Source organism: Microbacterium saperdae (assembly GCF_006716345.1).
Taxonomy (GTDB): Bacteria; Actinomycetota; Actinomycetes; order Actinomycetales; family Microbacteriaceae; genus Microbacterium; species Microbacterium saperdae.
On the sequence record NZ_VFOX01000002.1, the window covers coordinates 840,642 to 955,589 of the forward strand.

The 114,948-nt window shown below is 69.4% G+C and carries 100 protein-coding genes (1 of these 100 cut by a window edge); 58 read left to right on the forward strand and 42 right to left on the reverse strand.

Going from position 1 to position 114,948, the window contains the following annotated elements:
• Positions 1–47 precede the first annotated feature (47 nt).
• From FB560_RS18635 to FB560_RS18645, 3 genes are all read left to right on the forward strand, one after another.
• Positions 48–578, forward strand: coding sequence for a GNAT family N-acetyltransferase (locus FB560_RS18635; protein WP_141874203.1), 531 nt, complete (start codon positions 48–50; stop codon positions 576–578).
• 168 nt (positions 579–746) lie between these two features.
• Positions 747–2,225, forward strand: a complete 1,479-nt coding sequence (locus FB560_RS18640) for an amino acid ABC transporter substrate-binding protein/permease (RefSeq protein WP_141874204.1) — start codon at positions 747–749, stop codon at positions 2,223–2,225.
• Positions 2,222–2,950, forward strand: coding sequence for an amino acid ABC transporter ATP-binding protein (locus FB560_RS18645; protein WP_141874205.1), 729 nt, complete (start codon positions 2,222–2,224; stop codon positions 2,948–2,950). Before FB560_RS18640 ends, FB560_RS18645 begins: the two co-directional genes overlap by 4 nt.
• Before the next feature lie 146 nt (positions 2,951–3,096).
• Here the strand turns inward: FB560_RS18645 and purD are convergent, their stop codons facing one another.
• Together purD and FB560_RS18655 are read right to left on the reverse strand one after the other, a co-directional pair.
• Positions 3,097–4,374, reverse strand: coding sequence for a phosphoribosylamine--glycine ligase (gene purD, locus FB560_RS18650; protein ID WP_141874206.1), 1,278 nt, complete (start codon positions 4,372–4,374; stop codon positions 3,097–3,099).
• A gap of 281 nt (positions 4,375–4,655) precedes the next feature.
• Entirely contained in the window at positions 4,656–5,327 is a 672-nt protein-coding gene (locus FB560_RS18655) for an NUDIX hydrolase (protein ID WP_141874207.1), read from the reverse strand.
• 64 nt (positions 5,328–5,391) lie between these two features.
• On the opposite strand from FB560_RS18655, the gene FB560_RS18660 reads away from it, so the two are divergent.
• The 3 genes from FB560_RS18660 to FB560_RS18670 are packed head-to-tail and all read left to right on the forward strand — an operon-like array spanning position 5,392 to position 6,701.
• Complete coding sequence (locus FB560_RS18660; protein ID WP_141874208.1) at positions 5,392–5,850, forward strand: hypothetical protein; 459 nt, start codon at positions 5,392–5,394, stop codon at positions 5,848–5,850.
• Positions 5,851–5,853: 3 nt separating this feature from the next.
• The gene (locus FB560_RS18665; RefSeq protein WP_141874209.1) at positions 5,854–6,222 is read left to right on the forward strand and encodes a sterol carrier family protein; all 369 of its coding nucleotides are present in this window, start codon (positions 5,854–5,856) and stop codon (positions 6,220–6,222) included.
• 35 nt (positions 6,223–6,257) lie between these two features.
• Positions 6,258–6,701 (forward strand): GNAT family N-acetyltransferase, encoded by a 444-nt coding sequence (locus FB560_RS18670; protein WP_141874210.1) that lies wholly within the window; start codon positions 6,258–6,260, stop codon positions 6,699–6,701.
• 11 nt (positions 6,702–6,712) lie between these two features.
• On the opposite strand, the gene FB560_RS18675 is transcribed toward FB560_RS18670, so the two are convergent.
• Genes FB560_RS18675 through FB560_RS18685 form a run of 3 tightly spaced genes read right to left on the reverse strand, consistent with a single transcriptional unit; the run spans position 6,713 to position 9,674 of the window.
• Positions 6,713–7,486, reverse strand: coding sequence for a heme ABC transporter ATP-binding protein (locus FB560_RS18675; protein ID WP_188895041.1), 774 nt, complete (start codon positions 7,484–7,486; stop codon positions 6,713–6,715).
• On the reverse strand, positions 7,483–8,556 hold the full coding sequence (locus FB560_RS18680; RefSeq protein ID WP_141874212.1) for a FecCD family ABC transporter permease: 1,074 nt from the start codon (positions 8,554–8,556) through the stop codon (positions 7,483–7,485). The genes FB560_RS18675 and FB560_RS18680 overlap by 4 nt, the downstream gene beginning before the upstream one ends.
• A complete protein-coding gene (locus FB560_RS18685) occupies positions 8,553–9,674 on the reverse strand; it encodes a heme/hemin ABC transporter substrate-binding protein (protein WP_141874213.1) in 1,122 nt (373 codons plus the stop codon). The genes FB560_RS18680 and FB560_RS18685 overlap by 4 nt, the downstream gene beginning before the upstream one ends.
• Positions 9,675–9,838: 164 nt before the next feature.
• Here FB560_RS18685 and FB560_RS18690 point away from each other — a divergent pair, with 164 nt between their 5' ends.
• Entirely contained in the window at positions 9,839–13,606 is a 3,768-nt protein-coding gene (locus FB560_RS18690; RefSeq protein WP_141874214.1) for an HtaA domain-containing protein, read from the forward strand.
• Between the two features lie 81 nt (positions 13,607–13,687).
• Here the strand turns inward: FB560_RS18690 and FB560_RS18695 are convergent, their stop codons facing one another.
• Complete coding sequence (locus FB560_RS18695) at positions 13,688–15,565, reverse strand: right-handed parallel beta-helix repeat-containing protein (RefSeq protein WP_141874215.1); 1,878 nt, start codon at positions 15,563–15,565, stop codon at positions 13,688–13,690.
• A gap of 118 nt (positions 15,566–15,683) precedes the next feature.
• On the opposite strand from FB560_RS18695, the gene FB560_RS18700 reads away from it, so the two are divergent.
• The 6 genes from FB560_RS18700 (at position 15,684) to FB560_RS18725 (ending at position 22,323) form a co-directional block, all read left to right on the forward strand.
• Positions 15,684–16,862, forward strand: coding sequence for an SGNH/GDSL hydrolase family protein (locus FB560_RS18700; RefSeq protein WP_141874216.1), 1,179 nt, complete (start codon positions 15,684–15,686; stop codon positions 16,860–16,862).
• The gene (locus FB560_RS18705; RefSeq protein ID WP_141874217.1) at positions 16,859–17,686 is read left to right on the forward strand and encodes an SGNH/GDSL hydrolase family protein; all 828 of its coding nucleotides are present in this window, start codon (positions 16,859–16,861) and stop codon (positions 17,684–17,686) included. Before FB560_RS18700 ends, FB560_RS18705 begins: the two co-directional genes overlap by 4 nt.
• Positions 17,683–18,558: an aldose epimerase family protein gene (locus FB560_RS18710; protein ID WP_141874218.1), complete on the forward strand. Its 876-nt coding sequence runs from the start codon at positions 17,683–17,685 to the stop codon at positions 18,556–18,558. Before FB560_RS18705 ends, FB560_RS18710 begins: the two co-directional genes overlap by 4 nt.
• Before the next feature lie 115 nt (positions 18,559–18,673).
• Positions 18,674–19,552, forward strand: coding sequence for an NAD-dependent epimerase/dehydratase family protein (locus FB560_RS18715; protein WP_141874219.1), 879 nt, complete (start codon positions 18,674–18,676; stop codon positions 19,550–19,552).
• A gap of 3 nt (positions 19,553–19,555) precedes the next feature.
• A complete protein-coding gene (gene dgoD, locus FB560_RS18720; protein ID WP_141874220.1) occupies positions 19,556–20,704 on the forward strand; it encodes a galactonate dehydratase in 1,149 nt (382 codons plus the stop codon).
• A complete protein-coding gene (locus FB560_RS18725; protein WP_141874221.1) occupies positions 20,698–22,323 on the forward strand; it encodes a right-handed parallel beta-helix repeat-containing protein in 1,626 nt (541 codons plus the stop codon). The genes dgoD and FB560_RS18725 overlap by 7 nt, the downstream gene beginning before the upstream one ends.
• Here FB560_RS18725 and FB560_RS18730 read toward each other — a convergent pair.
• Genes FB560_RS18730 through FB560_RS18745 form a run of 4 tightly spaced genes read right to left on the reverse strand, consistent with a single transcriptional unit; the run spans position 22,320 to position 26,711 of the window.
• Positions 22,320–23,366: a LacI family DNA-binding transcriptional regulator gene (locus FB560_RS18730; RefSeq protein ID WP_141874222.1), complete on the reverse strand. Its 1,047-nt coding sequence runs from the start codon at positions 23,364–23,366 to the stop codon at positions 22,320–22,322. The two genes, FB560_RS18725 and FB560_RS18730, sit on opposite strands and share 4 nt — an antisense overlap.
• 15 nt (positions 23,367–23,381) lie before the next feature.
• Positions 23,382–24,320, reverse strand: coding sequence for a carbohydrate ABC transporter permease (locus tag FB560_RS18735; RefSeq protein WP_229673005.1), 939 nt, complete (start codon positions 24,318–24,320; stop codon positions 23,382–23,384).
• Positions 24,317–25,294: a carbohydrate ABC transporter permease gene (locus FB560_RS18740; protein WP_141874223.1), complete on the reverse strand. Its 978-nt coding sequence runs from the start codon at positions 25,292–25,294 to the stop codon at positions 24,317–24,319. The genes FB560_RS18735 and FB560_RS18740 overlap by 4 nt, the downstream gene beginning before the upstream one ends.
• Positions 25,295–25,352: 58 nt before the next feature.
• Positions 25,353–26,711 (reverse strand): ABC transporter substrate-binding protein, encoded by a 1,359-nt coding sequence (locus FB560_RS18745; RefSeq protein WP_170198215.1) that lies wholly within the window; start codon positions 26,709–26,711, stop codon positions 25,353–25,355.
• Between the two features lie 178 nt (positions 26,712–26,889).
• On the opposite strand from FB560_RS18745, the gene FB560_RS18750 reads away from it, so the two are divergent.
• Positions 26,890–28,713 carry a hypothetical protein gene (locus FB560_RS18750; protein WP_141874225.1) on the forward strand — a complete coding sequence of 608 codons (1,824 nt, stop codon included), beginning with the start codon at positions 26,890–26,892 and terminating at the stop codon, positions 28,711–28,713.
• Positions 28,714–28,734: 21 nt separating this feature from the next.
• Here FB560_RS18750 and FB560_RS18755 read toward each other — a convergent pair whose 3' ends face one another.
• Both FB560_RS18755 and FB560_RS18760 read right to left on the reverse strand, forming a co-directional pair.
• Complete coding sequence (locus FB560_RS18755) at positions 28,735–29,589, reverse strand: fumarylacetoacetate hydrolase family protein (protein ID WP_141874226.1); 855 nt, start codon at positions 29,587–29,589, stop codon at positions 28,735–28,737.
• 34 nt (positions 29,590–29,623) lie between these two features.
• Positions 29,624–30,412: an IclR family transcriptional regulator gene (locus tag FB560_RS18760; protein ID WP_141874227.1), complete on the reverse strand. Its 789-nt coding sequence runs from the start codon at positions 30,410–30,412 to the stop codon at positions 29,624–29,626.
• Positions 30,413–30,548: 136 nt separating this feature from the next.
• Here FB560_RS18760 and FB560_RS18765 point away from each other — a divergent pair, with 136 nt between their 5' ends.
• Entirely contained in the window at positions 30,549–31,223 is a 675-nt protein-coding gene (locus FB560_RS18765; RefSeq protein WP_141874228.1) for an SDR family oxidoreductase, read from the forward strand.
• A gap of 105 nt (positions 31,224–31,328) precedes the next feature.
• Positions 31,329–31,643: a potassium transporter Trk gene (locus FB560_RS18770; RefSeq protein ID WP_141874229.1), complete on the forward strand. Its 315-nt coding sequence runs from the start codon at positions 31,329–31,331 to the stop codon at positions 31,641–31,643.
• Between the two features lie 15 nt (positions 31,644–31,658).
• On the opposite strand, the gene FB560_RS18775 is transcribed toward FB560_RS18770, so the two are convergent.
• Positions 31,659–32,264 (reverse strand): zinc-binding alcohol dehydrogenase, encoded by a 606-nt coding sequence (locus FB560_RS18775; protein ID WP_141874230.1) that lies wholly within the window; start codon positions 32,262–32,264, stop codon positions 31,659–31,661.
• A gap of 85 nt (positions 32,265–32,349) precedes the next feature.
• On the opposite strand from FB560_RS18775, the gene purM reads away from it, so the two are divergent.
• Genes purM through FB560_RS18790 form a run of 3 tightly spaced genes read left to right on the forward strand, consistent with a single transcriptional unit; the run spans position 32,350 to position 36,248 of the window.
• On the forward strand, positions 32,350–33,465 hold the full coding sequence (purM, locus tag FB560_RS18780) for a phosphoribosylformylglycinamidine cyclo-ligase (RefSeq protein ID WP_141874231.1): 1,116 nt from the start codon (positions 32,350–32,352) through the stop codon (positions 33,463–33,465).
• A 6-nt stretch (positions 33,466–33,471) separates the two neighbouring features.
• On the forward strand, positions 33,472–34,938 hold the full coding sequence (gene purF / locus FB560_RS18785) for an amidophosphoribosyltransferase (RefSeq protein WP_141874232.1): 1,467 nt from the start codon (positions 33,472–33,474) through the stop codon (positions 34,936–34,938).
• Positions 34,935–36,248: an MFS transporter gene (locus FB560_RS18790; protein ID WP_141874233.1), complete on the forward strand. Its 1,314-nt coding sequence runs from the start codon at positions 34,935–34,937 to the stop codon at positions 36,246–36,248. The genes purF and FB560_RS18790 overlap by 4 nt, the downstream gene beginning before the upstream one ends.
• 113 nt (positions 36,249–36,361) lie before the next feature.
• Here the strand turns inward: FB560_RS18790 and FB560_RS18795 are convergent, their stop codons facing one another.
• Together FB560_RS18795 and FB560_RS18800 are read right to left on the reverse strand one after the other, a co-directional pair.
• The gene (locus FB560_RS18795; RefSeq protein ID WP_141874234.1) at positions 36,362–37,174 is read right to left on the reverse strand and encodes an MOSC domain-containing protein; all 813 of its coding nucleotides are present in this window, start codon (positions 37,172–37,174) and stop codon (positions 36,362–36,364) included.
• 80 nt (positions 37,175–37,254) lie between these two features.
• Positions 37,255–37,440, reverse strand: coding sequence for a DUF3073 domain-containing protein (locus tag FB560_RS18800; RefSeq protein WP_017204296.1), 186 nt, complete (start codon positions 37,438–37,440; stop codon positions 37,255–37,257).
• A 149-nt stretch (positions 37,441–37,589) separates the two neighbouring features.
• On the opposite strand from FB560_RS18800, the gene FB560_RS18805 reads away from it, so the two are divergent.
• Entirely contained in the window at positions 37,590–38,132 is a 543-nt protein-coding gene (locus FB560_RS18805) for a universal stress protein (protein WP_141874235.1), read from the forward strand.
• 204 nt (positions 38,133–38,336) lie between these two features.
• Here FB560_RS18805 and FB560_RS18810 read toward each other — a convergent pair whose 3' ends face one another.
• The 7 genes from FB560_RS18810 to FB560_RS18840 all read right to left on the reverse strand — a co-directional run bounded on the left by FB560_RS18810 (position 38,337) and on the right by FB560_RS18840 (position 43,153).
• A complete protein-coding gene (locus tag FB560_RS18810; protein ID WP_141874236.1) occupies positions 38,337–38,957 on the reverse strand; it encodes a PadR family transcriptional regulator in 621 nt (206 codons plus the stop codon).
• A complete protein-coding gene (locus FB560_RS18815; RefSeq protein WP_141874237.1) occupies positions 38,954–39,793 on the reverse strand; it encodes a DUF4097 family beta strand repeat-containing protein in 840 nt (279 codons plus the stop codon). Before FB560_RS18815 ends, FB560_RS18810 begins: the two co-directional genes overlap by 4 nt.
• A 99-nt stretch (positions 39,794–39,892) precedes the next feature.
• Positions 39,893–40,438, reverse strand: coding sequence for a hypothetical protein (locus FB560_RS18820; RefSeq protein WP_141874238.1), 546 nt, complete (start codon positions 40,436–40,438; stop codon positions 39,893–39,895).
• A 1-nt stretch (position 40,439) separates the two neighbouring features.
• Positions 40,440–40,754: a hypothetical protein gene (locus tag FB560_RS18825; RefSeq protein WP_141874239.1), complete on the reverse strand. Its 315-nt coding sequence runs from the start codon at positions 40,752–40,754 to the stop codon at positions 40,440–40,442.
• Complete coding sequence (locus FB560_RS18830) at positions 40,738–42,159, reverse strand: hypothetical protein (RefSeq protein ID WP_141874240.1); 1,422 nt, start codon at positions 42,157–42,159, stop codon at positions 40,738–40,740. Before FB560_RS18830 ends, FB560_RS18825 begins: the two co-directional genes overlap by 17 nt.
• Positions 42,156–42,878, reverse strand: coding sequence for an ATP-binding cassette domain-containing protein (locus FB560_RS18835; protein ID WP_141874241.1), 723 nt, complete (start codon positions 42,876–42,878; stop codon positions 42,156–42,158). The genes FB560_RS18830 and FB560_RS18835 overlap by 4 nt, the downstream gene beginning before the upstream one ends.
• A 62-nt stretch (positions 42,879–42,940) precedes the next feature.
• The gene (locus tag FB560_RS18840; protein WP_141874242.1) at positions 42,941–43,153 is read right to left on the reverse strand and encodes a hypothetical protein; all 213 of its coding nucleotides are present in this window, start codon (positions 43,151–43,153) and stop codon (positions 42,941–42,943) included.
• A 211-nt stretch (positions 43,154–43,364) separates the two neighbouring features.
• Between FB560_RS18840 and FB560_RS18845 the strand changes: the two genes are divergently transcribed.
• From FB560_RS18845 to FB560_RS18855, 3 genes are all read left to right on the forward strand, one after another.
• The gene (locus FB560_RS18845) at positions 43,365–44,162 is read left to right on the forward strand and encodes a MerR family transcriptional regulator (protein WP_141874243.1); all 798 of its coding nucleotides are present in this window, start codon (positions 43,365–43,367) and stop codon (positions 44,160–44,162) included.
• Positions 44,163–44,285: 123 nt separating this feature from the next.
• Positions 44,286–44,654, forward strand: a complete 369-nt coding sequence (locus tag FB560_RS18850; protein ID WP_141874244.1) for a hypothetical protein — start codon at positions 44,286–44,288, stop codon at positions 44,652–44,654.
• Positions 44,655–44,658: 4 nt separating this feature from the next.
• Positions 44,659–45,459 carry a nitroreductase family protein gene (locus FB560_RS18855; protein WP_141874245.1) on the forward strand — a complete coding sequence of 267 codons (801 nt, stop codon included), beginning with the start codon at positions 44,659–44,661 and terminating at the stop codon, positions 45,457–45,459.
• 6 nt (positions 45,460–45,465) lie between these two features.
• Here FB560_RS18855 and FB560_RS18860 read toward each other — a convergent pair whose 3' ends face one another.
• Complete coding sequence (locus tag FB560_RS18860; RefSeq protein ID WP_141874246.1) at positions 45,466–46,995, reverse strand: FAD-dependent oxidoreductase; 1,530 nt, start codon at positions 46,993–46,995, stop codon at positions 45,466–45,468.
• 86 nt (positions 46,996–47,081) lie between these two features.
• Here FB560_RS18860 and FB560_RS18865 point away from each other — a divergent pair, with 86 nt between their 5' ends.
• From FB560_RS18865 to FB560_RS18880, 4 genes are all read left to right on the forward strand, one after another.
• The gene (locus FB560_RS18865) at positions 47,082–47,459 is read left to right on the forward strand and encodes a fluoride efflux transporter FluC (protein ID WP_229673007.1); all 378 of its coding nucleotides are present in this window, start codon (positions 47,082–47,084) and stop codon (positions 47,457–47,459) included.
• Positions 47,456–47,818, forward strand: a complete 363-nt coding sequence (locus FB560_RS18870) for a fluoride efflux transporter FluC (RefSeq protein ID WP_141874248.1) — start codon at positions 47,456–47,458, stop codon at positions 47,816–47,818. The genes FB560_RS18865 and FB560_RS18870 overlap by 4 nt, the downstream gene beginning before the upstream one ends.
• A 76-nt stretch (positions 47,819–47,894) precedes the next feature.
• The gene (locus FB560_RS18875) at positions 47,895–48,482 is read left to right on the forward strand and encodes a TetR/AcrR family transcriptional regulator (RefSeq protein WP_141874249.1); all 588 of its coding nucleotides are present in this window, start codon (positions 47,895–47,897) and stop codon (positions 48,480–48,482) included.
• Positions 48,483–48,497: 15 nt separating this feature from the next.
• Positions 48,498–51,692: an efflux RND transporter permease subunit gene (locus FB560_RS18880; protein ID WP_141874250.1), complete on the forward strand. Its 3,195-nt coding sequence runs from the start codon at positions 48,498–48,500 to the stop codon at positions 51,690–51,692.
• 112 nt (positions 51,693–51,804) lie between these two features.
• Here FB560_RS18880 and FB560_RS18885 read toward each other — a convergent pair whose 3' ends face one another.
• Positions 51,805–52,701, reverse strand: a complete 897-nt coding sequence (locus FB560_RS18885; RefSeq protein WP_141874251.1) for an aldose 1-epimerase family protein — start codon at positions 52,699–52,701, stop codon at positions 51,805–51,807.
• Positions 52,702–53,056: 355 nt separating this feature from the next.
• On the opposite strand from FB560_RS18885, the gene FB560_RS18890 reads away from it, so the two are divergent.
• Both FB560_RS18890 and FB560_RS18895 read left to right on the forward strand, forming a co-directional pair.
• Positions 53,057–55,201, forward strand: a complete 2,145-nt coding sequence (locus FB560_RS18890) for a DEAD/DEAH box helicase (protein WP_141874252.1) — start codon at positions 53,057–53,059, stop codon at positions 55,199–55,201.
• Positions 55,202–55,349: 148 nt separating this feature from the next.
• Positions 55,350–56,681, forward strand: a complete 1,332-nt coding sequence (locus FB560_RS18895; RefSeq protein WP_141874253.1) for a hypothetical protein — start codon at positions 55,350–55,352, stop codon at positions 56,679–56,681.
• Between the two features lie 82 nt (positions 56,682–56,763).
• Here FB560_RS18895 and FB560_RS18900 read toward each other — a convergent pair whose 3' ends face one another.
• From FB560_RS18900 to FB560_RS18915, 4 genes are all read right to left on the reverse strand, one after another.
• Positions 56,764–57,303 carry a YaeQ family protein gene (locus FB560_RS18900; RefSeq protein ID WP_141874254.1) on the reverse strand — a complete coding sequence of 180 codons (540 nt, stop codon included), beginning with the start codon at positions 57,301–57,303 and terminating at the stop codon, positions 56,764–56,766.
• Between the two features lie 40 nt (positions 57,304–57,343).
• On the reverse strand, positions 57,344–57,541 hold the full coding sequence (locus FB560_RS18905; protein ID WP_141874255.1) for a hypothetical protein: 198 nt from the start codon (positions 57,539–57,541) through the stop codon (positions 57,344–57,346).
• 44 nt (positions 57,542–57,585) lie between these two features.
• The gene (locus FB560_RS18910) at positions 57,586–58,629 is read right to left on the reverse strand and encodes an Rv2578c family radical SAM protein (RefSeq protein ID WP_141874256.1); all 1,044 of its coding nucleotides are present in this window, start codon (positions 58,627–58,629) and stop codon (positions 57,586–57,588) included.
• 68 nt (positions 58,630–58,697) lie between these two features.
• Positions 58,698–59,900 (reverse strand): trans-sulfuration enzyme family protein, encoded by a 1,203-nt coding sequence (locus FB560_RS18915; RefSeq protein ID WP_141874257.1) that lies wholly within the window; start codon positions 59,898–59,900, stop codon positions 58,698–58,700.
• Between the two features lie 112 nt (positions 59,901–60,012).
• Here FB560_RS18915 and FB560_RS18920 point away from each other — a divergent pair, with 112 nt between their 5' ends.
• Positions 60,013–60,456 (forward strand): Lrp/AsnC family transcriptional regulator, encoded by a 444-nt coding sequence (locus FB560_RS18920; protein ID WP_141874258.1) that lies wholly within the window; start codon positions 60,013–60,015, stop codon positions 60,454–60,456.
• 57 nt (positions 60,457–60,513) lie between these two features.
• Here the strand turns inward: FB560_RS18920 and FB560_RS18925 are convergent, their stop codons facing one another.
• Positions 60,514–61,923, reverse strand: a complete 1,410-nt coding sequence (locus tag FB560_RS18925; protein WP_141874259.1) for an aldehyde dehydrogenase family protein — start codon at positions 61,921–61,923, stop codon at positions 60,514–60,516.
• Entirely contained in the window at positions 61,923–62,975 is a 1,053-nt protein-coding gene (locus tag FB560_RS18930) for a homoserine dehydrogenase (RefSeq protein ID WP_141874260.1), read from the reverse strand. The genes FB560_RS18925 and FB560_RS18930 overlap by 1 nt, the downstream gene beginning before the upstream one ends.
• 290 nt (positions 62,976–63,265) lie before the next feature.
• Here FB560_RS18930 and FB560_RS18935 point away from each other — a divergent pair, with 290 nt between their 5' ends.
• From FB560_RS18935 to FB560_RS18945, 3 genes are read left to right on the forward strand one after another with little or no spacing between them, the layout of a single operon-like run.
• A complete protein-coding gene (locus tag FB560_RS18935; protein WP_141874261.1) occupies positions 63,266–64,744 on the forward strand; it encodes an amino acid permease in 1,479 nt (492 codons plus the stop codon).
• Complete coding sequence (alr, locus tag FB560_RS18940; protein ID WP_170198216.1) at positions 64,741–65,868, forward strand: alanine racemase; 1,128 nt, start codon at positions 64,741–64,743, stop codon at positions 65,866–65,868. Before FB560_RS18935 ends, alr begins: the two co-directional genes overlap by 4 nt.
• Positions 65,869–65,908: 40 nt before the next feature.
• Positions 65,909–66,658: an IclR family transcriptional regulator gene (locus FB560_RS18945; protein WP_170198217.1), complete on the forward strand. Its 750-nt coding sequence runs from the start codon at positions 65,909–65,911 to the stop codon at positions 66,656–66,658.
• A gap of 3 nt (positions 66,659–66,661) precedes the next feature.
• Here the strand turns inward: FB560_RS18945 and FB560_RS18950 are convergent, their stop codons facing one another.
• On the reverse strand, positions 66,662–67,453 hold the full coding sequence (locus FB560_RS18950; RefSeq protein WP_141874264.1) for an IclR family transcriptional regulator: 792 nt from the start codon (positions 67,451–67,453) through the stop codon (positions 66,662–66,664).
• A 65-nt stretch (positions 67,454–67,518) separates the two neighbouring features.
• On the opposite strand from FB560_RS18950, the gene FB560_RS18955 reads away from it, so the two are divergent.
• Both FB560_RS18955 and FB560_RS18960 read left to right on the forward strand, forming a co-directional pair.
• Complete coding sequence (locus tag FB560_RS18955; protein WP_141874265.1) at positions 67,519–68,448, forward strand: M15 family metallopeptidase; 930 nt, start codon at positions 67,519–67,521, stop codon at positions 68,446–68,448.
• A gap of 153 nt (positions 68,449–68,601) precedes the next feature.
• A complete protein-coding gene (locus tag FB560_RS18960) occupies positions 68,602–69,765 on the forward strand; it encodes an acyl-CoA dehydrogenase family protein (protein ID WP_141874266.1) in 1,164 nt (387 codons plus the stop codon).
• A 54-nt stretch (positions 69,766–69,819) separates the two neighbouring features.
• Here the strand turns inward: FB560_RS18960 and FB560_RS18965 are convergent, their stop codons facing one another.
• From FB560_RS18965 to FB560_RS18990, 6 genes are all read right to left on the reverse strand, one after another.
• The gene (locus FB560_RS18965; protein WP_141874267.1) at positions 69,820–70,272 is read right to left on the reverse strand and encodes a hypothetical protein; all 453 of its coding nucleotides are present in this window, start codon (positions 70,270–70,272) and stop codon (positions 69,820–69,822) included.
• 105 nt (positions 70,273–70,377) lie between these two features.
• Positions 70,378–70,968 carry an ECF transporter S component gene (locus FB560_RS18970; protein ID WP_141874268.1) on the reverse strand — a complete coding sequence of 197 codons (591 nt, stop codon included), beginning with the start codon at positions 70,966–70,968 and terminating at the stop codon, positions 70,378–70,380.
• The gene (locus tag FB560_RS18975) at positions 70,965–71,840 is read right to left on the reverse strand and encodes a siderophore-interacting protein (protein ID WP_141874269.1); all 876 of its coding nucleotides are present in this window, start codon (positions 71,838–71,840) and stop codon (positions 70,965–70,967) included. The genes FB560_RS18970 and FB560_RS18975 overlap by 4 nt, the downstream gene beginning before the upstream one ends.
• A gap of 11 nt (positions 71,841–71,851) precedes the next feature.
• Positions 71,852–72,670 (reverse strand): energy-coupling factor transporter transmembrane component T, encoded by an 819-nt coding sequence (locus tag FB560_RS18980; RefSeq protein ID WP_141874270.1) that lies wholly within the window; start codon positions 72,668–72,670, stop codon positions 71,852–71,854.
• On the reverse strand, positions 72,667–74,331 hold the full coding sequence (locus FB560_RS18985; protein ID WP_141874271.1) for an ABC transporter ATP-binding protein: 1,665 nt from the start codon (positions 74,329–74,331) through the stop codon (positions 72,667–72,669). The genes FB560_RS18980 and FB560_RS18985 overlap by 4 nt, the downstream gene beginning before the upstream one ends.
• An 89-nt stretch (positions 74,332–74,420) precedes the next feature.
• Positions 74,421–74,963, reverse strand: a complete 543-nt coding sequence (locus FB560_RS18990) for an ECF transporter S component (RefSeq protein WP_141874272.1) — start codon at positions 74,961–74,963, stop codon at positions 74,421–74,423.
• 263 nt (positions 74,964–75,226) lie between these two features.
• Between FB560_RS18990 and FB560_RS18995 the strand changes: the two genes are divergently transcribed.
• From FB560_RS18995 to FB560_RS19020, 6 genes are all read left to right on the forward strand, one after another.
• Entirely contained in the window at positions 75,227–77,512 is a 2,286-nt protein-coding gene (locus FB560_RS18995; RefSeq protein WP_141874273.1) for a carbon starvation CstA family protein, read from the forward strand.
• Between the two features lie 10 nt (positions 77,513–77,522).
• Entirely contained in the window at positions 77,523–77,759 is a 237-nt protein-coding gene (locus FB560_RS19000) for a YbdD/YjiX family protein (protein ID WP_141874274.1), read from the forward strand.
• Between the two features lie 122 nt (positions 77,760–77,881).
• The gene (locus tag FB560_RS19005) at positions 77,882–79,063 is read left to right on the forward strand and encodes a sensor histidine kinase (protein ID WP_141874275.1); all 1,182 of its coding nucleotides are present in this window, start codon (positions 77,882–77,884) and stop codon (positions 79,061–79,063) included.
• 9 nt (positions 79,064–79,072) lie between these two features.
• A complete protein-coding gene (locus FB560_RS19010; RefSeq protein ID WP_141874276.1) occupies positions 79,073–79,792 on the forward strand; it encodes a LytR/AlgR family response regulator transcription factor in 720 nt (239 codons plus the stop codon).
• On the forward strand, positions 79,789–80,163 hold the full coding sequence (locus FB560_RS19015) for a heavy metal transporter (RefSeq protein ID WP_141874277.1): 375 nt from the start codon (positions 79,789–79,791) through the stop codon (positions 80,161–80,163). Before FB560_RS19010 ends, FB560_RS19015 begins: the two co-directional genes overlap by 4 nt.
• Positions 80,160–81,617, forward strand: a complete 1,458-nt coding sequence (locus FB560_RS19020) for a sodium/solute symporter (protein WP_141874278.1) — start codon at positions 80,160–80,162, stop codon at positions 81,615–81,617. The genes FB560_RS19015 and FB560_RS19020 overlap by 4 nt, the downstream gene beginning before the upstream one ends.
• Before the next feature lie 16 nt (positions 81,618–81,633).
• Here FB560_RS19020 and FB560_RS19025 read toward each other — a convergent pair whose 3' ends face one another.
• Both FB560_RS19025 and FB560_RS19030 read right to left on the reverse strand, forming a co-directional pair.
• The gene (locus tag FB560_RS19025; RefSeq protein WP_141874279.1) at positions 81,634–82,551 is read right to left on the reverse strand and encodes a pirin family protein; all 918 of its coding nucleotides are present in this window, start codon (positions 82,549–82,551) and stop codon (positions 81,634–81,636) included.
• Entirely contained in the window at positions 82,551–82,889 is a 339-nt protein-coding gene (locus FB560_RS19030; protein WP_141874280.1) for a GNAT family N-acetyltransferase, read from the reverse strand. The genes FB560_RS19025 and FB560_RS19030 overlap by 1 nt, the downstream gene beginning before the upstream one ends.
• 165 nt (positions 82,890–83,054) lie before the next feature.
• On the opposite strand from FB560_RS19030, the gene recQ reads away from it, so the two are divergent.
• Entirely contained in the window at positions 83,055–85,100 is a 2,046-nt protein-coding gene (gene recQ, locus FB560_RS19035) for a DNA helicase RecQ (RefSeq protein ID WP_141874281.1), read from the forward strand.
• Between the two features lie 107 nt (positions 85,101–85,207).
• Here recQ and FB560_RS19040 read toward each other — a convergent pair whose 3' ends face one another.
• Positions 85,208–86,539 carry a TetR/AcrR family transcriptional regulator gene (locus tag FB560_RS19040; protein ID WP_141874282.1) on the reverse strand — a complete coding sequence of 444 codons (1,332 nt, stop codon included), beginning with the start codon at positions 86,537–86,539 and terminating at the stop codon, positions 85,208–85,210.
• A gap of 134 nt (positions 86,540–86,673) precedes the next feature.
• Between FB560_RS19040 and FB560_RS19045 the strand changes: the two genes are divergently transcribed.
• From FB560_RS19045 to FB560_RS19060, 4 genes are all read left to right on the forward strand, one after another.
• Positions 86,674–87,972 (forward strand): MFS transporter, encoded by a 1,299-nt coding sequence (locus tag FB560_RS19045; RefSeq protein WP_141874283.1) that lies wholly within the window; start codon positions 86,674–86,676, stop codon positions 87,970–87,972.
• Between the two features lie 2 nt (positions 87,973–87,974).
• A complete protein-coding gene (locus FB560_RS19050; protein ID WP_141874284.1) occupies positions 87,975–89,744 on the forward strand; it encodes a glycoside hydrolase family 3 protein in 1,770 nt (589 codons plus the stop codon).
• Positions 89,745–89,906: 162 nt separating this feature from the next.
• Positions 89,907–91,973, forward strand: a complete 2,067-nt coding sequence (locus FB560_RS19055) for an acyl-CoA dehydrogenase family protein (RefSeq protein WP_141874285.1) — start codon at positions 89,907–89,909, stop codon at positions 91,971–91,973.
• Positions 91,974–92,150: 177 nt separating this feature from the next.
• A complete protein-coding gene (locus FB560_RS19060; RefSeq protein WP_141874286.1) occupies positions 92,151–93,197 on the forward strand; it encodes an NAD(P)-dependent alcohol dehydrogenase in 1,047 nt (348 codons plus the stop codon).
• 72 nt (positions 93,198–93,269) lie between these two features.
• Here FB560_RS19060 and FB560_RS19065 read toward each other — a convergent pair whose 3' ends face one another.
• On the reverse strand, positions 93,270–94,247 hold the full coding sequence (locus FB560_RS19065) for a nucleoside hydrolase (RefSeq protein WP_141874287.1): 978 nt from the start codon (positions 94,245–94,247) through the stop codon (positions 93,270–93,272).
• 51 nt (positions 94,248–94,298) lie between these two features.
• Positions 94,299–95,711: an MFS transporter gene (locus FB560_RS19070; protein WP_229673010.1), complete on the reverse strand. Its 1,413-nt coding sequence runs from the start codon at positions 95,709–95,711 to the stop codon at positions 94,299–94,301.
• Positions 95,712–95,849: 138 nt separating this feature from the next.
• Here FB560_RS19070 and FB560_RS19075 point away from each other — a divergent pair, with 138 nt between their 5' ends.
• From FB560_RS19075 to FB560_RS19130, 12 genes are all read left to right on the forward strand, one after another.
• Positions 95,850–96,635 (forward strand): GntR family transcriptional regulator, encoded by a 786-nt coding sequence (locus FB560_RS19075; RefSeq protein ID WP_170198218.1) that lies wholly within the window; start codon positions 95,850–95,852, stop codon positions 96,633–96,635.
• 12 nt (positions 96,636–96,647) lie between these two features.
• Positions 96,648–97,487, forward strand: a complete 840-nt coding sequence (locus FB560_RS19080) for a PfkB family carbohydrate kinase (protein WP_141874289.1) — start codon at positions 96,648–96,650, stop codon at positions 97,485–97,487.
• Positions 97,488–97,526: 39 nt separating this feature from the next.
• Entirely contained in the window at positions 97,527–98,096 is a 570-nt protein-coding gene (locus FB560_RS19085) for a DNA-3-methyladenine glycosylase I (RefSeq protein WP_141874290.1), read from the forward strand.
• Between the two features lie 154 nt (positions 98,097–98,250).
• A complete protein-coding gene (locus tag FB560_RS19090; RefSeq protein WP_141874291.1) occupies positions 98,251–104,328 on the forward strand; it encodes an Ig-like domain-containing protein in 6,078 nt (2,025 codons plus the stop codon).
• A 48-nt stretch (positions 104,329–104,376) separates the two neighbouring features.
• Complete coding sequence (locus FB560_RS19095; protein ID WP_141874292.1) at positions 104,377–105,348, forward strand: AAA family ATPase; 972 nt, start codon at positions 104,377–104,379, stop codon at positions 105,346–105,348.
• Complete coding sequence (locus tag FB560_RS19100; protein ID WP_141874293.1) at positions 105,348–106,610, forward strand: DUF58 domain-containing protein; 1,263 nt, start codon at positions 105,348–105,350, stop codon at positions 106,608–106,610. The genes FB560_RS19095 and FB560_RS19100 overlap by 1 nt, the downstream gene beginning before the upstream one ends.
• Positions 106,607–109,009 (forward strand): transglutaminase family protein, encoded by a 2,403-nt coding sequence (locus FB560_RS19105; protein WP_141874294.1) that lies wholly within the window; start codon positions 106,607–106,609, stop codon positions 109,007–109,009. The genes FB560_RS19100 and FB560_RS19105 overlap by 4 nt, the downstream gene beginning before the upstream one ends.
• Positions 109,006–110,352, forward strand: coding sequence for an RDD family protein (locus tag FB560_RS19110; RefSeq protein WP_141874295.1), 1,347 nt, complete (start codon positions 109,006–109,008; stop codon positions 110,350–110,352). Before FB560_RS19105 ends, FB560_RS19110 begins: the two co-directional genes overlap by 4 nt.
• Entirely contained in the window at positions 110,349–111,161 is an 813-nt protein-coding gene (locus FB560_RS19115; protein ID WP_141874296.1) for a PP2C family protein-serine/threonine phosphatase, read from the forward strand. Before FB560_RS19110 ends, FB560_RS19115 begins: the two co-directional genes overlap by 4 nt.
• Complete coding sequence (locus tag FB560_RS19120) at positions 111,161–112,645, forward strand: FHA domain-containing protein (RefSeq protein WP_141874297.1); 1,485 nt, start codon at positions 111,161–111,163, stop codon at positions 112,643–112,645. Before FB560_RS19115 ends, FB560_RS19120 begins: the two co-directional genes overlap by 1 nt.
• Positions 112,642–114,285 (forward strand): serine/threonine-protein kinase, encoded by a 1,644-nt coding sequence (locus tag FB560_RS19125; protein WP_141874298.1) that lies wholly within the window; start codon positions 112,642–112,644, stop codon positions 114,283–114,285. The genes FB560_RS19120 and FB560_RS19125 overlap by 4 nt, the downstream gene beginning before the upstream one ends.
• Positions 114,282–114,948, forward strand: partial view of a hypothetical protein gene (locus FB560_RS19130; protein ID WP_141874299.1) — the 5' portion only. Its footprint extends 59 nt past the window's final position; 667 of the gene's 726 nt are visible here — the first part of the coding sequence; it begins with the start codon at positions 114,282–114,284; its stop codon lies beyond the right edge, outside the window. The genes FB560_RS19125 and FB560_RS19130 overlap by 4 nt, the downstream gene beginning before the upstream one ends.

Consider the following 114,948-nt stretch of genomic DNA (forward strand, 5'->3'; position numbering starts at 1 on the left):
GGCCGAAGCCTTTTGCGACCGGCGCCGAGGTCTGATTTCATGGGCCGATGTCCGTTCAGCTCATCCGCCCCACGACCGACCTCTTCACGACCTGGGCGGAGGCGGTCTCCGAGTTCGGCGACCGTCACATCGACGGATCGGGGCTCACGGCGCCGGTCGCTCCCGACCGGGCGACGCTCGACGCGCTGATCGAGAAGGCCGCGCAGATCGCCGACACCTCGGTGGCACTGCCGGACGGCTTCGTGCACAACGATCTCTACTGGATCGTCGATGAGGGCGAGGTCATCGGCTTCCTCTCCTTCCGGCACGAGCTCAACGAGTGGCTGCGCGAGGTCGGAGGGCACATCGGCTACGCGGTGCGCGAGTCCCGCCGGCGCCGGGGATACGCCTCTGCGGCGCTCGCCCTCGGCCTCGAGCGCGCGCGCGAGATCGGCCTCGACCGCGTGCTGGTCACGTGCGACGACGACAACATCGCCTCGGCTCGCACGATCGAGCGCGCCGGCGGGGTGCTGCAGGACGTCAGGGACCAGTCCGACCACGGCTACGCGCTGCTGCGCCGCTACTGGATCCAGCTCTAGCCCCTCATTCCTCGCTCCGGTCGCGGAAGAGCATCCGTCCGACGCGATGAGCGTGCTTCTTCGCGACCGGAACAGGACCGGAACCGATCGGGGGCATTCCCAGGCGTTTACTAAGGTTGATGCTCGGCGACTGTCCGGTCGTCCTCGCCGATCCGAGGAGTATCCGTCGTGATCCGAAATCCATCCGCCGCGCCTGCACGGCTGCGCCGACTCGGCCGCAGCGCCGTCGCCACCGCGCTGACCGCCTTCGTCGCCGTCGGCGCCCTGCTCGGAGGAGCATCCGCCGCGTCCGCCGCTGACGCCCCCGAGACCTACATCATCGGCACGGACACCACGTTCGCGCCCTTCGAGTTCACGAACTCCGACGGCGAGCTCGTCGGCATCGACATGGACCTGCTCCGCGCGATCGCGAAAGACCAGGGCTTCGAGGTCGAGATCCGCCAGCTGGGCTTCGACGCCGCCGTGCAGGCACTGCAGGCCAACCAGGTCGACGCCGTCATGGCGGGCATGTCGATCACGGACGAGCGCAAGCAGGCCTTCGACTTCAGCGAGCCGTACTTCACGAGCGGCATCCAGCTGGGAGTGCTCGAGTCGAGCGACATCCAGTCGCTCGACGACCTCGACGGCAAGGCGGTGGCGGTCAAGACCGGCACCCAGGGTCAGACCTTCGCCGAGGAGAACCAGGACGAGTTCGGCTTCAAGATCACGCCCTACCAGGACACGACCGACATGGTCGATGCGGTCAAGGCAGGGCAGGCCGTCGGGTACTTCGAGGACTTCCCGGTGCTCGCGTACGGCATCCAGCAGGGATCGGGCTTCCGCCTGATCGGTGATCCGGAGCTCGGCGGCGAGTACGGGTTCGCGGTCAACAAGGGGCTGAACCCCGAGCTGCTCGAGATGTTCAACGAGGGCCTCGCGAACCTCCAGGCATCGGGCGAGTACGACGAGATCGTCGACACCTACCTGGGCGGCGAGCAGCAGGAGGCCCCGCCCGCCGACATCATCTCGGTGGCCGTGAAGTACTGGCCCGCCCTGATGAGCGGCCTGTGGCTCACGATCCTCGCGACCATCGTCGCGATCGTGGCGGCGTTCATCCTCGGCATCGTGTTCGGGTTCGGACGCCTCTCGAAGTTCTTCCTGTTCCGCTGGATCGCCACCGCGTACGTCTACGTGTTCCGCGGCACCCCGATCCTGGTGCAGGCGTTCTTCGTGTTCTTCGCGATCCCGCAGCTGTTCCCCGGGCTGCAGTTCAACCCGTTCGTGGCCGGCGCCATCACGCTCTCCCTCAACACGGGCGCGTACATGACCGAGATCATCCGCGGCGGCATCCAGGCCGTCGATCCGGGTCAGAACGAGGCGTCGCGCTCGCTCGGCCTCGGCCACTGGAAGACGATGCAGAAGGTCGTGCTGCCGCAGGCCTTCCGCATCATGATCCCCTCGTTCGTGAACCAGGGCATCATCACCCTCAAGGACACGTCGCTGATCAGCGTGATCGGCCTCGCCGAGCTCACGTTCCAGTCCCGCCAGATCATCGCCTCCACCTACCTGTCGGCGCAGGTGCTGACCATCGTCGCCGTGATCTACTTCGTCGTGATCACGCTGCTGACGCTGCTCGCGAACCGCCTGGAGAGGAAGTTCAACGCATGAGCAAGATCGAAGTCCGGGACCTGCACAAGTCCTTCGGCGACAACAAGGTGCTCAAGGGCATCGACCTCACGGTGGAGGACGGCGAGGTCATCGCGGTCATCGGGCCGTCCGGCTCCGGGAAGTCGACGCTGCTGCGCTGCCTCAACAAGCTCGAGGAGCCCACGTCGGGGCACGTCGTGATCGACGGCGTCGACCTGACCGACAAGAGCGTGAAGCTCGATGAGGTGCGTCAGCGCATCGGCATGGTGTTCCAGCACTTCAACCTGTTCCCTCACATGACCGTGCTGGAGAACATCACGCTCGCGCCGATCGAACTGGGCAAGCTCTCGAAGTCGGACGCGCGCGCACGCGCGACCTCCCTGCTCGAGCGCGTCGGCCTCGCGGAGAAGGCGGATGCGAAGCCGGCATCCCTCTCCGGTGGACAGAAGCAGCGCGTGGCGATCGCCCGCGCATTGGCGATGGACCCCGAGATCATGCTGTTCGACGAGGCCACCAGCGCGCTCGACCCCGAGATGGTGGGCGAGGTGCTGCAGGTCATCCGTGATCTGGCATCCGGCGGCATGACGATGGTGCTCGTGACGCACGAGATGGGCTTCGCCCGTGAGGTCTCGGGGCGCACCGTCTTCATGGACGGCGGCGTCGTGGTCGAGGAGGCCCCTCCCGCCGAGCTGTTCGGCGCCCCGAAGAACGAGCGTCTGAAGGACTTCCTCTCCAAGGTGCTCTGAGCGCACCGCGCCCGGCGCCCGGTTCGCCGAGTGCGCCCAGTGTGTCGAGACCCATCGCTCTCGTCGAAACCCACCGGTTTCGACGCTGAGGGCGGTGGGTCTCGGTCGTTCCGATGGGTCTCGGTGCAGCGTCGCGAGCGGGGCGATTAGTCCGCGACGCGGGCGGCGATGTCGGTGCGGAAGTGCGAGCCGTCGAGTCCGATCAGCGCGATCGCCTCGTAGGCGCGGGCGCGGGCCGTGCGAAAGTCGGATGTCACGGCGACCACGTTCAGCACGCGTCCGCCGGTCGCGATGAGCGAACCGCCGGGAGCGTCCGGCGAGGCCGTCGCCGCATGCACGATGCGCACACCCTCGACAGCCGCGGCCGCGGCCAGACCCTCGATCGGGCGACCGGTCTGCGGGGCCTCGGGGTACCCCTCGCTCGCCAGCACCACCGTGATCGCGACGTCATCGCTGAACTCCGGCTCGGGCTGGTCCTCCAGCGTGCCGGATGCCGCGGCGAACAGCAGCTCCGACAGCGGAGTGACCAGTCGCGGCAGCACGATCTGCGTCTCGGGGTCGCCGAAGCGCGCGTTGAACTCGATCACCCGCACGCCGGAGGGCGTCAGGATGAGTCCGGCGTAGAGCAGACCGATGAACGGGGTGCCCTCGGCGTCGAGCTGGCGGATGACGGGGAGCGCGACGTCACGGGTGACCTCGGCCACGAACTCCTGCTCGCTGCCGAACTGCTCGGCGAGCCAGGGCAGCGGCGAGTAGGCGCCCATGCCGCCCGTGTTGGGGCCGGCGTCGCCGTCGAGCGCGCGCTTGAAGTCCTGTGCGGGGCTCAACGCGCGCACGGTGTCGCCGTCGCTGAGGAAGAAGAGAGAGACCTCGGGGCCCGACAGGAACTCCTCGATCAGCACCGGGCCCGCGGGCAGGTAGTGCTCTGCGTGGGCGAGCGCCTCGGCGCGATCGGAGGTCACGATGACGCCCTTGCCCGCAGCCAGGCCGTCGGCCTTCACGACGTAGGGGGCGCCGAGGTCGTCGAACGCCGACTCGACGTCGGCGACGGACGCGGCACGGACCGCGCGTCCGGTCGGGACACCCGCCTCGTCCATGATCCGCTTCGCGAACGACTTCGAGCCCTCGAGCTCGGCGGCTGCCTTGCCGGGGCCGAAGACCGGGATGCCGTGGGCGCGCAGCGCATCCGCGACGCCGGCGACCAGTGGAGCCTCGGGGCCGATCACGACGAGGTCGATCGCGTGCTCGTTCGCGAAGGCGGTCACCGCGCCGCCGTCGAGCGGGTCGAGCGTGACGGGGGTCGCATCCTGCGCGATGCCGGCGTTGCCGGGAGCGACGAAGATCTCGTGCTCCGTCTGCTCTGCCCGCAGGGAGAGGATGATCGCGTGCTCACGGGCACCGGAACCGAGGACCAGAATCTTCACAGGTCCAGACTACCGAGGGTCGTGCGCGGGGTTTCCGTCCATAACTCCTCGCGAACGGGTGCCTGCGGGCGGTTCTGGCCGTTCGCGGAGGCCGCGCGCACGGAATCGGAGGAGTTGTGAACCGATGCCGGTTCCGTAACTCCGGAGAATCGGGCCGGTTAGGCGCTGGAAGGCACGAGGTCGGACCGGATGCCGGTGATTCTCCGGAGTTATGGGCGCAGCTCCGCGCAGACCGGGCGGAGCTCAGACCCCCGCTGCGCGCAGACCGGGCAGCAGCCGGTTCAGACCGGTCGCTCGTCCGTGACGTCCCAGGGCACCGTCCATCCGGCGGCGTCGAACAGCCCGCTGAGCACCATGGCGGTGAACCCCCAGACGATCGTGCCGTCGACGTCGAACGCGGGGGCGCGGAACGTCAGGTCGCCGTAGCGCCGCACCGAGGTGTATCGGGTGGCAGGGTCGAGCAGTTGGGCGACCGGCACGCGGAACACCTCCACGGTCTCGGCGTGGTCCACCGCGGCGACGCGGGAGGGCGTGCGCCACCAGCCGAGCACCGGGGTGACCCGGTGGTTGCTCGCGGCGAGGGGGATCTCGGGCAGCGTGGCCAGGACCTCCACTCCGGACGGATCGAGCCCGGTCTCCTCCTGGGCTTCGCGGAGCGCGGTGGCCACGGCATCCGCATCGTCGGGTTCCGCACGGCCGCCGGGGAACGAGACCTGACCGGGGTGCGACGACAGCGTCTCGGCGCGTCGCTGGAGCAGCACGTCGAGGTCGCGGGCGACGGCGGCGTCGGCGGTGGGGGCGGGGATGCGGTCCAGTACCCCGAACAGGATCAGGACCGAGGCGTCGTGCGCCGCGTCGGGGTCGGCGAGCTGAGGGAAGGGTCCGCCCCAGGAGTGCGCCGCGACGCCGGCGAGCAGCTCGGCGCGTGCGCCTTCCGGATACTGCGTACTCATGGCATGAGCCTAGACGCCGCGCACGCTGCCCGGCTCGGTCGCTGGTCGGGGATAGGCTCGCCGGATGAGGCGATGGCAGGCTGCGGCGCTCGGTGCGCTGCTGGTGATCGGACTGAGCGGGTGCGCGGCGCCCGCCGTCGACCCCGATGCGGTGCAGGAGTGGCTGGCACAGCAGGAGTCGGTCGAGGTTCCGGGAGCGCTCGGGTCGATGAGTGCGCAGGCGTCCACGGCCGACGATGTCATGGGCGAGAACGGGGTCACCCTCACCTTCGACACGCCGCAGGGCATCACCGAGATCGTGTTCTCCTGCTTCGGTCCCGAGAAGATGGATGTCGACGTCACGACGGGCGCCGTGGACACCGATCCGGAGCTGGCGCACGGCATCCGCACCGAGGGTCTCGTCTGTGCCGACAGCCCGCACACGATCGAGCGGGTGCAGGACGCTGCGACGAAGGTCTTGATCGACGGCCTCAGCGCCGACGGCCAGGGCGCGTGGTCGGCCTTCGTGGTCGGGGAGGAGTGACGCATGGCGAAGAAGATCGACATCATCGACGGCCGCGCCGCCCTCGATGCGGTGCGCGCGGCGCAGGCCGCCGACGAGAAGCCGGCACGCACCGACCTGGCGACCGCGGTGCGCTACCTCCTGCAGCTGCTCGATGAGAAGGCTCCGGGCAACAGCGTCGAGGTGCGGGTTCCGCCGTTCGGCGCGGTGCAGGTCATCCAGGGTCCTCGGCACACGCGGGGTACCCCGCCGAACGTGGTCGAGATGGACGCCGCCACCTGGATCGCGGTCGCGACCGGGCGTGAGGCCTGGGCCGATGTCGCGACCGCCGGGCGTATCCACGCCTCGGGAACGCGCGCCGATCTCTCCGACGTCCTCCCGCTGCGCCCCTGATGTCTCGTCACGCCCGTCGGTTCTAGAGTGAACGGATGGGTTATCTCGTCGACGACTCCCGCGACCGCATCGACACGGATGCCGTCTGGGCCGCCCTGCGCGAGGCGTACTGGGCGAAGTGGCGCAGCCGTGAGGACATCGAGACGCAGATCCGTGAGGCGTGGCGGGTGATCGGCGTCTACGACGAGGAGACCGGCGCACAGGTCGGATTCGCCCGTGCGGTATCGGACGGCCTCGGTTTCGCCTATCTCGCCGACGTCATCGTGGTCGAGGATCACCGGGGGCACGGTCTGGGCAAACGGATCGTCCAGGCGATGATCGACGACGGCCCCGGCGCGCACTTCCGCTGGACGCTGTTCACGAGCGATGCGCACGGCCTCTACGAGCAGTTCGGCTTCGAGGCTCCCGATCGCACCGCGCTGGTGCGCCCGGCGCCGGCGCTGCCGGTGCACCCGACGCAGGCGCCCGCGAACCGATAGCCCCCCGCCGCTCAGCGTCGCGCGACGACCAGTGGCACGCCCGTCAGCGGATGCGGGAAGACGTCGACCGGCTGGCCGTACACGGCCTCGATCCGTTCGGCCGTGAGCACCTCATCCGCTGTGCCGGACGCGGCGACCCTGCCGCCCGCGAGCAGGGTGACCCGATCGGCGTGGGCGAGGGCGGCGTTGAGGTCGTGCAGCACGATGGCCACGGCGATGCCGGCATCCGCCTGCGCGCGGATCAGCCGCATGACGTCTTCATGATGCTTGAGGTCGAGAGCGGCGGTCGGTTCATCGAGCAGCAGGATGCCGGTGCTCTGGGCGAGCACGCGGGCCAGAGCGACACGGGCGCGCTCGCCGCCGGAGAGCGAGGTCACCGGACGTGCGGCGAGAGAGGCGACCTCGGTCGCCTCCATGGCTTCGGCCACGATCGCATCGTCCTGCTCGACGGACTCGGTGCGTGCCCAGGGAGCACGTCCCATCCGCACGACCTGTTCGGCGGTGAACGGGAACGACACCGCGTTCTCCTGCAACAGCACGGCCCGCGCGCGGGCGAGCGTCTGCGGTCGGATGTCGGCGATCGGAGTCTCGTCGAGGGTGACCTCTCCGCTCTGCGTGGTGACGTCGCCGGCGAGCACGCCGAAGAGCGTCGATTTCCCGGCGCCGTTCGGCCCGACCAGCGCGTGGATCTCCCCGGCGCGGATGTCGATCGAGGCGTCGTCGAGGATGGCCCTTCCTCCGCCGACGCGCACCGTGAGCCCGGTGCCGCGCAGCCGCACGCTCATGCCCATCCCCCCGAGCGTCGACGCGTGCGGACGAGCAGCCAGAGGAAGAAGGGGCCGCCGACGAGGGAGGTGATCATGCCGATCGGCATGTCGGCGAGGGGGACGGCGGTGCGGGCGACCAGGTCGGCCACTGCGATCAGCAGTGCCCCGCCGAACGCGGAGGCGATCATGAGCGGGAGGTGGGCGGGGCCGATGATCATGCGCATCAGATGCGGCACGACGAGTCCCGCGAAACCGATGATCCCGGCGAAGGCGACCGCCGCGCATACGAGGATCGCGACCGTCACGATCACGACCATGCGCAGCAGTTCGACGTTCACGCCGAGGTGTCTGGCGGTGCGCTCGCCGAGGGCGAAGAGGTCGAGCTGGGGCGAGACGATCAGCGCGATCACGACGCCGATCGCCACCAGCGGGGCGACGAGCGCGACGTTCGACCAGAGGGCGCCGTTGAGCGAGCCGAGCTGCCAGAACACGATCTGCTCGCGCGTCGACGTCGTGCCCAGGAACGTGAGGAAGGCCATGCCGGCACCCGCGATCGCATTGATGGCGATGCCGGTGAGCAGCAGGGTGACGACCTCGGTTCGTCCGCCTGATCGGCTGATGAAGTACACCGCGAGGACCGCGACGAGTCCGCCCAGGAAGGCGAAGAGAGGGGTCGTCCACATTCCCAACGAGGCGATGCCGAACGTGATGCTGGCCGCGGCGCCCAGTGCGGCGCCGGAGGAGACGCCGACGACGCCGGCATCCGCGAGCGGGTTGCCGAAGATCGCCTGCATGAGCACGCCGGAGACAGCGAGCGCGGCGCCGACGAGCAGCCCGAGCACGAGCCGGGGGAGTCGCAGATTGTAGATCACGCCGTAGTCGGTCGCCGAGGTCGGAGCCCAGGCCGTGTCGATGCCGATGCCGCGCAGCAGCACTCCGATCAGGTCGGTGGGCGACAGCGAGTACTGGCCGCTCGTGATCGACACGATGCAGGTGATCGCGAGTGCGACGATCAGGCCGATCGTGACCAGGGTGAACCGCAGCGTGCGGTGCGTGCTGGGTGTGGAGGTGACGACCTCTCCGGTCATTTCGCGGACTCGGGAGTCGCGGACGCGGGGGCGTAGAGGGCGCGGGCGATCGCACCGATCACATCGGCAGACCGGGGTCCGAAGCTCAGGATCTCGCTGTCGGCCATGTCGATCACGCGGCGGTTGATGCCGGCCGGCGTCTCGGCGACAGCGGGCACGCGTTCGATGAGGCCGTCGATGCCGCCGACCGAATCGAGCCCGTCGGTCATCATCACCAGCACATCGGGGCGGGCGGCCACGAGCGCCTCGGCGGTCATCGGCTTCATGCCCTCCCAGCCGATCTCTGCGGCGACATCGACGCCGCCGACGGCATCGATGAGGGAATCGGCGCCGGAGTCCTCTCCGAAGATGTAGTACACGTTCGCGCTGCCGCGCACGTAGAGGAACAGCATGCGCGCGCGGTCCTCTTCCGCAGCAGGGACGACCTCGGCGATCTCGGCGAGCGTCTCGTCGACCGCGGCATCGAGACGTGCGATGAGCGCCTCGCCCCGGCTGGGCACGCCGAGCGCCGTGGCGATCTCGGTGACGAGTTCGTCGGTGGTGTCGAGGCGGCGGTCGCTGGAGATCACCACGATCGTGATGCCGGCGTCGCGCAGTTGCTGGCGAATCTCCTTCGGGCCGATCGTGGTGTCGGTGAGGATGACGGTCGGGGCGAGTTCCAGGATGGCCTCGGCGTTGAGCGTGTGCCCTGTCTTGGTGACGACGGGGAGGTCCTCGGTGCCGGCGAAGACGGTGGAGGAGTCGCGACCGACTACCTGGTCGCCGAGTCCGAGGGCGAAGACGGTCGACGCGATGGTGCCGGAGATGTCGATCGGGAGGATGCGGTCGACATCGGTGATCTCGATCTCGCGGCCTTCGCTGTCGGTCACGGTCACCGGCAGGCGCGGTGCGGTGTCATCGTCGACGGGCGTGATGGCGTGGCTCGACAGGCAGGCGGTCGACGGACCGGCGAACCCGCGGACGTCGTCGACCAGATCGAGGGATGCCAGGGGGACGGATGCTTGCGGGCAGGTGTCTTCCGCTGCGGCCGGCGGTGATGCAGTCGCGCCCGGCTCTGCGCAGGCGGAGAGACCGACGGCGAGAGCGGCGGCGAAGAAGACGGCTAGAACGCGACGCATTAGGCAAGGCTATCCTAAAACTTGACGCGCTCTCCCGCGCACCTCTACGCTCAGGAACGGTGGCTTGCTTAGCTAAGCCTAACCAACACCCTACCTTCGCCCGACTGCATTGCGGCACCGCCGGCGCGCGTGCTCAGCCGCGTGCCCGGGGGCCGTGGAGAATCGTGACCGACACAGCCATCGCATCCTCAGGGAGCAATCGCCTACGCGTACTGCTCGCTGCCTTCGTCTCCTTCCTCCTCATCGCCGCCGGTGCGGTGATCGCCCCGCCCGCGCATGCGGCCGGAGGCACGGTCACCGCCGGCGTCACCTCCGCCACCTCTTCGGGTGTGACCGTGCAGGTGCAGGCGAGCGGCCTCCCCGACGTCGCCGGCGCGTACGCCGCGCTCATCGTCAAGGGCACCGAGAGCGGACTCACCGGAGCTGGTGGGTACGCGGCCTTCGCCGTTCCGTTCCCGACCGTCGCGGCGGGAGCGACCTCTTTCACGCTGACCGCGCCGGCCGGCTCGCTCGATCGCACGCAGGTGTACGAAGTGCTCGTCTGGCAGCAGCACTCGAACCCCGATGCGGCCACGATCTACGGTCGCGGCGATGTCGCGATCTCGTCCGGACAGTGGGATGCCGTCTTCGGTGCGGAGACCACCGACCCGGGCGAGACCGACCCCGGCACGGACCCGGGCACGGATCCCGGTACCGACCCGGGTACTGATCCCGGTACCGACCCGGGTACTGATCCCGGTACCGACCCGGGCACGGACCCCGGCACCGACCCGGGCACTGACCCCGGTACGGACCCGGGCGAGCAGACTCCGGCATCCGCGTCGATCTCGGTGTTCTTGGCTGATGGGACGACGCCGGCTGCGGGTGTGGCGTTGAAGGCGGGCGACAAGGTGGTCGTGAAGGGTTCGGGGTATGACCCGACGGCGAATGTGGGTGGTCGTGGGGTTCCGATCCCGGCGAATCTTCCGCAGGGCACGTATGTGGTGTTCGGGAACTTCGCGTCGTCGTGGCAGCCGTCCACGGGTGCGGCGTCGTCGAACCGTTCGGTGGGCTCGCAGGTGTGGGCGCTTTCGGAGGGTGTGCTGAACCAGGTGCCTTCGCAGTATCAGAGCGCGATCCGTTCGCAGTGGGTGGATATCGCCGATGACGGCACGTTCACCGCGACGCTGACGCTGAAGGATGCTGCGGCGACGCCCGGTTCCTACGGGGTGTACACGTATCCGGCCGGTGGTGTCTCGAACGCGGATCAGGAGCGCAGCGTCGCCCTGAACTACGCAGTCACGCCCAAGATCAGCACGTCGGTGAAGTCCGCGTCGGCGAAGGACGGTCTGACGGTCACGGCATCGGGTGCGAATCTGGGTGCGATCACGGGCGCGTATGTCGCGCTGATCGAGGCCGGGACCGAGGCGGATGTCACGGGTGCTGGCGGGTTCCTGGCGATGCAGTTCGTGCGCAACGTGTCGGGGGGCGCGTTCAGCGTCGACCTGACGGCGGCGGCGGACACGCTGGACCGGTCGAAGTCGTATGAGGTGATCGCGTGGCAGCAGCACACGAATCCCAGCGCTTCGACGATCTACGCCCGCTCGACGGTCACGATCACGGATGAGAACTGGTCGGCGTTGCAGCCGGAGCCGGTGGCTTCCGTCACCACGTCGGTGAAGTCCGCGTCGGCGAAGGACGGTCTGACGGTCACGGCATCGGGTGCGAATCTGGGTGCGATCACGGGTGCGTATGTCGCGCTGATCGAGGCCGGCACGGAGGCGGATGTCACGGGTGCTGGCGGGTTCCTGGCGATGCAGTTCGTGCGCAACGTGTCGGGGGGCGCGTTCAGCGTCGACCTGACGGCGGCGGCGGACACGCTGGACCGGTCGAAGTCGTATGAGGTGATCGCGTGGCAGCAGCACACGAATCCGAGCGCTTCGACGATCTACGCCCGCTCGACGGTCACGATCAGCGACGCGCAGTGGGCGGCTCTGCTCGACGACGATTCCGCTGCGGTGGAGACGAAGGTCAAGACCGCGACCGCGAAGGACGGTCTGACGGTCACGGCCACGGCGTCGAACCTGGGCGGGATCAAGGGCGCCTATGTCGCGCTGATCGAGTCCGGCACGGAGGGCTCCGTGACGGCCGGCGGCGGATTCCTGGCGATGAAGTACGTGCAGGAGGTCACCTTCGGTGCGTTCTCGGTCGACCTCACGACCGCCGCGAAGACGCTCGACCGCACCAAGTCGTACGAGGTCATCGTGTGGCAGCAGCACTCCCTGCCGACGGCTGACACGATCTACGCGCGTTCCACGGTGACGATCACGCCGGCGCAGTGGGACAAGCTGTTCGACGTCAACGTGCCCGAGACGCCGACCAAGCCGGTGACCCCGCCGGCGAGCGTGCCGGGCGGTTCGCTCCGCTGGGCGATCTCCTCGTCGTTCACGAACTACATCACGAGCGACATCGCCAAGGGAGCCATCGACGTGTCGAACGGCGCGACCCGCTCGGGCGGTCAGTTCCAGTTCGGCCAGACGGTCGGCGGCGACTACGACACCAAGACGGGACTCGGTTCGGTCGTGTACCGCGGCTCGGTGCGGTTCACCGGTCACAACGGCGTCCTCGACGTCACGGTCGCGAACCCGCAGATCCGCATCACGTCTGCAGGAGCCGCGACGCTGTACGTGTCGAGTGGCGGATCGCAGGTCGCGTTCGCGACGGTCGACCTGTCGCGTGCCGTGCGCACCACGGCGAACGGCGCTGTCACCTACACCGCGGCGCCGACCGCGCTGACGGATGCCGGTCGCGACCGCGTGCTGTCGGGGTACTCGACCGTGCTGAACCCGGTCACGTTCACGATCGGCTCGGTGGCGGCAGCGCCTTCGGGCACGACGGGGACTGTGGCTGCGGCCGTGGTGAAGGCGAAGCAGACGCTCCCCGCCACCGCGCCGAGCGCCGAGGGCATCGTGATCGATGACGAGAACCTCGTCGCCCTCGAGTCCGGGCAGTCGGCCACCATCTCCGCATCCGGTTTCCAGGCGAACGAAGAGGGCATCAAGGTCGTCGTGTACTCGACGCCCGTGCTGCTCGACACGGTCACGGCGGATGCCGATGGCGTCGCCACCTGGACGGGCATGCTGCCCGCGAGTCTGGAAGACGGCGCGCACACGCTGACGCTGCAGGGATCGGTCGATCGCGGTCTGGCGTTCACGCTGACCCGCGCGACGACGGTCATCGGCGCGTGCACGGTCGAGGGAGCCACGCTCAAGTGGGGCTACAAGGAGTCGTTCCGCACCTACATCGAGGGCATCGCGAAGGGCGGATGGACGCTCACCGACGTCGCGTACCAGTACCCCGACTATGTGTGGGAGAACGGCACCGGTTCGTTCGACGACGAGTCCCTCGCGGGTCTGGTGACCTACGGCGGCAGCATCACCTTCACGGGCCACGACGGGGCGCTGAACACGACGCTGGCGAATGCTCGGGTCGAGCTCGCCGGTGACGCCGGCTACCTCGTGTTCGACGTGACCGGCACCACGCAGGACGGTGCGAGCGTCGATCAGAAGGGTGTGCGCCTCGCGGAGTTCGCTCTCGGAGACGCTGCCGTCGTCGACGGTGTGCTGTCGCTCGACGCGATCCCCACCACCCTCACCGAGGCGGGTGCTGCCGCGTTCGGCACCTACGCAGCAGGCGAAGCACTCGACCCGGTCACCGCGGTGATCCCGGTCGATGCGGAGTGCGGTGTCGCCGTGGAAGAGGAGCCCGAGGCGGAAGCCGAGGCATCCACCGCCGTCACCGCCGTGACGGCGCCGGCCGACTCCGAGGGCGCCCCTGTGTGGCCCTGGATCGTCGGTGGCCTGGTCGTCGTCGCTCTGGCCGCCGCGGGCGGTGTGCTCATCGCCCGTCGCGCCAAGAAGGACGAGACGGCAGAGGTGACCACCGAGGTCTGATCTCGGACGCAGGACCGAACCGCCCTCCCCGCAGCGGACGTGGGGAGGGCGGTTCTCTGTGTGCGGAGCGGATGGCCGAGGTCAGGCTCCCGGTACCTGCAGCACCGTCGTGTTCTCGAGCTTCGGTCCACGCCACACCGCCGCACGGGGAGGGGTCTGGGCGTCGGAGATCGTGGCGCGCAGCACGAGTCCGTTCTTGAGGTTCTCCAGACCGAAGTGGGCGCTGGGCTGATCAGAGCGCGGGTTCCCTGCTGTCACGCCGATCTTGGTCTTCGCCGCCGAGACGTTGGTTCCGGCGCCGAGGTAGATGCCGAATCGAGGAGCATCCTCGATGGTGTTGTCGGAGATCGCGATGTTGCGGTGCACCCGCGATGCCCCCACCGTGTACGACGACGTGAAGTGCTGGAGCATGATCGCGGCCGCTGACGTCGGCCACGGCACGAGTGTCTGGTCGAGGCAGACGCGGCGGATCTGATTGCCGCTCACGACGAGGTTCTCGGAGCCGATGGGTCCTTCGCCGTACGCGGTGTCGTTCGCGATCCAGATGCCCCAGTTGGTGAGGTCGCTCATCCGGTTGTCGGTGATCACTCCGTTGCTGGCCTTCATCCGTACGCCCAGTCCGCGCGATTCCTCGATGACGTTGCCGGTGATCACGAAGCCCGAGCCGGAGTACGAGCGGTTGAAGACGTGGTCGCCCGCCACCGCTCCCGGCACGGCGGTCGCGACGGTGACGACGAGCGGAGTCGCGGCACGCGGATCTCCTTCGACAGCTGTCACGCGGGCCGTGCCGCGCACGGTGCCATCGCTGGACTGCACGATCTGGAGGGTGTCGCCGATGGCGACTTCCGCAGCGCCTCCCGCGAGATGAAGCTTCCTGCCGCCGTCGCTCAGAGACTGGAGTGCGCGCAACTGCGAGTAGACGTTCATGCCGTCGTCGTGCAGCCGGGCGAAGCGGTTGCCGACGACCGTGGGGCCGCGGCGCCCACCGTGATGGTGATACCCGTCGGCGTTCACGCTGACCCAACGGCCGGAGCCGGCGCGCACATCGACAACCGTGCGGCGCAGCACGGTCGCCTCCGAGTTGTTCGAGATGACGGCGGCTCCAGGACCGGCGTGGATGACGAGGTCCTTCAGCGTCGTGTCGGCGGACTGGTGGAGGGCGATGGCATTGCGGTCGCCGCGGTACCCGGTGGCGAAGCCGTCTCCCACCGCGATGTCGGACATCCGCCCCCGGTGTGCGGGATCGACGGTGAACGTCCAGCGGCCGTCGGCGCCCGCCGCCGTGGGGTACGAGACGGAGAAGGTCGACTGGACCCCGCGCTTGAAGAGTCCGCTCGTGGCGTCGTGCAGCGTGCCGTATCCGGCCCCGGCGAACAATGTGCGGTCGGTGAGGGAGGGGAAGCCGGGCAGGAGCTCGAGCTGGAAGGTGCCGGCTGTCGGATCGACCGCACGGATGACTCCCTGCGTGAATGGCGGGATCTCGTAGTCGAGAGTGAGGCCCGTGACCGTGATCCCGGTCGAACGGGTGATGGCGATCCCTCCCTTGTGGGGGTCGAGCATGAGCAGCTCGGTCGCGGTGCCGAGGAGCTCGATGCGCGCCGTCTCGGTGAGTTCGAGTGCGTACCACGAGGGTGTGCCGTCGTCGCCGATGCGGTAGACGCCGCGGTCGAACAGCACGCGCGCCGAGTTCTTGGTGGATGCGGCCGTCCAGGCCGCGGCGTCGGCGATCGTCTGTCGGATCGCCGGCCCGCTGTCGGCCGCTCCGGGCGCAGCACCGCGCGCGGAGACCGGGAAGTCCTTGCGGTTGCCTGCCCCGCCGGTGCGGACGGGACCGGTACCCGTGACGCCTGCCGCGGCCGCAGGGGATGCGGAGCCGCCGATGACGGCGAGGCCACCCGCGCCGACAGCGGTGCCGATGAGCAGCGTGCGGCGAGTGATCTTCTGTTCTGCGTCGTTCATGGACTGCCTCCCTCGTCGTGGCGACGCGGCCCTGTGGCATCGTTGCCTTGTTCAAATAATCGGAAGGTAGCACCGATAGTTTGAATATGCGAGACTTTCCTGACCGAAGGGACGACACATGACCGACACCACCTCATCGCGTCCGCCCTGCGGGCCGGCCGAGATCCGGATCGTCGCGGGAGAGCTCGCGCACCTTCCGCCGTACTCGGATGACGTGTGGACAGGGCGCTATGTGCCGCGCGGTGTCCTCGTGCCGTTCCGGGGTCAGATCGGGACTCCGGCGCCCTCCGCGCTCGATCGGGAATCGCTCGTCATCCGCGACGGCGGGAGAGTGTTGCGTGAAGGCGTCGACTACGTCGTCGACGCGGTCTACGGCACGATCTGTCTGCCGACCGCCGATGCGACTCCGTTGCCCGTGTCGATCGACTATCGCTACTCCCTGCTGCGTATCGACAGCATCGTCCGCGAGGCATCCGGCGAACGAGTCCTGCTGCGTGGCGTCTCGCACCTCACGAACCCCCATCCGCCTCGCCCTGCCGCGGGAGTGGTCGTCGAGGAGAACCTCCTGGTCGCTGCCTTCAGCGAGGGGGCCGCGACGGTCTACGCCCCGCGCTCTCCGCAGCGACCGCTGCCCGACGTGCAGGCGGGCATCCTGCCGCGCGCGGCGCGCATTCTGAGCGAGGGAGAGCCCCTCCGACTGCTGTTCCTGGGCGACTCGATCACCGAGGGAGGGGATGCCTCGACCGAGGAGTCCACGTTCCGTGCGATCGCCGGGTGCCGGGTGCGGGACGAGCATCCGTGGGTGCAGGTCTCGTATGCGGCGACCGGGGGGTCGCGGTCGGTGCAGTGGCTGGACGACAGCGACGGCTCCTGCGACTGGAACCGGGTGACGGAGGCCGCGCCCCAGGTCACCGTCGTGGAGTTCCTGAACGATGCCTACCTCGACCCCGCGGAGTGGGAGCCCGCCTACGATGAGCTCCTGTCGCGGCTGCGCGACGCAGGCAGCGAGGTGGTGCTGCTGACACCGACCTTCGCCCTGCGTGCGGCCATGAACGGCTCGGAGCAGGTGGATGACGGGCGCCCCTATGTCGGCTTTCTCCGCGACTACGCCGCGCGCTCGGGGATTCCGCTCATCGATGTCTCCGCACGCTGGGAGAGGCTGCGCGACGAGGGACTCCCGTACTGGACTCTCCTCGCGAACGGCATCAATCATCCCGACGACCGCGGGCATCGCCTCACCGGCGAGTTCATCGCGGACGCACTGCTGACGATGCTCTCCCCGGCGGTGGACGCATGAGCGGGCGTCGAGACGGTTCCTCGCTCATCGCGATCGGCGACTCGCTGACCGAGCACGGCACCTGGCCGGAGATGCTCGCCGACGCGGCGGGCTGGGGGGTCGAACGGGTCGCGTACGCGGGGCAGACGTCGACCGAGCTCGCGGTGCGCCTCGGTGCGATCGGGATGACGTTCTCTGTGGCAGGGCGGGCGCGTGAGGGGCGCATTCCGCTCACGCCCGTCACGCCGTCCGGAGACTTCCGTCATCACATCGACGCCGGGATGGCCGACATCGCGGTGCCGGGAGTGCTGGGCGGTCTGCGGGGCCTCCTCACCCACCGGGTGGGCGGAGCCGCACTCGAGGGCTGGGAGTTCGCGTCCGAGGGCACCCCTCCCGCGGGGCACGCGCCGCTCGACTTCCATGCCGAGGCGCCGGTCTTCTCCGCGCCGGCGGCGTTCGTGATCTGGTGCGGTCGCAACAATCCTGGACCGATCGCCGCCCGCGACATCGCCGCGATCGTCGCGGAGCTGCGCGCTCATCACTCCGCGGCGCGGTCCCTCGTGCTGGGAGTGCACGCGGCATCGTTCGAGCCGGAAGGCTCCGAAGGCGCCGCACTCGTCGACGGCCTGAACGCGACGCTCGCGCAGGCTTTCGGCGATCACTTCGTCGACCTGGGCACGGCGTTCGACGCGGCGGCGCCGACCTCCGACGGCACGACCGCGGCGCGCCTGCGGAGTGATGACGTGCATCTGAATGCGGCGGGGGATGAGGTCGTGGCCCGGGCGGTCGCGCATCGGCTGTCGGGCCTGGGGTGGTGGCCTTCCGGCAGGGCGCTGCCGTCATGAGGCGGGAGGTGGTGCAGTGGCGCGGCCTCGAGGCGCTCCGCTACTCCGCGGGAGGCACATCGGTGATCGTGGTGCCGACCCGCGGGGCGAAGATCGTCTCGCTGTGCGACCGCACCGGACGGGAGTGGCTGGCGCAGGGCGACGGACGCTCCGTTCCGAGGGACCCTGCGACGGCGTTCGAGGACGCGGAGATGTGCGGATGGGACGAGTGCGTTCCGACGATCGATCGGTCCCGGACGACGAGAGGCCTGATCGCCCCCGACCACGGCGATGCCTGGAATCGCGCCTGGCGGGAGAGCCGACCCGGTGCACTGTCGACCCGCCTTCCCTCCGTGGACGCGGGCTTCGAACGCGGGATCTCGCTCGATGCGGACGGCAGGCTCACCCTGTCCTACCGCGTCGAGGCGGGGCGGGCAGGGGCGGACATCCTGTGGGCGGCGCATCCGCTGTTCCTCCGGGAGGAGGGCGACCGGATCTCCATCGACGCCGCGAAGCCGCTGTGGGATGTCTCCGCACCGACAGCCGCGCCCGCCGCGGGAGCTCCGGACGACCGGGTGAACGCTCGGATGCCGGAGGGGGCATCCGCCAAGTACTACACCGACCCGGGTGAGCGCCCGCAGTGGGCCCGGATCGATCGTCGGGATGGGGCCTCGCTCCGGCTCGCGTGGGCCGGGGACGCGGTGCGGACTCTGGGCGTCTGGCTCGACCGCTCCGGAATCGGGACCGAGGACGTGGTCGCTCTCGAACCGTCGACGGGGTGGTACGACTCCGTGGAGGTGGCGTCGGCCTCTGGTCGGGTGCTCCGACTGGAGCCCCACGCAGTGGCGGAGTGGTCTCTGGGCATCAGCGTGCTCGCTCCTTCGCCGGCATGAGTCAACGCTTGTCCTCTGCGGAGGCGAACAAGTATCCAGCCCTTTGATTTCGATCCTCAGTGTTTGCTACGGTGATGAGCAACCGGTTTACCAACCTGAAGGACTGAGGTCGAAGATGACGAACACTCCCCGTACCGTGCTGGTGACCGGCGCGGACGGCCGCATCGGCCGGGCCACGGTAGCGCGGCTCCGTGCGGACGGATGGCGGGTCGTCGCCCTCGCCCCGCGGTTCCGCTCGCTCACTGCGGACGACGCCGAGCTGCGGGTCGGCGACGCGACGGACGAGGCGGATGTCGCCGCGGCGCTCGAGGGCGTCGATGCGCTCGTGCACCTGGCGGCGGTCCCCCACTGGGAGCACGGCACCCCGTACGAGGTGTACACGACGAACGTCGTCTCGACCTTCAACGTCCTGGTCCAGGCGGCGCAGCGAGGCATCCGTCGGGCTGTCATCGCCAGCAGCATCCAGGCGACCGGCGTACCGGGCAACCATCACGACGTGCTTCCCGCCTATTACCCGATCGACGAGTCGCTCCCGACCGTCCACGACGAGTGGTACTCGCTGTCGAAGTACTCCGACGAGCTCACGGCGCGGATGGTCGCCAGCCACTGGGGCATGTCGATCGTCGCGCTGCGCTTCCCCTGGGTCGACGACGCGGACGCACTGCGTATCGTCGGCGATGAGTGGACGCGTGATCCTGTGCAGGGCGTGAAGCTCGGCTGGTCGTACCTCGATGTGCGCGACGCGGCGACTGCGGTCGCGCGCAGCCTGGAGGCCGATATCGACGGGGCCGTCGTCGTCCAGCTCGCTGCTCCGCAGACGCTGGTGCCGTTCGACACGGAGGAGCTGCTCGAGGCCTATGCCCCCGACGTCCCTCGGCAGTGCGTCTTCCCCGGGCGCACGGTGCCCGTCAGCACGGATCGCGCGCGGCACCTCCTCGGGTTCGTCGCCGAGCACGAGATCGAGCCCGTGCCGGTCGTCGAAGCGGCGGGCTGAACCGTGAGGATCCGTGCGGTCGAATCGTTCATCCTCACCGACCGCCGCCTTCTGGTGCGGATCGGCACCGACACCGATCTGGTCGGATGGGGCGAGGCCACCCTCGAGACCTGGGTCGGGCCGGTCGCCACGGTGGTGCGGCAGATGTCCGACTACCTGGTCGGTCAGGATCCGCGTCGGATCACGGCGCACTGGCAGGTGCTCACGCGGGGCGGCTTCTACCGCGGAGGACCGGTGATGTCGTCCGCCGTCTCCGGGATCGACCAGGCGCTGTGGGATCTCGCGGGCAAGCGGCTGGGTGTGCCCGTACACGAGCTGCTGGGAGGTCCGGTGCGTTCCGGCGTGCGGCTCTACGGCCACGCGAACATCGACGGGCGCATCGGCGACCCCGTGCGGGCTCAGGAGCTCGCCGCCCAGGGATTCACCATGGTCAAGGTCGCCCCGACGACGCCCACCCGCTTCGTCGACACGGAGGGGACCATGCGGCGTCTGGTGGAAGAACTGGAGGAGCTGCGGGCGGCGATCGGCGACGAGGTCGACATCGCGGTAGATCTGCACGGCAGGTTCTCGATCCCGCAGTCACGGCGCTTCCTCGCGCGCACCGAGCACGTGGGCCTGGCGTTCGTCGAGGAGCCCCTGCGACCAGAGCATTCCGCGCACATCGGAGCGCTCGTGCGCGGCACGTCGACCCCGATCGCCACCGGTGAGCGGCTGTACTCGCGCACCGAGTTCGATCCGGTGCTCCGGGCGGGCATCGCCTTCGCGCAGCCGGACCTCTCTCATGCCGGCGGGATCTCCGAGGTGGTGCGCATCGGTGCCCTCGCCGACGTGTTCGATGCGCAGCTCGCGCCGCACTGCCCACTCGGTCTCGTCGCGTTCGCGGCATGCATCCAGGTGGACGCGGCGACGCCGAACGCGGCGGTGCAGGAGACCGTGATCGACTTCGCTGCGCTTCTCGACAGCGAGGAGCATGCCTACGTCCGCAACAGGGAAGACTGGGTGCCGGTCGACGGCTATCTTCCGGTGCCCCAGGGCGTCGGTCTCGGTCTCGACATCGATGAGCAGCTCGTGCGGGAACGCGCGGTCGAGGTCGCACCGTCTCTCGAGCTGTGGTGGAGCGATCCGCGAGATGGGAGCTACGTCGAATGGTGAGCGGTGCGGGCGATGCCGGCGTGTGGCGCGGGCGGGTGCCGGTCTCGGATGACGGCGGTGCGACGTTGCGCGCAGCGATCCACGACGCGTGCGGATGGACGTCTGTCGACGGCTCGCGCACCGCGGTGATCGAGCTCGCGGAGGGCGTGCATCGGATCGATCCCCTGGCCGATGACGGAGCGACCGGCGCGGCGATCGTCATCAGCGATGCCGCCCGCGTGACCCTCAGCGGCCCGCAGGCGGAGCTGCTGTTCACCGATCCGCACCGCGAGGCCATCACCATCCGGCGGTCAACGGATGTCGTGCTCGACGGCGTCGTCCTGGACTACGCGGCGCCCTCGTTCACGCAGGGGCTGATCACGCACGTGGACAGCGAGGCGTCACGCTTCCGATTCGTCCCCGAGCAGGGCTATCCGGACTTCTCGGACCCCGTGCTGTTCACGGGCTCCGGGTACGGCACCCTGCGCGATCCGCGCACGGGCGGGCTCAAGCCCGACTCGCGCCAGACCTTCATGATCGAGTACGCCACCGAGCCCGATGCGGACGGCGGTTTCCTGGTGACCGTCGAGCCCAGCGATCGCGGCTGGATGTCGCACATCGAGGCGGGGGACGGGTTCGTCGTCGGCCACCGTGGCGACCGGCACGGCATCCGGGTGCAGGAATCCGAGAGCGTGACGCTGAGATCGGTGACGATCCACGCAGCTCCCTGCGCCGCGATCCTCGCGCACGAATCGTCCGGCACCGTGCTGCAGGACGTGACGGTCGCGCGCAGGCCCGGGTCGACACGCTGGATCAGCAGCAACGCCGACGCCGTGCACTGCCAGGGCGGGCGGCGCGGCCCGCTGATCACGGGATGCCGGTTCGAGGGCATGCACGACGACGGCGTCAATCTCTACGTGCACGCGCTGACCCTCTCCGGGCTGGCCGAGCGCACGCTCGTGCTCGAGGGCGATGGCCCCGTCCGGGAGGGGGACCTCCTGCAGCTGGTGGATGCCCCCACCGGCGCCGTGCTCGCCGAGGTGGAGGTCAGCGACGTCGTCGCATCCGAGCCACGGCTCGTCATCGTCGATCGTGATCTTCCTGCGTCGGTGGAGGTCGGGGCGGCCGTGTACAACCGGTCGAACGCCCTGCCGGGCTTCCGCATCGCCGGGTCGCGCTTCCACGACTTCCGCGGCATCGGCGTGCGGCTCAAGGCCAGCGACGGCGCCATCGAGGACTGCCGTTTCGAGAACCTCTCGGGATGCGGCCTCTGGATCGCCAACGACCCCGGATGGTCGGAGGGACCGCTCGGGTCGCGCGACGTGGTGGTGGCGGGCAACACCTTCCGCGCGACGCCGGCCGACGAGTCGCTGCGCACCTGGCCGCATTCCGCCGCCACCGTCATGATCGAGCTGTTCGACGGTTCCGACGGTCCGGCCGTCGGACGTGCGCACGCACGTGTCACTCTGCGAGACAACGACATCGAGCAGCGGGCAGCCGCGGCGGTGTTCGTGGGCGGCGCCGCCGAGGTCTCGGTCGAAGGGACACGGATCGACCGGGGCGGCGACGCCTGGCTCGCCACGAGGGACAGCGACATCACGGTCATCCCGGCCGCCGGGCGAGCCGAGACCGACGCCTAGACGAAGGGAAGCTGCTGCTCGTCGGGCGCGCCCTTCGCACCCGACGAGTAGCCGAGCACGAGCTCGCATGGCACCCGACGCACGCTCTCGTCCGTCGGATTCTCGTTGATCATGCGCACGAGCAGGTCGGTCGCCGCGATACCCACATCGACCAGTCGAGGGTCGATGGTGGTGAGGAATCGCGCCTCGGAGTCGGAGTACTTGACCCAGTTGTCGTGGCCGACGAGAGCGACGTCCTCCGGAACGCGGATGCCTTTGCCCACCAGGTAGCGGGCGGCGCCGAGCGCGATGAGGTCGTTGCCGCACACGATGCCGTCGATGGTCGGATCCGCCTGATGCAGACGTTCCGCCGCGCGGTAGCCCCATGCCCCCGACCAGTCGCCGAACTCGCGACGGCTCTCGGCCACCGGCACGCCGGCGGCCTGCAGCACGGCGTCTGCACCTTCCAGGCGGTTGGCGACCGCATCGGAGGCGCGGTGCGCCGTGATGTAGGCGATGTTCCTGCGGCCCTGCACGAGCAGGTGCTCGGCCGCCAGGCGACCGGCCATGAGGTCATCGGGGACGACGACCTCATCGCTGTCGGTGTCGGTGATGCCGTGCGCGTACACGACCGGCACATCGAAGTCCGCGGTGACGGAACGCAGCGGGATCTCGTTGCCGTCGCCGACCACGATCACGCCGTCGACGTGGCGGGCGCGCAGCTTCTTGATGTTCTCGGCCCGCGCCGCGCCTTCGCGACCATCGTCGTACATCATGGCCGCGACGTCGTGGCGGCTGAGCTCGCTCGCGATGCCGGCGATCACGGGCATCGAGAAGATGCCCGTGGAGTTCTCGGTCAGAAGCCCCACCGTGAAGCTGCGCCCGAGGGCGAAGTACTGCGCCAGCGCGTTCGGGCGGAACTCGAGCCGCTGTGCCGCTTCGAGGATCGCCTCTCTCGTCTTCGGCGAGACGCGACCGCCGCCGTTGAGCACGCGGGAGACGATCGATGTCGACACCCCGGCCACGGCGGCCACATCCTTGAGGGTCACACCCTTCTTACCCATGTCGTTCCGTTCTCGTCATCCCTTGATCCCACCAGACATGCTGACACCTTTCAGGATCTGCCGCTGGAAGATGAGGAACACGGCGATCGGGATGAGCAGTCCGAGCAGCATCGCCGACATCTGCAGACTGAGATCCGTCTTGCCCGCGATGCGCGCCAGGGCCACGGAGATCGGCTGCAGCTCGCTTCCCGGCAGCACCAGCATCGGCCACAGGAAGTCCTTCCACGAGTTGAGGATCGTCAGCACGGCGATCACCCCGAGGATCGACTTCGAGAACGGGAGCACGATGATGAAGAACATGCGCAGCGGGCCCACGCCGTCGACACGGGCGGCTTCGATGATCTCGCGTGGGATCTCATCGAAGAACCGCGTGACGATGAGCACCGTGAAGGCGTTTGCGGCCGCCGGCAGCCACACGGCCCAGTAGGTGTCGATCAGCGACACTCCCACGAGCGGCACGTCGACCACGGTCAGATAGAGGGGCACGAGGGAGATCACGCCGGGGACGAACAGCGTCACCAGGATCGCTCCGGAGAGGAACTTCGCCCACCGAGGGCGGAGGATGCTGATCACGTAGGCCAGCGACGCCGTGACGACGACCGTGGAGATGGTCGATCCCACAGCCATCACTGCCGTGTTGGCGAGGTAGCGGCCGACCTGGATCTGCTCCCAGGCCGCGGCGAGGTTGCCCCATTGGATGCCGCTGGGGAACCACGCGAACGGCTGCGAGATCGTGTCCTGTGTCGTGGAGAGCGCGGCCTTCGCGAGCCACAGGATGGGGCCGACTCCGGCGATGACGAGGAACGAGAAGAACGCGATCTGCAACGTCGTCATCGTCGCCTTGACGCTCGGTCGACGCCGATCGGCATCGGAGATCGCGGACCGCTCCGGGGTTTCGGCCGCCTTGCGGCGTGCACGGGAGGGCGTGACGGTGATGAGGCGGGTGTCGGTCACGAGCGGCTCCACTTCCGAGTGGCGAGCAGGTACACGACCGAGACCACGGCGAGAGCGATGGCCAGCAGGAACGACAGCGCGGTCGCCGCTCCGTAGTCGCCGTACTGGAAGGCGTAGCTGTAGATGAGCATGAGCACCGTGACGGTGGCGTTGTCGGGACCTCCGCCGGTGAAGACGTAGGGTTCCGTGAACACCTGGAGCGTGCCGATCAGCTGCAGCAGCACCAGCGCGAGGATCACACCGCGCAGCTGGGGCAGGGTGACGTGCCAGATGCGTCGCCAGATGCCGCTGCCGTCGATCTCGGCTGCTTCGTAGAGCTCCGGCTTCACGGAGGTGATGGCGGCGAGGTAGATGATGGCCGTGCCACCGGCCGTGGCCCAGATCACCTCGAGCACGATCGACGGCATCGCGCTCGCGCTCGAGTTGAGCCAGGGGAGCGGACCGATGCCGACGGCGCCGAGGATCTGGTTGAAGAGTCCGTCGGCGGAGGGGTCGTAGAAGTATTTCCACAGCAGGATCGCGACGATCGGCGGGATGACGACGGGAAGGTAGGCGAGCGTGTTGAACAGCGCCCGGCTGCGGCGAAGCTCGGCCATGTAGACGGCGAGGACCAGTGGGGCCGGGAAGCCGAAGAGCATGCCCAGCACGGCGAAGTAGACCGTGTTGCCGACCGCCTGCGGGAGCACGGGATCGGACAGGACATACGTGAAGTTCGAGAGGCCCACCCAGGTCGCGTCGTCGATCAGGTTGGTGCGCTGGAACCCCATGATCGCGCCGGAGACGATCGGACCCCAGGAGAAGTAGGTGAAGGCGAGGACGCCGGGGATCGCGAACAGCACGGGGACGAGCCCTCCGCGCCGATACCAGCGCACGATCGAGGGGCGTCGGCGGGGGACGGGTTGGGATCTGCGCTCCTCGACCTCGCGGGAGGGCGAGGTCTCCGGGGCCAGGGTGGCGCTCGAGGTGGGGGGCATGGCTGCTTCTCCGGTAGTGAGGTCGGCGGCGCCGAGGGGCGCCGCCGACCGATGACTGCTATCGCGCGAGCTTGGTGTTCACGGCATCCTGGGCCGCTGTGAGCAGCGCCGGGATGTCCTGATCCGGCTCGTTGAGAACCTTCTGCAGGACGGTGTCCAGTTCGCCGTACACCTGCTGGGGCTGGCTGGTCGGCTCAGGGACGAGCTCCTGCTCGTCCATCACGTCGCGGTATCCGCTGAACTGCTCGATCGGCACGTTGTAGTACTCGCTGACCCAGGAGTCGTACTCCTTGCGCACGGCGGGGTCGAGCGGCGACAGTCCGGGGACGCCGATCAGGCTGCCGGCGGCCACGTTCTTCTTGACGGTCTCCACGGCGACGTCCTTGTCGGTGTAGGCGCGGAAGTTGTTGAACTCGATCCAGCGGAGTCCGGCTTCGATCTCGGCCTGGGTCGCGCGGGGGTTGAACACCTCGACGGCGCCACCGAGCAGCGTGCGCTGGATGCCGTCCTGCTCCGGGATCGCCGTGAAGCCGTAGTCGTCGGGGTTCATGCCGAACTGCTGCACCGCCGCCGGGAAGTGCTGCGAGACGCTGAGGAACATGCCGACCTTGCCGGCGGCGAAGTCCTGGATCAGGTCGTTGAAGCCGTAGAGGAATTTGCTCCCCATCGACTTGTCCTCCCAGCGCATGTCGCTCACGAGGTCGAGGTAGTCGACCATCCCCGGCTCGTCCAGTGTCGCCTCGGTGCCCTCCTCATTCGAGAGCGTGGCGCCGAAGCTGTAGGCGCCGGCCGTCGTCATCCAGCCGCCCACGTGCTCGATCGAGTACGTGGAGTACCCGGCCACTCCGGTCGCGTCGGAGATCTTCTTGGCGTACTCACGCACCTCGTCCCAGGTCTTCGGCCCCTGCTCGGGGTCGAGACCGGCTGCTTCGAACAGCGCGCGGTTGTAGGCGAGGCCGACCGAGTAGACATCGAGCGGCACGCCGTAGAGGCGGTCGTCGCCATCGGTGACGACCTGCATGACGGTCGGGTTGAGCGTCTCCGTGAAGCCGATCTTGTCCAGCGCATCCGTGATGTCGGCGATCTGGCCGTTGCGCATCAGGGTGGCGGGTTCCGTGAAGGGTACGCCGAGCAGGGTCGGCATGGTGCCGCCGGCCACCATCGCCTGGAATCCGGTGGCATCCCACTTGCTCTCGCTGAGCTCGATGGTGATGTCGGGATTCTCCTTCTCGAAGGCCTTGACCTGGTCTTCGACGAGGGCGCGGAGCTCGGGCTGGTCGGCGCCGGGCACGTCGCCGATGCTGATCGTGACGGGGCCGGACTCCGCGGGCTCGGAGGCGGTTCCGCATGAGGTGAGGGCAAGCCCCAGCACAGCCGTGCCGGCGAGGGCGGACACAAGAATGCGTCTGGATTTCATCGTTGAAGCTCCTGTCGGGTGCAACGGTTGATCAACCGGTTGTTCACTTACCATCGACCACGTCGGGTGCATCTGTCAAGTGACTACCAGGATAAGGGTATGGATCGTCGATAACAGTTGCGCAACCGTTGACTCATATGCTCCACTGTGAACGTCCCTCAACGAGGAGGAGAGAGAAATGGTCGAGTTCGATCGTCGCGCATTCATGATCGGCGCTGCCGGAGTCCTGGCCGGGGTGGCCGCCGGCGTCGCGGTGCCATCGCTGGCGTCAGCGGGAGTCCCGCCGGCATCCGGCACGCATCACATCTTCGCCGTGGACGACTACGGCGCATCGCCGGGTGGGACGTCCGACAGTGCCCCCGCGATCCGAGCGGCCATCGCCGCCGCCGCGTCGTGGACCGGCGGCGGCGCGAGCCGGACGGCATCCGTCGTGTTCTCTTCCGGGGTATACCGGATCGACCGGGCGTCCACGGCCTCGTGGTACGCGCTCGAGGTCGACGGCGTCGCCCGCGTCGCGCTCTACGGATCCTCGACGACCCTGCTCGTGACCACTCCGTACGCCGGCGCGCTCAGCATCGCCCGCTCCACGAGCATGCGCGTGGAGGGGTTCACGATCGACTACGCGACCGTGCCGTTCACGCAGGGCACGATCACCGCGATCGATACGGTGGCGGGAACCGTCGATCTGCAGCTGCTGAGCGGGTATCCGACGCTCGCCGATGCCGCCCTGTTCCCGGCGTCGAACTACGGCACTCTCCGCAATGCGACGACGGGACTGATGAAGCGCGGCGGGCAGATCACCTTCTCGTACACGCACACCGGCACCGTCCTCCCCTCCGGGCGCTGGCGGCTCACGATCGCCCCGGACCATCGCCCGCAGATGGGGGCGATGGCGATCGGCGACGGCTTCGTCACGGGCTTCCGCGGCAACTGGAACGGCGTCGCGATCTACCGGTGCACGGACGTCACGGTGGCCTCCGTGACGATGTACGCCGCGCCCGGCGCCGCGTTCATCGCCAGCGACTCCGACGGCACGGTGATCAGGGACTCCGTCGTGACGCGGAAGCCCGGGTCGAACCGATGGATCAGTGCGAACGCCGACGGCGTGCACAACCACGGCGGGAGGGTCGGGCCGCGCATCTTCGGGAACACCTTCGAGTCGCTGCACGACGACGGCATCAACATCTACAGCACCTCGCGCGCGGCGACGTCGGTGACAGGCGCGACCATCGGTCTCGGGGGCGGTGCCATTCCGCTCGCTCCGGGCGACGTGGTGCAGATCGTCAACACGGCGACCGGCACCGTGCGCGGTGAGACGACCGTCGTGACCGTGACGGGCGACAGCCTTGCCGGCGGGCCCGTGAGCGCCACCCTGGCTGCGATGCCTTCGGGGACGGCGGCGGGTGATCAGCTGTTCAACCGGTCGTTCAGCGCACCGGGGGCCGACGTGCAGTACAACGTCTTCCGTGAGCTGCGGGGCCTCGGTGTGCGGCTGCGCACGAGCGGCGCCTACGTGCACGCGAACGAGATGTTCGACCTCGCCTACTGGGGCATCTGGGTGGCGAACGACCCGCAGTACAACGAGGGACCGGTCGGGAGTGTGGACTCGGTGATCGAGCGCAACTCCATCGTCCGCCCGTGCCTCGACCGCAGCGTCCTGGGCTGGCCGTCCGCCGCGGCCGGGATCATGATCGAGAACCTCCGCGACGACTACGAGGGCGGGGCGAGCAAGCCCCACCACGGTCACGTCGTGAAGGACAACTACATCGAGGATCCGCCCCGGTTCGGCATCTTCGTCGGGGGCGCCGAGAACATCACCGTCTCCGGCAACACCATCGCCTCGACGGCGGGGAATCCTCGCACGGGTGCGCCCACGGCCATGTTCGGCACGCGCAACTCGCACGCCGTCGCGCTGAGCGCGCTGACCGTGCACGAGTACGCCGCGATTCCACGGGCCGTCGTCTGGGGAGGAGCGGGGGTGACCGGCTTCACGCACACGTGAGGCCGGTCACCCGTCACGGTGTCAGGCGAGTACGCGCTGCCGCTGCTCGCCGAGGCCGGAGATCCCGAGACGGATCTCCTCACCCCCGCGCAGGAACTGGGCGGGGGTGAATCCCATTCCCACTCCGGGCGGGGTGCCGGTGTTGATCAGGTCGCCCGGCTCCAGGGTCAGGAACTGGCTGAGGTACTTCACGATGAAGGCGGGGCTGAAGATCATCTGCGCCGTCGAGCTGTTCTGCTTGCGCTCGCCGTCGACATCCAGCCACAGTCCGAGATCGAGCACGTCGCCGACCTCATCCGGTGTCACCAGGTAGGGGCCGGCGGGGTTGAAGGTCGGGCAGGACTTGCCCTTCGACCACTGGCCGCCCCGCTCGATCTGGAAGGCCCGCTCGCTCACGTCGTTCACGGTGACGTAGCCCGCGATGCACGCCGCGGCCTCTTCCTCGCTCTCGAGGTAGCTGGCCCGGCGGCCGATCACGACGCCCAGCTCGACCTCCCAGTCGGTCTTGGTCGAGGTGCGGGGGATCTGCACGTCGTCGTTCGGGCCGATCAGCGTGTTCGGGGCCTTGGTGAACAGGATCGGCTCATCGGGCACCGGCTGGCCCGTCTCCTCCGCGTGGTCGCGGTAGTTGAGTCCGATGCAGAGGATCTGGTGCGGGCGGGCGAACGGCGCGCCCAGCCGACGTCCTTCGAGAGACTGCACGGCACCGGTGGCGACGCGCTCGGCGACCAGCCTGCGCACCTCGTCGATCCGATCGGAGGCGAGGAAAGCGCCGTCGATGTCGTCCACGACATCCGAGATGTCCACGAATCGTCCCTCGCCGACCTCGACGCCGGGTCGCTCGCGTCCCGGGTCTCCCACTCTGATGAATCGCATGTTGGCGTGTGCCTCTCTCGTAAGCGCCGGGTCGTTATGAGCCGGTCGTCTGCAGTCGCGTGCGCACGTCGTGTGCGTCGGCGATGGTCCTGATCCGTTCGAGTCCCGCCACCAGTTCGGGCAGTGGTGTGCGGAACGACAGCGCGCTCACCGAGAGAGCGCCGCTGGGGACGAGCGGGGAGTCGAGGAAGACCGGAATGGCGATGCAGTTCACCCCGAGCTCGTTCTCCTGATCGTCGACCGCGTATCCCTGCGCGCGCACCTCGGCGAGGGTCTTCGCGAACAGTGCGGGATCGGTGATGGTCGTCTCGGTGCGGGGGCGGAGTTCATGCGTGCGCGCCCAGGCCGCGGCCGTTTCGGGCGTGTCGAGGCTCCACGCGAGCAGCACCTTGCCCACACCGGTGCGGTAGGCCGGATTGCGTCCGCCGACCGTGGAGGTGAGCCGGACGGCTCCCTCTGCGGGGTCGCGCTTGGCGCGATAGACCACCTCGTCCTTGTCGAGGACGGCGTAGTGGGTGGTCTCCCCGAATTCGGCGGTGAGCGCGTCGAGCAGGGGTTCCATGCGCGCGCTGTCGAGACGACGGTCCTGGTGGAGGAAGGCGAGGCGGAGGAATTCATCTCCGAGCACGTAGCGCCCGCGTTCGAGGCGGTTCGCCAGTCCGACCCTGGTGAGCGAGGCCAGCGCGCGGTGGACCGTCGGCTTCGCGGCATCGACGCGCTTGGTCAGTTCGTCGAGGCTCAGCCCTTCCGGAACCTTCGCGAGCTCCATGAGGACCGTCAGCACGCGTTCCGCACCGACGGGCCCCTGATCTGTTTCTGACATCGCACTCCCTGCTAATGTTCAATCTATCAGATTGGTATTCCATATTTTGGAACTATGGCGTTCCGACCATCACGAGACCATCTTGCTCCACCGCGGAGCGCGAGGCCCGGAGGGCGGACGCGGGGATGAGGATGACATGCGCAAGGCTCTGGTGACCGGTGGGGCGAGCGGGCTCGGTGAAGCCTGCGCGCAGCGGCTGACACGCGCCGGGTTCGCGGTGAGCACGATCGATCGCGCCGAGGGGGCCGACGGGCAGGTCGACGTGACGCGACGCGAGGAGGTGGACCGCTTCGTGGCCGAGCACGGCCCGTTCGACGTGCTGGTGAACAGCGCGGGAGTGGTGGGACCCAATGCGGACTTCGTCGACGTGAGCCCCACGGACTGGGATCGCACGATCGCGGTCAATCTGACGGGCACCTTCCACACCTGTCAGGCCGTGATCCCCGGCATGGTCGCGCAGGGGTGGGGGCGCATCGTGAACATCGCGAGCATCGCCGGCATGGAGGGCAACCCGCGCCTCACCGCCTACTCCGCGTCGAAGGCGGCCGTCATCGGACTGACCAAGGCTCTGGGCAAGGAACTCGCCACGACCGGCGTGCTCGCCAACGCGATCGCCCCGGCGGTGATCGAGACACCGATGAACGCCACCACGCACCCCGATGTGCTCGCGACCCTCGTGGAGAAGATCCCGATGCGGCGACTGGGACGCGCCGAGGAGGTGGCCGAGCTCGTCGCCTGGCTCGCCTCGGACGCCTGCAGCTTCTCGACCGGTGCGGTCTATGACATCAGTGGTGGCCGGGCGAGCTACTGATCCCCGCGGAGCCCGCAGCCGGCGCACGCGGCAGGATCCGGGCGGTGCGCCGTGCTCGGGTGAACCTCGGTGCACAGCGCGCTCGGGCGGTGGGACAATAGAGGCATGTCCTCCACCGATTCCCGCCAGACCGTCGAAGCGACCGTGCGCCACGTGCCGCGGTACGGCGTGCTCATGGGCATCGGCGTGGTGGTCGGGGTCATCGCCGCCGGCATCCTCACCTGGATCGGCAGCTTCGACGAATCCCAGGCCCTCGACGTCGTCTACCCTCCCGGACAGGTCTTCGGCTTCCTCCTGCTGTGGACGGTGCCGATCGGCATCGCGCTCGGCGGCATCGCGGGCCTCATCCTCGAGCGCGTCGCCCGCCGGCACGACCGCGTCGTGCGCGTCGAGCGCGAGACCATCGTCGAAGCCGACTGACCCTCGACCCTGGGGTCACGCCAACTCGGCGATGATCGGTCGGATCGCCGCGTCGAAGGCGACCACGTCGCGACGCAGGCCGTCGGTCACCGCGACCGTGAGCGCGCCGATCCACCAGATCCCTCGTTGGGAGAACGGCAGCACCTGCACGTTCAGCTCGAACGAATGCGCCCGGCGCCCCACCTCCCGCTCGAACTCGGCGATCGCGCTGGCGTAGGCGCGGTAGGCGTCGCCGCCGGTGTTGCTCTTCATCGAGTTCACGTAGCGGTCGTGGGCGGCGCGGGCGTATCGCAGCGCATCGGCTGCCTGCGGGGCGATCGCCTCGGCGAGCTGTTCGGCGCCCGAGGCGGGAAGAGCCACCAGCGTGTCGAATCCGTCGATCAGCTCGAGCGGCACCTCGGACGGATGCGCGCGTGGCTCGACCGTCATGTCCCAGTAGTCGCGCCACTGCTCCTCGATCGCGGGGGCGGCATCGACGGCGTCCGGCGCCCTGACCGGGAGGTCGCGGAGGCTGGGCAGATCCTCGGGGACCCGGATGCCGATGGCCTGGCGCAGCGCGAGCGCGAGCAGCACGGGAACGCTCGCGTCTTCGCGGATGAGCCACTGCGGCTTGTCGGCCATGGCCCCATCGTAGGGCGCACGACCCTCGGCATCCGACTCTCGTCTTGCGGAGAGTCGGGCCCGCTGCGGGCGGTAGGCTGGAGGTGTGGCTGCCTCCCCCACCAATCCCTATTCCGAAGCCGGCGTCGATACCGCTGCAGGCGATCTCGCCGTCGAGCTGATGAAGTCGTCCGTGCGCGCGACGCACGGCCCTGAAGTGCTCGGCGGTGTCGGCGGATTCGCCGGCCTGTTCGACGCCAGCGCACTGCGCGACTTCCGCCGACCGCTCCTCGCGACCAGCACCGACGGCGTCGGCACCAAGGTCGCGATCGCGCAGGCGATCGACAAGCACGACACGATCGGCCAGGACCTGGTCGGCATGGTCGTCGATGACATCGTCGTGGTGGGGGCGAAGCCGCTCTTCATGACCGACTACATCGCGTGCGGCAAGGTCTTCCCGCAGCGCATCGCCGACATCGTGCGCGGCATCGCCGAGGCGTGCGCCGCCACCGGCACCGCGCTCGTCGGCGGCGAGACGGCAGAGCACCCCGGTCTGCTGGGCCCGCGCGACTACGACGTCGCGGGTGCCGCGACCGGTGTGGTCGAGGCCGACGCGATCCTGGGCGCCGACCGCGTGCAGGACGGCGACGCCGTCATCGCGGTGTCGTCCAGCGGGCTGCACTCCAACGGCTACTCGCTCGTGCGCCACATCATCACGAACGCCGGAATCGGCTATGGCGACAACGCCGCCGACTTCGGCACCACGTGGGGCGAGGCGCTCCTCGAGCCGACCCGCCTCTACACGCTTCCGCTGCTCCGCCTGATCGAGCAGCTCGGGGGCGGCGTGCACGCCCTCAGCCACGTCACCGGTGGCGGGATCGCGGCGAACCTCGCGCGCGTGCTCCCGCAGGGCAGCTGGGCCGAAGTCGACCGCAGCACCTGGTCGCCCAGCCCCGTGTTCCGCGTGCTGAGCGACATCGCCGGTTCCACGCTGGAGTCCGCGGAGGGCACCTGGAACCTGGGCATCGGCTTCCTCGCGGTCATCGCCGCGGACAAGAAGGATGCCGCGATCGCGGCGCTGAACGCGGAGGGCATGCCCTCGTGGCAGGTCGGCACCGTCGGCTTCGGCGCGCGTCCGGCAGGAGAGTTCGAACAGGGCGCCAAGGGCGTCGACGGCGGAGCGGTGCGCCTCGTCAGTGCATACGCGGACGGAGCGAAGTAATACCCCATGTGCGGCATCGTCGGAATGGTGGGGACAGCCCCGGTCAATCAGGACATCTACGACGCACTCCTGCTGCTGCAGCATCGCGGCCAGGATGCGACGGGCATCGCGACGGCGGAGTCGAACGGGGTGATGCACAACGCCAAGGCGCAGGGCATGGTCCGCGAGGCGTTCCGCACCCGTGACATGCGTGCGCTGCTCGGCAACGTCGGCCTCGGCCACGTGCGCTACGCCACCAAGGGCACCGCCTCCAACGAAGAGGAGATGCAGCCGTTCTACGTGAACGCGCCGTACGGCATCATCCTCATCCACAACGGCAACCTCACCAACACGCGTGAGCTCACGGCCGAGATGGCGCAGCGCGACCGCCGCCACCTGAACTCCTCCAGCGACACCGAGCTGCTGCTGAACGTACTCGCCGGCGAGCTGCAGAACACCACCTCCACCGTCGACCTCGACCCCGAGCGGGTGTTCGAGGCGGTCGAGCGCACGCACGAGCGCATCGAGGGTGCCTACGCCGTGATCGCCGTGATCGCCGGCTACGGCCTGCTGGCATTCCGCGATCCCTTCGGCATCCGTCCGCTGATCCTCGGCCACCGCAAGAGCCGCGGCGACGTCGACGGCGACGAGTGGGTCGTCGCGAGCGAGTCGCTCGTGCTCGAGAACGGCGACTACGAGGTCGTGCGCGAGATCGAGCCCGGCGAGGCCGTGTTCATCACCAACGACGGCGAGCTGCACTCCCGGCAGTGCGCTGCCGAGACGACTCTCGCGCCGTGCGCCTTCGAGTACGTGTATCTCGCGCGTCCCGACTCGGTCATGAACGGCATCTCGGTCTACGAGTCGCGTCTGCGCATGGGCGACCGCCTCGCCGACACGATCGCCAAGCACGTGCCGATGGACAAGATCGACGTCGTCATGCCGATCCCCGACTCCTCGCGCCCCGCCGCGATGGAGGTCGCCCGCAAGCTCGGCATCGAGTACCGCGAGGGCTTCTACAAGAACCGCTACGTCGGCCGCACCTTCATCATGCCCGGCCAGGCGGTGCGCAAGAAGAGCGTGCGACAGAAGCTGAACGCGATGTCGACCGAGTTCCGCGGCAAGAACGTGCTGCTGATCGACGACTCGATCGTGCGGGGCACGACCTCGAAGGAGATCATCCAGATGGCCCGCGATGCCGGTGCCACCTCGGTCACCTTCGCCTCCGCGGCCCCGCCCGTGCGCCACCCGCACGTGTACGGCATCAACATGCCCTCGCGGCAGGAGCTCATCGCGCACGGCCGGACCATCCCGGAGATCGCCGAGGAGCTCGGCTGCGACCACCTCGTGTACCAGGAGGTCGACGACCTCAAGGCGGCCATCACGGAAGGTACGTCCATCACCGATCTCGACATGAGCTGCTTCGACGGACGCTACGTCACCGGAACGGTGTCCGACGAATACCTCGCTTGGGTGGAGGGGACCCAGACGTCATGATGACGTCGAGTGTCAGGCCGCTCTGGCAGGGCCGGACGCTCGCACTGATCGGGATCGTGCTGGTCGCGTTCTCGCTGCGGTCGGCCGTCGCCTCGCTGTCTCCGGTGATCGACCACATCGCCGTCGACTTCCCGCTCTCTCCGGTCGTGGTCGGCCTGATCGGTGCGGCACCGCCCGTGTGCTTCGCGATCTTCGGTCTGGTCACTCCGCTGTTCGAGCGACGGTTCGGGCTCGAGCGGGTCGCGGTCACCGCGATCGCGCTGATGGCGCTCGGCATGCTGCTGCGCGGCTTCGCCTCGGACTCGTCCACTCTTCTCGCAGCGACGGTCGTCGTCTTCGCCGGCGTCGGCTCGGGCAACGTGCTGCTTCCCCCTCTGGTGAAGAAGTACTTCCCCGACCGCATCGGCATCATGATGACGGTGTACTCGACGACTCTCGCCGTCTCGACGTTCCTGCCGCCCCTGGTCGCGGTGCCGGTCGCCGACTCGCTCGGCTGGCGTGTGTCTCTGGGCATGTGGGGAGTGTTCGCGGCGATCGCCTTGGTGCCGTGGCTGACGCTCCTGATCAGCGAGCGCTCAGGCGGCGCGACAGCGGTCTCGACCGAGGAGTACGTCCTCGATCCGACCGACGGCGTGCACGACGTGCAGGATGCCGTGGCCGTCGCGACCGGCCCGATCTCGACCGTGCCCGCGAACCCGCGCTACTTCGGACGTCTCTGGCGGCTGCCCCTGCCCTGGGCGCTGGCCCTCGTGTTCGGCACCTCCTCGACCATGGCCTACGTCTCGTTCGCCTGGATGCCGACCATGCTCGTCGACATCGGCGGCGTGACCCCGGCGACAGCCGGCTTCCTGCTGTCGTTGTTCGCCCTGATCGGCCTGCCGAGCTCGATGCTCGTGCCGATCCTGATCGTGCGATTCCAGGCGACGCGTCCCCTGTTCTTCGTCGCGGTCGGTGCGGGGCTCGTCGGACTTCTCGGCATGCTGTTCGCACCGACTGTCGCTCTCCCGCTGTGGGTCAGCATCTTCGGTCTGACCGCCATCATGTTCCCGCTCAGCCTGGTGCTGCTCAGCATCCGTGCCCGCACCCCCGAGAGCGCTGTCGCGCTGAGCGGATTCGTGCAGAGCATCGGCTACGCGCTCGCAGCGATCTTCCCGCTGCTGATCGGTCTGCTGCACGAGACCACCGCGGGCTGGCAGGTGCCGCTCATCGTGGTGGCCTCCGTGCTGGTCGTCTCGATCCCCGCGGGCATCGTCGCGGGGCGCCGGCGGACCATCGAAGACGAGTGGGAGCTCCGCAACGGTCGGTGGTGACCGAGACCTTCACCTCCTGCGGCCGCGTGCACGGCATCTCGCGGAGTGCGCGGCCTGATCGTGCCGGGATGCCCGTGCGTTCGACAGCATCCGGTGCACGCGTGGGCCGGCGCTCAGTGCGCGCGCACCTCGTCGCCGATGCGGATGACGCCGCCGCCCTCACCCTCCGCTGACGACCAACCGGGGAGCAGCAGGCGTCCGAGCGTGGGTTCCTGCTGATCGAACGCCCGGGTGAGGGTGGTGAGCACCTTCGCGTCGCGCTCCCCGGTGTCGGGGTTGGCGTGCGTCGCCAGGCAGCGGACGATGGGTCCGGCCGCGCGGAAGGTGACGTCCCCGATGCGCACGTCGCCGGTCCAGTCGAGTTCGTCCCAGGCGTCGACGCCGTCGATCACGACATTGGAGCGGAAGCGGCGGTCATCGATGCGCAGCGGGAGCTCTTCGGCCAGAGCCTCCACGCTGGCACGACTGTGCACGGAGACGTACCCCTGCGGACGGTCCTGGAAGCGTGAGGTCTCGCCATCGCCGACGAGCACGAGGGGGAGCCGACCCGGACGTTGCAGCCGTCGGGCATCCGAGGTGGTGAGCACGAAGTCGGTGATGGCCTGCACGAGTCGCGCGCGGCCGTCGGGATCGAGTCCGGCTTCGACGAGCAGTGTGCCGTCGAGCTCGATCCTGATGCGCGCCGATGCATCGTCGTAGCTCGTGCGCAGCGCCGCCAGCGCCGGGAAGTCCTGGAGGGCGAGCCCCTTCGCCTTCGGCCAGTAGTCCAGGCCGTCGCGGTCCTCCGGCTCGGCCGCGTCGGCGAAGCGGAACGCGAGGACCCGGTCGCCGGTCACCCGACCATCCGGCTGCACGAGCATCGACTCGAGCGGCTCGGCGGTCAATCCCTTGACCGGGTAGCGGGAGAGAGCGACGACACGAGGCATGAGGTGATCCTCTCAGGAACCAGCATTCGGGCATGACGAAACCCCCGTGGGTCGCACGGGGGTTTCCACAGATCGGGCGGTCAGGCCTTCTCTAGTTCGTCCTCATCTTCGTCGGCATAGTCATCAGCCCACTTATCGACGTAGGCGTCTTCATCGGTCGGATGAGCCAATTCGCGCTCGAGCGCGGAGTAGTTCACCGACGGACTGTACGCCTTGAGTTCGCGGGCGATCTTTGTGTGTTTCGCCTTCTGACGGCCACGGCCCATGCGCGAGACCCCCTCACGAGTTCAGCTCTGGGCGACAGGAGCCCGAGGCATTTCACGACACCGGAATCAAGCCGGTAAGAGTAGCATTCAGAATAGCACGCGGCTACGACTCTCTGGCTGATGCCAGGCTGGTGAAGGGAACGATCTTCATGACCGACGACACCTCCACTCCATCCGACGAGGCAGCGCAGAACGCGGCATTGCAGAAGGCTGTGATCGTCGGCATCCAACCGGATCATGAGCGTCGTGTGCTCGACGAGGCGCTGCGCTTCGCCCGGCTGCTCGGTGCTCCCCTCGTCGTGGTGCACGTCGACGTCACCCGGTTCGTCACATACGAGGACCCGGACGGCTACGTGCACTCGGCGCCGATCGACATCAACTTCGACGCCGGTGCGGCGGAATTCGAGGCCGTGCAGGCAGCGGCCGCAGAGGTGCTCGACGATTCCGGCATCACCTGGACGGCCCGGCAGCTCGTCGGCGACCCCGCCCTGGCGATCAAGCAGCTCGCACACAAGCTCGACGCCCAGCTGATCGTGGTGGGCACCCGCAAGCGCGGGATCGGCGAGTCGATCCGGGAGTTCTTCACCGGCTCGGTGGCCGCGCGCCTCACGCATCGCCAGCATCGCTCCGTGCTGGTGGTTCCGCTCGGCGAATCCGTGCCGGACTCGCAGAAGGAGATCTGGCCCGAGTAGGCCGGGCTCCCGGTAGGTCGAGCGCAACTCCGGCTCCGATGGAGGTGGCACGTCCTGCCGGAATCGCGTGCCCGATCAGGAAACAGGTGTCAACTCTGCGAGTCTGCCCCGCGCGCAGATGGCACCTCCCGCCGGAATCGGATGCTCATTCCGGCAAGAGGTGCCAACTCCGCAGGCGCGCGGGTGTCTGCCGCCGCGGCGGGCTCAGAGCCGAGACAGTCCGACTGTCACCGCGCGGGACGCCGCGTCGAGCGCGTGCTCGAGGTCGGTGACGACGGATGCCGGCAGGGTGCCGCCCTTCGCCACGTGCGTGCGCAGGTCGGTGCGCACCTGGGCGCGGAAGGCGTTGATGAGCGCATCCGCGCGGTGCATCTCCTCGCGGCTCACGATGCGTGCGTCGTCAGAGGCGGCACGGGGCCGGGACTTCGCGGCGCTGCGCTCGCCCTGCTCGGCGGCCGCGAGGTCGGCGCGCAGGCTCTTCATGGCGTCCTGCACGCTCTGGCGCACCTCGTTCGCGATCAGGCGCACCGAATCGGCGAGACCGGATTCGATCCCGGCGAGGTCCCCCTCACGAGACTGCAGCTCGGCGCGTCCGGCGTCGGTGATCGCATAGATCGTCGTGCGCCCGTCGACGGTCTTGGTCACCAGGCCCTCTTCCTCGAGCTTCGCGAGCCGCGGGTAGATGGTGCCGGCACTCGGCGTGTACGTGCCACCGGTGCGGTCCGTGAGGGCCTGGATGATGCCGTATCCGTGCTGCGGCGATTCGGCGAGGAGCGACAGCAGGTACAGGCGCAGGTCGCCGTGCGAGAAGACGGCGGGGCTCATGATTCCCACTCCGCGTCTTCGGTGATCGTGGCGGGCGTGCGGCGCAGCACGGTGACTCCGCCGGAGACGGAGTTCGCGCGCAGGTCGACGAAGCGTCCGGCGAGCTCGCCCGTGGAACCGGTGTAGTTGCTCGGTCCGGAGGAGCTGCGCTCGACGCCGTCGATCAGGAGGCGACCGCTGAGCGAGCGGATGACGTAGTTCGCCGCGAGCGACTCGTCGAGGCGCACCGTGGTGCCGCCCGAGACCGAGTTGACGTTGATCGTGTTCACGTCGCCGGCCGCGTCGACCAGGGTGGCGCCGGAGACGATGTCGACCGTCGCCTTGCGGATCGCACCGGTCACCGCCACGTCGCCCGAGACGCTGTTCGCGCTGATCGAGCCGGTCAGGCCACGCACCTGCACGTCACCCGAGACGGAGTTGACGGTGAGGTCGCCGATCAGCGTGTCGACGATGATGTCGCCCGACACGGTGTTGAGGCGGGCGTCGTTGCGGATGCCGGACACCAGCGCGCCGGCGCTCACGACGCCCAGGTTCAGGGCGATCGAGCGCGGGACGGCGACGCTCACCTCGGCCCGGGGGCCGCCGGAGCCGAAGTTGCGGAACACCTCGAGGAAGTTGTCCCAGCCCAGCTGCGGGTGGTCGATCTCGACCTCGCCGTCGTGGGATTCCACGCGGAGGTCCTTCGTGGTGACGCCGTGCACCTCGATGCGGATGCTCGGTTCGTCGTGGGCGATGATGTCGACCTGACCGCCGACCAGGCCCACCTTGAGCCGGGTGACGGATTCGATGTCGATCACGCGTTCCTCGCCGGGGGCGATGAGCCACTTCTCGGTCATGTCTGCTTCTCCTGTGTCGATGGTCACGATATATCGTGTGTGAGTACGGTAACACGATATATCGTGACTTTGTCAAGGTTCTGCGCTGATCGCCGGTTCTCACACCGTCTTCTCAGGGCCGGAGTCGGAGCCGGGCAACGGGATCCGGGCTCTCCACGCGGCTGCGGCCCGGAGCATCGTGCGGCCGTCGCTGAAGAGTGGCGTGAGGAACACGCCGTGCACGAGGTACCAGATGTGGAGGAACGACTGAGGCGCGAGCGCCCACAGGAGTAGGCCGATCGCCACGCAGCAGAGCGGGCCGAGCACCGCGGCGAGGAACGCATCGCGCCCGAGGATCGAGCCGTGCGGGGTGACGGAGAGCCGCAGACTCGTGCGCTCCAGCGTGATCGCGGAGACTCCGGGCGCCGTCCCCAGCACGACGGCATGCCCGAGCTCGTGGATCGCGAAGGACGCCCAGAGGCCGAAGACGTCGTGTGTGATGACGATGACGACGGCCAGACCGATCGCGGGCTGGGTGGTGAGGGCGGCGACGAGCAGGGTCGTGGCGGCCGCCGCCCCGAAGGTGAGGCGCACCGGCCAGGCGGCGGGGAGGAGCCACCTGAGCGCGGTGCGGGGTCGGATGCGGTCGACCGCTCGCGACCACACGTCAGTCGGCGTCGGCGAGGAGTGCCCTCCTCCGTGCGCGGAGCTGGTCGTACACGGCCGATACGGCGAGCAGGAAGAGCGTGATGACGACGAAGGTGATCCCGAGCGGCGCCGGGTCGTTGAGTCCGACGCCGAGCTGCGTCGAGGCGTCGGCGCTCTGCTGCACCTCGACGAAGATCGACTCGAAGAACCCGAGGCGGCGTCCTTCGGCTGAGCCCCCGGAGAACATGAGCCAGATGGCGGTGATGACCGCCGTTCCGGCCGTGATGACGAGCGCGGCGACCGCGCTCCCGACGGTCCTAAACAACCACTTCATGACGTGCTGTCCTTTCGATCTTCTGCATTCCGGTGAGAGAGAGCGCGGCGGCGGCGAGCGTCAGGAGCACGATCGTCGCGACGTTGAACCAGGCGGGGAGCCCGAGGAGGTTGGTGCCGATCGCGAGCGTCCCGGTCACGAGGGCAGCGACCGCGACACCGACGACCACCGAGAACGGGTTGCCCTTCTCCGGTGGGAACGCGATGCCCGCGAGCGTCAGCACGACGACGTTCGACGCGCAGAAGCCGATGACGAGAAGGATCTCGTCCCACCTCGAACCGGTGAGCGCCGACAGCACGCCGGTCGGCAGCGCGATCAGGAGGAGCATCGCCAGCTGCGGACCGAGCAGCAGCAGATAGCGGCCGATCGGGCTGTGGCGGCGAGGGCCGCACGCGCGCAGTGGCTCGGTCGAGACGTAGGCGTACACCGCCTGGATCGTGACGGCGATCAGGAGGAACGGGGGCAGCCGCACATCGGCGACGAAGAGCGCGTAGGACCCGGCCAGGACGATGCCGCACACGGTGATGGTCTCGATGGCGCGCGCGTGCGCGGCGAAGTAGGCGCCGAATTCCGTGCCTCCGAGCAGCCGCGGGACCCGCGCGAAGCGTCGGGTGGGGTCGAACTGGCGGGGTGCCGTGAGGCAGACGGCGACGACGAGGAGTGCGACGGTGACGAGCCAGGAGGCGGTCGCGATGATGAGCCCGTGGGCCGCCGCGATGTCGGCGAACACCAGTTGGACCGCGAAATACGCGTCGCCCTGGCCGGCCGCGGCGAAGAGCACCGGTTCGGACTGGGCCGAGACGCCGAAGTAGAGGGCGACCAGCGTCGCCGCCAGGACCAGCGGCACGAGGAAGGCCCGTAGGCGCGCGAGGCGGAAGCGCATCAGGAGGCGCTCCAGGGCGAGGTGATAGACGCTGGCCAGGAGATAGGCGACGACGGTGGGCATGACGAGGCACGTGACGACCTCGCCGAGAATCCCGAATCCGCCGATCGAGACGGTTCCGGCGATCAGCGCCGCGAGCATCAGGGTCACGCCGACGCCCACGAGAAGCGCCTCGAACAGCATGAAGCCGAGAGTGCGCGCACGGTTCGTCAGCGGGAAGGAGAAGGTGAGCTCGACCAGATCGCTCGACTTCATGAACATCACGCGCACGACGGTGAAGATCGCCAGGACCCAGAGCGGCACCGAGACCCCGGCCACCCGCATCAGGGGAGTGAGCAGCGCGGGGTCGTCGATCAGCTGCCTGATCGTGACCACGCCGAATGCACAGAAGGCGACGAACGCCAGCAGCATCGTCAGTCCGAGCGTCCACCGGAACAGCAGCGATCGCAGCACCCCCTGGCGGAGGATGCGCCGGACCAGGAACAGGGAGAGGAAGCCCGCGAGCTCCAGAGCGGGCCTCACGGCGACGTTCTCGGGCGCGAGGCGCCGATCGCCCGCTTGACCAGCGCGTCCACCGATCCGAACTCGGTCCGCACCTCACGGAGGGGGAGATCGAAGGCGATCGCTCCGCGGCACAGCACGACGATGCGATCGCACACCGCTTCAAGCAGGCGGAAGTCGTGACTGCACAGCAACAGGCCGCGGTCGCTCCCGATGAGGCGCGCGTCGTTCTCGAACTCGTACAGGGAGTCGACGTCGACCCCGTTCAATGTCTCGTCGATGATCGTGAGCGGGCGCTCGAGCAACAGGCTCGCGATGATCTGGACTTTCTTGCGCATGCCGTGCGAGTAGTCCTCGATGAGATCGAACTGTCGCGCCTCCATCTGATAGCGGGCGAACAGGTCGTCCAGCCGTGCGTCGTCCGGCCGGACCCGGTAGAGGCGGTGCATCAGGTCGACGTACTCGCGGCCGGTGAGGAACTGCGGCAGGTAGTCGTTGCTCGCGACGTACGCCAAGCTCTCGCGGGAGGCGCGCTCCTGGTGCGATCGGCCCTCGAGGCGGATGCTGCCGCTGCCGAGCTGCAGGAGATCGGCGATGAGGCGGATCAGCGTCGACTTGCCGGAGCCGTTCGGTCCGACGAGCCCCACTCGTTCTCCACGCTCGACGACGAGCGACACGTCACGGAGCGCCGGAGCCCGTCTCGTGTAGGCGAATGACACGGCGGCGACGTCGAGCAGCATGCCGGTGTTCCTTTCCTGCTGGTCCCTCCGTGCACCGTCACGGGTGCACGGAGGGGTGGGGGTCAGAGGCACTCCAGCCAGACGGAGACGCCGCTCTTGCCCCACTTCCAGCTGCCCGAGAAGCGCCTGCCTCCGTTCGAGAAGAAGCACCACAGTGCGAGCGAGGCGAGGAACGCCACCCCGAACACGAGCAGCGCGGCGAGAAGCACGAGCCACCAGCCGTCGAAGCGGAGAACCGCGTCGTCGAGCGCATCCTGCACACGCCTGCGAACCAACGTTGGTTCGATAGCCGTCATTACGGACATGAATCACCTCCGGATTTCATTTGGTGAGACCGATCGTGACACGGTGGAGGGCGGATATCAGCCCCCATATGTAGCGTAAATATAGTCAGATGACGACACCGGACAGCAAGTCTTGACATTGACGCTGCGTCAACTTCTACCGTGGAGACATCCACTCGGAGAACCACGGAAGGAGGAGCGCATGCATGATGCGGACTGGTCGATCCAGGAGATCGCACAGCTCGCCGGCACCACCAGCCGCACGCTGCGTCACTACGACGACATCGGGCTGCTGCCGCCGACGCGGATCGCGCACAACGGCTACCGGCACTACGACGCGCAGGCCCTGGTGCGCCTGCAGCGCATCCTGCTGCTGCGTCAGCTCGGGCTCGGGCTGCCGCAGATCGCGGACGTCCTCGGCCCGTCGACGGGCTCAGAGGCCCGGGCAGCCGAGGCGTCCGCGCTCGAGACGCATCTCGCGCTGCTGCGCGAGGAGCAGGACCGGCTGCGGCGCCAGATCGCCTCGGTCGAATCCACCATCGACGCATTGAGAGGAGGTGAAGAACTCATGGCAGAGAACATGTTCGACGGCTTCGACCACACCCAGTACAAGGAGGAGGTCGAGGACCGGTGGGGAAAGAAGGCCTACGCCGACAGCGACCGCTGGTGGCGAGGCATGACCGAGACCGAGCGCGCCGCGTGGCAGCGACGCGTGTCCGACCTCGGACGCGACTGGATCGCCGCCGCAGAGAGCGGTGTCGATCCGGCATCCGCGGAGGCGCAGGATGTCGCGCGTCGCCACGTCGAGTGGCTCACGGGCATCCCCGGCACTCCGGCCGCCGTCCCCGGTGGGGATGTGAAGGGGTACGTGATCGGACTCGGCGAGATGTACGTCGCAGACCCGCGCTTCGGCGCGAACTACGCCACCTCCGACGGAGGCACGCGCGGGGCGGAGTTCGTCCGTGACGCGCTCCGCATCTATGCGGAACGCACCCTGTGACGGGTCTCGTCACCGCCCTCTGCGCTCCTCGCGCAGGGGGCGGTGACCGTCGCGCATAGTCGCGGAGGCTGTTCGTACGCAAGGGGTCGCTCGGCGTCCGACGGGCGGCGTAGGGTCGGGGTCATGGGTGACCGACGGAGTCCCACGGGGGCGCTGTTCACCGCAGCGGCGGTGGCGTATGCGGCCAACTGCGCGCTCGGCGTCAGCGTGGCCACCAAGGCCGTCGACACCAGCGGCTTCCGCTGGGTGCATCACGCGCTGTACATCGCCACCTGCGCGGCCACGGCGGCCGCGCTCAGCACCGCCGTGTGGGCGAGACCGCGGCGCCAGAGCCGGAGGGCGGCGCTCGCCCTCGCTCCGGCAGTGGTGCCGCTCGCCGCGATCCCCTACCTCGGAAGCCGCAGCCGTCGGCATCCGCTCACCGCGCTCGCCGCGGCCCCGTTCATCGCCGCGGGTCTCCTCTGCGCGTGGCGCCCCGCCGACCGGAAGTGACCGCATGGAACTGCTCGACGCCATCCGCCGCCGTAAGACCACGAACGGCCCCTTCCTGCCAGACCCTGTCTCGGAGGAGCATCAGCGCATTCTGCTGGAGGCGGCGGGGCGCGCGCCCTCGCAGCTGAACAGTCAGCCCTGGCGCTTCGTCGTGATCGAGAGCCGGGAGACGATCGATCAGATCGCCCGCATCTCCGGCGAGAGCATGACAGAGGCGATGTCGAACGGCACCTTCTTCGAGCGATACAAGCCGTATTTCCGCTTCAGCCAGGCCGAGATGGACGAGAAGCGCAACGGGATGCTGTTCGACAAGCTCCCCGCGGCGCTCCGCCCCTTCACGAGCCAGGTCTTCACCAAGCGCGGGCAGACCCTCATGAACACATTCGGCGTGCCCAAGACGCTCGGCGCCGAGAACCGCAAGCTGGTGGCGGGCTCACCGCTGCTGCTGGGAGTGATGCTCGACCGCAGCGAGTACCGGCCGGGGCAGCTGTCGTCGTTCTACTCGGTGTTCAGCATGGGAGCTGCGATGGAGAACATCTGGCTCACCACGGTCGAGCTCGGCATGGGCATCCAGTTCATCTCGTTCCCGATGGAGGTTCCCGGTCGGTGGGACGAGATCGTGCGCCTGCTCCACGTGCCGGACGACCTGGAGCTGATGGCGGTCTACCGTCTCGGCTATCTGCCTCCGGAGCAGCGTCGCCCGGCGATCGACTGGTCGAGCAGTCAGCGCCGACTCGCCTCGCAATACATCTTCCGCGAGAGCTGCGAGACGCCGCAGCAGGGGTGGGATGCGCCGTTGGAGTGACCCGGCTCACCGTCGACCCGTGCGGGGCAGCTCCTTCAGATCGCGCAGCGCCGGTCCCTCGATGCGCGTGCCATCGGGGGAGAAGCGGGAGGCGTGCAGCGGGCAGTCCCACGTGCACTCGGCGTCGTTCCACTCCAGCACACCGCCGAGGTGCGGGCATACGGCGTCGACCGCACGCGTGATGCCGTCGACCGTGGAGATCGCGACCGGAAGGCCCGCACGGTTGGCGACGACGCCCTCGCCCTCCTCGGGCTGAGAGATCGGCACGGATCGGGACTCGGCCTCCGACCACCCCGAGGCGAGTGCGACGGCGACCTTGCCGCCTTCCGTCGCCCCGCGGACGAGGTCCGCGGGGATGGTCATGCGGGTGGCGAAGGTGTTCATCCACCGGGGACGGTCGTTCCAGCTCGTTCCGAGGATCTCGGCGGTCAGGCGCATCGCGGCGGCCGGCGCATTCGACAGGCCCCACTTGGCGTAGCCGGTGGCGAACCGGATGCGACCGAGGCCGCGGGGCATCGCGCCGACGAAGGGGATGAGGTTGTGCGACTCGTAGTCCTGCGCCGACCATCGATGGGTCTCCTCGGCATCGGGGAAGAATCGGCGGGTCCAGGCGATCAGCTCATCGATCTCCGCGGTCTCGCTGTCGACGCGGCCGACCGGGTGGCCGTTGCCGCCGACCACCAACTGCGCCGTCGCCGCAGGGCCGTCGGCCTCGGACACCGAACGGATCGAACGCGTCGGGCCGTCCACCGAGAGGAACGTTCCTTCAGGCACCTCCCCCGGAACGCGGAACGAGAGGCAATACGAGCGCATCCCGCGGATCTTCGCGAAGTAGAGTCCGCGGTCGAGGATCGGGCTACCCGTCGCGATCACGATGTGGTGCGCGAACAACGGTCCGTCGGCCGTCTCGATGCGGGTGTCCGGCAATGCGTGAGCGCCGGTGACTCGAACGCCGGTGTACAGCGTGCCCCCCGCCGCCTGCAGGTCTTCCGCCAACGCCCGCGCGATGCGCACGGGGTCTATCGCCACCTGGTCGTCGAGGGCGACGGCGCCGGAGATCGGGAACGGCACCGTCGGCAGTTCCTCCGGCGTCAGCATCCGTGTGGACAACCCGGCCTCCTGCGCGGCGTCGTGCTGGGCCTGCAGCGTCTCGAGTCCGCCACGCCCCTGCGCGTACGAGTGGTCGGTGCGGCGGGTGTAGGAGACGCCGGCGCCATCCGCGAAGGCCGTCAACCAGTCCATCCCCGAGCGGTTCGCCTCGACATATGCGCGCACCAGCGATGCGGGGTGGTGCCGTCGGATCTCCGCGAGTCGCTGCCCTTGGAGCAATGAGAGCTTTCCCGTGTTCGCTCCGGTGGCGAGCTCGGCGACGGCTCCCGCCTCGACCACGGCGACGTCACGTCCGGCACGGGCGAGCATCACCGCCGTCGTCAGCCCGGTGATCCCTGCGCCGACGATCACGACGTCGTGCCGGGAGCCCGGCGAGAAGTCCGCGCCGAGGGGGAGGGGCGAGTCGGTCTTCCACAGAGGGTCCATGTGCTCAGTCAACGCCTCCGACGGGCCGACACCCAACGCCTTGACATTCCCGTGGGGCGCTGGCAGTGGGGACTACAGTGGCCACCGTGAACCTCCGCCGCGTGCTGCTCGTCGCCCTCGGCGGCACGATCGGCACGGCGGCCCGGCTCGGACTCGGACTCCTGCTCCCCGACGGCGGCGGGTTCCCCAGGGCGGTGCTGATCGCGAACCTCCTGGGAGCGCTGCTGATCGGCGTGCTCGCCGCTCGCCTGCCGGCGTCGCACGAGCTGCGGGTGCTCATCGGCACCGGCGTCCTCGGCGGCTTCACCACCTACAGCTCGTTCATGACGGGCACTCTCGCGCTGTGGGCGGATGCGCCGATCGTGGCGGTCGCCTACGCGCTCGGCTCACTCGCGCTCGGGCTCGGTGCTGCGGCTCTGGGCCTGCGGCTGGGGCGACCCCGGCGCGAAGGGGCGGCACCGTGAATCCGCTGCTGTTCCTCGGCGCGGCGCTCGCCGGAGGGGCGGGCGCGGTTCTCCGCTATCTGGCCGACGTCGGCGTCGCGCGGTTCGCCGGACGCCGGTTTCCCTGGGGCATCTTCCTGGTGAACATCTCGGGTTCGTTCGCCCTCGGACTGGTGGCGACTGCCCTTCCCGATGAGGCGTTCGTGCTCGGCGCCGGACTCCTGGGCGGGTACACCACTTTCAGCACGGCGATGCTCGACACCGTCGCACTGTGGCGCGACGGCGAGGGGCGAGCGGCCGCCGCCAACGCGGTCGGGATGCTCGCGCTCGGGCTCGTCGCGGCGGGTCTGGGGATGGCGCTCGGGGCCGCACTGCGCTGACCGCGGGACCCGCTCCCAGCTACCTCCCACCCCGAGAATGTACAAACGTACATGTACAGGTGTTCCGGGGGTGGTCATGGGGGAAGTCGCGCGTCGCCGTCGCGACCCTGAGGCGCGCCGCCGGGAGATCGCGGAAGCCGCAGCCGAACTGATCGTCGAAGTCGGCACCGACGCGATCACGCACCGCCTGGTCGCGGCCAGAGCCGGCGTTCCGCTCGGCGCCACCACGCAGTACTTCGACACGCTCGACGACCTCCGCACCGCCGCGTTCGGAGTGCTCGCCGACGAGGTCGACGGACGACTCGAGGGCGTGCGCGCCGTGCTCGCCGCACAGGGTGTGAGCCCTGCCGTGCTCGCCGCACTCATCGTGGAAGGTCTCGACGACGCCCGCGCCGTCCAGGCCGATCGCGCCGTCGTCACCGCCGCCGTCCACGACCCCCGGCTCCGCGAACTCGCCCGCCACCTCTCCGAGCAGCTCACCGGCATGCTGGAGCCGGCCTACGGCGCGGAGCGCGCGATGGCCGCAACGATCTTCATCGACGGGGTGATGTGGAGCGCACAGATCCGTGACGCCCCGCTCGACCGTCCCTTCATCGAGACCGCACTGCAGCGCATCCTCGGCGAACCCGCATCCGTCCGTCCTGCCGCGCAGCCCGCACCCTGAACCGAGGAAACAGCCTTGTCGAATCTCGCCGTCCTGAGCTTGAAGAACCGCGCGCTCATCGCCCTGATCACGATCGTCGCCGCGGTGTTCGGCGGGCTCGCGCTCACGAGCCTCAAGCAGGAGCTCATCCCCTCGCTCGAGCTTCCCAACCTCGTCGTGATGACCACCTACCCCGGTGCCTCGCCCGAGGTCGTCGAGAACGACGTGTCGACGCCGATCGAGTCGGCGATCCAGGGAGTGCCCGGTCTCGAAGGCACCACCGCGACGAGCACCACCAACGCCTCGATCGTGCAGGCGACCTTCGCGTACGGCACGAACCTCGCCACGGCGGAGCAGAAGATCCAGCAGTCGATCAACCGCATCTCCTCCCAGCTCCCGGATGACGTGACGCCGCAGGTGCTCGCGGTGGCGATCGACGACTTCCCGGTGATCCAGGTCGCCGTGACCGGATTCGACGACGCCGAGAACGCGCAGGCCGAGCTCGAGAGCATCGCGATCCCCGAACTCGAAGACGTCGACGGCGTGAACGCCGCGCAGATCGTCGGCGGCATCGGCCAGCGCATCAGCATCACGCCGGACGTCGCGAAGCTCGCGGCCGAGGGGCAGACCACGCAGGCCATCAGCTCGGCGCTGCAGCAGAACGGCACGCTGTTCCCCGGTGGCGACATCACGCAGGACGGTCAGACGCTCACCGTGCAGACCGGAGCGAAGATCACCTCCGTCGACGAGATCGCCGCGCTTCCGCTGGTCGGCACGACCCTGACGATCGGTGACGTGGCCACGGTCGCGCAGGAGTCCGACCCGATCTCCTCGATCTCGCGTGTCGACGGCAAGGATGCGCTGTCGATCTCGATCACCAAGCTGCCCGCAGCCAACACGGTCGAGGTGTCGAAGGGCGTGATCGCCGCGCTCGACGAGATCGGCAAGGCGTTCCCGGATGCCGAGTTCACGATCATCTTCGATCAGGCGCCCTTCATCGTGCAGTCGATCGACACCCTGGCCACGGAGGGCCTGCTCGGTCTCGTCTTCGCGGTGATCGTCATCCTGGTGTTCCTGCTGTCGATCCGCTCCACGCTCGTGACCGCGATCTCGATCCCGACCTCGGTGCTGATCACGTTCATCGGTCTGCAGGCGTTCGGATACTCGCTGAACGTGCTGACGCTCGGTGCGCTCACGATCGCCATCGGTCGAGTGGTCGACGACTCCATCGTCGTGATCGAGAACATCAAACGGCACTATGTCGGCGATGCGGACAAGGGGGATGCGATCCGTCTCGCGGTGCGCGAGGTCGCGGCGGCGATCACGGCGTCGACGATCACCACGGTCGCCGTCTTCCTGCCGATCATGTTCGTCGGCGACATGGTGGGTGAGCTGTTCCGGCCGTTCGCGATGACCGTGACGATCGCCATGGTCGCCTCGCTCCTGGTCGCCCTGACCATCGTGCCGGTGCTCGCGTACTGGTTCCTCAAGCCCGGCAAGGAGCTGCTCGACGAGAGCGGCGAAGCGATCGATCCCGAGCACCCGGATGCGCCGCCGACGCGACTGCAGCGCGGCTACCGTCCCATCCTCGGATGGACGCTGAAGCACTCGGGCATCACCGTGATCCTCGCGGTCGTCGTGCTCGGTGCGACCCTCGCCGCTGCGCCCCTGATGAAGATCAACTTCCTCGGCGACAGCGGTCAGAACACCATGACCGTGACGCAGGACCTCGGTCCGACCGCGAGCCTGCAGGCCAAGTCCGACGCCGCTGTCTCGGTCGAGGACGCCCTGCTCGACATCGACGGCATCGAGCACGTGCAGGCGTCGATCGGGTCGAGCGGATCCGCGTTGCGCGACGCCTTCTCCGGTGGCGCCGGCATCACCTACTCGGTCCTGACCGACGGCGACGTCGACCAGGAGAAGCTGCGCGCGAAGGTGCAGGACGCGATCGACGGTCTCGGTGACGATGTCGGCGATGTCGCGGTCGCGTCTTCGGCCGGCTTCGGTTCGAGCGACATCGAGATCACCGTGTCCGCCTCGAACGCGGACGATCTGACCACCGCGACCTCGGCCGTCGTCGACGAGCTCAAGGGACGCGACGGCATCAGTCAGGTGACCGACAACCTCGCCGCGGCCCTGCCGTACATCGCCGTGGTGGTCGACCGCGAGGCCGCGGCACAGCGCGGCTTGTCCGAGGTCGCCGTCGGCTCGATCGTCTCGAACACGATGCGCCCGCAGCAGCTCGGATCCGTCGAGATCGACGACACCGCACTGACCGTGTACCTGGTCACGCCGGAGCCGCCGACCACGGTGGACGCGCTCAAGGCACTTGCGATCCCGACGCCCCTCGGCGTCGTGCAGCTGCAGGACATCGCGACCGTCGAGCAGCGCAACGGCCCGACCTCCATCACGACGGAGCAGGGTCGCCGCACCGCGACGATCACGGTCCCGCCGGGCACCGACAACCTCGCGGTCGCGACGCAGTCCGTCACCGAGGCTCTCGCCGCGGTCGAGCTGCCGGACGGCGCATCGGCCGAGGTCGGCGGTGTCGCCTCGCAGCAGGCCGACTCGTTCTCGCAGCTGGGACTCGCGATGCTGGCCGCGATCCTGATCGTGTACGTCGTGATGGTGGCGACCTTCAAGTCGCTGCGACAGCCGCTGCTGCTGCTCGTCTCGGTGCCGTTCGCGGCGACCGGCGCGATCCTGCTGCAGATCGTCACGGGCGTGCCGCTGGGCGTGGCCTCGCTGATCGGTGTGCTGATGCTCATCGGCATCGTGGTGACGAACGCGATCGTGCTCGTCGACCTCGTGAATCAATATCGGGAGAAGGGTCTGTCGACCATCGAGGCGGTCAAGGCCGGTGGCGAGAAGCGTCTGCGTCCGATTCTGATGACCGCACTGGCGACGATCTTCGCTCTGACGCCGATGGCCCTCGGCATCACCGGTCACGGCGGGTTCATCTCGCAGCCTCTCGCGATCGTCGTGATCGGCGGCCTGATCTCCTCGACCGTCTTGACGCTGATCGTGCTGCCCACGCTCTACAACCTCGTCGAGGGTGCCAAGGAGCGTCGCCAGGCGCGCAAGGCGGGGCGCTCCGACGACGCGGCCGTGCCGGTGCTCGTCGGTGCGGATGCCGACGCGGCGGTCGCGGCCGTGCACGGTCCGCAGACCGAGGCGTCGTCTGAGGGGCACCAGCTGACGCGCCGCGAGCTGCGCGAGCGCGGGGAGTAGTCACCGGGCGTCCACAACTCCGGAGATCCGCGCGGCGCCGTGATCGTGGTCCGCGCGGATCCGGGATTCTCCGGTCTGCGGCCCGCCGAATCTCCGGAGTTGTGGAGCGGGCTCAGTCCAGGGTGATGCCCCAGCGCAGGATCCAGCTCTCGTCGGGCGCGAGTCGGCGTACCCCGAGGCCGCTGTTGAAGGCGTCGGCCGGGGCCGTCATCGGCTCGATCGCGACCGCGAGCGACTGCCCCGGGTACCGGGGAGTCGTGTACACCTGGACGAAGTCGAAGCCCTCGCCCTGCCAGAGGCTGACGCGGCGGCCGTCCGGCGCGGTCAGCGAGTGCCGCACCAGGCCGTCGGCATCGCGGGTGAGGTCGGTGAAGCCGGTGTCGAGTGTCACGTCGCCGAGCCGGGCGCCGTCGCGCAGGCTCTGCGGGGCCGCGGTGGTGCCCGTCGGCAGCATCCGCTCGTCGGTCTCGAACTGCGTCGCGGCAGGCACCCGCAGCACGAGGTCCTGCGGGTCGACGTCGCCGATGGTGAGGAACGGGTGGGTGCCGAGCGCGACCGGCGCCGCTGTCTCGGATCGGTTGGTGAGCGTGTGCGTCACCTCGATGCCGTCGGTCGTCAGCACATAGGTCACGGCGGTCTCGATCAGGTAGGGGTAGCCGGTCTGCGGCACGATCGTCGCACTCAGCGTGACGGCCGACTCGGTCTGCGTGATCTCGTAGGCGGTGAAGCGGAGCAGGCCGTGGCTCGCGTTCGACAGCTTCGGTTCGGTGATCGCGAGCTGACGCGCCGTGCCGTCATCGTCCCAGCGCCCGTCGCGCACGCGGTTCGGCCAGGGGGCGAGGACCACGCCGGAGCAGGCGGGCGTCGGCAGGGCGAGCGGATACGGGGCGACGAGGTCGACGCCGCCGATGCGGAGCGAGCGGAGGGACGCACCGACCTGGGCGATCTGCGCGGTGACTTCGCCGAGCTGGAGGGCGATCTGGGTGCCGGTGGGGGATGCGGTGCTCACTCCGTCATCGTAGGGCCCTCGGCGTGGTCACGACTCCTCGAGAACCGGCGCCCTCGACACGAGCCGGTGCCGCATGGCGCCGTCAGCGCGTGGTCTTGGGGAGTTGTGGACCGGACGTATCGGGCACTCTCTCAGCCGCATCCGCTAAAATGATCAGGTCGGCTTCGGACAGCCGCGCAGTGCGCGGGCGTTTTCCTTTTTAAGTGTGAGTCCAGGGGCCGATGGTGAGCGTCCATCGACGCGCATGAACCATCACATGAATAGCCCCTGCTCCTCAATGACCGGCCCTTGAGTCGTTCCCAAGGTGCGCGCGTGCGCGCGGCGCTGTTCTCGTGCGAGAACGAAAGACATTTCCATGCCTAAGAGCAAGAAGCCCCAGGGCGGCCGTCCCGCCCGCAATTTCGAACCGCGTTACGGCGCGAACAAGACGTCGTTCCACGATCGTCACCACGGCGCCCCTGCCCGTGACGACGCGCGCCCCGAGCGCGGCGGACGCGCGGATGCCGGCGAGCGTCGCAGCGCGCCCGCGGCCGGTGGATACGACCGTCGTCCCGGCAGCCGCAGTGCCGGACACCGCGGATACCGTCCGGCCGAGGCCGAAGGCGGCGCGCCGAAGCAGCGCTGGAGCGCTCAGGAACGCGCCGGCCGCGACGAGGCCCGCGGCATCCGCAACCGCGCCGAGTCCGGTCGCCGTGAGGCCCCGCACCACCGCGACGAGCGTCCGCGTCGTGACGACCGCGGTGCGCAGCGCCCCACCGGTCCTGGTACGTACCGTGACGACCGCGGCGGTCAGCGCTTCGGTCGTGACGAGCGCCCCGCGGGTGATCAGCGTCGTGGCTTCCGCGACGGTGACCACCGCTCGGGCGACAGCGCGCGCCGCGATGACCGCGGCGGCCAGCGTTTCGACCGCGATGACCGTCCGCGTCGTGATGACCGCGGCGCTGCGGCTCAGGGCCGCGGCTCTGCTGACCGCTCCCCGCGTGGCGCGGGGGATCGTTCGTTCGATGCCGACCGCGCGCGCCGCTCCTTCGACCGTGACCGCACGCAGCGGTCCTTCGATGGTGGACGGGACGAGCGTCCCCGTAACGGTGAGCGCAGCCGCCCGGTGACCGGTGGCGCCTACCGCACCGAGCGCGTGCGTCCGTTGACCTCTGACACCCGAGGTCGTCCGGCGCACAACGAGCGTCCGAGCCGCAACAACTGGAATGCCGCACCGAGCGCCCCGAGCCGGGGAGCGAAGTTCGAGCAGGCCGAGGACGTCGTGCACGAGCGCCTCGAAGCGCAGGCCGTGCAGGCCGTCGAGGTCGCCGATGTGACCTTCGGCGACCTGGGCCTCGGCTCGAACATCGTCGAGACCCTCGCCGGTCTCGGCGCCGCGAAGCCGTTCGCGATCCAGGCGGCCAGCATCCCCGCCGTCCTGGAAGGACGCGATGTGCTCGCCCGTGGCCGCACCGGCTCCGGCAAGACCATCGCCTTCGGTGCCCCGCTCGTCGAGCGCGTCCTGCAGTCGCAGGCGGGCAAGCGCCGTGAGTTCGGACGCTCGCCGCGCGCGATCATCCTCGCGCCGACGCGTGAGCTCGCGCTGCAGATCGACCGCACGATCCAGCCGATCGCCCGCAGCGTGGGTCTGTTCACCACGCAGATCTACGGCGGCGTCCCGCAGGGCCGTCAGGTCGGAGCGCTCAAGAAGGGCGTCGATATCGTGATCGGCACCCCCGGCCGCATCGAGGACCTGATCAACCAGGGCAAGCTCGACCTCTCGGACTGCCGCATCGCGGTGCTCGACGAGGCCGACCACATGTGCGAGCTCGGGTTCGTCGAGCCCGTGCAGCGCATCCTGCGGCACACGGCCGACGGAAGCCAGAAGCTGCTGTTCTCGGCGACGCTCGACCGTGAGGTCGCTGCTCTCGTCGACGAGTTCCTGGTGGAGCCCGCGGTCTTCGAGGTCGCCGGTGAGGACCAGGGGTCCAGCACGATCGAGCACCGTGTGCTCGTGATCGAGCACCGCGACAAGGCCGACATCCTCACCGCGCTCGTCGACCGCGAGGGCAAGACCCTGGTCTTCGCCCGCACCCGCGCCTACGCCGACATGCTGGCCGAGCAGTTCGACGATGCCGGCATCCCCGCGGTCTCGCTGCACGGTGACCTGAACCAGGCGAAGCGCACGCGCAACCTGGAGCGTCTCACCTCCGGCCGCGTGAACGTTCTGGTCGCGACCGATGTCGCCGCCCGCGGCATCCACGTCGACGACATCGATCTGGTCGTCCAGGCGGATGCTCCGGACGAGTACAAGACGTACCTGCACCGCTCCGGCCGCACCGGCCGTGCGGGTCGCACCGGCCGGGTCGTGACGCTCATCACGCGTCAGCGCCAGCGTCGTATGACCGAGATGCTCGACCGCGCCGAGATCGACGCGCCGTTCGAGAACGCCCGTGTGAACGACGACATCATCGAGGAGATCGCCGGTCGCGTGCCGACCGCCGCGCAGCTCACGCGCTGATCGCCTTCACAACTCAGGACATGACACCCGAAAGGGCTCGGAACCACGTGTTCCGGGCCCTTTCGCTGTGCGGGGTCCTGAACCGTGGAGGGGCGCATGGGTATTCCTGCCCTGCGTCCTCCGCGGAATATCCACATAGCCTGGAGTAATGCGCAACAACCGGGGGATCGTTCGTGGTGCGGCTCTACTGCTCGGAGGGGTGATCGCGCTGACGGCGTTCGCCGGATGCGCCAGGAAGTCCGAAGACCTTGAGGAGCAGCTAGCGAAAGATCCGGCCGTCTCGTCGATCGAAAAGACGGCCGACGGCGTGTACCAGGTGACTCTGGACGACTCGACGCCACCCGCTGACCTTGCCGGCATCGCCGGACGGTTGGACGATCTCACCGAGTCCGTGACCGATGACGAAGTCGTGCTGCGGCTGCGGGCCGGCGCCTGGCAGTGGACGCTCAGCGGCGATAGTGACGAGACGGCACACCTCGCGCAGGCTGTCGGCGCGCTCGCCGACGTCGACGGCATCCTCCAGGGCAAGGTCTGGTCCTCCGAGGATGCGCTCGGCATCGAGGCGGTCGCGGAAGCAGGGGTGGAGCCGGCGTCCGTGGTCATGCCGCTGGCGGATGCGGCTGCGGAAGGACCTCTGACCGGTGGGCTGCAGCTCAAGGTGTCTGATGTACACGAACGGTCGACCGTGGAGACAAGGAATCCGGAAAGAGTGAAGCCCGCGCTCGAGGCTGTCGTCGAGGTGGCGGCGCTCGCCCCGATTCAGAGGTACACGCTCGACGATGAGTCGCTGTCGCTGCGCATGCGTTCCGTCGAAGGAGCCGCCGCAGCGACACCGGTCGTCGATGCGCTGAACGCCGGCGACTCGGGGGTCGGGGTCAGCCTCATCAGCGGCATCATCAGTGCCCCCGCGCCGCAGCAGGACCTCGCTGCACGTCTCAGCGCGATCCTCACGCCGATCGACGGTGTCGTCGGAGCCTCGATCGATACGCACGGGCCCAAGGCGCTGCATCTGTCGGTGACCACGACCGATGCCGAATCTGCGGCGATGGTGCAACGGGCGCTGCTCGCGACGCCCGACCTGCAGGCGTTCAATTCTCTCCAGCTCTTCGTGCTGAAGCAGGACGAGCCCGGCACCTGGGCCACCGGCAAGACCATGAAGGAGAACGGCTTCGTCGAGAACTTCGAGCGGGCGCTCGCGCTCGCCGACACGGAGGGCGTGCGCTCCGCTGCGATCGGTCCGCTCGAGCTCGACGTGGTGCTCGAGCACGGAGCCGATGCGGCGGCGGTGGTCCCGGCGATCAAGGCGGCGGCGCTGCGCGACCAGGAGGCCGAGATATTCGGCTCGACGAGCTGGGGGCCGGAGAAGGACCGCGCGCTCTACTCGTTCGATGTCACCGGCAAGCTGAACGTGAGGCTGGTGAACGGCTGGGGCGACAAGGACGCCTTCGTCGAGGCCTGGAACGACGCGCCTGAGCTCTGAGCGCCGCCGGCGGCCGCTGAGAGGTCATGACACGCCGCGCCCCCTGCGTCGGCTGCGGCGTGTCGTGACCCCTCGCGGGGTCCTACGCGAGCTCGTGCTCGTGGATCGTCGTGGTCGACGAGGTGCCGTTCAGATCGAGGAAGAGCACCTGCTCCGTCACGGTCAGCGTGATCGTGTTGCGGCGTGCGATCAACGGCACCGCGGCGTCGATGAAGCCGGGGTCGAAGCTGTAGACGCGGATCGCATCCGAGCGGTGGATCTTCTTCCCCGCCCACGGCGCCATCACCTTGGCGGGGTCGCGGTGCGTGTAGACCACGGTGCGTTCGGCGAGACGGCTGCCGTAGTGCAGGCGTTCGGCGTCGGGGGCGCCGACCTCGATCCAGGCGGTGATCTGCCCGGTGAGGTCGCGCACGACCACCGCCGGCTCCTCGGTCGACGAGATGCCGTCGCCGAAGACGATCCCCTCGGTGTACTCGAGTCCGAGGGCCAGGATGCGGGTGAGCATGTAGGCGTCGGTCTCGGACGGGTGGCGGGCGACACGCAGCGAGAAGTCGTCGTAGACCCCGCGATCCATGTCCGCCAGTTGAACGTCGAACGTGTGCATGGTGGAGCCGATAGCCATAACCGAGAAGCCTACGCGTCCGCGGAGGCGTGTCTGTGCGTCAGCGCCTCGCGTCGGAGCGGGCCGGCGCCGCGTCGCGGTCGCGCAGGAACACCATGCCGATCAGCACGAGGGATGCGCCGAGAGCCGCGGCTCCGACGACGGCGAGCGTGGTGCCGCCGCCCTGGGGCAGGAAGCTGCCGATGATCGTGGCGGCGAGACCACCGAGGAACAGCAGGGCGACGTATCCGCGGAACATGCCTTCAACCTAGCGTGTGCGTTGCGGCGGGAGGTCGGACCGGTTCAGAACAGCATCGGCTGGGGCGCCGCGGTCGAGGCCTGCGTCGGTGCGAACCGCACGGGACGCACGCGCTGCGGATAGTCGTCTTCGTGGCGGCCGTCGAGGCCGTGCGCTCGGATGAGCGGACGTGCGCGCTTCGCGAGCCATTGGCGGTAAGGCTTGGGTGCCTCGGCGGCCGCACCGGGGTACAGGCCGCGGTACGACGACACCAGGTCGGGTCGAGCCTCACCGAGCCACTGGAAGAACCAGGGCTTCACACCGGCGCGCAGGTGCAGGGCGCCGTAGATCACCGTGCGGGCACCGGCTGCTTTGATGCGTGTGAGCGCGGCATCGATCGCGGCGACGGAGTCCGTCATGTGCGGCATGATCGGCATCAGGAACACGGTCACGCGGAAGCCGGCGTCCGCCAGCGCCCGCACGGTGTCGAGCCGCGCCTGGGTGGTCGGGGCTCCCGGTTCGATCGCCTTCTGCAGCTCGTCGTCGTACATCGCGATCGACATCTGCACGTCGACCGGCACGCGCTCGGCGGCCTTCTTCAGCAGGGGGATGTCGCGCCGGATCAGCGTGCCCTTGGTGAGGATCGACATCGGCGTGCCCGACGCCGCGAGCGTCTCGATGATGCCCGGCATCAGCTTGTACCGGCCCTCCGCCCGCTGATACGGGTCGGTATTGGTGCCGAGTGCGACGGTCTCGTGCTCCCAGCTGCCACGTCGCAGCTCCTTCTCGAGCACCTCCACCACGTTGACCTTGACGACGATCTGCGAGTCGAAGTCCGCCCCGCCGTCGAGGTCGAGGTACTCGTGCGTTCCGCGGGCGAAGCAGTATGTGCAGGCATGTGAACAGCCGCGGTAGGGGTTGATCGTCCAGGCGAACGGCATGCGCGAGGCGCCGGGGACATGGTTGAGCGCTGACTTCGACAGCACCTCGTGGAAGGTCATGCCCGCGAACTCGGGAGTGGTCACCGTGCGGAGGACGCTGCTGCGATCCTCCAGTCCGGGCAGCGCGGCGGCATCCACATCTCCGACCTTCTGCCCTTGCCACCGCATGCAGCAATTCGAACAAAAAGACGATCGGTTGTCAACCTGTCATCGAAACTAACTTCGAGAACCAGCGATCAGGAGAATGTCGCGTCCAGGGCCGCACTCAGGTCGGCCAGCAGGTCGTCGGCATCCTCGAGTCCGACCGACAGGCGCAGATGGCCGAACGTCCGGAACGGCTCCGGGTAGGTGGCCACGCGGCCACCCTCGGTGCCGGTGTGCACGATGAGCGAGTCGTCGTGCCCGAGCGAGAAACCCGAGGTGATCAGCCGCAGGTTCGCCACGAACCGGTTCTGCACGTCGGGCGATCCCTTCACGGCGAAGGCCATCATGCCACCGAACCCGCGGCCGTCGAACTGGCGCGCGGCGAGCGCGTGATCGGGGTGCGAGTCGAGTCCGGGGTAGGCGATGTACTCGACGCGGGCGTCGGCGGCGAGCATCTCGGCGATGAGGGCCGCAGACGTGAAGTGCTGGCGCAGGCGCAGCGGCAGGGTCACGGTGCCCCGCTGGATCTGCCATGCGTTGAAGGGCGAGATGATGCCGCCGACGTCGACCATCGCATCGGCCTTGATGGGCTCGATGAGGTCGCGTCGTCCGGCGACCGAGCCGCCCATGGCGTCGCCGTGCCCGTTGAGGTACTTGGTGAGCGAGTGGACGACCAGATCCGCGCCGTCCTGGATCGGCCGGTAGAACGGCGGCGGCGAGAAGGTGGAGTCGACCATCAGGATCGCCCCGGCCGCGTGGGCGATCTCGGCGACGGCCGCGACGTCGGCGACCTTGGTCGTCGGGTTCGCGATCGCCTCGATGCACACGAGCCGCGTCTCGGGGCGCATCGCTGCACGCACGGCATCGAGATCGCTGATGTCGACGAAGGTGGCCTCGAGTCCGTATCGCCGGGGGAGCAGCTCGGTCCACAGGCGCCAGGTGGCCTCGTAGACGACATCGCTCACGACGACATGGTCGCCGGCGCGGACGTGCGTGAAGAACACCGCGTGCAGGGCGGCGACGCCCGAGGCGAGGGCGACCGCGTCTTCCGCGCCGTCGAGCGCGGCGAGCTTCTGCTCCAGCGCGGCCTGGTTCACCCCGGTGTTGCGCGTGTAGAGCCCCGGAGCGGTCGCCGACCAGCTGATCTCGCTCGGGTCGTCAGGCAGTTGGTAGGAGTTGGCCATCACGAGCGGAGTGCGCAGCGCCATGGTCGAGTCGAGCTGGTTGCCGGCGTGCACGGCCAGGCTGAGATCCGACAGTGTGAGCAGATCCTTGCGGTCGGGTCGAGCGCTCATGGTGACTCCTTCGTTCCGGCACCCGTGGGGGTGCTGTTCTTCAGCCTAGAGTGCATAATAGACACACGCAATTGCTAATCATGCATATCACTGACAACCCCAGGAGGCCTCGATGGAGCGGCTCCACCTCGATCAGATCGATCGCCGCATCCTCGCCGCGCTCACGGAGGACGCCCGTGTGCCGTTGGTCACGCTCGCCGCGCACGTGCACCTGTCGCGCAACGCCGTGAAGCAGCGGATGGACCGCATGGAACGGCAGGGCGTGATCGCCGGCTACACCGTCACCCCAGGGCGCATCGGGGCGTCGCCGGTGTCGGCGATCGTGATGGTCTATCGCAGCGATCGGATGCGCGGCGGGGGCGTGATCGCCGAGATCTCGCAGATCCCCGAAGTGCGCAGATGCGATGTCCTGTCCGGCGACTTCGACCTGCTGGTCACGCTCGAGGCGGAGTCGATGGACCGCATCGGCGAGATCTGGGAACTCCTGGCCGCTGTGCCCGGCGTCGCGAACACGGTGACGGCCGTGTCGTTGACGCGGGTGATCGACCGCGCCTGAGGACCTCGGGGCGGGGCGGGGTATCCCCCTGGACCCCCGCCCCTCCCCGAGGAGATCTCAGGTGGTGAGGCAGGTGACCTTCGGCTGCGTCATCTCCTCATACGCGAAGCGGACGCCTTCGCGCCCCATGCTCCCGTACTTGGATCCTCCGAACGGCATGCTGTCGATGCGGTAGTCGGAGGAGTCGTTGATCATCACGCCGCCCGCGTCGAGGGCCTCCGCGACGCGCAGCGCGCGTGCGAGGTCGGAGGTGAAGGCCCCCGCATGCAGGGCGTAGTCGATGCTGTTCGCCTCGGCGATCGCTTCCTCCTCCGTGTCGAACGGCGACAGGACGACGACGGGCGCGAACGCCTCTTCACTCCACAGCTCGCAGGTGAGCGACACGTTCTCGACGGCGGTGGGCCAGTACACCGAGCCCTCCCGGCGGTGGCCGGCGATGACACGCGCGCCGGAGCGCACGGCGTCGTCCACCACGCGTTCGGCCCGCGCGGCTGCGGCCTCCGAGATCATCGGACCGACGTCGGTCGCGCGATCGGTGGGGTCGCCCGCGCGCAGCGTCGAGGTGCGGGCCGCGAAGCGATCTCGGAACTCGTCGTAGACGGAGCGTTCGATCAGGATGCGCTGTGCGCCCACGCAGTTCTGCCCGGCCGCCCAGAAGGCTCCCGACACGCATGCCTCGACCGCGGCGGGGATGTCGGCATCCGCGAAGACCAGCACGGGGGCGTTCCCGCCGAGCTCCATCGCGAGCTTCTTGAGTCCTGCGGTGCGGGCGATCGCCTCGCCGGTCGCGAACCCTCCGGTGAACGACACCATGCGGATGTCGCGCACGGCGACCAGTGCCTGCGCCACATGACGGTCGCCGTGCACCATCGTGATGATCTCGTCGGGGAGTCCGGCCTCGAGCAGCACGTCGACCAGGAGGCGCGCGGTCAGCGGGGTGAACTGCGACGGTTTGAGGATCACCGCGTTCCCACCCGCGATCGCGGGACCGATCTTGTGGGCGACCAGGTTGAGTGCGTCGTTGTACGGGGTGATCGCGAGGATCACACCGAGCGGCTCGCGGGTGAACCAGCCGCGGCGGTTCGCGGAGCCTTCGTAGGCGTCGAAGGGGATGACCTCTCCGTCGAAGGCGCGCGCGGTCTCGGCCGACAGGGAGATCGTGGTCATCGCGCGGCGCACCTCCTTGCGCGCCTGGGTGATCGTCTTGCCTGCCTCTCGCACGATCAGCGTCGCCGCCTCCTCCGCGCGGCCCTCGAGGATACGGGCGGCGCGGTCGAGGATGCGGTGCCGCTCGAACCGGGTGAGCCCGCGCGACAGGGAGGAGCCCAGCCTTGCACGGGCCATGATCGCGTCGACGTCATCCACCGAGTTCTGTGCCAGGCGGGCGATGACCTCGCCGTTGTACGGGTCGCGGACCTCCAGGGCGGGGGACTGCGTGACGGGAGCTTCCCTGGTCGCGACGCTCATCACAGGGCTCCGGCGAACGTCTTCTGGTGGGCGTCGATCGCGATGATGTCGGAGAGCAGCGCGTACGCGGTCTCGATGCGACCGGCACCGGGACCCGACATCGTGACGGTGCCGAGCAGATCGGTCGTGAAGGCGACCGCGTTCGTGGCGCCGGAGATGCCGGCGAGCGGGTGGTCGGCGCCCAGCGAGAGGGGCTGCACGGATGCGGTGACGATGCTCGACTCGTCGCGCGAGACCGTGCCGATGAGCTTCCAGTGCTCGCCCGCTGCGGCAGCGGAGATCACGTCGCTCGCGGTGATGCCGCTGATGCCCGTGCGGGGCACGTCGGCGGTGGTGAGTGCGGCGCCGAGAAGCTCGTTCGCCAGGATGACGACCTTGAGCTGCACGTCGGATCCCTCGATGTCGGCCGTGGGATCGGCCTCGGCGTACCCGAGCGCCTGCGCTTCGGCGACGGCATCCTCGAGCGACTTGCCGGCCTCCATCTGGCCGAGCACGAAGTTGCTGGTGCCGTTCAGGATGCCCTGGATGCGCGAGATGCGCAGACCCTTGAGGGTCTCGCCGGCCAGTCGCAGCACCGGGGTGCCGCTCATCACGGAGCCCTCGTACTCGAAGCGGGCGCCGTTCTCCGCGGCGAGGCGGTTGAGCTCGGCGCTCGCGAGCGCGACCGGGCCCTTGTTGGTGGTCGTCACGCTCTTGCCGCTCTCGAGAGCCGCGCGCACATGCGAGATCGCGGGCTCGCCGTCGATCGGGTTCGTGAACGTCGCCTCGGAGATGACGTCGGCCGTGGTGTGGCGGATGACGTAATCGTTGCGGGGCTCGGCGTCGCCACCCGGCATCCCGGCGAACGTGTCGGTGCCCGTCATCGCGAGGGCGGTGTCGAGGTCGATGCCGTCGCTCTGCATGAGTGAGCCGAGGCGGAGGTCGGTGATCGCGACGACCCGCAGGTCGAAGCCGAGATCGTCGGCGAGCGCGGCGCCGCGGTCGCGGATGATCTCGGCGAGGGCGCGGTTGACGCCTCCGAAGCCGATGAGGGCGATGTCGTGGTGAGTCACCGGGGTTCTCCTTCTTTCCATGAGCTGTCGCAGGCGTCGCCGTGCGGACACGACTTCATCCTCGGTGCGGGCCGTGTCCGTGCGCGCCTGTCGGAACGGCAGTCGCATCGTGCGGAACGTCCGTGCCGCGGGCGGATCGTCGGCCGTGGCCGCGGGGGAGAGGAATCCTCGGTCGGGCTCTTGTGGAGCGCATCGCGGACGGGATAGTGTCCCGGCATCCAACCCAAGCAATGCGTCATTGGCACACAGAAGTGAATATGATGCACATATCAACCCGATTGAGAGTTCCGATGACGCCTCTTCCCGGGGAGAAGTCCCTCCCCAACGTCCTGCCGAACACCACGGCGACGCAAGTGCCCCTGCGGCGCCTCCAGCGGACCATGGACGCCAGGCACCTGATCATGATCGCGCTCGGGGGAGTGATCGGATCCGGGCTGTTCCTCAGCTCCGGTTACACGATCTCGCAGGCGGGTCCGCTCGGCGCGATCATCGCCTACCTGATCGGCGCGTTCGTGGTGTATCTCGTGATGGCCTGCCTCGGCGAGCTGGCTGTCGCCTACCCCGTCTCCGGTGCCTTCCACATCTACGCGTCACGATCCATCGGACCCGCGACCGGGTTCACGACCGCCTGGCTGTACTGGCTGTGCTGGGTGGTCGCGCTGGGCTCCGAGTTCACCGCGTCCGGCATCCTGATGCAGCGCTGGTTCCCCGGCGTGCCGGTCTGGCTGTGGTGCCTGATCTTCGCCGCCGTGCTCTTCATCCTCAACGCGATCTCGGCCCGCGTCTTCGGTGAGGCGGAGTTCTGGTTCTCCCTGGTCAAGGTTGTCGCGATCGTTGCCCTGATCGTGCTGGGCGGAGCGGCCATCTTCGGATTCACGCCCCTCTCGGCCGACCATCCGCCCGCCATCCTCTTCAGCAACTTCGAGACCCCCGGCGGGCTGTTCCCGAACGGCTTCAGCGGCGTGATCGTCACCGCGCTCGCCGTCTTCTACGCGTTCAGCGGCTCGGAGCTCATCGGCGTCGCGGCCGGCGAGACGAAGGATCCGGCCAAGAACATCCCACGGGCGCTGCGCTCGACCGTGCTGCGACTGGTCGTGCTGTTCGTCGGTGCGATCGCGGTGATCGCCGCGATCCTCCCCTACGACGACGCCAGCGTCACCAGCAGCCCGTTCGTGGATGTCTTCCAGTACGTCGGCGTGCCCTACGCGCCCGACATCATGAACTTCGTCATCATCACGGCTCTCCTCTCCGCCGGCAACAGCGGCCTCTTCTCCTGTGCGCGCATGCTGTTCTCGCTCGCCGAGGAGGGCCACGCGCCGAAGGCGTTCACGCGCCTCACGAAGCGCGGCGTGCCGCTCATCGCCCTCAGCGTCAGCATCCTGATCGGCATGGTGTCGCTGCTCACCAGTGTGATCGCAGCCGGAACCGTCTACCTGGTGCTGGTCTCGATCGCCGGTTTCGCGGTGGTGGCGGTGTGGATGTCGATCGTCGCCTCACAGTACTTCCACCGGCGCAGGTTCGTGCGCGAGGGCGGGCGCGTCGCGGATCTCGCCTACCGCACGCCGCTGTACCCGGCGCTGCCGATCGTCGCCTTCTCGCTGCTGCTCATCTCGATCATCGCGATCGCGTTCGACCCGAACCAGGTCGCGGCGCTCTACTTCGGCATCCCGTTCGTCGGCGCCTGCTACCTCTACTTCTGGTGGCGGCACGGTCGCAAGGGTCGGCGCGACGTGGTGCAGGACCACGAGGCCGCACCCGTCGACGCGTGACCGCCTCCGTGCCCGCAGGCGGGTGGGTGGAGATCGACCGGACGGCGATCGCCCACAACGTCCGCACGATCCGCGCGGCGCTCGGCCCCCAGGTCGAGTTCTGCGCGGTCGTGAAGGCCGACGCCTACGGGCACGGGATCGACATCGTCGCACCCCTCCTCGCGGAGTCGCAGGTCGACCTGATCGGCGTGGCCTCGAACGAGGATGCCGCCGCGGTGCGGTCGAGCGGCTTCACCGGGCGGCTGATGCGGGTGCGCCCCGCCGGCCGTGACGAGGTCGACGACGGCATCCGCTTCGGCGTCGAGGAGTGGATCGGCGGCGCCGAACACGCCGGGATCGTGAGCGCCGTCGCGGCGGCGCGGGACACCCGCATCCGTGGGCATCTCTCGCTCAACTCGACCGGACTCGGTCGGGATGGGCTCGAGGTGGGCGAACCGCAGGGGATGCGCGCGGCGCAGGACGCGCTCGCGGATCCGCTGCTCGACGTCGTCGGCGTCTGCTCGCACTTCCCGTGCGAAGACGTCGCGGATGTCGTGGCGGGAAGCGCGCACTTCGCGGCGCAGTCGCTGGCCGTCCTCGACGCGTCGGACGGAAGGGGCATCGCCCGGCACTGTGCGACCACGTTCGCGGCCCTGCATGTGCCGGAGTCGAGGTTCGACCTCGTGCGCATCGGCGCGGGGCTGTACGGAGACACGGATGCCCTGGGCGGCGTGCTGCGCCCGGCGATGCGCGTCGTGTCGCGCATCGCCGCGATCAACTCCTATCCCCGCGGCTCCACCGTCGGCTACGACCGCTGGCATCGGCTCGATGCGGATGCGCGCCTGGCGCTGATCCCGTTGGGGTACGCCGACGGCTTCCACCGCAGCCTGAGCGGTACCGGCGAGGTGCTCGTCCAGGGCGCGCGAGCGCGCATCGTCGACCGCATCGCGATGAACAGCTTCCTGGTCGACGTCTCGCACATCCCCGAAGCAGCGCCGGGTGATGAGGTCGTGCTGTTCGGTGCGCAGCACGACCAGGCGATCACCTCCGCCGATGTCGACCGCGCGCACGGCAGCATCGCGGCCGACCTCTACGTCGCGTGGGGACGCCTCCTGCCTCGTCGTGCTGTCGGAGCCGCCGGATAGGATGGCCGAGGTCTCGACCGGCAGAAGAGGAGGAGCGGTGGTGGCTTCTTCTTCACTCGTGCAAGGACTGAGCCTGCTCGACGCAGCGGTCGAGCAGGAGCGCCGTGCGCGGCCAGGGCTCAACGCCTCGCGGCTCGCCGAACACACCGACATCGAGCGCAGCCGGGTCTCCCGCCTCGCGCAGGAGCTACGGGCGCGGCAGTTCCTCCGACGAGACGACGACTCGCTGTTCTCCGCCGGTCCTGAGTTCTTCGCCACGGCTGCCGTGCTCAACGCGTCGTGGCTCCGCGCGTCCAGGGTCGCCCTGCGCGCGCTCGCCTCGCAGCTCGGAGTCAACGCGCTGATCACGGTCGCCGACGGAGCGCGCGGGGTGCTGCTGCGCTACGAGAGATCGGCAGACGGCTCCGATCGCTCGATCCGTGCCGGTCTGGTGACGCCCATCTGGTGCACGGGCGCGGGACGCGCGCTGCTGTGGGACCACACGCCCGCGCAGCTGGAGACGCTGCTCGACGACGTGCAGTTCATCGGCGTCGGCGGCCCCACGGCCGCGCGCTCGACCGATGAGGTGCGCGCGATGCAGGAGCGCGATCTCGCCGACGGCCTGATCTCGGCATCCGAGGAGTACGACGAAGGGATCGACGAGTTCGCTCTCCCGATCCGCAGCCGCGGTGAGGTCATCGCCTCGCTCGCGGTGCGCGGACGGCATCGTCCGAAGGGGGCGACGCGGGAGACCCGCGCGCTGCTGGCCCAGTTCGCACGGGAACTCACCGCGGCGGCCGACGCCGAGTAGCGCTCAGCCCGCGACGGATGCGGGGGCGCCGAGCTGCCGGGAGAGCTCTGCTGCAGCGCGCGCACAGGCTGTGCCGCACTCGGCGGTGCGGGCGAGGATCGCGTCACGGGTTCCGACGACCTGCACGGCGCCGACGACTTCGCCACGGAAATCCCACACGGGCGCGGCGACCGAGTAGAGACCCGGCTCAGCCTCCTGATCGACCACGGAGAACCCGCGCTGACGGTCGTCGGCGAGCCGGGCGAGGAAGTCATCGACCGACACCGGGGTGTTCGGTCCCTGGGAGGCGAACTCGGTCGCGGCGAAGACCGCGCGCACCTCTTCCGCCGGGGCATCCCACAGCGTCGCGCGTCCGGCATCGCTGCAGTACGCAGGGTAGGCGCGGCCGATCCACGACCCGATCATGCGGGACTCGGTCGGCAGGCTCTCCAGCGTCGTGAGCGTCGTGTCGCCCTGCAGCACGCTGAGGAACGTCGCTTCACCGAGGTGTGCCGAGAGAGCCTCCAGCACGGCGAGGCCGTGCGTGCGCAGGCGCTGCGCCGTCAGCTCCTGCGCGGCGGCGTACCACCCCCAGGCGAGAGCGAACGAGCGGTCGGGGCGCCTTTCCACCAGGCCGGAGCGGTCGAGGGTCGCGAGAGTGCGCGACACCTGAGAGCGCTCACGTCCGAGTGCGCGGGCGATCTCGCCGACACTGGTCTGCTGCCCGTCTCCGATCAGCGCAGCGAGGGCGGCGAGCACGTCGAGACCGCGGCCCATGCTGCTCGACGGCGCAGGGGCTTCGGGGGCGGACGGCATGAATCGAGGCTACCGGTGCGGTCGCCACGGTGGTGTCATCCGCGCGGACGGGAGACAATGGGGCAATGCCTTCCACGCCGCACGCTCAGCATGCGGCCCCGCGCTCCCCGATCCGCGGACCTGCACTGCCGATCGGCATCGCGGTGACCGCGATCGGCATGCTGTTGTCCATCGCATCCACGCCGGTGACGGCGGTGTCGGCGCCGGTGATGCCGGAGCCCGTGACGGTGATGCAGGTGCCCTCCGTACTGGTCGGCGCCACCCCTGCCGTCGATCCGTGCACGGATCCCGCGGTGCAGAAGGCCCTCGGCAGCGGAGACGATGCCGCGGCGATCGCCGGTTTCGGCGGGGGCGCGAGCTTCCGTGACGCGGTCGTCGCAGGGAACGCGCCCTGCATCTCGCTGAGTGATCCCGCGCGGATCTGGGTCGTCGTGAACAAGGCGCGTCCGCTGGAACCGGCGGACTATGCGCCCGCCAACCTCGCCGGGGTGCCGCTGCAGATGACCACGCTCTCCGGTCAGGTGCGCTCCGACGTCGCGGCCGCGGTCGGTGAGATGGCAGAGGGCGCCGCAGCGGCCGGCGTCGGCCGGGTCGGTGCGAACAACGGGTACCGCTCGTACGGGCTGCAGGTGTCGACCTACGACGCGCACGTGCGCTCGCAGGGGCAGGAAGGGGCCGATGCCGGATCGGCGCGCCCGGGTCACAGCGAGCATCAGACCGGTCTCGCACTCGATGTCGTCGCGTGCGACGGGCAGTGCGGAGGGCTCGACGGCTTCGGCGCCACCGCGCAGAGCGCCTGGGTCGCCGAGCATGCCTGGGAGTACGGATTCGTGGTGCGCTACGAAGGCGTCGGCACCGCCGTCACGGGGTACGCACCCGAGCCGTGGCACCTCCGCTACGTCGGCATGGAGCTCGCCGCGGCCTATCACGACGGCGGCTTCCACACGCTCGAGGAGTTCTTCGGACTGCCGGCCGCGCCCGACTACGGGCACTGAGACCCGGCGTCCGACGCCGCGTTGCGGCATCCGACAAACTCGGTACCCAGTCTCACGACATGTGGGATGCATTCTCACAATGGCCTGTCTTCGGCCGTCCTCCCGACATAGACTCTCGGGAGCAAAGACGCACGAGACGTTCAGGAGGACGCGATGGAACGCGACATCTACGAAGAGGATCATGAGGCCTTCCGCGACCTCGTCAAGGACTTCGTCAAGCGCTATGTGACCGGTGAGGCCATCGAGCGGTGGGACGCCGCCGGCGAGGTCGACCGCGACACGATGCGCGCGGCGGGTGAGGCCGGGATCATCGGACTGTCGGTTCCCGAGGAGTTCGGTGGCGCCGGGATGCTGCAGGACTACCGCTTCCGCGCGGTCGTGAACGAGGAGATCATCGCGGCCGGTGCCGGTTCGCTCGCCGGCGCCTTCGGCATCCAGGATGACCTCGCTGTTCCGTACCTGGTGCACATGGGCACGCAGGAGCAGAAGGAGAAGTGGCTGCCCCGCATGGCCACCGGTGAGATCATCGGCGCGCTCGCCATGACCGAGCCCGGGGCCGGATCCGACCTGCGCGGCATCAAGACCACGGCGAAGAAGACCGACGGTGGCTACATCGTCAACGGCGCCAAGACGTTCATCTCCTCGGGTGCGACCGCCGACCTCGTCGTCACGTTCGTCAAGACCGGAGAGGGCAACCGCCCCGATGCGTTCAGCCTGGTGCTGATCGAGAACGGCATGGAGGGCTTCGACCACGGCAAGAAGCTGCACAAGATGGGCTTCCAGGGCCACGACACCGCGGAGCTCTCGTTCAGCGACGTGTTCGTCCCCGAGGAGAACCTCATCGGCGGTGTCGAGGGCAAGGGCTTCGTGCAGCTGATGATGAACCTGCCGCTCGAGCGCCTGTCGATCGGTGTCGCCGGCGCGGCCGCCGCGCAGGCCGCCCTCGACTGGACCGTCGCGTACACCAAGGACCGCGAGGCCTTCGGCGAGCGGATCATCGACTTCCAGAACACCCGCTTCAAGATCGCCGACATGGCCACCACGGTCGACGCGCTCTGGGCCTACATCGACCGCGCGCTGCTCGCCTATTCGCAGGGCAAGCTCTCGGCCGAAGAGGCCGCGAAGGTCAAGTTCTGGGCGACCGAGCGCGAGTGGGAGGTGCTCGACACCGGTGTGCAGCTGCACGGCGGTTACGGATACATCACCGAGTACCCGATCGCCCGTGCCTTCCTCGACGCCCGTGTGCACCGCATCTACGGCGGCACGAACGAGATCATGCGCGAGATCGTCGGTCGTCAGATCGCCGGCAAGCGGTAGGGGTCTCCGCAGGCCGGGGCCGGGCCTGAGCCGTCCCCGGTCACCGGACCCGGTTCAGGCCTGCGTACGGCGCGCGATCTCCTCGGAGAGCTGCTGCACGCGGGCAGGGTCCGCATCCCGGGCGAGGGCGACGTAGTGGTCCAGGACAGCAGGCCGGTAGCGCACGGGCATGGTCTGCCCCGCGGCGAGGCGGGTGAGCTCGGTGATCGTGAGATCCTCGTCGGCGATGCCGCGGAACGTGATGCCCTCGGCGGTCTCGACATCGAGCATCAGCACCACACGGGGGCTGCCGTCGCTGCTGACCTCACGCCAGTCGACGAGAACGCCGAGCGCGAGCTCTCCCGCACGTAGTTCCGCATTGCGCTTGCGCGCCGCACCGCTCAGGAGCGGGTTGGGGGCGACGCCGGGGAAGTCAGGTCCGACGCCGAGGGCTTCCCGTGTCAGATCGGGTCGGAGCTTCGCCATCACATCGTCAAGGCTGAGCTTCTTCTTCTTCGCACCGAACATCGTGGCTCCTCCCTCACGCCGCTGCCGCCGACTCGGCCGGGCGCTTCGCCGTCACCGCGATTGTAGGTCACGGCTCGTCTCGACCTGAGTCAGAGAGCCAGTGCCTCAGCGCTTTCCGCCCACGCCCGCACGACGCAGACGATCGGCGACCAGGATGCCGAGGGCGGTGCCGCCCAGGCAGCTGGCGATCGTCACGGCGAAGAAGGCGATCTGCAGCGGCAGCGACATCGCTCCGAGGTGGAACCAGGCCCACGCCGAGATCGGATACACGATGCCGACCGTGAGCGCCCCGAGGTAGTGCATCCACGTGCCCCAGTACCGCCACAGCACGAACAGGAACGGCAGCTCGGTGAAGGCCGCCCACCACACGTTCGTCGCCACGCTGCCGAAGCCGTGACCCGAGAACGGCACCAGCACGAGCCCCGCGATCAGGCCGACCAGCAGGCCCACGAGCGGACGCCGCAGCAACCGGAGTGCGACCACCGACGGCAGCAGCCACAGCCCGGCGAGCGCCATGCCCAGGAAGGGCAGCGGACCGGTGAGGATCGTCGACGCCCAGTTCATCGGGGCGAGCAGCACGGCACCAGCCACACCGAGCGCGGCGCACGTCAGCAGGATCGCGGTGGGGAAGCGGAAGCGTCCGCTCGTCGCCCCGGCCGAACCCGGGCGGACGCCCTCGGCCTCGGTCCCGCTCATACGAGGGGCTCCGCCGCAGCCTCGCGGGCGGCCTTGGACGCCGGCGAGGAGGCGCCGATCTTCCAGTACCCGCAGAAGCTGACGGTGTTCTTGTCGACTCCCCGCTCGCCGACCAGGTGCTTGCGGACCCCGGAGGCGAGCGCCTGCTCGCCGGCGGCATAGGCGTGGAACGGCTCATCGGGGAGCGGCGTCGTGTGCAGAGCCGCGAGCGCGAGCGCACCCGGCTCCTCGTTGTGCGGACGTGTGATCCAGACGACCTCGATGCCCGAGGGATGCGGGAACGCCAACGCATCCTCTTCTGCGGGCACTTCGATGATCGCGGTGCCGGTCGCGTCCGCGGGCAGCGAGGAGCAGATCGAGGAGATCGCGGGCAGCGCCGTCTCGTCGCCCACCAGCACCACGCGCTGCGTGCCGCGCTCCGGGTTGAAGGTCAGCCCTTCGTCGATGATCAGAACATGCTCGCCGGGGGTGCAGGTCTCGGCCCAGCGCGACGCCGGACCCGCGGTGCCGTCGGCGGCGGAGCCGTGCAGCACGAAGTCCACGTCGAGCTCCGCCCCGGTCTCGGCGGTCGCAGGCCGGTACGCCCGCACGCTGTAGTTGCGCATCACCGGCCGCTCGCCGTCGGGGATGCGCAGGAACTTCAGGTAGCCGAACATCTTGTTCGCCTTCGCGGGAACGCGCTCGAGTCCGGCGTCGCCGCCGATCGGCAGGAACAGGCGGAACCACTGGTCGAAGCCCATCGGCCGGAACTTCTCGATCTCGCCGCCGCCGAGCGTCACGCGGATCCAGTGCGCCGACAGCCGTTCGGAGCGCAGCACCGTGAGGTGGATGAGCTCTGCGGACGCGGGCTTGACCATCTTGCTGAATGCCACGGAATCGCCTTTCAGGAAAGCTGCCAGGGGAAGAATGCGATGAAGATCGCCGCGGATGCCGCGAGGCACAGCACGATGAAGACGGTGTCACGCATCCGGAACGGCACCAGGTGCCGCTCGGTGCGGGTCGCGTGAGCACCGAAGGCCCGGGAGTCCATCGCGAGGGCGACACGCTCGGCGTGCCGGATCGCGCCGGCCAGCAGCGGCACGATGTAGCCCCAGCCGCGCGCGATGCGGGCGAACGGTCCGCGTCCGCCGTGGTGGCCGCGCACACGGTGGGCGGCGCGGATGACCGACAGCTCATGGCCGAACCGCGGCACGAAACGGAACGCCGCGAGCGCGGTGTAGCCGATCCGATACGGCACACGCAGCTGCTGGATGCTGGCGCGCACCAGATCCGGTCCGCTCGTGGTGAGCCCGCCCACGAGCGCGAGGGCCACGATCGCGCCCAGGCGCAGCGCGGTGGCGAAGCCGATCTCGAGGGCGCCGCGGAACAGCGTCCAGTCGCCGATGCTCAGCACGGGCGCGGTGCCGCCGACCAGCCCGGCATCCACCCACAGGGAGAAGCCGACCCCGATCGCCGCGACGCCGAGCGGCAGCGCCACCAACAGCACGAGCAGCAGCCGAGCGGTGAGGCGGGCGCCCGCGAGGATCAGCGCGTACGCGAACACGAGGAACGCCAGCGGTGTCGCCAGGTCGCGCACGAACACGAGCAGCAGCATCGCCGGCGCCACCCCCGCGACCTTCGAGAGCGGGTTCAGGGCATACAGGAACTGGCGCCGGGAGGTCGCGACCATCGCGGCGTACGGATCGAACACGACGGCGCTCATGACCAGGCCGCCGGCCGGTGGGATGCCAGCACGCGCTGCAGCGCCGGGAGGCGCAGTCCGGCGCTCGTGAACGTCTGCTCATCGGCGAAGAGCTCGGCGGTCGTGCCCGCGGCGTGCACCCGCCCGTCGGCCAGGATGACCGTGTGCGTGGCGTGCTCGGCGACCAGTTGCAGGTCGTGCGTCACGATCACGATCGTCGTGCCCTCTGCGCGCAGGCCCTGGAGCAGCGCGAGAAGCTCGGAGGCGCGGGCGCGGTCCTGGCCGAACGTGGGCTCGTCGAGCGCCAGCACCTGCGGGCGGGTGATGAGCGCGGTGCCGACCGACAGCCGCCGCTTCTCGCCCCCCGAGAGCAGGAACGGATGCACCTCCGCCTTGTGACCGAGTCCGAAGCGGGCGAGCATCTCCTGCACGCGCTCCGCGATCTCGGCATCCGGCACATGCCGCAGCCTCAGCCCGTGGGCGAGCTCCTCGAACACCGTGTGAGCGATGAACTGGTGCTCGGGGTTCTGGAACACGAAACCGATGCGGGCCGCGAGGTCGCGCGGAGACGCGGTCGCCGGGTCGAGACCGTCGACGTCGACACGACGCTTCGGCGGTGGCACCACCCCGGCGAGCGCCTGGATGAGCGTGGTCTTGCCCGCGCCGTTCGCCCCGACGATCGCGGTGAGGGTCCCGGGTGCGATGTCCAGGTCGATGCCGTGCAGGATCTCGGTGCGGTGCCGCGTCACGGTCAGCCCGCGCGCGCGGATGATCGAGGCGGCGTCCGGTGCCGAGGGGACGGCCGGCGCGGCGGCGGCGATGACCCCCTGTGCGTCGAGGGCTGTGGCCAGCTCGACGGGGGTGAGCGGAAGCGGGTCGAGACGGATGCCGTCGCCGCGCATCCGCAGAGCGGCGAGTGTCGCTGCGGGAAGCCACACGCCCATCTCGAGCAGCTCACCGGCGTGCGTGCGGATGACCTCGCCCGCCGGACCGTCGAACGCGACCGCGCCCTCGCGGTCGAGCACGATCGCCCGCGTCACGAAGCCCATCGCCGCGTCGAGGTTGTGCTCGACCAGCAGGATCGCGCGGTCCCCGGCCGCGACGACATCCGTCAGCGCGGCGTAGACGTCGTCGATGCCCTGAGGGTCGAGGTTGGCCGTCGGTTCGTCGAGCACGATCAGCGGGGAGCCCATGGCGAGCGCGCAGGCGATCGCGAGGCGCTGTCGCCCGCCACCCGACAGGCGATCGGGGTTCTCGTCTCGTCGCTCCCAGAGGCCGACGCGGCGAAGGGAGTCCTCCGCGCGGGCGCGCACCTCGTCGAGAGGCAGCCGCAGGTTCTCCGGCCCGAACGCGACCTCGTCGTACACGGTGCCCGTGACGATCTGCGCGTCCGGGTCCTGGAAGACCATCGCGACATGCGTGCTCAGGGTCGCGGTGTGCGTCTGCGCGGTGTCGAGCCCGCCGGCCTCGACCGTGCCGGTCATGGTCGCCGGTACCGCATGGGGGATGAGCCCGTTCAGGGCCAGTGTCAGCGTGGACTTGCCGGAACCCGAGGGACCGAGCAGCAGCACGACCTCGCCCTGTTCGATGTCGAAGGTGACGTCGCGCGGCGAGGGGTGCGCGGCATCCGCGTGGGTGAGTGAGACATCACGCACGCGGAGAAGAGGCGCGGATGAGCGCACGGCGGAACCCCGGGTCGGTGGAACGTACCGTACTAACTTAGCTGAGCCTTACCTCGCTTGCCATGTCGATCGGCCGAGGACGGTGCGGCTCAGCGGCGCGCGACGCCCGCGCGACTCAGGGCGGTGCCGACGCCGAGGCCGACCGCCGTCCACCCGATCGGCCCCAGCACGGCGAGGACGAGGTAGGCGATCTGCGCCCAGAGGGGAAGCGTTGCCAGATGTGCCGCGAAGAACACGACCACGGCGACGATCACGCCGATCACCGCGGCAGAGATGAAGAAGCGCCACGGGCCCCAGGCCCGGTAGCGGGTGAGGGCGGCGACGCCCTCCTGGATCGCTCCGAACAGCAGGGCGGTGCCGATGAAACGCAGCGCCCAGGCCGGGTTGAACGCGCTCGCGACGAGGGCGGCGATCAGATGCGTGACCAGAGCGACCAGCGGCCGGCGCAGCACCTCCTGCGCGATGATTCCCGGCAGCACATGCGACCCGAGCAGCAGGCCGTACGCCCACGGGGCCGTGATCAGCACGACCGGGGTGAGCAGGCCGGCGATGCCGCCGATGATGCCGGTCGCCACGCCGATCGCTGCGCAGACGAGCAGCACGCGGGTCGACAGGACGGGGGTTCGGGCCACGGCTCCAGCCTACTTGCGCGCGGGAGCGTCCCGGGCGGCGAGGGGCCGTGCAAAAACCCGGACGATCCGTCGTCAGCGCGGCGTGTCAGGGGCGTGCCGCGCCGAGCGGATGCCGGATGGTCCGGGTTTCGCCCCAGAGGGCCCGCATCCGTTCGTCGCGTCGACCATGCCGCTCGTCGCAGCATCCGCTCCGCAGCGCACGCCCCGCGCGGGAGCTTCCTAGCGTGGGACAACGCAATGATGCGCACACCGAGGAGAACCCCATGACTGCACCTTCGTCGCGCCGCCGCGACGGCGCCGGCCCCGTCGATGGCGATCCCGTCATCGTCACCGACCCGAAACTCCCCCCGGTCGCACTGACCGACGACCACCACGAGAAGGCGAACCGCTGGACGTGGCCGAAGATCCTCATCTGGTCGGCCATCGCCCTGCTCGGCGCGGTCGCCTGGACCATGCTCGCGATCGTCCGGGGTGAGACCGTCAACGCGATCTGGTTCGTGTTCGCGGCCGTCTGCACCTACCTGATCGGCTACCGCTTCTACTCCAAGGTGATCGAGAAGTACATCACCCGGCCCGACGACCGCCGCGCCACCCCCGCCGAGGTCAAGCAGGACGGCAAGGACTACGTCCCCACCGACCGCCGCGTGCTCTACGGCCACCACTTCGCCGCCATCGCCGGCGCCGGTCCGCTCGTCGGTCCCGTGCTCGCAGCGCAGATGGGGTACCTGCCCGGCACGATCTGGATCATCGTCGGCGTCGTGCTCGCCGGCGCCGTGCAGGACTACACCGTGCTGTTCTTCTCCATGCGCCGCGGCGGCCGCACGATCGGTCAGATGGCCCGGCAGGAGCTCGGCCGCATCGGCGGGACCGCCGCGATCATCGCCTCGCTGCTGATCATGCTGATCATCGTCGCGATCCTCGCGCTCGTGGTCGTGAACGCCCTCGGCGAGAGCCCGTGGGGCGTCTTCTCGGTCGCGATGACCATCCCGATCGCGATCTTCATGGGCATCTACCTGCGCTTCCTGCGCCCCGGCAAGGTCACAGAGGTCTCGATCATCGGCTTCGTGCTGCTGATGGCCGCGATCATCGGCGGCGGCTGGGTCGCCGGTACCGACTGGGGTCAGGCGATCTTCCACCTCGACCGCACCACGATCGCGTGGGGCATCATCATCTACGGCTTCATCGCCGCGGTGCTCCCGGTCTGGCTGCTGCTCGCTCCGCGCGACTACCTCTCCACGTTCATGAAGATCGGCGTGATCGTGATGCTCGCCGGCGCGATCATCCTGGTGCGCCCCGAGATCACGGTCCCCGCCGTCAGCATCTTCGGTGAGAACGGGATGGGTCCGGTGTTCGCCGGTCCGCTCTTCCCCTTCCTGTTCGTGACGATCGCGTGTGGTGCCCTGTCGGGCTTCCACGCGCTGATCGCCTCGGGCACGACACCGAAGCTCATCGAGAAGGAGCGCCAGACGCGCTTCATCGGATACGGCGGCATGCTCATGGAGTCGTTCGTCGCGATCATGGCGCTGGTCGCCGCGATCTCGATCGACCAGGGCATCTACTTCGCGATGAACGCGCCGACGGCGGCGACAGGGGGCACGGTCGAAGGGGCCGTCGCCTTCGTGAACTCCCTGGGGCTGACGGGGGTGAACCTCACGCCCGAGATGCTCACGGGCACCGCCCAGGCGGTCGGCGAGGAGTCGATCGTCTCGCGCACCGGTGGTGCACCGACCCTCGCGCTCGGACTCGCGCACATCATGCAGCAGGCCCTCGGCGGGCAGGCGCTCATGGCGTTCTGGTACCACTTCGCGATCATGTTCGAGGCGCTGTTCATCCTCACCGCCGTCGACGCGGGAACCCGTGTGGCGCGCTTCATGCTGCAGGACTCGATCGGCGCCTGGTTCCCCAAGTTCCGCGACGTCTCCTGGCGCCCCGGCGTCTGGATCTGCACCGCGATCATGGTGGCCGGCTGGGGAGCGATCCTCATCCTCGGCGTCACCGACCCGCTCGGCGGCATCAACACCTTCTTCCCGCTGTTCGGTATCGCGAACCAGCTGCTCGCGGCGATCGCGCTCGCCGTGGTGATGGCCATCGTCGCCAAGCGCGGCAAGAGCTACATCAAGTGGCTGTGGATCATCGGGCTGCCGCTCGCGTTCACGGCGGTCGTCACGATCACGGCGTCGCTGTACAAGATCGCCTCGCCCGTGCCGGCGATCGGCTACTGGGCGAACCACTTCCGCTACGTCGAGGCCCGCGACAGCGGCGACACGTCGCTCGGAGCGCCGGAAGTGCTGGACGCCGTCATCCGCAACACCGCGGTGCAGGGCACGCTGTCGATCATCTTCGTCACTCTCGCGATCATCGTGATGATCGCGGCCGTGGTCGTGACGATCACGGCGATCCGCAACGGCGGCGGCGAGAACACCGAGGAGCCGCCGGTCGCCTCTCGTCGCTTCGCTCCGGCCGGGTTCCTGCCCGATGCGACCGAGCGCGAGCTCGAGAAGCAGTGGGAGCCGATCCTCGCGGACGAGCGCAAGGCGTCGACGCACTGAGATGGTCATCATGACGAACCGGACGGATGCCGCGACCACCCCGCTGCGCGCGCTGCTGAGCGCCGCGGCGCGGGTGGGCCGCGGCATCCGCTGGTACATGACGACCCTGATGGGCGACACCGCCTATGCGACCTATGTCGCCCATCACCGCCGACAGCATCCCGACGAGGAGCCCCTGACCGAGCGCCAGTTCTGGCGACAGCGGATGGATGATCAGGATCGCAATCCCGGTGCCCGCTGCTGCTGACGGCTCCCCCGCTCTCGCCGAGACCCACCGCGCCCGCCGAGACCCACCGCGCTCCGCGTCGAGGGCGGGGGTCTCGGCGCTGGCGATGGGTGTCGGCGTCGAACGGAACCTAGGCTGAACCCATGACCGACGTCGTTCTCGCCGCGGTGCTGGGCGTGCTCGGCGGCATCGTCCTGACGGTGCTGCTGCTGCTCGCGCGTCGGCTCGCGCGTGGGGCGACCGACCTCGGCAGCGACGCGGAGCAGGCCGCGCTGCGGGCGCTGCATCACGCGAGCCTGGCCGCGCCGCATCTGCGCGGAGGTCTCTCGACGCCCGAGGTCGTGCAGGCGGCGCGGCACCTGCGGGTGCTGCTGGGCAGTGCGGCGGTCGCGATCGTCGGTGCCGATGACGCGGTCGCGTTCGACGGTGCCTCCGACGGCTTGGAGTCCAGCGCGGTGCGCATCGCGGAGCGGGTCAGGGCATCGGGTCGACGGCAGGTCTTCCCCGCGTCCGGGGACCACGACCATCTGGAAGGCGTCGGAGCGCCGATCGTCGTCGACGGACAGGTGATCGGTGTGGTCGTCGCGTTCGCCGCTCCCGTGCGCGCCGCGCTCGTGCGGGCGGCGGAGGAGGTCGCCGACTGGTGCGCCGCCCAGGTCGAGCTCGGCGGTCTGGATGCCTCTCGTACGCAGCTGGCCGAGGCCGAACTGCGCTCCCTGCGCGCGCAGATCTCGCCGCACTTCATCTACAACGCCCTCACCGCGATCGCCTCGTTCATCCACACCGATCCGGTCAGGGCGCGCGAGCTCGTGCTGGAGTTCGCCGACTTCACCCGCTACTCCTTCCGACGTCAGGGCGAGTTCACCACGCTCACGGAAGAGCTCGGCAGCATCCACTCCTACCTGGAGCTCGAACGCGCACGGTTCGGTGAACGGCTCCGCGTCACGCTGCGGATCGCGCCGGAGACTCTGGCCACCGTCATCCCCTTCCTCTCCGTGCAGCCCCTCGTCGAGAACGCGGTGCGACACGGTCTGGAGCCGGGCGAAGGGGGAGGGGAGATCCGCATCTCCTCGCGCGACGACGGGACGCACACCGAGATCACGGTCGAGGATGACGGCATCGGGATGGACCCGGAGGGGCTGCGGGCCGTGCTCACGGCGGTCGACGACGGTCTGCACGTGGGCCTGCGCAACGTCGACACGCGCTTGAGGCAGCTCTACGGCACCGACGGGGGACTGGTCGTGGAGACCAACACGGGCGCGGGTACCCTGGTGCGCATGCGGGTGCCGAAGTCGCAGCCGCTCAACGATCCGGACAACGACTGAGGTGCGCTCATGATCGACGTCCTCGTCGCCGACGACGAGCAGCCCGCCCTCCACGAGCTCGTGCATCTGCTGCGCAGCGATGACCGCATCGGCGACATCCTCACGGCGAGCAGCGGCGCGGATGCCCTGCGCCAGTTGTCCGAGCGCGTCGTGCAGATCGCCTTCCTCGACATCCACATGCCCGGGCTTCTCGGCACCGAGCTCGCGCGGGCCTTCCTCGCACTCGCCGAGCCGCCGGCCGTGGTGTTCGTGACGGCCGATGAGGCCCGCGCCGTCGAGGCGTTCGAGCTGCGCGCGGCGGACTACCTGCTCAAGCCGGTGCGCTCGGAGCGCCTGCGCCGAGCGATCGATCGGGTGGTCGAGCTCGGTGAGACCGCCGTCCCCGGTGACGAGGAGGCGATCCCGGTCACGGTGGGCTCGGCGGTGCGCTTCGTGCACCGCCGCGACGTGCGCTGGGTGCAGGCGCAGGGCGACTACTCCCGGCTGCACACCGATGACGGATCGGGGCATCTCGTGCGCATCCCGATCTCCGAGCTCGAGGCGAGGTGGACGGACGCCGGATTCATCCGCATCCACCGGTCCTGGATGGTGCGCAGCGCGGCCGTGACCGAGGTGCGGCTGTCGGGTGCGGAACCCTCCGTCTCGGTCGGGGCGATCGCGCTGCCCGTGAGTCGACGTCTGGTGTCGAGTGTGCGCGATGCGCTCGTGCGCGGGGAGAGCCCCGGATGACCGAGGCCCCCAAGCGCGTGCGGGTGACCGCCGACCTTCCGCCCCGCCGGCCCGCGACCCTCACCCGGGGGATCGCCCTGCCCGGTGCCCCGGCGGACGAGGCGGATGCCGTGTACGCGCGCGCCCTCGTGCGCAGTCAGCTGCGGCTGGCGCTCGGCACGATCGCGGGCTTCGTGCTGGTCGTGGTCGCCATGGCGCTGGCGATCGCGCTGATCCCCGAGATGGATCGGATCGTGCTCTGGGACGTGCCGCTGTCGTGGCTGCTGCAGGCGTACGCGTTCTACCCGGTCATCCTCGTCTTCGCGGTCCTGTACGCGCGCACCGCGGCGCGGAACGAACGTCGGTACCGTGCCCTCCGGGACCGCGAATGAACGCGGTCATGGATCTGGTCGGCGTCGCGCTCGTCATCATCGCGACGCTGCTCATCGGCGTCTACGGGCTGAAGGTGTCGCGCACCACGGGGGACTTCTTCGTCGCCTCGCGCACGGTGCGGCCGGTGTGGAACGCCTCGGCGATCAGCGGCGAGTACCTCTCGGCGGGTACCTTCCTCGGCCTGTCGGGGCTGGTGCTGCTCGACGGCGCCCGCGGCTTCTGGTTCCCGATCGGATATGCGGCCGGCTACCTGCTGGTGCTGGTCTTCGTCGCTGCGCCCCTGCGCCGCAGCGGCGCGTACACGATCCCGGACTTCATCGAGGCGCGCCTCGAATCGACCGCGGCGCGGCGGGTGACCAGCCTGGCCGTGCTGATCATCGGCTGGCTGTACATCGTGCCGCAGCTGCACGGCGCTGGTATCACCCTGGTCGTGGTCGCCGGCCTCCCCGAGTGGGTGGGAGCGGTCACGGTCGCCGTGCTGGTCGCCGCATCCGTCGCGGCCGGTGGCATGCGCGCGATCACCTATGTGCAGGCCTTCCAGTACTGGCTCAAGCTCACGGCACTGCTGGTGCCCGTCGTCTTCATCGCCTTCGCGCTCAGCAACGGTCCCCACGAGTTCGACCCTGCGCTGGTGTTCCCCGCCGAGGCGGGGCCCTCGGGGTTCGACGCCTACGAGTCGGCATCGCTCCTGCTCGCGCTGCTGCTGGGCACCATGGGGCTGCCGCACGTGCTGGTGCGGTTCTACACGAGCCCGACGGGGGCGTCCGCGCGCCGCACGACAGTGATCGTGATCGCGATGGTGAGCGCGTTCTATGCGGTCTCGAGCACGATGGGCCTGCTGGCGCGCATCGCGGCCCCCGATCTCGCGGTGCCGGGCGTCGCCGACACGGTGGTGCTGCTGCTGCCCTCGCGTGTGTTCCCCGGCGTCTTCGGCGAGCTGCTGACGGCGCTCATCGTGGCGGGTGCCTTCGCAGCGTTCCTGGCCACCTCGGCCGGACTCGTGGTGTCGCTCGCCGGCGTCATCAGCCAGGACGTGTTCTCCGGCTCCGTGCGCTCGTTCCGACTCTCCGCCCTGCTGTGCGCTCTGGTTCCGCTCGCGGTCGCACTGCTGACGGCTCCCGCCGGGCTGGTGTCGAGCGTCGGCGTGGTCTTCGTCATCGCGGCATCCACGCTGTCGCCCGTCGTGCTGCTCGGCGTCTGGTGGCGCGGTCTGACGGCCCGCGGCGCGGTCGCCGGCATGGTGTCGGGCGGGCTCGCGGCAGGACTCGCGCTGCTCGTGCATGCGGCGATCGACGGCGTCGGGGTCGCCGCGCCCTACCTCGCGCAACCCGCGGCCTGGACCATCCCGCTCGCCACGGCCGTCACGGTCGTCGTCTCGGTGCTCGACCCGCGCAGCCCGTCGCCGCGCACGGACCGGTTCCTCGCGCGCGTGCACACGCCCGACCGCGGCTGAGCGGGGCGGGCTCTCGTCAGAGCTTCCGGCTGCGGGGCATGAGACGCACCGGCGGCAGCGGGGGCGCCGGGATGCGCACGTCGTGGCCGTCGACGGTGCCGAAGCGCGCGGATGCCGCCTCCCACTCCTCGCGGGCCGCGGCGATCTCGTCATGCGAGCGTCCCGCGAAGTTCCACCACATCACGATGTCGTCCTCGAACGGCTCACCGCCCAGGAGGAACAGCAGCGCACCCGCGGTCGACGACACCTCGACCTCGTCGCGGGAGTCGCCCAGGTAGAGCAGCTCGTTGCGCGGCATCGGATGCTCCGCCACCACCACATCGCCCTCGACGAGCATGAGGGCGTGCTCCCATTCCGGCCGCAGCGGCAGCCGCACGCGCGATCCCGCAGGGACCACGATCTCGGCGCCGACGATCGGCGTGTGCACGGTGGCGGGTGAGACGACCCCGGCGAACTCTCCGAGCACGACCGTGGCCTCGGCAGCCGCGCCCGCATCAGCGGCGAGCGTGAGGCCGGGAAGGTCGACGTGCCGCTCGAACCCGGCAGTGCCGTGGCGGGCGGACTCCGGCAGCACGACCCAGAACTGCAGCGCGTCGAGGGGGATCGGATCCTCGCCGATCGAGTACTCCGAGTGCGAGATGCCGTTGCCCGCCGTCATCAGGTTCAGCTGCCCGCGGCGCAGGTCGGCGTCGCTGCCGAGCGAGTCGCGGTGCCGGATCTCTCCGACCAGGGGCCAGGTCACGGTCTGCAGTCCGATGTGCGGATGCGGCTCCACACGCATGCGCGTCTCGGCGGGACCGAACCGGTCGAGGAAGCACCACGCGCCGATCGTCGGCAGGTTGCGGTGCGGCAGGGCGCGCAGCACGGTCATGCCGCGCACCCCGCCGAGCGGCACCTCGCGGGGCTCGAGCACGAGCCGGTGCGGACCGATCATCAGGCGCCTGCGGCCTCGGCGCTGTCGTCGGCCGCGTCGGAGTCAGGCGTGCGCGGCCAGCGGATCTCGGCGCCGGGGATCTCGTGCGTCTCGAGGTACCGGGCGATGTAGGGGCACAGCGGGACGATCGCGTCGCCGGATGCCGCGGCATCCGCCAGCGCGTAGGCGGCGAGCTTTCCGGCGAGACCCTGGCCCTGGAACGCGGGGTCGACCTCGGTGTGGGTGAAGCGGATCGAGCCGGGGCGCAGGTCGAACTCCGCGAACCCCGCGAGCGTGTCGTCGGAGCGGATCTCGTAGCGCGAAGCGTCGTCGTTGCGGGTGACGGTGATGTCGGTCATCGGGGCTCCTTCTGGCGTCTCCGTCCAACCTACGCCCGCCGGGAGCGGCGGGGCCCTCCGCTGAGGGGCCAAGACACGCCGCGGAGCCCGGCCCCGGCGCGGCGTGTCGTGACCTCTCGGCAGCTGAACGGGAGCGAGGTCGGTGGAGGTCGTTACGCTGGAGGGATGCCGCAGACTCCCCGTGACCCGTACGCGGATCTGCCGTACGCCGACGAGCCCTACGACGACGGCTGGGAGTCCTCCGCGCCGCCGGAGCCCATGGACTGGGAACCGCAGGGCGCCGGGTACGAACCGCCCCTCGACTGGGGCCCCGGACCCACGACCCTGGTCGCGCCACCGGCAGCTCAGGCCGCTCCCGCCGTCCGTCGGGCGACGCCGAGCCGGTACGCCACGGCGCGCGAGGCGCTGCACACGGTCTTCGGCTACGACGAGTTCCGTGGCGAGCAGGCCGCGATCGTCGATCAGGTGATCGGGGGCGGCGATGCGATCGTCCTCATGCCCACCGGTGCCGGAAAGAGCATCACGTTCCAGGTGCCCGCACTCGTCCGCGAGGGCACGGGGCTCGTGATCAGCCCGCTGATCGCCCTGATGCACGACCAGGTCGACGCGCTGCGCGCCAACGGCGTGAAGGCCGCGTATCTGAACTCGACGCAGTCCTCGCAGGAGCGCGGCGAGGTCGAGCGCGCGTATGTCGCCGGTGAGCTCGACCTGATCTACGTCGCACCCGAGCGGTTGTCGAACGCCGCGACCACCGCACTGCTGCAGCGCGGCACGCTCAGCGTGATCGCGATCGACGAGGCGCACTGCGTCTCGCAGTGGGGCCACGACTTCCGTCCGGACTACCTGATGCTCGGCGACCTGGGGGAGCGCTTCCCCGGTGTCCCGCGCATGGCGCTCACCGCGACCGCGACCCGTGCCACGCATCAGGAGATGACCGAGCGCCTGCGCCTCGACGGCGCCAAGCACTTCGTGGCGAGCTTCGACCGCCCGAACATCCAGTACCGCATCGTCCCCAAGGTCGACCCGCGCAAGCAGCTCGTGGCCTTCATCCGCTCGCAGGAGTCGGTCCCCGGATCGGATGCCGCGCCGTGCGGCATCGTGTACGCCCTCAGTCGCAAGTCGGTCGAGCAGACCGCGACCTACCTCGCTGCCCAGGGGTTCGACGCCCTCCCTTACCACGCGGGTCTTCCGGCCGAGGTGCGCGCCGCCAACCAGGCGCGGTTCCTCCGTGAAGACGGCGTGGTCATGGTCGCCACGATCGCGTTCGGTATGGGCATCGACAAGCCCGACGTCCGGTTCGTGGCACACATCGACCTCCCGAAGTCGGTCGAGGGCTACTACCAGGAGACCGGTCGCGCCGGTCGCGACGGCGAACCCTCGATCGCCTGGATGGCCTACGGGCTCGGGGATGTCGTGCAGCAGCGCCGGCTCATCGACCAGAGCCCCGGCGACCGCACGTTCAAGATGCGGATGGGGCAGCACCTCGACGCGATGCTCGCGCTGTGCGAGACGGTGGAGTGCCGCCGCCAGAACCTGCTCGGCTACTTCGGGCAGGAGTCGCAGCCCTGCGGCAACTGCGACACCTGTCTGGAAGACACCGCGACCTTCGACGGCCTCGTGCCCGCCCAGAAGCTGCTCTCGACGATCGTACGGCTCAAGCGCGAGCGCAATCAGTCGTTCGGCGCCGGGCATCTGATCGACATCCTGCGCGGTGCCTCGACCGAGCGCATCCGCCAGCAGGGTCATGAGAAGCTCGCCACCTACGGCATCGGCGCCGACCTCTCCGACCAGGACTGGCGCAGCGTCGTGCGGCAGCTGCTCGCCCGCGGCATCCTCGTCGCCCAGGGTGACTACGGCACCCTCGCGCCCGGCGAGCAGGCGGCCGGAGTCCTGCGCGGCGAGACCCCTGTGCCGCTGCGCAAAGACACGATCGGCCGTCCGACCACCCAGGGCCGCGCCCGCAAGGCCTCTGCTGCCGATGCGCTGGCCGAGGGCGACCGGCCGCTGTTCGAGGCGCTGCGCGCGTGGCGTGCCGAGACCGCGCGCGAGCAGGGTGTGCCCGCGTACATCGTCTTCGGCGACGCGACACTGCGTGCACTCGCCGAGCATCGTCCGGCATCCCTCGCCGACCTCGACGGCATCACCGGCATCGGAGCCAAGAAGCGCGAGGCCTACGGCGACGGAGTGATCGCGGTGGTCGCCGCGAACTGAGCAGTCTCCTCACCACCCACCGGCGAGGGTGAGATGCGCGCGCCCCGGGGCCGCTCACGGAGTTGACACCTGTTGTCGCTGTGGTGTGCTCATTCCGGCGCGAGCTGTCAACGTCGTGGAGAGGAGCCAGGGGAGGAGCCGGGGGAGTTGGCGAGAGCGGGCGCTCGGCGCGCGGGCAGCACGTCGGCGAGGTGGGCACGCAACTGCTCCGCGATGTCGACCGCGTCCCGGTCGTACAACCACTGGTACTGCAGGCCGTCCCACATCGCGATCAACCAGAGCGCCTCATGTGCGGGGTCGCGGTGCTCGGGCAGATCGCCGTCGACCTGGGCCAGGCGGAACAGCTCCGTGAAGTAGGCGACGACGTCGGCGAAGCGGGTGGCGAAGTAGTCGTGGGCGGGATGCCCGGCCGGCACCGCCTCGCAGGACAGCACCGCGTACACCTCGATCAGCCCCGGTTCATCACGGGCACTGCGCTCGGCACCTTCGGGGAGGCTCCGCAGCATCTCGCCGGCCGAGCGGACGCCGGCGACCTCCTGGTGCAGGCTGATGGCGCCGTCGCGCTCCGCGAGCACGGCGCTGAGCAGCACGTCCTTCGAGGCGTAGTGATGCAGGAGCGTCGACTTCGACACACCGACGGCGTCGGCGATGTCGCGCAGGCTGGTGTCGCCGTACCCGTCACGTGCGAAGAGCCGCATGGCGTCGGCGACGATCTGCGTGCGGCGGCGGCGGCCGACCGCATACCCGGGATCCGCCTCGACGGTGGTCGTGGACGGCAGCTCCGGGAACGGGCCGGCGGGCGCGGCGGGGGCCGCGATGTCGTCATCCGGATCCCGCCATCCGAGCGGCATCGCCCAGAGGCTCTCGCGCTCCTCGAGCATCTCGACCACGTTGACCTGCCCCGGCAGGTACTGCGACACCAGTTGCAGCCCGTCCCATCCGGCGGTGTGTCGCACGGTCTCCCCATCGACGTCGCGGTCCGAGGCGATGACACCGTGGTACTTCGCGTCTTCCAGGACGTCCGCGCTCAGGGCGCGCAGGCGGGCGTAGCGTTCCCGCATCCGTGCGTGCGCGGGGTGTGCGGGAGCGGATGCCTCACCGGTGAGGGCGGCGAAGAGCTCGAGGTATCCCTCGGTGCGGGCGTTGCGTTCGGCGAGCGCGGCGAAGATCAGGTCGCCGGGCTCCGAGGCGGCGGCGATGTCGCTGAAGACCGCCTCGTTGTCGGCTTCCAGCTCGGCCACGACTTCGGCGAGCAGCTCGTCCTTCGACGCGAAGTGTCCGAGGAGTCCGGGGTGGCTGACGGATGCGGCGGCGGCGATGTCGCGCAGTGATGTCGAGCGGTATCCGTGGCTCACGAACAGCTCGTGAGCAGAGCTCAGGATGCGTTGCCGCGTGGCGGAGGCCTGCGCGTGCCGTGTGCCGTTCGTCGTGGTCGTCATCGCATCCCCTCCCTCATCCTATCCTCGCTCATTACCAATCGGTCTGGATTCAGTTACCAAACGGTCGGGTTTCGTGTATCTTCTTCCCAGAGCCGCGTCGCCCGATGACGTGCGGCACTTCGAAAGGGACCCTCATGACAGAGTTGTCATCTGCCGCCAACGCCGCCGCCGTCGGCACCACCGGCTTCAAGGCGCCAGGAACCACTCCGCCGCGCACCCCGCGCGGCTACACGCCCGGCCTCGCCGCCGTGAACTTCGGCGTCTACCTCGCGCTCCTCACCCCGGTGATGGTGTCGATGGCGTTCAAGATCCAGCACATCGACCCGACCAACACCGAGGGCAGCCTCGGATTGGTGATGGGAGTCGGCGCCGCGTTCGCCCTCATCGCGAACCCGCTGGTCGGACGCCTCTCCGACCGCACCACCTCGCGCTGGGGCATGCGCCGTCCGTGGATCCTCGGCGGCGCGATCGTCGGTCTCGGCGGCTTCGCCATCATCGGCGCAGCGACCTCGGTCTGGATGGTGCTCCTCGCGTGGTGCCTGGTGCAGGCGTCCATGAACGCGGTGCTCGCCGCAGCCAACGCCACGCTTCCCGATCAGGTGCCGGTGAGCAGCCGCGGCAAGGTCTCGGGCATCATCGGCATCACGACGCCGATCGGCATCCTCGCCGGCAGCTTCCTCGTGAACTTCCTGCCCGGTGACTTCGAGCGCTTCGTCGTCCCCGGTGCGATCTCGCTGATCCTCGTCATCGTGTTCGTGCTCACTCTCCAGGACCGTCGCCTCACCCAGAAGCCGGCCGAGCGGTTCACGGTCGGCACGTTCTTCGGTTCCTTCGTCTTCAACCCCCGCAAGCACCCCGACTTCGGGTGGACCTGGTTGACGAAGTTCTTCGTGATGTTCGGCTACGCGGGCATCGCGACCTTCCTTCCGCTGTACCTGATCACGAAGTTCGCGCTCGATGAGCAGGGTGCGGTGGGGACGATCCTGATCGCCAACCTGGCCTCGATGGCGGCCATGGCGATCTCCTCTCCGCTGGGCGGATTCCTCTCGGACAAGATCGGCAAGCGCCGTCCGTTCGTGGCGATCGCCGGCGTGGTCATGGTGGTCGGCCTGGTGATCCTGGCGATCGCCCCCGATGTCACCACCGTGATCATCGCGCAGGCGATCATCGGCCTGGGGGCGGGCTCCTTCCTCTCCGTCGACCTCGCCCTCGCCACCGAGGTGCTTCCCAATCCCGAAGACACCGCCAAGGACCTCGGCGTGCTCAACATCGCCAATGCGCTGCCGCAGTCGATCGCGCCCGCGATCGCTCCCGGCATCATCGCGCTCGGCGCGGCCACACCGCTCGGCGGCTACACCACCTGGTACCTGTTCGGCGCACTCGTCGCGCTGGCGGGCGCCGTCCTCGTCTACCGCATCAAGGGAGTCAAGTGACCATGACCGACACCACCACCACGACCGACACGGCGACGCGCCCCTGGCTCGATGCGAGCCGGCCTGTCGACGAGCGCGTGCAGCTGCTGCTCGACGAGATGACGATCGAGGAGAAGGCCGGGCTCTTCTTCCACACCATGATCGCGATCGGCGACCTCGACGAGCCGAACCCGATCTTCCGCACTCCGAGCGCCCGCGACTTCCTCGAGAAGAAGCAGATGACGCACTTCAACCTGCTCGGTGCTGCGCCGACCGGGCGCGAGATCGCCGCCTGGCAGAACGCGGTGCAGCGACTCGCGGCCTCCACGCGACTCGGCATCCCCGTGACGCTGTCGACCGATCCGCGGCATTCGTTCAGCGAGAACCCCGGCGCGTCGATCCTCGCCGGCCCCTTCTCGCAGTGGCCCGAGACCCTCGGGCTCGCAGCGACGCGTGACGCGGAGCTCGTGGAGCGGTTCGCCGACATCGCCCGCCAGGAGTACACGGCCGTCGGCCTGCGCGTCGCCCTGCACCCGCAGGTCGACCTCGCCACCGAGCCCCGCTGGGCGCGGCAGACGGCGACGTTCGGTGAGGACGCCGAGCTGTCGGGAGTGCTCGGCGCCGCCTACATCCGCGGCTTCCAGGGGGCGTCATTCGGGCCCGGTTCGGTCTCGACCATGACCAAGCACTTCCCCGGCGGCGGTCCGCAGAAGGATGGCGAGGACCCGCACTTCCCATACGGCCGCGAGCAGGTGTACCCGGGAGGGGAGTTCGAACTGCACCTGAAACCGTTCGAGGATGCCCTCGCCGCGGGCACCCGCCAGATGATGCCGTACTACGGCATGCCGGTCGGGACCGAGTACGAAGAGGTCGGGTTCGGCTTCAACAAGTCTGTGATCACGGGCCTGCTGCGCGAGCGCTACGGCTTCGACGGACTCGTCTGCACCGACTGGGGTCTCATCAACGACTCCGAGATCTTCGGGCAGCCCTTCCCTGCGCGCGCCTGGGGCGTGGAGGAGCTGACGCCGCGCCAGCGCATGAAGAAGGTGCTGGATGCCGGTGCCGATCAGTTCGGTGGCGAGGACTGCCCCGAACTGCTGCTCGAGCTCGTCGCGGCCGGCGAGGTCACCGAGGAGCGCCTGGACATCGCGGCGCGGCGCCTGCTGCGGGAGAAGTTCGAGCTCGGCCTGTTCGAGAACCCCTTCGTCGACGAGGATGCCGCCGACGAGATCGTGGGACGGGCGGAGTTCCGCGATGCCGGAGAGCACGCCCAGCGGGCGTCGATCACCGTGCTCGCGAACCGGGGCGCGCTGCCGTTCGCGCACGGGGTGAAGCTCTACGTCGAGGGCATCGACGCCGCAGTGGCCTCGGCGTACGGCGAGGTCGTCACGACTCCTGCCGAGGCCGACATCGCGATCATCCGGCTGCAGGCGCCCTTCGAGGAGCGCGAGACGATGTTCGAGAACTTCTTCCACGCCGGCTCGCTCGATTTCGACGATGAGGTGGTCGCGCACGTGCGCGCGATCGGTGCCGTCGTGCCGACCGTGGTCGACGTGCTCGCCGACCGTCCGCCCATCCTGACTCCGCTCGTGGATGCCGTGGCAGGGGTGACCGTGAACTGGGGCGCGTCCGGAGCGGCTCTGCTCGACGTGCTCAGCGGGGCGTTCGCCGCACAGGGGAAGCTGCCGTTCGACCTGCCGCGGTCGATGGCGGCGGTCGAGGCATCCGCCCCCGATGTGCCGTTCGACACCGCCGACCCGCTGTTCCGCTTCGGCCACGGGCTGTCGCTCTAGAGAGGCCGCTGTTCGCCAGGCGACGGGCATCCTGTCGCCTGGCGACAATGCGGGGCGGGCACGTGGCGGGATGTCGTTGGAGGATGCGGACAGGCGACTTCGCTCCGATTTGTCGCAGACCTACCATGAGAGCATCCCTACTTCTCTTCGAGAGGAATGCCCATGGTCGACGCCGCCGTCCGTTCTTCCGCGACACCCACCACGTCGAACGACGCTCCGCACACTCCGCACATCGATGTGGCTCAGGTCAATGAGCTCCTGATGGGCACCTGGGGCGAGACCCGCCGCCAGGCCCGCGAGATGATCAAGGACTCCGCATTCTGGCGCAAGGACGAGCTCGGCAAGGATGAGCACCGCGAGCGCGTGCTGAGCCAGCTCCACCTGCTGGTCGAGAACAAGGCCGTGCACCGTGCGTTCCCGAAGTGGCTCGGCGGTGAGGAGAACAACGGCGCCAACATCGCCGGCTTCGAGGAGTTGGTCGTCGCCGACCCGAGCCTGCAGATCAAGTCGGGTGTGCAGTGGGGTCTGTTCGGCTCCGCGATCCTGCAGCTGGGCACCAGGGAGCATCACGAGAAGTGGCTGCCCGGAGTGATGGACCTCTCGATCCCCGGCGCCTTCGCGATGACCGAGATCGGCCATGGCTCCGACGTGGCATCCGCCGGCACCACCGCGACCTACGACCCCGAGACCGAGGAGTTCGTCATCCACACCCCGTTCCGCGGGGCGACGAAGGAGTACCTCGGCAACGCGGCCCTCCACGGCGTCGCGGCGACGGTGTTCGCGCAGCTGATCACCAACGGTGTGAGCCACGGAGTGCACTGCTTCTACGTGCCGCTGCGCGGCGAGGACGGTGTGGACCTGCCCGGCATCGGCCGCGAGGACGACGGTCTCAAGGGCGGCCTCAACGGCATCGACAACGGACGTCTCTCGTTCGATCACGTGCGCATCCCCCGCACGAACCTGCTCAACCGCTACGGCGACGTCGCCCCCGACGGCACCTACTCCAGCGCGATCGACAGCCCCGGCCGTCGCTTCTTCACGATGCTCGGCACGCTGGTGCAGGGGCGCGTCTCGCTCGACGGGGCCGCGTCGTGGGCTTCTGCTCTGGGTCTCGACATCGCGATCACGTACGCCACCCAGCGCCGCCAGTTCGACGGCGCCGACGGCGAAGAGGTCGTGCTGCTCGACTACGGCAAGCACCAGCGCCGGCTGCTTCCGCGGCTCGCCACCACGTACGCCCTGATCTTCGCGCACGACGAGTTCCTGCAGAAGTTCGACGGCGTCTTCTCGGGACGCACCGACACCCCGGCCGACCGTGAGGATCTCGAGACGCTCGCGGCCGCGCTCAAGCCGCTGTCGACCTGGCACGCGCTCGACACCCTGCAGGAGGCACGAGAGGCCTGCGGTGGCGCCGGCTTCATGTTCGAGAACCGTCTGGTCGGACTCCGCGCCGACCTCGACATCTACGTCACGTTCGAGGGTGACAACAACGTGCTGCTGCAGCTGGTCGGCAAGCGACTGCTCACCGACTACGCGAACCAGTTCCGCGGCAAGGACGCGGCCGCGCTGGCCAAGTTCGCGGTCGGTCAGACAGCAGGCAAGGTGTTCCATGGCGCCGGACTGCGCCAGTTCGGGCAGGCCGTGGCCGACTTCGGTCAGGTCTCCCGCTCGGTCGAGAACGGTCTGCGCGAGGGGCAGCAGCACGAGCTGCTCGCCGACCGCGTGCAGCAGATGGTCGCCGACATCGCCGGTCGCCTGCGTGCCGGCGCGAAGGACAAGGCGCTGGGTGCCCGACTGTTCAACGAGAACCAGGCCGAGCTCATCGAGGCTGCGCGTGCCCATGGCGAGCTGCTGCAGTGGGAGGCGTTCACCGACGCCATCCACGGCATGGAGGACGGTGAGAGCAAGCAGGTGCTCACCTGGCTGCGCGACCTGTTCGGCCTGCAGCTGATCGAGAAGCACCTGGCCTGGCACCTCATCAACGGACGCCTGTCGACGCAGCGCGCCGCTGCGGTGTCGAGCTACATCGACCGTCTCTGCGCGCGCCTGCGCCCGCACGCACTCGACCTCGTGAAGGCCTTCGGCTACGAGCCGGAGCACGTGCGCGCGCCGATCGCCTCGGGCGCAGAGCGCGAGCGTCAGGACGAGGCCCGTGCGTACTACGCCGACCTCGCGGCATCCGGCAACGCCCCGATCCAGGAGAAGGCGCTCAAGAAGCAGAAGCGCTGACCCGCGGTCGTTCACGGCTCCTCCGATCCGGGGCGGAATCACGCGATTCCGCCCCGGATCTGTGTTCGTCAGCCGAATCCTGCGGAGTTGCGGACCGGATGCCGGTGGCACCCAGCGAACACTGTGTCCGCGGTCGGTAGTGTCGAGCCGACGTCAGAGAGAAAGAGGAGCATCCGGATGAGTACTGTCCACGCCTACGCCGCACCGAGCGAGGCCGCGCCGCTGGAGCGCACCACGATCGAGCGCCGCGAACTCGGCCCGCGCGACGTGCTGATCGACATCGCCTTCGCCGGAATCTGCCACTCCGACATCCACACCGTCCGCGGCGATTGGGGTCCGCAGACCTACCCGCTCGCCCCCGGCCACGAGATCACCGGAACCGTCGCGGCGGTGGGCGCCGAGGTGTCGTCGTTCGGGATCGGCGACCGGGTCGGGGTGGGCTGCATGGTGAACTCCTGCGGCCAGTGCCGCAACTGCACCCGCGGCCTCGAGCAGTTCTGCGTCGAGGGTGCGGTGATGACGTACGGCGGCGCCGACCGGGACGGCACCATCACACAGGGCGGTTACTCCGAGCAGGTCGTCGTCACGGAGGCCTTCGTGCTGCGGATCCCCGATGCGCTCCCGCTCGATGCCGCCGCGCCGTTGCTGTGCGCCGGCATCACCACCTACTCGCCGCTGCGTCACTGGAACGTCGGCCCAGGGACACGCGTCGCGGTCGTCGGTCTCGGCGGTCTGGGGCACATGGGAGTGCAGATCGCCCACGCGCTCGGCGCGGAGGTCACGGTGCTCTCGCAGACCCTGAGCAAGAAGGATGACGGGCTGCGCCTCGGCGCCGACCACTACTTCGCCACGAGCGACCGCGCCACGTTCCGCGAGCTGCGCTCCTCGTTCGACGTGATCCTCAACACCGTGAGTGCCGTGCTCGACATGCGCTCGTACCTGAGCCTGCTCGACGTCGACGGCACGATGGTCTGCGTCGGCGCTCCGGCCGAACCTCTCGCGGTGGGTGTCTCCTCGCTCATCGGCGGACGCCGCTCGCTGGCCGGATCGAACATCGGCGGGATCGCGGAGACCCAGGAGATGCTCGACTTCTGCGCCGCGCACGGCATCGCCTCCGAGATCGAGGTCATCTCCGCGTCCGAGATCAACACGGCATACGAGCGGGTGCTCGCGTCCGACGTGAGGTACCGCTTCGTGATCGACGCCGCGACCATCCGCGGCTGACCTCTCGTTCTGAGGAAAGGGGCGGGGCGAGCCGTGATGGCTCGTCCCGCCCCTTCGCTGTCGCGGAGAGCGTCAGCCGACCAGCACCTGTGCCGCGGTCATGCGGGCGATCAGGTGCGGGGCGAGCGGAGCGTCGGTCGCGAGCACGACGCGCACGGTGGCACCGGGCTGGTCGACCGGTCCCCGGCGCTGGCCGCGCAGATCGCAGATGACCTGACCCCGTGCCGGTCCCTGCGAGGTGTCGACCACGACATCGACGGCCGGGGCGTTGGTCGCCGTGATGCCGCCGACCGCGATCGCCGCGGCGAGCGGGTCGTGCAGGGCGCTGCTGCGCTCGCCGTAGGTCGAGACGTAGAAGTCGAAGTAGAAGTCGAGCATCTCGCCGACGGCCCGCGCGAGGGGCACGTCCGCGGCCAGCAGTGCGGCGCGGTCGTCCTCGTCGAACACGTTCTCCATCGTGACGTCGAGCGGCACGAGCACGACGGGCCAGCCCGCGGACAGGGTGGCGGCCGCCGCTTCCGGGTCGTTGCCGATGTTGGCCTCGGCGACGGGGGTGATGTTGCCGGGCACGAGGGCCGCGCCGCCCATGGCGGTGAGGTTCGCGACGCGCGAGGGCAGTGTCGGGTCGAGCGCGAGCGCGGTCGCGATGTTCGTCAGCGGGCCGACCGTGATGACCTCGAGCGTGCCCGGGTATTCGTGTGAGAGTCGGATCAGCATGTGGGCGGCGTCTTCGTCCTCCGGCTGACGCTCGGCGACGGGCACGTCGATCTCGCCGATGCCGTTGTCGCCGTGCACGTGCGGGGCTCCGCCGTCGAACGGATGGGTGAGGAAGTCGTGCTGACCGATGGCGACGGGCACGTCGGTGCGTCCGGCGAGCGCCAGCAGCCCGAGCGTGTTGACGGCGGCCTGCGCAGCGCTGGTGTTGCCGCTGACCGTGCCGATGCCGACGAGATCGATCTCGGGCGAACCCAGCAGGTACGCGAGGGCGAGAGAGTCGTCGATGCCGGTGTCGCAGTCGAAGTAGACGGGGCGGGCGGGGGTGTGGGACATGGAGTGCTCCGGTGGTCGGGAGGGCGGCCGCGGGTGCGGCCGCCCGATGGTTCAGTTCTCTGTCGCGGTGCGCGGGGTGATCAGGAAGCTGGCGATGAGGGCGAGCGCCGTGATCCCGACGGAGATCCACAGCGCGGTCACGTAGCCGCCCGGGGTGCCCTGTGCGGCGAACGGGGCGACGATGCCGATGCCGAGACCCGCGCCGATCCCGAATGCGCTGCCGTTCAGTCCGGGGAGTGCTGCCGGCGCCTCGGCGGGGGACTGCACGACGCCGAGGCCGTTGATCGTGGTCAGCACGATGCCGTTGTAGGTCACGCCGAGGAGCGCGATCATGGCGAAGACGACCCAGAAACTCTGCGGCATCATCGCGATCACGATGAGCAGGGCGAGGCAGGCGATCATGCCGATGCGCAGGATCGGGATCCAGCCCTTGCGACCGGCGAGCCAGCCCGACATCGGCGCGGCGAAGACGCCGATCAGCGCCGGCGGCGCGAGGAACAGGAGCGCGGCTGTCGCGGCGTCGAGTCCGAAGCCGTTCGTGGCGTCCTGACTGAGCAGCACGACGGTGAAGTTGATCACGGCGAAGACGCTGGACAGGGTGAGGACGGTGGTCGCGAGCACGGGCCACACCTGGCGGGAGCGCAGGTGCTGCACGGCGATCAGCGGGGTGGCGCGGTTCTTCTCGACGAACCAGAACACCACCAGCGCAACGATAGTGCCCGCGAGGTAGAAGAGCGTGATCGGCGACAGCCAGCCGGCGCTGGGACCGGAGGAGACGAAGTAGGTCACGCTGATCAGAGCGATCGAGAGCACCGCGGCGCCCCACCAGTCCATCGTGCCCGTCGAGGCTCCGCCGGAGGAGGCGGGGATGACCAGGGCGACGCACACGATGGCCAGGATGCCCACCAGGAAGATCACGACGAAGATCGAGCGGAATCCGAACGTCTCGCTCAGCAGGCCGCCGATGTAGCCGTCGACCCCGCCGACGCCGCCGTTGACGGCCGTGATGATGCCGAGCGTGGTGCCGAACACCTTGGCGCTGAGCGACTCGCTGAGGATGACGTAGGCGAGCTGGAACGCGGCGCTGGACGCGCCCTGCAGCACCCGACCGATGAGCAGCACGGTGAGGTTCGGCGCGAACAGGCACAGCAGGGTGCCGACCGACAGGAGCCCGAGCACGATGAACAGTGCCCGCTTGCGGCCGATGAAGTCGCTCCAGCGGCCGAGCACGACGCCGCCCACGGCGCCCGCGACGAAGAACAGCGACGACACCTGCGAGACCTGCCCGATGTCCTCTCCGAGCTGCTTCGCGATGTCGGGGAGCGCAGGGGTGATCATGCTGGCGTTCAGCTGGTATGACAGCACGCCCAGGATCAGGGTCGCGACCAGGGCGACGGCGCGGGGCCCGCGGACGGGTTCACGGGCGACGATGTCCGGGGAAGCGGTGGGGGCGTGGGTGTGCACGGAGACTCCTTCGTCATGGATGCCCTCGGGTGAGGCTTGTATGATGTTATACCTCTCCGGTCCAACATGGTCAACACATGTCCACTCATGCTTGAATACGGAGGGCGTTCGGGTTCGAGCGCAGGGAAGGAGCACGACATGGCGACGGACATCGAGAAGTTCCTCGGCCGGAGTCTGACGAGCACCGTCGGGCAACCGCTGCGCGTGGCGGTGTACTCCCGCATCGCCGACGGCATCCGCTCCGGAGTCTTCGAACTCGGATCCGCCCTTCCGCGGGAGACCGAGCTCGGCGTCGCACTCGGCGTGAGCCGCACGGTCGTGCGGGAGGCGTTGATGCTCCTCGAAGAGGACGGTCTCATCATCACCCGGCGCGGCATCGGCCGCTTCGTCGCCGACGACCTCCCCCGAGTGGGGCTGGAGGAGCTGCGACCGCTGGAGCAGGCACTGTCCGATGGTGATGACGACGTGGTCGTGCGCACCATCAGCTTCGATCTGCAGTCCACCACCGACTTCACCTCCAGCAAGCTGGCACTCGACCCCGCGGCCAACACGTGGTTCCGCGAGGCCGTCGTCGAAAGGCACGGGGAGCCGGTCGCGATCCTGCAGGAGCATCTGCCGGCCGGACGCTACCTCAGCGACATCAGCCAGGAGATCGCCGATGGCCTCGAGGCCGCCGCCGCCTCCTCGTCCAGCGTGCTCGCCGCCCTGCGTGAACAGGCGGGAGCGGTCTTCGACTCGGCGGTGTGCGAGATCACGGTCAACGTCGTCGGCTCCTCCCGCGGAGCACTCCTCGGCCTCGGGCCGGCCGACCCCGTCCTCATCCTCACCCAGACCGTGACGACGGCGGGGAAGCCGGTGTACCTCGCCAAGTGCATCGTCTCGTCCCGCGTCGGTCATCTCTCCGTCGTCCAGACCACCTCCTGATTGCGAGCCTTCGTGTCCTCATCCCTTCCGCTCACCATCGTCGGCAGCATCAACGTCGACCTCACCGCGCGCGCCGACCGTCTTCCGCGGGCCGGCGAGACCGTGGGAGGAGGGCGACTCGTCCGTGAAGCCGGCGGCAAGGGAGCGAACCAGGCCGCCGCGGCGGCGCGGCTCGGAGCCACGGTCCGCATGATCGGTGCGGTCGGCACGGACGCCGACGGCGCCTGGATGCGTTCGGAGCTCGCTGCGGCCGGTGTCGACACCACGAGCATCCAGACCCGCGATCAGCCCACCGGCGTCGCGCTGATCGTGGTCGACCGTGAGGGCGAGAACCAGATCGCGGTGTGCGAGGGAGCGAACGGCGCGATCGAGCTCGACGGCGTCGTGTTCGCAGCGGAGGAAGCCGTGCTCGCACAGCTGGAGATCTCGATGGACCTCGTGGTCGCGCTGGCCGCGCAGGTGCAGGGCTACCTGGCCGTCAACGCGGCTCCGGCACGCGACCTGCCCGACGCGGTCCTGGAGCGCGCCGACCTGATCATCGTCAACGAGACCGAGTACGCGCTGATCCCGGCGCTGCGCACGGCCAAGCGCGTCGCAGTCACCTACGGAGCGGACGGCGCGCGGCTGTTCGAGTCCGGTGTCGAGGTCGCGTCGGCACCCGCCGTCCAGACGACCGTCGAGAACACCGTCGGTGCGGGGGATGCGTTCTGCGCCGCTCTCACGATCGGCCTCGCGTCCGGAGTCCCCGCCGCCGCTGCGCTCGCCGCAGCGTGTGCCGTGGGCGCGGCGGCGGTCGCCGACCCGCGCTCGCAGCCGCTGCTCTCGTCGTATGACACCTACCTCGCGCCCTGACCCGGCAGCGATGTCGGTCGCGGCGGATAGCCTGAGCGGATGACCTCCCTGATCATCGGCCCCGACGAGCGCGCCCGTTGCGCCTGGGTGGGCGACGATGCCGAATACCGCCGCTATCACGACGAGGAATGGGGCAGTCCGCTGCACGGTGACCGTGCGCTGTTCGAGAAGATGGCGCTGGAGGGGTTCCAGGCGGGGCTGTCGTGGATCACGATCCTGCGTAAGCGCCCGCACTTCCGCGAGGTGTTCGCTGGGTTCGACGCCGACGTGGTCGCGGAGTACGACGAGGGCGACGTGGAGCGACTGATGGCGGATGCCGGGATCATCCGCAACCGCGCGAAGATCGAGGCGACCATCGGCAATGCGCAGATCGTCCGCGGCATGGCGGAGGGGGAGCTCGACGCCCTGATGTGGTCGTTCGCCCCGCCGGCAGCCGCATCGCGACCGGCGTCGATGGGCGATGTGCCCCCCGTCACTCCGGAATCGACCGCCATGAGCAAGGAGCTGCGACGTCGAGGCTTCCGGTTCGTCGGACCCACCACGATGTACGCGTTGATGCAGTCGGCGGGGATGGTCGACGACCACATGCAGGGGTGCTGGCGGGCCTGATCGGCCTCTGCCCCGAGGCCGATGCGACCGCAACGCCTCATGGGCACTTCTCCCCATCGAGAGCATTACCACAGCGCGGTTAGGATGGACCGGTACGCCGCGGGCTTTCGGCTGGTGGTGGGAGTCGGAAGTGCGACCCTGGGGGGAACCGGGTATGAAGGCGTTGTCATGGATGCGTGCGCGACCCAAGACGCTGGCTTCGGCCGCGGGCGTCACGGTGGGCGTGATCGCCATCACGACGATGGCCTTCACCTATGAGGGCTTCCCGACGACGAAGGTCGACCTGAACGACGGCGGCGTCTGGATCACCAAGACCTCGAGTCTGCTCGTCGGTCACTTCAACCACGAGTCCACCGTCCTCGACGGCGGCTTGCGCACCACGGGCGAGAACTACGACATCCTTCAGGCGGCGTCGACGGTCCTCGTGGTCGACGACAGCGCCTCCACCGTCACCACCGTCGACCCGGCGCGCATCTCGCTGGGCGACTCCGCCGCGATCCCGACCACCGCGAAGGTCGCACTCGGCAACCGCACCGCCGCCATCCTCGACGAGAAGTCCGGCGACCTCTGGGTCGTGCCCGTGCAGGCGATCGCGGGCTTCGAGATCGAGGCGAGCGAGCCCCTCGTGGAGCTCGGCGAGAACGCCGACGTGGCCGTCGCGAATGACGGGACCGTGTTCGCGCTGTCGGCGGAACGCGGCGAGGTCGTCACCGTCCCCGTCGACAACGAGGGGGAGGCGGGCGAACCCTCCGCGGCCTCCGTCGGCGAGATCGACGCGTCTGTACGCCCCACGATCACCGCGGTCGGACGTACGCCGGTCGTGCTCGACGCCGCAGCCGGAGTCGTGATGACACCCGGCGGGTTCCGCACCGAGATCGACGGCGCCGCTGATGCGGTGCTGCAGCAGGCATCGGCCGACACGGATGCCGTGGCCGTCGCCACGGCTTCGGCGCTGCTCGAGGTGCCGCTCGACGGCAGCGAGGCCACCGAGACCGCCGTCGGCGCGAACGGCACCGCGGCCGCCCCGGTCTGGCTGCGCGGCTGCACGTACGGCGCATGGGCGGGCTCCGCGAAGTTCGTCCGCGAATGCCCCGGCGACGCGAATGACGTGAACGCGGTCGTCGACGGTGCCGAGGACTCGGCCAGCCTGGTCTTCCGCGTCAACCGCGATGTGATCATCCTGAACGACGCCGTCGGCGGCGCGGCCTGGATGGCCGACGACAGCCTGCAGCGCGTCGACAACTGGAACGACCTCACTCCTCCTGACGGCGAGACCGAGAACGAGGACGACTCGACCGAGGAGACGGTCGAGACCACGCTGCCGGAGCGCAGCGACATCAACACCCCGCCCGTCGCTGCGGACGATGCCTACGGCGTGCGCCCTGGTGCCACGACCATGCTCCCCGTGCTCGACAACGACAACGACGCCGACGGCGACGTGCTCGTCGCCGCGCTCGCGGAGAAGCAGCCGTCGATCGGCACGGTCCAGGCCGTCAACAACGGCGGGTCTCTGCAGATCGCCGTCGACGAGGACGCGACGGGCACCGCCACGTTCACGTACGAGGCCGACGACGGACGCAAGGGCAAGGACACCGCGGTGGTGACCCTCACCGTGCACCCCTGGGACGAGAACGACGCCCCGCAGGCGAAGCGCAAGACGGCACTGGCCGTGGAGACCGGCGGCACGATCTCGTACAACATCCTTCCGGACTGGATCGACCCGGACGGCGACGACATCTATCTGCAGAGCGTCACCCCGGCGGAGGGCGACGAGGTCGACTTCAGCAAAGACGGTCAGATGACCTACAAGGCCACCGCGAGCCTGCAGGGGCGCAAGGAGGTCCAGGTCGTCGTGTCCGACGCATCAGGACTCACGACCAGCTCGACCCTCACACTCGACGTGCGCCCGCAGGGATCGACGAACCCCAAGACGAACGCCGACCACGTGGTCACGCGCGCAGGGGAGCAGGTCACCGTCGCCCCGCTGGTCAACGACACGAGCGCCGGTCGCGAGCTGCTGCGTCTGAGCCGGGTGCTCGACACCCCCGGGGCGACGATTCAGCCGAACACCCAGAACAAGACGTTCACGTTCGTCGCGCCGGAGCCCGGTGTCTACTACGTGCAGTACCAGGTCACGACCGGTCCCAAGAACGGCGAGGGACTCGTCCGCGTCGATGTGATGCCGGAGAACGAGACGGATCTGCCTCCCGTCGCCGTGCGCGATGTCGCTCTGCTGCCCACCGGCGGTGACGTGCTGCTCGGCGTGCTCAACAACGACACCGACCCCGCCGGCGGCATCCTCGTCGTGCAGTCCGTGTCGCTGGACCCGGGAAGCGGCATCAGCGTCTCGGTGCTCAACCACGAGACGCTGCGGATCACGGATCAGGGTGCTCTTCAGGAAGAGGTGCGCATCGCGTACCGGATCTCGAACGGCTCGAAGTCCGCAGACGGCGAGGTCGTGGTGATCCCGATCCCCGCCCCCGATCAGATCCTGCCGCCGACAGCCAATGCCGACACCGCCACCGTGCGCGCCGGCGACGTCGTGACCATCCCGGTGCTCGACAACGACACCCACCCCAGCGATGACGTGCTGCACCTCTCGCCCGAGCTCATCGAGCCGCTCGTCGACCCGGAGGACGGAGAGGCCTTCGTCTCGCAGGACGAGGTGCGGTTCAAGGCCGGACCTGAGGCCAAGACGGTGTACCTGACGTATGAGGCGGTCGACTCGCGTCAGCAGAAGGCGGCCGGATTCGTCACGATCCAGATCCTGCCGATCGACGAGGAGAAGAACGCCGCTCCGCGTCCTCAGGACCTCACGGCTCGTGCCCTCGCCGGCAGCGAGGTGAACATCGCGGTGCCGCTCGACGGCATCGACACGGACGGTGATTCCGTCGAGCTCATCGGCATCGATTCGAGCCCGACCAAGGGCCGCATCACGAAGGTGGGTCCGAACTACTTCACGTACGAGGCCGCCGAGGGATCCTCCGGAGTCGACGCCTTCACCTACCGCGTCCGCGACCGCCTCGGCAAGGAGGGCACGGCGGCCATCCGCGTCGGCGTCGCCCCGGCGGAGCAGATCAACCAGGCGCCGTATGCGGTGAAGGATGCCGTCGTCGTACGCCCCGGTCGTGAGATCGCGGTGCCGGTGCTGGACAACGACTCGGATCCTGAGGGCGACAAGCTCCAGCTCGTCAAGGACGGCCTCGAGGTTCCTGAGGCGCTGACCGCCCGGGTCTCGGGCGATCGCGTGCTCGTGCAGGCGCCGAACGAGGAGATGGAGACGTCGCTGCAGTACACGGTGGTCGACTCCCGCGGCGCCACCGCCACGGCGACGCTCCAGATCACGGTCGACGAGGAGGTGCCGCTGAAGGCTCCCGTCGCGCGCGACGATCGGCTCCAGCCCGCCGACCTGAAGGACGGCAGCCTGTCCGCCGATCTCGAGATCCTCAAGAACGACGAGGATCCGGACGGGACGAAGGACAAGCTCGACGTCGAGGTCGGCGAGGGCGGGACCCTCCTCGAAGGCGGTCTGGTCCGCGTCACCGTCACCGAGGAGCTGCAGCTGATCCGCTACACGCTCACCGATCCCGACGGACTTCAGGCATCCGCGTTCATCTTCGTGCCCTCGCGCGCCGACCTGCGCCCGACGCTGGATTCCACCAAGCCCGTCGAGGTCGTCAGCGGCGAGACCAAGGAGCTGCCGCTCGACAAGTACGTGACGGTCGCAGGCGGGGGCGAGGTGACGATCACCGAGAAGGCGAAGATCACCGCGAACCACGCCAACGGCGACGATCTGCTGCTCGACCCCGGCACCCTCGTGTACACCTCGGAGAAGGGTTTCTTCGGACCCGATTCGCTGACCTTCGAGGTCACGGACGGCACAGGGCCGGATGACCCCGAAGGCCGCAAGGCGACGCTCAGCATCCCGATCAACGTGCTGCCGCCCGAGAACCAGCAGCCCACGTTCCTGCAGGGGCAGGTGAGCGTCGCGCCCGGCGAGCCCGAGACCCCGCTCGACCTGGCCGCGCTCACGGACGACCCCGACCCCGAGGACGAGGGCAAGCACACCTACTCCTTCATCGGCGGGGACACCAACGGCATCTCCGCTCGCGTCGAGAACGATCGTCTGTACGTCGAGGCGTCGTCGAATGCCAAGAAGGGCGCGACCGCGACCCTGAAGATCCGCATCAGCGACGGCGAGACCGAGCCCATCGAAGGAACCGTGACCGCCCTGGTGACGGCATCCACCCGTTCGCTCGCCGCAGCCAACACCGACACGGTCGCCGAGGCGGACGCCGGCAAGACGATCACGGTCCCTGCGCTCGCGAACGACGTCAATCCGTTCCCCGAGACTCCGCTGAAGATCGTCTCGGCCGTCGCCGAGTCCGGCTCCGCGGACGTGTCGAACACCGCCTCCGAGGTCACCATCACCCCGGCGAAGAGCTTCGTCGGCACGCTCGTTGTGCGCTATCGCATCCAGGATGCGACCGAGGACGCCGATCGCGAGGTGAACGGCCAGATCGTCGTCACCGTGCAGGACGTACCGGGGGCGCCGGGAACCCCGACCGTCACCAGTGTGCAGGACCGTACGGTCGTCATCTCCTACTCCGCGCCCAGCAACAACGGCGCCGAGATCACCAAGTACACCGTGAAGTCGGTGACGGGTGGCGCGTACACGAAGGAGTGCCAGTCGACCACCTGCACGCTCGACGGGCTGACGAACAACGTCGAGTACGCATTCCAGGTGACGGCGACGAACCGCGTCGGCGAGTCCGCTCCCTCCGGCACCTCGGAGATCGCTCGCCCGGATGCGCGCCCCGACACTCCCAACCCGCCGACCCTGGTGTTCGGCGACAAGTCGCTCAAGGTGGCGTGGACGACCCCGACGACCCCTGGGTCCCCGGTCGACCGGTACACGCTCGAGATCTCGCCGGCACCGCCGTCGGGCATCACGCAGAAGGAAGTGACCGGCAACTCCCTGGTCTGGGAGGGCCTCGAGAACGGATCCGACTACCAGGTGCGGGTGCAGGCGCACAACCGCGCGCCCGACCCCTCCAGCTGGAGCGGATGGTCGGCCTCCGAGATCCCGGCGGGTCCGCCGCTCGCGGCCAACGCACCGACGACGCAGGAGCTCGAGCCGGTCGGCAATCAGGCGCAGATGCAGGTGAACTGGGTCGCGCCCGACAAGAACGGCGACGCGATCCAGAGCTACCAGTTGCAGGTGCTCGAGGGCGGCAACGTCGTGCGCACCGCCACGCCGGGGGCGCAGGCGACCAGCCAGGCCATCGTCGTGCCGACCTCCGAGGCCGCGTACACGTACCGCATCCGGGCGCAGAACAAGGCCGGATGGGGCGAGTGGAGTGCGCAGTCGGCGCCCCGTCGCGGCGTCACCGCCCCCGGCGCACCGACCAGCCTCCGTGTGACGAACGAGGGCGACCGTCAGCTGACGATCTCCTACAACCCGGGTTCGCGCAATGGCGCTCGCGAGGGCGAGGTCGCGTACCAGTACCGACTGAACAACGGCAACTGGGCCGGCATCCCGGGCAACAACGTCATCGGCGGTCTCGGCAACGGCACGAACTACAACGTGCAGGTGCGTGGTGTGGCCACGGTCGACGGCACCACCTACGCCGGTGCGGTGTCGAACACGGCTTCGGGCAACCCGCACGGCACGCCGCACACTCCGACCGGTGGCGCGCAGCAGCTGACCACGCAGGTGCGACTCAGCTGGAATGCCACGGGATCGCCCAACGGCCGCGACATCGCGAACGTGCAGATCAGCATCGACGGCGGCGGCTGGCAGGGCGTCGGCATCAGCGGTTCCACCGACGTCGGCAACGACTACGACCAGGCGCACAACATCCGCGTCAGGGCGCAGGACACGACCGGTGCCTGGTCGGATGTCAGCCCGACCTACAGCGCACAGTCGAGTCAGCGCCCGCAGCCGCGCTGGTGGGCGTCGCAGGGACCCGACTCGGGCAACTGCAGTGCGGACACGTGCTACCTGTTGAATCTGAACACAGCGAACATCAACCCGGGGCGGTACCGCATCCGCTGCCTCGAGAACGGCACGCCGTATCGCTCGTCTTCCGGACAGGTGTCGAACTACAACTGGTACAACGTGCCCGCGAACGGCACCATCACGCTCTCGTGCTGGCACGGTGGCATGAACCGCACGCTGCAGGCCGACATCGAAGGCGTCGGCTGGTCAGAAGCGACCACCTGGCCCTAGGCACCCCTCGACGACCTCACACTCCCACCGAACAGGAACGACACACTCATGAGCATGACCCCCGAACAGGCCGCCTGGTTCCAGGGCACCTTCCAGCGTCTGGTCGACAACATCGACAAGGCGGTGCAGGGCAAGAAGGAGATCGTCGGCCTCGTGCTGTCGTCGATGCTCGCCGAGGGACACGTGCTGCTGGAGGATGCTCCGGGCACGGGCAAGACGAGCCTGGCGAAGGCGCTCGCGGCGACCGTGCAGGGCACCAGCGCCCGCATCCAGTTCACGCCCGACCTGCTGCCGTCCGACGTGACCGGCGTCACGATCTACGACCAGCAGTCGCACAAGTTCGAGTTCCACAAGGGACCGATCTTCGCGTCGATCGTGCTCGCGGATGAGATCAACCGTGCGTCCCCGAAGACGCAGTCCGCACTGCTCGAGGTCATGGAGGAGTCGCGGGTCACGGTCGACGGTGTCACGCACGAGACCGGGCGTCCGTTCCTCGTGATCGCGACCCAGAACCCGATCGAGCAGGCGGGGACGTACAAGCTCCCCGAGGCCCAACTCGACCGCTTCCTGATCAAGACGTCGATCGGCTACCCCGACCTCGCGATCACCGAGAGCATCCTCGCCGGAGCCTCGGACCGCAACCCCTCCGCGGGGCTCTCGGCCATCATCACGACCAGTGCCGTCGCCGACATGGCCGACCTCGCGGCATCCGTGCACGTCGAGCCTGCCGTGCTGCGCTATGTCGCCGAGCTGGCCGAGGCCACCCGCGGGGACTCCGCGATCCGCCTGGGCGTCTCGGTGCGTGGTGCGATCGCGATGATCCGTATCGCGAAGGTCTGGGCCGCGGCCCACGGACGCCATTTCGTGCTCCCGGATGACATCAAGACGCTGGCGCGACCCGTGTGGCAGCACCGACTGCTGCTCGACGCCGAGGCCGAGTTCGCCGGAACCAGCAGTGACGCGGTCATCGCCCGCGTGCTCGACGCTGTCGCCGCACCGCAGGCTCGAACGGCGGCCTGATGACCGCGGAGGCACTTCAGGCGCCGCCGGCGCAGACGGAACGCGACGCCGGATGGCGTGACATCGCGGCCGTCATCGGCGCGCGCGTCCTGACGCGCCTCCGACGCATCGCCGCAGCGGTCCGCCCGCTGGCGTGGGTGCTGCTGGCCATCGTGGTCGGCTTCTGGATCCTCGGTCAACTCGCCGGATGGTCGGAGTTCACGGTCGCTGCGGTCGTGATCGCGATCACGCTCGTGCTCTGCTCCCTGTTCCTGATCGGGCGCACGGCCTACGACGTGTCGCTCGACCTCGCCCGCACCCGTGTCGTGGTGGGGGAGCGGGCGGTCGGTGCGCTGACCCTCGCGAACCGCGGAACGCGAGCGATCCTGCCCTCCCGCGTCGTGCTGCCGGTCGGCGCGGGGCGCGGCGAGTTCGGCATCCAGCGTCTGGCCGCCGGCGAGGAGGCGGAGGAGCTCTTCGCGATCCCCACGCAGAAGCGCGGGGTCGTGAAGGTCGGGCCGGTCAGCGTCGTCCGCGGTGACCCGCTCGGGCTGTTCGAGCGCGCGCACCGCCGTGACGACCCCGTCGACCTGTACGTGCACCCGCGCACGGTGCTGTTCGACGGCCAGTCGCTCGGATACCTGCGCGATCTCGAGGGTCTCCCTGCGGCAGACCTCTCGCGCGACGACGTGTCGTTCCACGCACTGCTGGAGTACCAGCCGGGCGACGACCTGCGCCACGTGCACTGGCGCTCCACCGCGCGCACCGGCACCATGATGGTGCGTCAGTACGAGGAGACCCGACGGTCCCACTTCGTGATCGGACTCTCCCGTTCGTCCGGCGACTACGCCTCGGACCAGGACTTCGAGCTCGCGATCTCCATCGCCGGCTCCATCGGCCTGCGCGCGATCCGCGATTCGCAGCGGGTCGACGTGCGGGTGCAGGGCCGTGAACTCGCCGCCGGCACCGGAAAGCAGCTGCTCGATTCGCTCGCCGCGATCGAGGAGAGCAGGCCGCGTGAAGGAGGGATCGCGGAGTTGGCCGGTGTGCTCTCCCGCACGATGCCGCTCGCGAGCGTCGTGGTGCTGGTGTGCGGCTCGAAGGTGCGCACCGATGATCTCCGCCTCGCCTGTTCCCGCCTGCCCTATGGCGCGCGCGTCCTCGCCGTGGTCGCGGACGGCTCCGTGTCGTCGCCGGCGCTGCAGCGCATCGGAGAGGCCGACGTCGTGACCATCGGCGCGCTCGCGCAGGTCCCCCTCGCTCTGCAGAAGGTTCTCGCATGACCGCTCCGGCCCCCGCGTCCCCCGTGCTTCCCGTGCGGCGCTGGATCCTCGATCTCGGCGCGACGACCCTCCTGGTCGCGGTCTCGCTCATCGGCTTCTGGCCGACGTTCGGCGGCCCCTCGTTCCTTCCCGCCGTCGCCGGAGGCATCCTCCTCGGTCTCGCGATCGCGGCCGTCGCCGCCTGGCGCCGCTGGGGCATCCTGATCACGACAGGCCTCGTGCTCGCCGCGTACTTCGTCTTCGGCGGTGCGCTGGCGCTGCCGCAGACCACGATCATCGGCGTCGTCCCCACGCTCGACACCCTGCAGCGCCTGGTGCTCGGCCCTGTCACGGCGTGGAAGCAGCTGCTGACGACCGTCGCGCCCGTCGCCGCGAGCGACGGGCACCTGCTCGTCCCGTTCCTTCTCGCGCTGGTCGTCACCGCCCTCACGGCGTCGCTGGCCCTGCGTCTCTCCCTGGTTGCCTGGGCGTTGATCCCTGCCGCGGCGCTGCTCATGCTGGTGATCGCCCTCGGCACACCGGAGCCGGCCTTCCCGATCGTGCAGGGGCTGGTCTTCGCGGTGGTCGCTGTCGCCTGGCTCGCGCTGCGCCAGATCTGGGCGCCGCAGAACGCCGCGGTCTCGGTCAGCGATGTGGACCCGTCGCGCGCCGCGCACATGCGCATGCGTCGGCTGCTCGCCGGCGTCGCGGTGCTGGCGATCGCGGGCGGAGCGGGAGTCGCGACCAGCGCGATCGCCGCGCCGGCGGAGAGCAGGCACGTCTTCCGCGACGTGATCATCCCGCCGTTCAACATCCGCGACTACCCGAGCCCGCTGCAGGCCTTCCGCAAGAACGTGAGGGACGAGGTCGAGAAGACCCTCTTCACGGTGCAGGGGCTGCCCAAGGGGGCGCGGGTCCGCACGGCGGTCATGGACCAGTACGACGGCATGGTCTACAACGTCACCGACGGCGGTCCGACGTCGTCGAGCGCGTTCACTCCGCTGCGTTCCGACATGTCGCCGGATGCCGAGGGCGTCCCGGTCACCCTCAAGATCGCGATCGAGGACTATCGCGGCGTGTGGATGCCCACGGCCGGCGCTCTGACGGACATCGAGTTCGACGGCGCCCGCGCCGAGGAACTGCGTCGGAGCACCTACGTGAACACCGCGACGGAGACCGCCGTCGCGACGCCCGTGCTGAAGAAGGGCGATCAGTACACGGTCGACGCCGTGATGCCGAACGAGTACACCGACGAGCAGCTCGCCGAGTTGGCGTTCGGGACCGTCCCGATGCCCAAGCAGAGCAACGTCCCGGAGGAGCTCACCACTCTCGCCGCGGAGACCGTCTCGGGTGCGGAGACCGCGATCGAGCAGGCCAGGGCTCTGGAGACCTTCCTCTCCGAAGGAGGGTTCTTCAGCCACGGCCTGGAGGGCGAGGTGTTGTCGCGCGCGGGCCACACCGCTGAGCGCATCTCGACGTTGGTCGGCGGCGACCAGATGATCGGCGACGACGAGCAGTACGCCGTGGCGATGGCGCTGCTCGCAGGAGAGGTCAACATCCCCGCCCGCGTCGTGATGGGGTACTACCCCGAGGAGGAGCAGGCGGGCGAGGCCGTGTTCGAGGCCACGGGCGACAACGTGCACGCCTGGGTCGAGATCAACTTCGAGGGTGCCGGGTGGGTCCCCTTCAGCCCCACCCCGCCGGAGGACCAGGTCCCCAACGACACGAACACCAAGCCGCGGGTCGACCCGAAACCGCAGGTGCTGCAGCCGCCGCCCCCGCCGCAGGAGCCGGTCGATCTGCCCCCGACGCTGCCGGACGACCGCGAGTCCGAGGACGAGAACCTGAACCTCGCCGGGATCATCGGCGCGATCCTGCTCATCGGCGGGATCTCCCTCGCGATCCTCGCGATCCTCGCGTCGCCGTTCATCGTGATCGGAGCCTGGAAGGCCGCGAAGCGGCGTGCGCGTCGCTCGGCACCGCGGACTTCGGATCGGATCAGCGGCGGCTGGGACGAGCTGACCGACCGTGCGGTCGACTACGGCGCACAGGTCGGCGCGGGCGGCACCCGCGTCGAGGAGGCCACGGCCGTCGCGAGCAGTCTCGCTGTGCCGCAGGTCACCGCGTTGGCGGAGCGTGCTGATCGAGAGGTCTTCGGACCCAGCGATCCGACTCCCGAAGACGTCGACGCCTTCTGGCAGGAGGTCGACGGCATCGTCGGCGGCCTCGGCAAGGAAGCCGGTTTCTGGAAGCGGACGAGGGCACGGCTCAGCCTGCGCTCCCTGCTCGGGGGGACGGCGGTCTCGAACGGCCTGCAGAATCTGAAGGACGCCGCCACTGCGCGCGTGCGCCGCGAACCTGGCACGATCAAGAACAACACCGGCACGACGTCCACCTCACCCGAGAGCGAGACCCCATGACACTGCTACCGTTCGGCCAGGTCGCGCCGATCTCCCGGCGTGCCGTGGCGTACCTCATCGATGCGCTGATCGCCGGCGGCCTCGGGGTCGTCCTCGGTGGCGGCCTGCTGGTCGCAGCCTCGCTCGCCGGTGGGCTCGAGGGCACTCTGACCACGCTTCTGATCGGCGGGCCGATCGTCAGCCTGGTGCTGCTGGCCTGGTTCGTCGTCTACACGCTGATGCAGGCGGGCAACGGTTCGATCGGCATGCGTGCGCAGGGTCTGCGCCTGGCTTCGGCGATCGACGGAAAGCCGTTGGGCTTCGGCCGTGCGCTGCTGCGCAACGTCATCTTCGGGCTGGCCGGCGCGATCGTCGTCGGCTACTTCAGCCCGTTGTTCGACGGCTCCGGACGCTTCCAGGGATGGCACGACAAGGTCGGGAACGCGCTGATGCTGGATGCCCGTGCGGAGGCGCCCGCGTCCTCCGTGCCGTCGGCACCGGCCGCGGGAGTCCCGGCGTCGCTCGCCTCCGGAGCTCCCGGATCCGCGAGCTCCGCGGCTCCCGTCGTCCCGGGCCTCCCGCACCCGGTGCCGCGCACGGGCGCGCCGTTCGCTCCGCCGACCGCCGCCTCGGCGCCCGGTTTCGGGCAGCCGACTCCTCCCGCGCCCGCCGCGTCCTCGCCGCAGCCGGTCCCCACCCCGGCCGCATCCGCACCGGCACCCGCTGCGCCTCCCGCGCCCGCCGCGCCTGCGGCCCCGATCCCCGAAGCGGGCGACCTGATCGCCTTCGTCCCCGGGATCACACAGGACTCCGCCCCTGCTCGCGTGGCACCGGCACCCGCGCAGACGCCGCCGGTGTCCGCGCCTGTCGTGCCGCCCGCACCGGTGATCCCTGCTCCGGACGCTCCCGCCCCCGCAGCACCCGAGCCGGCGCCGGCTGCTCCTCTGGCCTCGCCCGCGACCGCACCGCCGGCGGCCGCACCTGCCGCGGCTTTCGAGGCGGAGGAGTCCGACATCGAGGACACCCGCATCAGCATCCCCGGTCACCGTCTGGTGTTCACCTGGGACGACGGCACGCGCGTCTCGGTGTCGCGCCGCACGATCTTCGGCCGCAACCCCGCCCCGGAGGACGGCGCGATCATCGTCTCGGTGCGCGACGAGACCCTGTCGCTCTCGAAGACGCACTTCGAAGCGGCCGCCGAGGTCTCCGGCGGCTGGGTGCTCGACCGGCACTCGACCAACGGCATGACCATCGTGCGCGAAGGCCAGCGGATCGCCTGCCCCGCCGGGCAGCGTGTGCCCGTGCGACTGGGGGACGCCATCGAGATCGGCGACCGCATCGTGACGATCGGCGGCTACGCGTGAGGCCGGGGCTCGTCGTCTCGACCGGTTCGGCGACGCATCCGGGGCTCCGGCGCGCGCTGAACGAGGACGCGCATCTCGCCGGCGCGCCGGTGTTCATCGTCGCCGACGGCATGGGCGGCCACGAGGCGGGGGAGCGGGCCAGTGCCACGGTGATCGCCGAGTTCGCGCGCTTCATCGGTCGATCCGCCCTCGAGCTCGACGATGTGCGTTTCGCGCTGTCCCGGGCCCGCGAAGGGGTCGAGGAGCTCTCGACGTCGGGCAACGGCCGGGCCGGCACGACTCTGAGCGGCGTCGTGATCGCCTCCGTCGACGGTATGGGCTACTGGCTGGCCCTCAACATCGGGGACTCGCGCACGTACCGCCTCGCCGACGGCGAGCTCGAGCAGGTGAGCGTCGACCACTCGGTGGTGCAGGAGCTGATCGAATCGGGCGAATTGACTCCCGAGGACGCGCTCACCGATCGGCGCCGGAACATCATCACCCGGGCGATCGGCGCGAGCAGCACGGGAGACGCCGACTACTGGATGTTCCCCGCCGAGTTGGGTGACCGGATCCTGGTGTGCTCTGACGGGCTCACCTCCGAGGTGTCCGATGACCGCATCCGCGAGGTCCTCCACACCACGTCCGATCCGCAGGCGGCGGCGGACGTGCTCGTCGCGGACGCCGTGAGCGCCGGAGGCCGCGACAACATCACGGTCATCGTCGTCGATGCCGTCTCGGTCGCCTCGCGTCCCGGGACGCTGCTCGAGACCGACACGGACATCGACATGGACACGCGTCCGCGCGAAGCTGCAGGAGGGGTTCACTGATGCAGACCATCTACCGACCGGGGACCTGGTACCTGATCGTGATTCCGGGCGCGCTGGTCGCCCTGCCGCCGGATGTGCCCGGGGATGTCATCGACCGGCTCTGGGCGCAGCTGCCGGCGCAGAAGACGCTGGCGACCGTGGTCGACGTGCTCACCACGCAGGCCGGCGGTTCCTTCTCCTCCCTTCCGCCGTTCGCCGCGGCCGTGGCGGAGGGCGACGATGTGCGCATCGCCCTGCGCGGCGGCGTGGTCGCGCGCGTGAGCACGGCTTCCGGGGAGTCCCACGACCTGTCGGGTGCGGATGTGACGACCTGGAGCGAGCGCTTCGTCGGTCGCGCGACACGCATCGAGATCACGGTCGAGGAGACCGCATCCGGCGCGGCATTGCCCGCCCAGAGCGGGGTCGTCTGCGCCTCCGCCGTGAGCGCCGAGCTCGAGCCCGGTGACGCGGCGGCGCTCACGGCGGCTCTCGGCCCGGCGCCGCAGATCGACGCGACGACGTCCGGAGTCTCCTCCGCGGTTCTCGGAGGCGGCACGGTGCCCGCGCTCGTGCGGTTCGGTGGGGGCGCGGCGCCCGTCGCCATCCCCGCCGCGGCACCGGTCGTCGGGTCTGTGCCGGTTGTCGGGTCTGTACCGGTCGTCGGGGCTGTGCCTTCCGTGTCCGCGGACTCCCCCGCGCGTGCGGATGAGTCCGATGCGCCTGCGCCGCCGGAGCCCGCCGTCACGGAGAGCGCGTCCAAGGGATCCCTCCCCGTCGTCGCGTCGGTCTCCGACCCCGAGCCGGTGATCGAGCCGGAGCCGGTGATCGAGCCCGAGCCGGTGATCGAGCCGGAGCCGGTGATCGAGCCGGAGCCGGTGACCGTGCCCCCGTCCGACACGGAGACCGACGGGGTTGCCGTGATCGAGTCGCTGCTGAACGCGCCGGAGGTCACCCTCGCGCCGCCGACCGATGAGGACTTCGACCAGATGTGGGGTGCCACGGTGCACTCGGTGCCCGCTGTGCCCGGTGCCCCGGTGCCTCCCGCCGCGGCGGGGGACCACGACGGCGCGACGATCTCCGCCGCCGAACTGCGCGCGCTGCGTCAGCAGGCCCCGGTCGCGGATGATGTGCCCACCGCCGTGCTCCCGGTGTCGGATGCGCCGCTGGCCGGTCGCATCCGCGTCTCCACCGGGCAGGTCGTCGCGCTCGACCGCACCGTGATCATCGGTCGTCGTCCGCGTTCGACCAGGGCGAGCGGCGCGAACCTGCCGCACCTCGTCGCGGTCGAGAGCCCCCAGCAGGACATCTCGCGCAGCCACCTCGAGGTGCGCCCCGAGGGCGACACCGTCGTGGTGATCGACCTGCACACGACGAACGGATCGACGCTGCTGCGTCCCGGTGCCGACCCGATGCGGCTGCACCCCGGCGAGCAGACGCTCGTGCTCTCCGGCGACGTGGTCGACCTCGGTGACGGCGTGACGGTCGCCTTCGAGGATCTGCCGTGAGTCGTCGCCCCTCTCCGCCACCCGAACTCCCCGGCTTCACGTATGTGGAGCCGTTGGGCACGGGGGGCTTCGCCGATGTCTTCCTCTATGAGCAGGAGATGCCGCGTCGTCGTGTCGCCGTGAAGGTGCTGCTCGCCGACCGCATCTCGAGCGGCGCTGCGCAGGAGTTCACCGACGAGGCGAACGTCATGGCGATGCTGTCGACGCACCCCGCGATCGTCACGATCTATCAGGCGGGGGTGGCCGGAGACGGCCGTCCGTACCTGGTGATGGAGTACTGCCCGCGGCCGAACCTCCAGCTGCGCGCTCGCAAGGAGCCGTTCTCGGTGGCCGAGGCGCTGCGCGTCGGTGTGCAGGTCGCCGGAGCCGTGGAGACGGCGCACCGCGCCGGAGTGCTGCACCGAGACATCAAGCCGGCCAACATCCTGGTCACGGAGTACAACCGGCCGGCACTCACCGACTTCGGCATCGCCTCGACGACCGGTGCGACGGGCGAGGCATCCGGCATGTCGATCCCGTGGTCACCGCCGGAGTCGTTCGCCGAACCGCCGCAGAGCGGCCCGCGCACCGATGTCTGGGCGCTGGGGGCGACGCTGTACACGCTGCTGGCCGGGCGGTCTCCGTTCGAACGGCCGGGGGAGCGCAACTCGAGTGCCGACCTGATCGAGCGCATCGAGCGAGCGGCATTGCAGTCCCTCAACCGTCCGGATTCCCCCGAGAGCCTGCAGCGTGTGCTCGACCGCGCCATGGCGAAGAACCCGAACGACCGGTTCCCGAGCGCCGTCGCCTTCGCTCGCGCGCTGCAGAAGGTCCAGATCGAGCTGTCGCACTCGGTGACGCCGATCGACATCGTCGACGAGCACCCTTCGCAGGACGAGCTCGAGGATGACGGCGACGGGTTGACCCGCGTGCGCGAGATCGTGAGCATCGACCCCGATGCCGCCTCGTTCACCCGTCCGTCCGCGGCCACGCAGCCGCGCGGCCCGCAGTGGGCACCCACCGAGATCCCCCGCTTCGACGCCCCCGCCGCCGCGGAGCCCGCGGTCGAGGCCACGCAGATCCGTCCGCCGCGCCCGGTGACTCCGGCCCCCGACGTCGAGGAGCGTACGATCCTGCGCGCCCCGATGGTGGTCGCCCCGGATGCGGTCGCATCGTCTCCGGCTGCGCCCTCCGTGCCGGGGACGCCCACGCCCCCTCCGCCCGCGGGCGCGAGCACGCCCCCGACCGCGCCGCGCAGCCGCAAGGGCCTGTGGATCACGCTGATCGCCGCCGGCATCGTGCTGATCGTCGGCGGCATCTTCGGTCTCAACGCGCTCGTGGCGGGTATCGCTCCCGAGCCGAACCCGCAGGCCTCGGAGGAGACGGTCGATCCGCAGGATCCCGTGTCGGAAGCGGTCCCCAAGGTCGCCGATCTCGTGGCCACCCGTGACGGGGATCAGGTGACGTTCACCTGGACCAACCCCAGCCCGCTCGAGGGCGACAGCTATCTCTGGACCAACCTGGACCCCGCGGGTGATGGCGCCGTGAACCAGGTGCAGGACGAGACGGCGACGGTCACCGGAGCGGGGCAGGTGTGCATCGAGGTGATGCTGCGCCGTGCGAACGGCACGGCGTCCGACATGGTCAAGGCGTGCGGATGAGCGCCGCAGCGGGCGTCACGGTCGAGTTCGCGGGGGAGTACTTCCCCGTGAGCGCCGGAGGGCGATTCATCGTGGGGCGCGAGGGCGACCTCGAGCTCGACGACAACCTGTTCCTGCACCGGCACTTCCTCGAGATCGCGGATGCCGACGGGCTGTGGTGGCTGTCGAACGTGGGGACGCGACTCACGGCGACGGTCACCGACTCGGCCGGCGGGGTGCAGGCCTGGCTCGCGCCCGGAGCTCGTCTTCCGCTCGTGTTCGAGAAGACCACGGTGGTCTTCAGCGCGGGACCCACCACGTACGAGCTGACCCTGCATGCCGCCGAGCCGACGTTCCGGGCGACCAAGCGCGAGCACGACGACGGCGGGGCGTCGACGATCGGCGACATGCCGCTCACGCTCAGCCAGCGCCTGCTGATCCTGGCCCTCGCCGAGCCGCAGCTGCGCCGCGACGGGACGGGCATGAGCGAGATCCCGACGTCGGCGAAGGCGGCCGAACGTCTCGGCTGGACGGTCACGCGCTTCAACCGCAAGCTCGACAACGTGTGCGACAAGTTCGACCGCATCGGCGTTCCGGGGATGCGGGGCGGTCAGCGCAGCTTCGCCACGAACCGGCGAGCCCGGCTCGTCGAGCATGTGATCGCCTCACGCCTGGTGTCCCGAG

What these genes read in the sequence shown, in the direction of transcription:
- FB560_RS18760 (WP_141874227.1), bottom strand. Translation starts at nt 30,412, where the DNA reads ATGTCAGAAACAGATCAGGGGCCCGTCGGTGCGGAACGCGTGCTGACG.
- FB560_RS19085 (WP_141874290.1), top strand. Translation starts at nt 97,527, where the DNA reads ATGACCTCCCTGATCATCGGCCCCGACGAGCGCGCCCGTTGCGCCTGG.
- FB560_RS18660 (WP_141874208.1), top strand. Translation starts at nt 5,392, where the DNA reads ATGAGGCGATGGCAGGCTGCGGCGCTCGGTGCGCTGCTGGTGATCGGA.
- FB560_RS19015 (WP_141874277.1), top strand. Translation starts at nt 79,789, where the DNA reads ATGACCGAGGCCCCCAAGCGCGTGCGGGTGACCGCCGACCTTCCGCCC.
- FB560_RS19005 (WP_141874275.1), top strand. Translation starts at nt 77,882, where the DNA reads ATGACCGACGTCGTTCTCGCCGCGGTGCTGGGCGTGCTCGGCGGCATC.
- FB560_RS18715 (WP_141874219.1), top strand. Translation starts at nt 18,674, where the DNA reads ATGACGAACACTCCCCGTACCGTGCTGGTGACCGGCGCGGACGGCCGC.
- FB560_RS19090 (WP_141874291.1), top strand. Translation starts at nt 98,251, where the DNA reads ATGAAGGCGTTGTCATGGATGCGTGCGCGACCCAAGACGCTGGCTTCG.
- FB560_RS19055 (WP_141874285.1), top strand. Translation starts at nt 89,907, where the DNA reads ATGGTCGACGCCGCCGTCCGTTCTTCCGCGACACCCACCACGTCGAAC.
- FB560_RS19095 (WP_141874292.1), top strand. Translation starts at nt 104,377, where the DNA reads ATGAGCATGACCCCCGAACAGGCCGCCTGGTTCCAGGGCACCTTCCAG.
- FB560_RS18905 (WP_141874255.1), bottom strand. Translation starts at nt 57,541, where the DNA reads ATGTTCCGCGGATACGTCGCCCTGCTGTTCCTCGGTGGTCTCGCCGCC.
- FB560_RS19100 (WP_141874293.1), top strand. Translation starts at nt 105,348, where the DNA reads ATGACCGCGGAGGCACTTCAGGCGCCGCCGGCGCAGACGGAACGCGAC.
- recQ (WP_141874281.1), top strand. Translation starts at nt 83,055, where the DNA reads ATGCCGCAGACTCCCCGTGACCCGTACGCGGATCTGCCGTACGCCGAC.
- FB560_RS18675 (WP_188895041.1), bottom strand. Translation starts at nt 7,486, where the DNA reads ATGAGCGTGCGGCTGCGCGGCACCGGGCTCACGGTGCGCGTCGGCGGA.
- FB560_RS18895 (WP_141874253.1), top strand. Translation starts at nt 55,350, where the DNA reads ATGCGCAACAACCGGGGGATCGTTCGTGGTGCGGCTCTACTGCTCGGA.
- FB560_RS18970 (WP_141874268.1), bottom strand. Translation starts at nt 70,968, where the DNA reads ATGAGCGGGACCGAGGCCGAGGGCGTCCGCCCGGGTTCGGCCGGGGCG.
- FB560_RS18925 (WP_141874259.1), bottom strand. Translation starts at nt 61,923, where the DNA reads ATGAGCGTCGCGACCAGGGAAGCTCCCGTCACGCAGTCCCCCGCCCTG.
- FB560_RS18655 (WP_141874207.1), bottom strand. Translation starts at nt 5,327, where the DNA reads ATGAGTACGCAGTATCCGGAAGGCGCACGCGCCGAGCTGCTCGCCGGC.
- FB560_RS19065 (WP_141874287.1), bottom strand. Translation starts at nt 94,247, where the DNA reads ATGTCCCACACCCCCGCCCGCCCCGTCTACTTCGACTGCGACACCGGC.
- FB560_RS18750 (WP_141874225.1), top strand. Translation starts at nt 26,890, where the DNA reads ATGGTCGAGTTCGATCGTCGCGCATTCATGATCGGCGCTGCCGGAGTC.
- FB560_RS18710 (WP_141874218.1), top strand. Translation starts at nt 17,683, where the DNA reads ATGAGGCGGGAGGTGGTGCAGTGGCGCGGCCTCGAGGCGCTCCGCTAC.
- FB560_RS18845 (WP_141874243.1), top strand. Translation starts at nt 43,365, where the DNA reads ATGCATGATGCGGACTGGTCGATCCAGGAGATCGCACAGCTCGCCGGC.
- FB560_RS18730 (WP_141874222.1), bottom strand. Translation starts at nt 23,366, where the DNA reads ATGGGTAAGAAGGGTGTGACCCTCAAGGATGTGGCCGCCGTGGCCGGG.
- FB560_RS18960 (WP_141874266.1), top strand. Translation starts at nt 68,602, where the DNA reads ATGGAACGCGACATCTACGAAGAGGATCATGAGGCCTTCCGCGACCTC.
- FB560_RS18860 (WP_141874246.1), bottom strand. Translation starts at nt 46,995, where the DNA reads ATGGACCCTCTGTGGAAGACCGACTCGCCCCTCCCCCTCGGCGCGGAC.
- FB560_RS18790 (WP_141874233.1), top strand. Translation starts at nt 34,935, where the DNA reads ATGATGACGTCGAGTGTCAGGCCGCTCTGGCAGGGCCGGACGCTCGCA.
- FB560_RS18755 (WP_141874226.1), bottom strand. Translation starts at nt 29,589, where the DNA reads ATGCGATTCATCAGAGTGGGAGACCCGGGACGCGAGCGACCCGGCGTC.
- FB560_RS18695 (WP_141874215.1), bottom strand. Translation starts at nt 15,565, where the DNA reads ATGAACGACGCAGAACAGAAGATCACTCGCCGCACGCTGCTCATCGGC.
- FB560_RS18965 (WP_141874267.1), bottom strand. Translation starts at nt 70,272, where the DNA reads ATGTTCGGTGCGAAGAAGAAGAAGCTCAGCCTTGACGATGTGATGGCG.
- FB560_RS19120 (WP_141874297.1), top strand. Translation starts at nt 111,161, where the DNA reads ATGCAGACCATCTACCGACCGGGGACCTGGTACCTGATCGTGATTCCG.
- FB560_RS18815 (WP_141874237.1), bottom strand. Translation starts at nt 39,793, where the DNA reads ATGACCGAGAAGTGGCTCATCGCCCCCGGCGAGGAACGCGTGATCGAC.
- FB560_RS18665 (WP_141874209.1), top strand. Translation starts at nt 5,854, where the DNA reads ATGGCGAAGAAGATCGACATCATCGACGGCCGCGCCGCCCTCGATGCG.
- FB560_RS18700 (WP_141874216.1), top strand. Translation starts at nt 15,684, where the DNA reads ATGACCGACACCACCTCATCGCGTCCGCCCTGCGGGCCGGCCGAGATC.
- FB560_RS19030 (WP_141874280.1), bottom strand. Translation starts at nt 82,889, where the DNA reads ATGACCGACATCACCGTCACCCGCAACGACGACGCTTCGCGCTACGAG.
- FB560_RS18850 (WP_141874244.1), top strand. Translation starts at nt 44,286, where the DNA reads ATGGGTGACCGACGGAGTCCCACGGGGGCGCTGTTCACCGCAGCGGCG.
- FB560_RS18810 (WP_141874236.1), bottom strand. Translation starts at nt 38,957, where the DNA reads ATGAGCCCCGCCGTCTTCTCGCACGGCGACCTGCGCCTGTACCTGCTG.
- FB560_RS19045 (WP_141874283.1), top strand. Translation starts at nt 86,674, where the DNA reads ATGACAGAGTTGTCATCTGCCGCCAACGCCGCCGCCGTCGGCACCACC.
- FB560_RS18680 (WP_141874212.1), bottom strand. Translation starts at nt 8,556, where the DNA reads ATGACCGGAGAGGTCGTCACCTCCACACCCAGCACGCACCGCACGCTG.
- FB560_RS19110 (WP_141874295.1), top strand. Translation starts at nt 109,006, where the DNA reads ATGACACTGCTACCGTTCGGCCAGGTCGCGCCGATCTCCCGGCGTGCC.
- FB560_RS18635 (WP_141874203.1), top strand. Translation starts at nt 48, where the DNA reads ATGTCCGTTCAGCTCATCCGCCCCACGACCGACCTCTTCACGACCTGG.
- FB560_RS18740 (WP_141874223.1), bottom strand. Translation starts at nt 25,294, where the DNA reads ATGCCCCCCACCTCGAGCGCCACCCTGGCCCCGGAGACCTCGCCCTCC.
- FB560_RS18800 (WP_017204296.1), bottom strand. Translation starts at nt 37,440, where the DNA reads ATGGGCCGTGGCCGTCAGAAGGCGAAACACACAAAGATCGCCCGCGAA.
- FB560_RS18775 (WP_141874230.1), bottom strand. Translation starts at nt 32,264, where the DNA reads ATGGCCGACAAGCCGCAGTGGCTCATCCGCGAAGACGCGAGCGTTCCC.
- FB560_RS18935 (WP_141874261.1), top strand. Translation starts at nt 63,266, where the DNA reads ATGACGCCTCTTCCCGGGGAGAAGTCCCTCCCCAACGTCCTGCCGAAC.
- FB560_RS18920 (WP_141874258.1), top strand. Translation starts at nt 60,013, where the DNA reads ATGGAGCGGCTCCACCTCGATCAGATCGATCGCCGCATCCTCGCCGCG.
- FB560_RS18645 (WP_141874205.1), top strand. Translation starts at nt 2,222, where the DNA reads ATGAGCAAGATCGAAGTCCGGGACCTGCACAAGTCCTTCGGCGACAAC.
- FB560_RS19020 (WP_141874278.1), top strand. Translation starts at nt 80,160, where the DNA reads ATGAACGCGGTCATGGATCTGGTCGGCGTCGCGCTCGTCATCATCGCG.
- FB560_RS18980 (WP_141874270.1), bottom strand. Translation starts at nt 72,670, where the DNA reads ATGAGCGCCGTCGTGTTCGATCCGTACGCCGCGATGGTCGCGACCTCC.
- FB560_RS18765 (WP_141874228.1), top strand. Translation starts at nt 30,549, where the DNA reads ATGCGCAAGGCTCTGGTGACCGGTGGGGCGAGCGGGCTCGGTGAAGCC.
- FB560_RS18910 (WP_141874256.1), bottom strand. Translation starts at nt 58,629, where the DNA reads ATGCGGTGGCAAGGGCAGAAGGTCGGAGATGTGGATGCCGCCGCGCTG.
- FB560_RS18995 (WP_141874273.1), top strand. Translation starts at nt 75,227, where the DNA reads ATGACTGCACCTTCGTCGCGCCGCCGCGACGGCGCCGGCCCCGTCGAT.
- FB560_RS18705 (WP_141874217.1), top strand. Translation starts at nt 16,859, where the DNA reads ATGAGCGGGCGTCGAGACGGTTCCTCGCTCATCGCGATCGGCGACTCG.
- FB560_RS18890 (WP_141874252.1), top strand. Translation starts at nt 53,057, where the DNA reads ATGCCTAAGAGCAAGAAGCCCCAGGGCGGCCGTCCCGCCCGCAATTTC.
- FB560_RS18805 (WP_141874235.1), top strand. Translation starts at nt 37,590, where the DNA reads ATGACCGACGACACCTCCACTCCATCCGACGAGGCAGCGCAGAACGCG.
- FB560_RS18685 (WP_141874213.1), bottom strand. Translation starts at nt 9,674, where the DNA reads ATGCGTCGCGTTCTAGCCGTCTTCTTCGCCGCCGCTCTCGCCGTCGGT.
- FB560_RS18770 (WP_141874229.1), top strand. Translation starts at nt 31,329, where the DNA reads ATGTCCTCCACCGATTCCCGCCAGACCGTCGAAGCGACCGTGCGCCAC.
- FB560_RS18855 (WP_141874245.1), top strand. Translation starts at nt 44,659, where the DNA reads ATGGAACTGCTCGACGCCATCCGCCGCCGTAAGACCACGAACGGCCCC.
- FB560_RS19050 (WP_141874284.1), top strand. Translation starts at nt 87,975, where the DNA reads ATGACCGACACCACCACCACGACCGACACGGCGACGCGCCCCTGGCTC.
- FB560_RS18915 (WP_141874257.1), bottom strand. Translation starts at nt 59,900, where the DNA reads ATGAGCGCTCGACCCGACCGCAAGGATCTGCTCACACTGTCGGATCTC.
- FB560_RS18875 (WP_141874249.1), top strand. Translation starts at nt 47,895, where the DNA reads ATGGGGGAAGTCGCGCGTCGCCGTCGCGACCCTGAGGCGCGCCGCCGG.
- FB560_RS19000 (WP_141874274.1), top strand. Translation starts at nt 77,523, where the DNA reads ATGACGAACCGGACGGATGCCGCGACCACCCCGCTGCGCGCGCTGCTG.
- FB560_RS19105 (WP_141874294.1), top strand. Translation starts at nt 106,607, where the DNA reads ATGACCGCTCCGGCCCCCGCGTCCCCCGTGCTTCCCGTGCGGCGCTGG.
- FB560_RS19060 (WP_141874286.1), top strand. Translation starts at nt 92,151, where the DNA reads ATGAGTACTGTCCACGCCTACGCCGCACCGAGCGAGGCCGCGCCGCTG.
- FB560_RS19040 (WP_141874282.1), bottom strand. Translation starts at nt 86,539, where the DNA reads ATGACGACCACGACGAACGGCACACGGCACGCGCAGGCCTCCGCCACG.
- FB560_RS19010 (WP_141874276.1), top strand. Translation starts at nt 79,073, where the DNA reads ATGATCGACGTCCTCGTCGCCGACGACGAGCAGCCCGCCCTCCACGAG.
- FB560_RS18670 (WP_141874210.1), top strand. Translation starts at nt 6,258, where the DNA reads ATGGGTTATCTCGTCGACGACTCCCGCGACCGCATCGACACGGATGCC.
- FB560_RS19025 (WP_141874279.1), bottom strand. Translation starts at nt 82,551, where the DNA reads ATGATCGGTCCGCACCGGCTCGTGCTCGAGCCCCGCGAGGTGCCGCTC.
- FB560_RS18835 (WP_141874241.1), bottom strand. Translation starts at nt 42,878, where the DNA reads ATGCTGCTCGACGTCGCCGCCGTGTCATTCGCCTACACGAGACGGGCT.
- FB560_RS18795 (WP_141874234.1), bottom strand. Translation starts at nt 37,174, where the DNA reads ATGCCTCGTGTCGTCGCTCTCTCCCGCTACCCGGTCAAGGGATTGACC.
- FB560_RS18825 (WP_141874239.1), bottom strand. Translation starts at nt 40,754, where the DNA reads ATGAAGTGGTTGTTTAGGACCGTCGGGAGCGCGGTCGCCGCGCTCGTC.
- FB560_RS18955 (WP_141874265.1), top strand. Translation starts at nt 67,519, where the DNA reads ATGCCTTCCACGCCGCACGCTCAGCATGCGGCCCCGCGCTCCCCGATC.
- FB560_RS18950 (WP_141874264.1), bottom strand. Translation starts at nt 67,453, where the DNA reads ATGCCGTCCGCCCCCGAAGCCCCTGCGCCGTCGAGCAGCATGGGCCGC.
- purF (WP_141874232.1), top strand. Translation starts at nt 33,472, where the DNA reads ATGTGCGGCATCGTCGGAATGGTGGGGACAGCCCCGGTCAATCAGGAC.
- FB560_RS19075 (WP_170198218.1), top strand. Translation starts at nt 95,850, where the DNA reads ATGGCGACGGACATCGAGAAGTTCCTCGGCCGGAGTCTGACGAGCACC.
- FB560_RS18900 (WP_141874254.1), bottom strand. Translation starts at nt 57,303, where the DNA reads ATGGCTATCGGCTCCACCATGCACACGTTCGACGTTCAACTGGCGGAC.
- FB560_RS18725 (WP_141874221.1), top strand. Translation starts at nt 20,698, where the DNA reads ATGGTGAGCGGTGCGGGCGATGCCGGCGTGTGGCGCGGGCGGGTGCCG.
- FB560_RS18745 (WP_170198215.1), bottom strand. Translation starts at nt 26,711, where the DNA reads ATGAAATCCAGACGCATTCTTGTGTCCGCCCTCGCCGGCACGGCTGTG.